The organism is Nocardia sp. NPDC003693, assembly GCF_053981095.1.
In genome coordinates this window covers 1-89,543 of record NZ_JBSFNO010000034.1, presented here as the reverse complement: position 1 = coordinate 89,543, position 89,543 = coordinate 1, and the positions used below count along the sequence as shown (strand labels likewise).

Here is an 89,543-nt window from a genome sequence, read left to right as displayed (position 1 = left end):
CGCGGACTGCCGGTCTCGACCATCATCACCATGAGCATCGAGGACCTGGAGAAGCGTGCCGGGGTTGCCACGACCGCGACCGGCGGCACGATGTCGATCACTCAAGCACTCCAGGTCGCCAGGAATTCGACCCCGTATCTGGTGGTGCTCGACCGCAACGGCCGCCCCTTGCACCTGTCCCGGGGCCAGCGTCTCGCCAACCCCGCGCAACGGTTGGCGCTCACCGCGACCGAACGTGGGTGCACGCGCCCGGGATGCGACGCGCCAGCGAGTCGCTCGGCTGTACACCACATCCGGGAATGGGCTGATGGCGGCGAAACGGACATCGAGAACCTGACTTTCGCGTGCGATGCCTGCCACGCCCAGATCAACACCGGCCCGAACGGGTGGGGAACGGTTGTGATGGGTGAGGATTCGGAGAATCCGGGCAAGACCGGCTGGATTCCTCCGCCACATATCGATCCGAAACGCCGACCTCGCGTGAATTTCCGTCATCATCCCCAGTTTCCGGGTATTCCCGCGCGATGGCGCTGTTAGCCAGCCCGGTCTTGGGGGTATCGAGTCTCACCGCCGCTTTCGACTCTGCCTCTTCGGCTTTCGCCGCCGAAGAGGCTTTCGTGCGGGCGGCACCGCCCATGCCGTCGACCCTGTGTGAGCCACCCCGCCACCCCCAGCACCGGGACCCTGCGCGGCGGCCTGCCAGCGACCGCACCCCGGCCGTGATCTCCGCCCCACTGCTCTACACACTTTCGTTTGCGGCCCCACAGGCCCCAACCGCCGAACGCGCCTCACCCGCCTTGCCGCAGCCCGGCCGTCCCACCCGGGTGGCCGGTGCGACCACACGAATCAGTGTTCACGCCCGTGGCCGACGTAGCCCAACCCGCACCCACCCCTGCGGCTCCAACGGGGTTCGGGAGAGCGGGCAAAACAGATGCGGCAGTGCTGGTTACCTCGCCTGCCGTACCCGACTTATGGCTCCCCAGTTGGGAGCCCGTTCGCCCTTCCAGCCGGGCTGGCCGGCCGTGGGAACCTTCTCGAGACTCACAGACAAAGACTCGTCATCGACACAGTGGGGTTATGTCTCTGGCGGTGATTGCCACGCCCGGTCCGGGTCGCGAACTCGGCCACGCATCCAAGGGCTTCGATCCCGTCGATCGGCCCGGAAGGGCTGGAACCGCAGCCGAGGCACCCAACCCGCCCCGGCTGGTACTCTGTTGTCCGGGCGTCTCTCCCCCGGCAGGTCATCCAACCGCCGCCGAGGCTCCCGAGGTGCCCTCGCTGGTACTCCGTTATCCAGGCATCTTTCCCCCGGCAGGTCATCCAACCGCCGCCGAGGCACCCGACATGCCCCGCTGGTACTCCGTCTTCTAGTCGTCTTTCCTGCGGTAGGGCTCTCTACCGCCATCGAGGCTCCCAAGGTGCCCTCGCCGGTACTCCGTTATCCAGGCATCTTTCCCCCGGCAGGTCATCCAACCGCCGCCGAGGCACCCGACATGCCCCGCTGGTACTCCGCTTTCTAGTCGTCTTTCCTGCGGTGGGGTTCTCAACCGCCATCGAGGCTCCCGAGGTGCTCTCGCTGGTACTCCGTTATCCAGGCATCTATGCCCCCCGGTAGGGCATTCAACCGCCGTCGAGGCACCCGACGTGCCCCCGCCGGTTCTCCGTTTTCTAGGCGTCTCTCCGGCGGTAGGGGACCCAACCGCCGAGCCCCCCGGCGTACCCCTGCCGGTACTCCGTTGTCCGGGCTTCCCTCCTGCGGTAGGGCTCCCATCCACACATCAAGCCAGCCAGGTGAGCGGCGTCGGCTCGTGCACGTGGAGAAGCACATCGAAAGCGGCAGGCAGAGAGCGCACCTGGACATGAGCCTCATCGTCATGAGCCGGGTCGTACACGCCGCTGATCACGCGCAGCTTCGTCGGGCCCGTCAGCGCGGGGTGGGGGCGGAGGTCGATCCAGTGCGCGGGGAGCGCGACGGTGCCGAGGGCCGCGTCGAGGTAATCCGCCGGTGGAGCCGGGACATCGGTGATGCCGAGATTCGCGTGGTGGAAGCCGATCGCGAGGGCCGCGTAGGAGCGGCCGTGGTGTTCGCGCAGGACGCTGCCGATCGTGGGGTGGAATTCAGGTTCGGCCTCGGCGGTCGCGCCGAAAGACGTCGGCGTGGCGGCGATGTGGGCGATGCCGTCCCAGAAGATCAGGCGCAGGCCGGTGGCCGCCTGCTGGGCGAGCAGGTGGCGGGCCAGAGCGCCTTCGTCCGTGGCGAAGGAGCCGCGCCCCGCCACGCTGTTCTCGTGGAAGTCGACGATCAGGCGCATGTGGTCGGCGATGTCGGCCGGCAGATTCGGGATGCCGGCCAGGATCGCCGCGGCGTCGCGGGCATGCTCGGCGAACGGCCTGCCCGGGTGGAATCCCTTGGCTCGCTGTACATGTTCGTCGACGGTGTGAGCGGTCAGGATGGGCGTGAGGTGGGTGTTCAACTCGGCCAGCCGGGCCGGGGCGTGCCGCTGTACCGCGGTGCGGATGGCCTCGTAATCAGCGGGCTGGGCCTGTGGCGGCCGGATGCTCAGGATGCGAATCGGATCCCGCGTGTGGGTGCGGTTGAAATCGCGGATCCACTCCAGTGCGGCCGCCATTTCCACCGCGCGCCACGGGCCCCACGCATTCGCCAGGGCGTCCGAGCCGTTGCCCCTGCCGGTGCGTACGAAGGTATCCAGTTCTTCGGCGACATCTCCGCTGTCCTGAATGACCAGTGCTCGGAATCCGTGATCCTCGAACAGAATTCGGGAGATCAGATCGCGAATGACGAAGGATTCGTGCGCGAAGCGCGTGGCATCGCCGATGCCGACCACGTCGGCCGACGCGAGGGAATCCGCGATCTCGCGCAGCGCTGTCGAGTCCAGTGGCCGCGCGCCGGGGAGCAGGTCGGTGAGGTTCGGTTCGGTGGCCGGCGTTGCCGGGGTGGTGGTCGCGCTCATGACGATCACTGTGCACCCTCAACTATGGTTGAGGTAAACCCCGGTGATCCGGCTCACGCGAATTCCCGGCATCCGCGCGGGCGGTCGCTACTTCACCAGCGTGAATTGCATGACGTCCAGGTGCCCGGCGCGGAAGTAGTGCGCGCACCCGTCGAGATACCTGAGATATCGAGCGTAGACCTCCTCGGAGGTCAGCTCGATGGCTCGATCGCGATTGTTGCGCAGGGCCTGCGCCCAGCGATCCAGCGTTTCGGCATAGTGCGGTTGCAGTGAATGTATGCGCTGCACGTGGAATCCGGCGCTCTCCGCCAGCGCCGGAACGGTATCGGCCTGCGGGAGCTGCCCGCCGGGGAAGATCTCGCGTTTGACGAAGATATGGAAGAGCGCGTCGGCGCGCGTGATGGGAATATCACGGTCCCGCAGTTCGCCGAGCGTGCGGCCGATGATGCTGTGCAACAGAACTCGCCCGTCCGCGGGCATCATCTCCAGGCATCGGCGGAAGAATTCCGGGTAGCGCTCCTTGCGAAAGTGCTCGAAGGCGCCGATGCTCACGATGCGATGGGCTTCGCCCCGGTATTCCTCCCACCCCTGCAGTCGAACTTCGGCGATATCCCCGAGTCCGAGTGCCTCGATGCGCTCGCTGACGTGCCGGTGCTGATTGCGGCTCAGCGTGAGTCCCACCACGCGCACGCCATAGTGCTGGGCGGCCCGGATCATGGTCGAACCCCAACCGCAGCCGATGTCGAGCAGTGTCATGTCCGGTTGTAAACGCAGTTTGCCCAGTGCCAGATCGATTTTGGCCCGCTGAGCCTGCTCCAGCGTCATCGTCTCATCGCTGAAGTAGGCGCAACTGTAGGTCATCGACGGATCGAGGAACAGCGCGTAGAAGTCGTCGGACAGATCGTAGTGCGATTGCACCTGCCGGTAGAACGGCGCGAGCTCGGGCATGAGGGGTGCTCCTGGGTCGGTGGTCACCAGGGGATACGCGGCACGACTCGCTCTCGTTCTAGATCCATGACACACCCGCGACACACCGGGATTTTCAGACCGAGTTTCCGATTCGACCACCCGCTCTCGACACGGCTGCTTTCCTGAAGTGGGTTCAGCTTCGTTGCAGCAAACATCATTTGGCACCATTCGGAGGGTGGGGAACGGCCATGCACCGCACAGGGCTCGAAGAGGTCCGGAACGGGAGGCCGTGGCTGTGGACGGCGCTCGCGGCAATCGTGGTGGTGGGAACGGCAACCTGGGTCATGCGCCCGCAGCCGGTCAGCTGCCGCACCGCGCCGCCGACCACCACCGTGGTCACGCTGCCCGCGACTACTACATCCGAAGTTGTTACCACGCAGCCACTTTCACCGCCCGTGCAACCCGATCCGACGTTCGGCGAGGCGCGCTACTACGCCTTCGATACCGGTGTGGCCTGCTCGCTGCCGGATCTGCCGCTGGACGGCTACTACGTCGGCGTCTCCACGGGTGAGTACGCCGGTTCGGCGCCGTGCGGTTCCTACGTCGATATCGATGGCCCGCTCGGCAGTGTGCGCGCAGGTCGTCGATCGCTGTCCCGGCTGTGCTCCGCATCAATACGATTTGAGCCGTGCGGCTTTCGAGGAGATCGCCGATCCGCACGATGGCGTGGCGCAGATTCGCATCAATCGGGTTCGCGATCCGAATCCCGCGCCCGAACTGTACTACCGGGTTCAGCAGGGCTCCTCGCGCGATTGGCTGGGGCTGCTGTTCTCCGGCGGCGGCAATCCCATCGGGCAGGTCGCCCTGCTCCGCGATACCGGCGGTGACTGGATTCCGCTGCGTCGTGGCTATGACAATTACTGGTCCGTCTCGGGTGCGGGCGCGGGCCCGTTCACCGCGGCCATCACCGATGTCTACGGCAATCAGGTGCTGGTCCCGGATGTGGCGATCGCGTCGGGACAGCTGCGCTACACCGGAATTCGGCTCTATCGGATTCCCGATGCGGAATCCGCCGCGCCCACCACCGCGCATCCGCGGCCGGCCGTGGTGACGACCGTGATCGCGGGCACGGAGCACTGCGAATCGTGACGAGGCACGCTCCGACATTCCCGGTTCGGTGTGGCATCATCGAAGTGAAACGTGTTTCAGTTCCGCCTGATGGTGCCGCACGCCGGGAGGCCTTCGATCATGAATTCCAGCTCCACGCAATCGCCACGTGAAGGACGCCGCCGGGGCCGTCGGCTGTCCGCTCGCATTTCGACGTTGACCGAGGTCCCGGTGGGTTCGATGGTCGAGCTGCCGGGTCGTGGCCGCACCTATGTCGTGGATCTGCCCGGTCCGGCCGCGGATTCGCCGAGCGTGCTGCTGCTGCACGGTATGGCCACCACCGCCATGCTGAACTGGTTCCCGTCGCTGCGCGAGCTGAACGAGCATTTCCGGGTGGTGCTGTTCGACCAGCGCTGGCACGGTCACGGAATTCGTTCCGAGCGTTTCGATCTGGATGATCTGGCCGATGACGCGATCGCGGTCGGGGAGGCGCTCGGCCTGGATCGCCCGATTCTGGCCGGCTATTCCATGGGCGGCATCATCGCTCAGCTCGCCGCGCATCGGCATCCGGACAAGGTCGGCGGTCTGGTGCTGGCCGCCACCACCTATCGCTTCCAGGAAACGCGGCGCGAGCGCGCCTTCCACCGCGGCTGGGGTGTGCTGGCGGCCTCGCTCGCCGAGATGTCCATGCGCAGAGCCGAATCGCATCGGGACAGGCTGCCGGTGCTGCCGGAGTCCTCGTGGCCGGTGGGCCGGATGGATCGCTGGGCCATGTCCGAGATGCGCAGCACGAGTGGCTGGGCGCTGGCGCAGGCCCTGGCGGTGCTGGGGCGCTTCGATGCCTCGGAGTGGCTCGGAAGTCTGAAGGTGCCGACGGCGGTGGTGATCACCACTCGCGATCGGGCGCTGCCGGTCTATCGGCAGCTGGAGATGGCGAAATTGATTCCGGGAGCGGAGATCTTCCTCGCCAAGGCCGGTCACGCGGCCTGCGCACTCGAGGCGGACGTCTTTGTCCCGATTTTCCTCGAGGCCTGTCTTGCGGTAGCGGATAAGCGGTAACCCGCAGGGGGTCAGTGCTTTTCGCGGGCTGCCTTGAGCAGCTCGGTGATCACCTCGGGGACGGCGACGGCGATCTGCTCCACATCGGGCACCAGTTCCTCGCAGGCGATGAAGCCGAAGTCGAGGTTGCCGTTGTTGGAGATCACGGTGGAAGTGAGCCCCGCGCCGTGGAATACCGGCCCGAAGGGGTACATCGAGGCGACGCGCACGCCCAGGAAGTACATGGGGAAGTTGGGCCCGGGCACGTTCGAGATCACCAGGTTGTGCACCACCGGGTGGTGCTCGGCGAGTTTGAACGAGGAGTAGGCGCGCGCCGCGAGCTGAAAGGTGTTGGGCGGGGCGTACTTCGCCCAGTCCTGCAGGAAGTCGGCGCCGATCATGCTGTGCTCCTCCTTGGCGCCGCGGTTGTCCTCGGCGATGGCGAGCAGCCGGGCGACCGGATCGGCGATGTCCGAGTGCAGTCGCGCGAAGATCGTGGACACCTTGTTGGTGCCCTCCTCGTGCCGTGAGGTGTCGTGCGTGGATACCGGAACCGAGGCGATGAGCGAGGTTTCGGGCAGTTCGCCGTGCGCTTCGAGGTAGTCGCGCAGTGCGCCGCCGACCACCGCCAGCACCACGTCGTTGACCTTCACGCCGAAGGCCGTCTTTATCTCCTTGATATCGGCGAGGTCCGACTGCACGAAGGACACCGAGCGATGCGGGGTGATAGCTCGGTTGAACGGCGTGCGCGGCGCGGTGAAGGGCAGCGGCATACCGCGACCGCGCCCCGAGCGCCGGCGCTGCACCAGATCGCCGAGGATGCCGACGGTCTTGGGCACGAGGCCGACCAATCCCAGTTTGCCCGGCAGATGGACCAGGGCGTCCACGGCGAGCTGCACGTCGTTGGGTTCGGCTTCGGGGGCGGGGGTTTCGGCGGGCGGGGTGTGCGAGACGCCCGGCTCGACATCGCACAGGTGCATCATCATGTTGGTCCCGGTGATGCCGTCCACGATGGCGTGGTGGTACTTGGACACGATGGCGGCCTTGCCGTTCGGCAGTCCCTGCACCACCCACATCTCCCACAGCGGTCGCCGCCGGTCCAGCGGCTGCCCGGCGATCTCCGCGGTGATGTCGGCCAGTTCCCGGTGTCCGCCGCCCGCGGGCAGCTCGACCCGGCGGACGTGGTAGCCGAGATCGAAGTCCGGATCCGCCGCCCACACCGGATGATCCAGGTTGAACGGCACCGTGTGCAGCCGCCGCGTCATGGCGGGGATGAGATGCAGCCGGTTGCCCAGTTCGGTCTTGAAGGTCTCGAAGTCGAAGTCCACGCCGTCGGCGGCGGGATCGACTATGAGCAGTGCGCACACGTGCAGGAGTTGGGTGTCTGTTTCGAGATAGAGGAAGCTCGCATCGAGTCCGGTAAGTCGTTCCATACCAACACACTATGAGAACTTGTTACCGCTTGCGTGCCGATTGCGGCACGCCGCCGGACCGGTTCGATGCGCTTTCGTTGCCTCAAAGTAGCTTGTAGATAACAAGTTTCATGATGATACAAATAGGCCCCAATTGGGTATCTCTCCAGTAGAACTCGTTGCCGAGCCTATCGGCGTCCGTACCTTGGGTCACATGGCCGGGTGAAGTGTCACTTGTCACTGACAAGAGTCACTCGGCCTCTCACAACGGCGTGAGAGGGTGAGAACAATGGGCGACCGAAAGGTATTGCCGGCTGTAAATTGGCGTATGGCTTGGGGTTTCGCCGCCATGCTGATGGTGGTGAGCCTCTTCTACTACCCCGCTCCGCGGGCGCACGCGAACTGGTGCGCGGACGTGGACGTGGTGGTGGCGCGGGGCACGGGCGAACCCGGCTGGCTCGGAGACGTCGTGGGCAATCAGCTCTACGGCATGCTGCAGGATCGGCTGCCGGTCTCGACGAGCGCGTACCCCGTCGCGTATCCGGCGGATCACAGCTTCAATCTGGGCGCGGGCAGCGCGAATCTGGTGGGGCACTTGGCCGCTCAGGCGGCGGCGTGCCCGGATCAGCGTTTCGTGCTGGTCGGCTACTCGCAGGGCGCGGCCGTGGTGCACGCGGCGCTGGGCACCGGCGCGGTGAGCTGGTACCCCGGCCGGGTGCAGTTGCCCGGCGCGCTCGGGGATCGCGTCGCGGCCGTGCTGCTGTTCGGTGACGCCCTGCAGGCGGCGGGGCAGAGCGTGCCCGGCTGGTACGCCGGTCGCACCGGAACCTGGTGTACCGGTGGGGATCCCATCTGCGGTGCGGGTATGAACGCCGCCGCGCACGTGACCTACGGCGGCAGTTTCGTCGCCGCGGCGAACTTCGCCGCTGACCGGATATAGGCATCGGGGCGGGCCCGAATCTCGGGAGATTCCAGGTGCTCGCACCTGAAGCCCCGCCTGCCTTTTCCGGTCCGGCTTCCGATGATTCGGCCCGGTGGGATGAGTCCCGCCGGGCCGAATCGCTGTGTACGGGTGTGTTTTCGGGTGTTCCCGAGTTACCAGTGCAGCCCGGGGATGGTGTTGGTGAAGCGTGCCGCGCCGCCGGGCAGGCCCATCAGCGGCTGCACGATGGGCGCCAGCGCCAGCAGCGGACTGCGGCCCGCGGGTGCGGCGTCGGTGTCCGCCACCGTGTCGGGCGTGCCGGCCGTGATCGCGGCCACGGGTGCGGCGGCCTTCGACTCACCGAACATCCGGAAGCCCTGGTGCAGGATGGCCCGCTTCACCGACGGCATGACCGTGTCGACGAGTTGCGCGAAAGTCCCGATGGGAGTGTCGATTCGGCTGGGACGGTGCTCGAGCGCGCGCACCACGAGCGCGGCCGCCTGTTCGGGCGAGTGCACCGGGATGGATCGGTACAGGTCGGTCGGGGCGATCATCGCGGTGCGCACCAGCGGCATGCGCACCGAGGTGAAAGTGATTCCGGCGTCGGCGTTCTCGACCGCGGCGATCTCGCTGAAGTTGTCCAGCGCCGACTTGCTGGCCACGTAGGCCGCGAAGCGCGGCACCTTGGTCTGCACGGCGATGGAGGAGATGTTGACGAAGTGCCCGAAGCGCCGCTCGCGCATGGACGGCAGCAGCGCCAGGATGAGCCGGACCGCGCCGAAGTAGTTGACCGCCATGGTCCGCTCGAAATCGTGCATGCGGTCGGTGGAGTTGAGCACCGAGCGCCGGATGGACCGGCCCGCGTTGTTCACCGCGTAGTCGACGTGACCGTGATCGGCCAGCACCTGCTTGACCAGCAGCTCCACCGACTTCTCATCGGTGATGTCGCAGACGTACGCCTGCGCCGCTCCGCTGCGCTCGCGCACCTGCGCGGCCGCGGCCTCGATGTCCTCGGCGGTGCGGGCCACCATGAGCACGGTGGCGCCGCGCTCGGCGACCGCGTGCGCGGTGGCCAGGCCGATGCCCGAGGAGGCGCCGGTGACCAGGACGATGCGGCCCTGCAGCGGATCGCCGTCGTGCCGGCGGGCGCGGTCGGGGTCGAGATTGGCGCGCCAGTACGAGAAGAGCTTGTCGGCGTAGGTGTCGAAGGCGGGCACCTCGATGCCGGTGCCGCGCAGCTGCGCCCGGGTGAAGTCGGAGGAGAACACCGATTCGAAGGCGGTGTGCGGTGCGACCTCGGCGGGAATTCCCAAGCGCTCCAACACCAGATCCCGCAGCGCGGGCACGCCGGGGATGGTGCCGAGGGCGTGCAGGGCGGTGTGGCTGCCCGGCACGGTGCCGATGCCGGTGGGCGCCCCGGCGGCGCGGGCCAGCGCGGCGTAGATGTCGCCGAACGGCTGTGGCTCGGGGTTGGTCAGGTGGAAGGTGCGGCCGATGAGCCCGGGCCGGGTGATGAGCTCGACCATGGCCGCGCAGACGTAGTCGACCGGAACGATGTTGGTCGCGCCCAGGTCCGGGATCGGCACCGGCAGTTCGGACGGCAGCGCGGCGAGCCCGTTGATGGCGGCGAAGAAGTAGTACGGTCCGTCGATCTTGTCCATCTCGCCGGTACGGGAGTCGCCGACCACGATGGCCGGGCGGTACACGCGCCAGCGCAGGTCACGGCTTTCGCGGACCAGCTTCTCGGCCTCGAACTTGGTGCGGTGGTACGGCGACTCGAGGTTCTGCCCGAGGTCGAAATCGTCCTCGAAGAACTTGCCCTTGTGATCACCGGCCACCGCGACCGAGGAGACGTGGTGCAGGACGGCGCCGAGTTCGGTGGCCAGTTCGACGACCGCGCGGGTGCCCGCGACGTTGGCCGCGTAGGTGCTGTCCTCGTCGGCGGTCATGTCGTAGATCGCGCCCAGGTGCACCACGTGGTCGGCGCGCGGGAGCTCGCGGTGGCCGTCGGCGTCGACCGGCAGGCCCAGGCCCGGCGCGGTGAGATCGCCGACCAGCGGGAAGACGCGGTCCGGCGCGCCCCAGGTATCGGCCATCTCCCGCAGCTTGGCGATCGACGCCTCGCGAACCAGTGCGTGCACCACGGCCTGCGGGTCCTGCTCGAGCAGACCCGCGACCACCCGGCGGCCCAGGAAACCGGTACCGCCCGTGACGATGTAGGAAACCATCGTCCCTCCTTACGAACTTGTTGGTGCGCAACGTTGTTCGTCCGACATGCGTCGGTGGATGTGGACGAGAAGAAAAAGGGTTGGCCCCTTAGCAGAAAGCCGGGCCGAGGTAGGAACACCATCGTGCCTAACTGGTGAGTAACTTTACCGACCCGAAAATGCCCCCTCAACCAAAACGGGCTTTCCGGCCGTGTGGGAATGGTCACCACGGTGTAATTCGAGTTGTTGTGTGTGACAAGGAGTTTGATGTAACCGGCGGATGCACTAGAAATTCGGAACCGCCCGCGCCGGATCGATCTGTGTGCCCCGTCACGGAAATGCCCGCCATTCGCCACCCGTTCGAATCGCCACGCCGAGCGTGCGAAGTCGCTGGTGAGCGTCTCGCGCGGCAATCTGAGGATATGTTGTTCCAGTCTGATGTCGGCGTCGGATTCGCAGGAGGAAGTCGGTGCTCGTTCAGCTCGACCTACCGCCGTCCGGGGTGCGCACCCGCGCCGAATTCGACTCCCTGCCGGGCCTGCCGCGCGGGTGGGCCTGGGAACTGAGATCCGGCAGATTGGAGCTGACCCGTATGCCCGTCACGTTCTGGTACTCCCGGGCCGTGATCGATGTCCTCGAGTTCTGGCGCCGCTTCGGATACGAGAGCGCCGGCGATCAATACGTGGCCGACAGCGGCTTCGCCCGTGGTGATACCGGGCAGCACAACTTTGTGGCCGACGGCGTGGTGTTCCGCCCGGGCCACCGCCCCGACAAGCACAGCACCACCCACGATCCGGCGCAGATCTTCGCCGTGATCGAGGCTGTGTCCCAGGACGCCCAGGTGCGCGACGCCATCGACAAACTGCGCGTGTACGCCGCCCTCGGCATCCCGAACTACTGGATCGTGCGGGGCGACACGACGACCGAGGACATGGACGGATACATCAGCATGTACGAACTCGTCGGCGCAGAATACAGATTGACCGGCAGCCGTCGGGTATCCGAGCTGCCGGCCACCTGAACCCGGCGACGAGGGGCGGAACCATGCGGCAGTCGGCACGCGCGCGCTGGGGCAGTCTGCTGTTCACGGTGATCGTGCCCGGCACCGTCGCGGGACTGGTTCCGTTCCTGATCAGTCGCTGGCGCATCGACCACGATCTGCAGCCCGAGGGTGTCTGGCAGTTGATCGGCGTGCTGCTCATCTTCGCGGGCCTGCCGGTGCTGCTCGCCGCGATCCATCGGTTCGCGACCGAGGGCGTCGGCACCCCCGCGCCGGTGGCCCCGACCGCGCACCTGGTGGTCGGCGGCCCGAATCGGTTCGTGCGCAATCCGATGTACCTGTCGGTCGTGCTGCTGATCATCGGGCAGGCGTTCCTGTTCGGCGACACCGCCCTGCTCTGGTACGGCGCCGTGGTCGCGGCGGCGCAGGCGCTGTTCGTTCGCTTCTACGAGGAGCCCGCGCTGCACCGGCGCTTCGGGGCCGACTACGACCGCTATCGCGCGGGCGTCCCGGCCTGGATCCCGCGCCGCACGCCCTGGCAGCCCTGACGGCCCGCCCGCGCTAACCCAGCCGATAGACCTCGGTGGCGTTGCCCGCGTAGAAGAATGCCGCCTCCTGATCGGTGGCGTCGCCGGCCACCAGGTGATCGACGGTGGCGCGCAACTCCGCGTGGGCGTCCGCGCCGCCGGGCACGGGCAGTTCGGAGGCGAACATCAGCCGCCGCCAGCCCCACAGCTGCACGCCACTCTCGAGCCAGTACTCCAGCGCGGCTCGGGTGGGCCGGGGACACAGTGCACCGAGCCCGGAGAGTTTGCAGAGCCACTGGGTTTCCTTGGCCGCCAGGGTGAGCGCGTGATGCCAGACGGACTTGGCCTCGGAGTCGGCGCCCTGCGGCGAGCCGAGGTGTTCCAGCACGACCCGCAGCGCCGGGTAGCCGGCCAGGAAGTCGATCCAGTCCAGCATCTCCCCGGGCCGCGCCGCCAGATCCAGGACGGCATCGCGGTCCTGGAGCCAGGCGGCGACGATCTCCGCGGCGGTAGTTCCGGGGGCCACGCCGCGCGGTATCCGGATGCCGCGGAAGGCGACGCTGCGCGCCTGCTGTTCGAGATGGTCGAGGAGTTCGGGCGGGGACAGCGCGGGGTCGATCCCGCCGACCAGTACCACCGGGCGCGCTTCGGCGGCGGCCAGCGCCTCGATCCAGCGGGTCTCGTCGAGATAGGCGTGCGGAGCGGTAGCCGCCGAGACGTGCACCAGCCCGGCGATCTCGGTGTCGCCCACGGCGCGGTCGTAATCCGCGAGCAGGAAGCTCTCGATCGCCCCGGGTGCGCCGGCGGCGGATTCGGCCGCGCCGGGATACCACGGGCGGGCGGCGTCCCGCAGGTGCAGGTGGGCGTCTACGACGGGGTGGGTGGGCATCGTGGCTTCTCCTCATCGGTACGCAATCCATGAATAGTCGGTCAGCGCTGGAATTGCGACACATCTGCGCCAATCGCCGGGAATTGGCTCGGATGAGGCGGATTCGGGCCGCGGCGGGTGCTCAGTCCGCGCCGTGCTCGGCCAGGCGGCGGGGTTCGGCTCGGGCCCGCAGCGCGGGGGCCACCGGGCGGCCGTTCAGCAGACCCCGCACGGTGCCCTGTTCGAGGGCCTTGCGGTAGACGATGGCCGCGTCCCGGGCGGCCTCGACGGTGAGATCGATGTCGGCGCCGGTGTGCGCGGCGGAGGTCACGAAGGACTGCCCGAGCACGCCGCGGTCGAGCAGCTCCTGCAGGAACAGCGTCCGATACGACTGTGCGGGAACACCGTTCGGATCTTTGGTGAGAAACACCGCGCAGGAGGGTCTGCCGGTGACGCACAGGTGATCGCCGATGCCGAGCTCGGCGGTGACGGCGTTGACCTCCGCGCCGAGCCGGTGGCCCGCGGCCTCCATCCGGCCGACGGGATCCCCGGTGCGGTAGGCGTGCGCCACCGCCCGGAATGCCGCCAGCGCACCGGTTTCCGGGCCGTGCGTGGTCGAGAGCAGGAACACGCGATCCGCGCCGGTGCGCAGCCCGCCCAGCTCCATGAACTCGCGACGCCCCGCCAGCGCCGCGAGCGGGAAGCCGTTGCCCATGGCCTTGCCCCAGCAGGACAGGTCCGGCCGCACCCCGTAGACGGCCTGGGCGCCACCGGCGGCCCAGCGGAAGCCGGTGATCATCTCGTCGAAGATCAGCAGCGCGCCGTGCCGATCACACAGGGCCCGAACGCCTTCGAGGAATCCGGGCGCGGGTTCGGCGAGCGCGGTGGCCTGTTCCATCACCACGCATGCGACCCGGTGACCCTCCAGCGCGTCGGCCAGCGACACCAGATCGTTGAAGCGGAATCGCACGGTGCGCGGGCGCGGGATGCCGGCGTTCATCGGGGTGGTTCCGATGAACCAGTCGTCCACCGAGAAGAACGGCTGATCGCACACCGCCACCGTCTCGCGGCCGGTGACCGCCCGGGCGAGCCGCACCGCGGCGGTGGTGGCGTCGGAGCCGTTCTTGGCGAACTTCACCATGTCAGCGCCGGGCACCAGCTCCAGGAAGTCCTGTGCGGCAAGCAGTTCGAGTTCGGTCGGGCGGGAGAAGCTCACCCCGTCGGCGATGGTGCGCGCCACCGCCTCGACCACCGGCGCGTACCCGTGCCCGAGGGTGACCGACCGCAGACCCATGCCGTACTCGACGTATTCGTTGCCGTCGCAATCCCAGACCCGCGCCCCGGCGCCGCGCACCAGGATCGGCGCCATGTGCTCGGGATACTGATCCGCACCGCGCGCGTAGGTGTGCGCGCCGCCCGGCACGACATCGTGCAGCGCGGCCTGAATCGCGTTGCTGCGGCTGAAATCACGCATGCCGAACTCCCTCCTGCGGACGAGTCCCGCCGGTGCACGCCCCCTGCCCCGCGGCGCAAGTCTATGACACTTCGCCCGCGTGAGCGCGCTACCGCGGAGCCGGTCGCACGGGTGTTCAGAGGGCGTTGGCGATGAGTGCGTACTGGGCGTTCACCTTCTGCCGGGCGTCGTCCTCGGAGTCCGAATTGACGATGGCCACATAGCGTTTGTAGGCGACGTAGCAGCGGTAGGCGTCATCGGTGGTGCGGTGGAAGCACCTCGCGCCCGGGAGTTCGTCGGGGGCGACAGCGGGGACGAAGGCCGAGCCCAGTGTGCCGCTGAGACCGGTGAGCAGGGTGATCGCCGCGCCGCCGTCGCGGGCGCGCAGCAGCGAGCCGTCGTCCACGATGGCCAGGCTGTCCGCGCCGGCGTCGGAGAACAGCCGCTCGGTGCGGGATTGGTCGTAGGCGTTGTGCACGAAGGCCGCGGGGGAGTAGACCGCGAAGGTGTCCGGATCGGGGGTGCGCGAGCCGCGCTGGGCGGTGACCACCCGGGCCAGCAGGTTGTCCGGATCCACCTTCAGATCCGCGATCCGGTCCGCCGGGGTCGGCGCGAAGGCGTCCAGCTGCCGCACCTGGGCGTCGAGGGTTCTGCGGACCCATTCGGTGAGATCGGCGGCCTCGGCGCGAGGTCGCTGGACCAGCAGGGAGATGACGAATTCCCCGTGCGCCATGAAGGTTCCGACGTTCGCGACGCCGGGCCGCCAGTGGATGAAGGCGTCGGGGAAGGCGGCCAGGTTCAGTCGCTCGTTCTGATCCGCGGCGACCGCGAAGTCGACGTCCTCGAGTCCGCGAGCGGCGAGCTTCGCCGCCGCCGCGCTGGGAAAGCGCAGCAGCAGCGTGGTGACCGAGGTCGTGGTGGCGGCGGGCCGGTCGGTTCCGGACGGATCGGGTGCGTCCGCACTGCCCGCCGCGTACCCGGTGATCAATTCCTGGCGTTCGAGCACCGCGGCCGAATCCGAGGCCAGGAAGCTGGTTTCGGCGTCGGCGGCGTCGAGGACCACGCGGCCGCCACGACCGGAGGTCAGCGCGGCGTCGATCGCGGGCCCGATCGGGACCGCCCCGGACATGCGCATGCCCTCCAGCAGTGTGCCGTTGTCGCGGGCGTCCTGGTCGTAGCGGTAACGATCGACCGGGTACGCGCCTATATCCAGGGTGCGGACGTCGATCTCCGCGGGGACCGGATGGCCGCTGACGCCGCAGCCGGTGAGCCCGGCGAGCAGGACGGCCAGCAGGCACAGGGACAGGGGCGGGGATATGCGGCGTGACGTGCGCGGCATGGTGACCTCTATTCCGCTCGGTCCCGCGCTGCGACCGGGGACCGCTGTCTGTTCCATTGTGCGTTACGGTGATCGGCAGTAGGCGGTAGTCGGAGGTAGTGGGGTGGCCGGAACACTCACACCGGGGCAGTCATTCGCGGGCTATCCGATCGAACGGCTGCTCGGCGTCGGCGGTATGGGGGAGGTCTATCTCGCCAGGGACCGGGACCTGCCGCGACCGGTCGCGCTGAAACTGCTCACCCCGGCCATGGCCGACAATCCCGAAGTGCGCGCGCGATTCCTGCGCGAGGCCGACACCGCCGCGCGGCTGGCGCACCCCAACATCGTCGCGGTCTACGCCCGCGGCCGGGACGAGGACCGGCTGTGGATGGCCATGCAGTACATCGAGGGCACCGATGTGGCGGCCGCGGTGGCCCAGGGCCCGCTGCGGCCCGACCACGCCGTGCGCATCCTCGGTGAGACCGCCGCGGCCCTGGATCACGCGCATCGCGCGGGGGTGCTGCACCGCGATGTGAAGCCCGCGAACATCCTGCTGGCCTGGGGGCCCGAGCAGCGGGTGTACCTGGCGGACTTCGGCATCGCCAAGGCGCTGGATCAGACCAGCCAGCTCACCCGCACCGGGGAGATGTACGCCAGTTTCCAGTACGCCGCGCCCGAGCAGTTCGAACTGCGCGCGGACACCGATCACCGCGCGGACGTCTACGCCCTGGGCTGCACGCTGTTCCACATGCTCACCGGTGCGCTGCCCTATCCGGGCGCGAGTACGGCGCAGCTGGTGAACGGGCACCTCAACGGCGAGATCCCACGCCCGAGCCGGCGAAATCCGGTGCTGTCCATGGCTTTCGACGAGGTCATCGCGCGGGCCATGGCCAAGGACCGGGATCGGCGCTACGGCAGCTGCGGTGAGCTGGCGCACGCGGCCGCCCGGGCCCTGGCCCAGCCCGTGCGGGTCTACGACGGGCCCGGCACCGAGACCGACGGCCGGGCGCATCCGGGGTTCGGGACCACCCGGACCGGTTCGGGCGCACCGGGTCCCACCCAGCCGAGGCCGACGACCGGTCCCGGTCGCGGGTATCACAAGGGGTCTTCGACGACGGGGCCCACGCGCACCGGGTTCGAGCCGACCCGGTTCGCCGCCGCGGCTCCGCCGACCGGTACCGCGGGCCATCCTGCTCCGGGTGCGGACCGCGGGAGCAGGCCGCCGGTCGACCAGGGTGGGGTGCCCACGGTCCACGGCGCGCCCGGTTCGCCGGTGGTGCATACCGATTCAGCATCGCGCCCGCGGCATGGCAATCGCCGCCGCCGGTGGCTGATCGCCGCGGTGCTCGCGGCGCTGGTGCTCGCGGCCGGGGTCGGGGTCGGCATGTCGGGCGGCGCCCTGCGGCTGTGGGTCGACGGCAGCGACAGCTCGACCACCGCGGGCGGCGGCTCGCCTGCGGTCACAGATCCGAGTCAGGCGGCCGCCATCGCGGCGGCGTGCGACTACGGAGTGCTGATGAACACCTACGATTACAGCGACGGTGACGGCTGGCAGCGCAAGGTGCTGGCCGGCGCCACCGGCACCTGGAAGACCCAGGCCGGCCAGATACTGCCCGCGATTCGGTTGCTGCTGGAGGCGGATTCGGAACACACGCGCGGCACCGACGCGAAATGCGCTGTCACCTCGGGCAATTCCACGCACTACGAGCTCACCGTGGACATGACCCTGGTGAACTCGACCCAGGGCAAGCCCGACACCACCGAACAGCAGACCATGACCATGTCCATGGATTACGTGGACGGGCGCTGGCTGTGCAGTAGGTGGGTCAGCCCGCTGTTCCCCGCCTGACGACGCTCGAACCGGCTCCGCGGCTCGCGCGTATGACCTGCCGGCCGGTGCGCTGCCGGTCCCCGCGCCCTGGAGGACACATGCGAGTCGGTACCCGATCATCGATGAGCCGCGTGCTGGTCGCGGCGTGCGGTGCGGTGGTACTCACCGTCGCGGCGGGCGCGGGAATCACCGCCGCCCAGCCGGGTTCGGACCGGCCGGAGCTGCGGGCCCTGCTCGATCGCGCCGTCGCGGCCGCCGACGTACCCGGGGCGCAACTGGTGCTGACCGAGTTCGGCGGGGACGTCCGAATCGAGAGCGGGGTCGGCGATCTGGGTACCGGCGCGGGCTTCCCCGGCAACGCCCAGGTGCGCATCGCCAGCAATACCAAGGTGTTCGTGGCCGCCGTGGTTCTGCAATTGGTCGGTGAGGGCCGGATAGCGCTGGACGAGCCGCTCGAACGCTATATGCCGGGGGAGGTGCGGGGCCCCGGGGGCGACGGCGCCGTCATCACGGTCCGTGATCTGCTGCAGCACACCAGCGGCATTCCGGACTATCTGACCGAGGTCGATCTGGAATCGGTCGAGGCGCTGCGCCGGGCCCGGCCGCCGGGGGAGTTGATCGCGCTCGGTCTCGCGAAAGCCGCGGAGTTCGAGCCGGGTTCGCGCGCGCAGTATTCCAACACCAATTACCTGATCGCGGGCGAGCTGGTGCACCGTGTGACGGGTGTGCCGGTGGGTATCGAGGTGACCCGCCGTATCCTGCTGCCCCACGGTCTGAACGACACCTATTGGCCGCTGGCGCCGGTGGAGCAGGTGCTGCGCGGCCCGCACGCGCGCGCCTATCACCAATTCGGCGCCGCCCGTGTCGATGTCACCGATATCGACCCCGGGTGGGGCCTGCCCGACGGCGCCATGGTCTCGACCGGCGCGGACCTGAATCGCTTCTTCACCGCGTTGCTGTCCGGGCGGATTCTGGGGCCGGCCGAACTCGCCGAGATGCAGCGCACGGTGCCCAGCGGAGATCTGCGCCGGCAGGAGGAATTCGGGCTCGGTCTGTTCGGCTGGGTCACCTCGTGCGGGGTGCAGGCGTGGGGCCACGGCGGCACCATGCACGGCACCTTCGTGTTCGGCGGCGCGACCGCGGATCGCTCGATCACGGTGAGCATGAACCAGATTCCCGATATTCTCGCCGTGCGCACCGCGGGCGTGGATCTGGACGAGGTCGTGGACACCGCCCTCTGTCGTTGATACGAGTCCCGCGCTCGCCCGGTGTAGCGCGAAGCTCCCGGCGTGGGTTAGATTTCGCGGAGAATTACCGGCGCGACGCCGGAACTTCGGAAGGACGAGCGTGGGGACTTCTGGCGCGGGGGACGGTGCCGGGGAAATTCGAGTACTGGTGGACAATGGCGAGTACGCACTGCGCAATCGGGGCGATCTGGCCCTGATGGCGATGACTGTGGAGCGGCTGCGGGAGCGCTGGGGACGCGCTCGCATCGGCGTACTCACCGATGAACCGCATCTCCTGCGGGCGCTGCTGCCGCAGGCCGAGCCGATCGCCGCCGGGGGCGGCGGGCACTGGGGCAGAGGCGGTTTCATCGGTCACCTCGATCAGCTGGCGGGTGCGCGGGTCACCGGACCCGCGGTGCGGCGCTGGCGGCACGTGACCGACGCGCCGCTGGACACCCTGCGCGAGGTACGCGCCCGGGTGCGCACGGAGGTGCGTTCCCGGACCGGCACCGGACCCGAGGTGACGGGGATGCCGCCGCTGCCCCCGGTGCCCGCCGCCGTGGCCGAGTCGTCGCTGGTGATCGCGCAGGGCGGGCAGTACCTGGCCGACGCGGACCGCTTCCAGGCGCATCGCACCCTGAACCTGCTCGAACACGCGCAGCGCCTGGGCATTCCGACCGCCATGCTCGGACAGGGCCTCGGGCCCATGCGCGATCCCGAACTGCTGCGCCGGGCCGCCGAGGTGCTGCCCGGGGTGGACGTCATCGCGGTGCGCGATCGGCTCTTCGGCCCGAAACTGCTGGCCGAGTTGGGCGTACCCGCCGATCGGGTGCTCGTGACCGGCGACGACGCGGTGGAGTTCGGCTATCGGCTGCGCAGTCCCGAGATCGGCGGGGAACTCGGCCTGTGCGCGACCGTCTCGGGCGCCGCGCGCACGGCCCTGGACGCCGCCGTGCGGGTCAGCACGCTCGGTCCGGTGCGGGCGGTCGACAACCGGGCCGGAACGGCGGAGAGCCTGGCGCGCTGTGTCGCCCGGTGCCGGGTGCTGGTCACCGGCGCCTTCCACCCGGCGGTCTTCGCGCTCTCCCAGGGCATTCCGGCGGTGGCTGTAACAGCGTCTCGGCACTACGACGACAAGTTCAGTGGATTGGCCGATATGTTCGGTACCGGGTTGCGCGTGGTGCATCTCGACGCCGACGACCTCGAATCCCGGCTGGCGAACGCGGTCCGGGAATTGTGGGAGGCGGCGCCCGAGCTGCGCGATACCCTGCAGCAGCGTGCCGTCGAGCAGATCGACGATGCCCGAACGGGTTTGGAGCGCGTCTTCCGGCTCGTCGGGGTGCGGTCCGCGAGCCGGTCCAACTGAATCCACTCCAGCGCCCAGGGGGAATGTTGGTCATCCTGTCGGTGTGCGTTCCGGTGCACGAGTCCGGACCCGGCCTGGCGGCGACGCTGCGCTCGATTCTGGACCAGGACACCGAGATCGAAGTGGTGGTCCTGGACAACAGCGGCGGACGAACCGTCGCGGGTGAAGCCGCCGACGGCGAGCCCGCCGACATCGTGGGCGCCTTCGGCGATCCGCGACTGCGCCTGGTGCGCAACGCCGAGCCGCTACCCGCCGGGGAGAACTGGAACAAGGCGGTGTGGTTGTCCGCCGGACGCCTGGTGAAGGTGGTTCGCCCGGGCGAGCTGCTGCTGCCCGGGGCGCTGGACAAACAGCGAGAACTGATGGGCGACAACAGCATCGCGGTCTGTGCCGCGCGGCACCAGGTACTCGACGCGCGCGGCCGGATCGTGCGGGCCGACCTGGGTCTGTCGAATCTGCTGGGGCCGTGCGATTCCCGGACGCTGCTGCGGACACTCGTGTGGCGCGGTGCGGGGGATTTCGGTCCCACCGCCGCCGCGGTCTTCCGGCGCCGGGATTTCGATCGGGTCGGCGGTTTCCGCGGCGATCTGCTCGCCACGCTGGACGTCGATCTGTTCGCCCGCGTGAGCGCGCTCGGCCGCTTCTTCGGCATGGCGGAGAATCTGGCGGCCCGCCGGGCGGCCACCGCCGAGCCGTCCGAGACCGACCTGGCCGAGCTCGGCGAGGCGCTGCGCTTCCACCATCGGATGGGAGCGGAGTACCCCGAATTGCTCGGGCGTGCCGTCGTATTGGGCGGCGATCTGCGGCTGGCCCGCACCGCGGTGGAGCGGTTGCGGCTCCGGGCGGCACGTACGCGCCGGCCGGAGCCGCATCGAAACCTGTGACCCGAGATCGCTAGATGGACCGCATCGGTCCGTAGGTGATCACGGTGTCGCCGTTGCTGCTGACGATCTTGACCCACGGGCGGATGGTGACCTGCCCGAGCACGCCGGTCACCGTGCCGTGGAAGCCCGACATCTGGATGAAGCCCTCGAGGCCGGAGACCTCACCGCTCGCCGCGGCCACGGTCTGGATGCCGGGCCCGAAACCGGCCTCGATCTCCACACCCGCCTGCGGCAGCAGATTGTTCACCGTCACACCGGGATCGGTGCCGATCTCCACCCCGAGATTCGGTGTCCACCACTGGAATCGCAGCTTGCCGTTGAGCGTCGCCGGATAGCCGACCTGGTACCCGAGGGTCAGCTCGCCGGACCAGTCCTCGGCCTTCGGGCCCGACACCCGGAAGGCCGCCTTACCGTTGTGGAACCATTCGCGGGTCAGCGGATTGCCGTCCAGCGGCGGGACGAAGTCGATCCGGGTATCGGAGGCGATGGCCTCCACGGTGCGCTCCTGGCGGTCGACGATCGAGTTGCTGCTGTCGATCCCGGCCACCGAGGTGCTCGTCCCCACCGCCAGTCCGACGCCGATCGCCATGGCGACGGCCATGGTGCGCGCGACCGCGCGCTGCTTCGAGCCTGTCATGCTGTTCCTCTATTCCCTCATCAGGTGTTGCGTCGTAATCAGTACGCGTGCAAAGAATTCCCTACATGCATCGAGACGTCGCGGCGAAGTCGCCCGACGTCCTTGCCACCGGCCCTCCACCGGCGGCGAGACTACGAGTCGGGTACCGTCACCACCCACCTCCCATCGAGTTCGGGCCACCGCGACCGAACCTCGGGCAACAGGTCGGGCAGCGTGAGCAGAATCCGGTCCGGCCGGGCGGCGAGCAGCTCCGCCGGCGAGATGATCCGAACGCCGGTCCCCGGCATCCGGCGGCCCTGTTTGGCGGGCGAGGCGTCCGCGACCGCGCCGAGCAGGGCGCGATCGACGCCGGCCAGGTACAGCAGCGCGACCGCCCGGGACGCGGCGCCGTAGGCGTATACCGTTCGCCCGTCGGCCCGTTCGCGCTCGAGCCACCGGCGCAGCGCCCGCGCCTGGGTGTCGGCGGCGCGCTGCAGCGTGCGGACCGTGCCGGGATCCACCGTGCCGGTCCCGGTAGCCAGCACCTGCGCCTCGGCCGCGAGGGCCGCGGTCACGGTGGGGCCCGGCCGCGCCGCCGGGTCGCGGACGGCGGCGACCAGGACCGTGCCGCCGTACAGCTCGAATTCCCACGTCGTGATCGCCCGCAGGCCCGCGTGCTCGAGCAGGCGCGTCAGCGCCGCGAGCGAGTAGTACGCGAAATGCCCGTGCCGCAGCGCGTTCCACTGGCCGTGCGCCACGATCGCGCGCAGCGAATGGAACTGCAGCAGCAGTACGCCGTCCGGAGCCAGGGCCGCGGCCCGGCGCGCGAAAGCCGCCCGCTGGTCGGGTTCGTGCATGATCCCGAAGCAGTCGATCACCACGTCGGCGCGCCCGTCGGTGGCGGCGAAGCCGCGTTCGGCCAGCAACGGCAGCCAGGATCCGCCGTGCGGGCTGCCGAACTCGCGCACGGTCCGGCCGCGCAGGGCGCCGGTGGCCTCGACCCGGGCCAGCGCGTCGGCGGCCTGGGCGCGCAGGGCGGCGGGTTCGATGCCGCGCGGTTCGTCGGTCGCGGTGTCGTCCTCGGCGAGCTGCGCCAGCCCGCACGCCGGGCACAGATCCATGGCCAGGGCGTGCCGGGCCTCGGGGCCGGTGTCGGCCGGCTCGTCCGGTCCCGGAAAGTGATCCGCCGCAGGCATTTTGCCCAGGTCCAGTACGCGGGTGAGCGGCGTCGCGCCGCAGCCGCGGCATCCCGGCGTCATCGCCGCGCCCATGGCACGATGGCGGGGTGCTCATAGAAGAGGCCAGGCTCGCCGACGTGTTGTTGCTGACCCCGCAGCCCCACCGGGACGGTCGCGGCCTGTTCACCCGCACCTTCGACGCAATGGAGTTCGACGACTTCGTCGGCCGTCCGGGGCTGGCCGCCACGTTCGTCCAGGATTCGCAGTCGCGGTCCCACGGGGGCGTGGTGCGCGGCATGCACGGGCGCGCGGGCCGGGGTGAGGCGAAGCTGGTGCGGTGCGCCCACGGGTCGGTGTTCGACGTCCTGGTGGACATGCGGCCCAATTCGCCGACGTTCGGCGAGCAGCAGTCGTTCCTGCTCGACGACACCGACTTCCGGACGCTGTTCGTGCCGCCGGGCTTCCTGCACGGGTTCCAGGCCCTGAGCCCGGTCGCCGACGTCTGCTATCGCATCGACCGGCCGCACGACCCGGCCGAGGACATCGGCATCGCCTACGACGATCCGGATCTGGGCATCGCCTGGCCGCAGCCGGTGACGGCGGTGTCGGATCGCGATGCGGCGGGGTCGTCGTGGCAGGAGCTGCTCGCCGCGTTCGGTCTCGGGTCCTGATCCGCGCGCGCGGTGTCGCGCCGCCGCCATTCACGCCTCGATTCTGATGCGGCGCAGGTCGTCGTCGAGCACGCCCGAGCGCTTGAGCGCGGTCAGATGCGCCAGGCGGGTGAAGCGATGGAAGAAGTCGTCGGCGGTGAGACCGCGGGCGGTGTACTCGTGTGCCAGCTCGGTCGCTCCCGCCGGGATGTCCCAGGTCGCCTCGAAGCCCAGTTCCCGGCGCGCGGCCGCGAAATCCACCCGGTACGAGCGCGGATCCGCGCCGTTCTCGCCGGTGATGACCAGGCGCGACCCGGGTACGGCCGCGACCACGGCGCGCGCGATCTCCGCGACGGTGAGGTTGTTGGTCTCGGTCCCCACGTTGTAGGCCCGGCAGTGCACCGCCTCGACCGGCGCGGTCAGGCAGAGCGCGAAGGCGCGGGCGATGTCCCGCGCGTGTACCAGCGGCCGCCACGGCGTGCCGTCCGAGAGGACCTTGACCTCGCCGGTGAGCACCGCGTAGCCGACCAGATTGTTGAGCACGATGTCCGCGCGTAGTCGTGGGGAGAAGCCGAAAGCGGTTGCGTTGCGCAGGAATACGGGGGTGAAGCCGGAATCGGCCAGTGCCGCGACGTCGTCCTCGACCCGTACCTTGGACTCGGCGTACGGGGTCAGCGGGCGCAGCGGCGCGTCCTCGGTGACCAGGTCGGCGCCCGCGGCGCCGTAGACCGAACACGTGGAGGCGTACAGGAATCGACGCACGCCGGCGTCCTTGGCCAGTCGCGCGAGCCGTACCGAGGCCGCGTGGTTGATGTCGTAGGTGATGCGCGGCGCGAGCGCGCCGAGCGGATCGTTGGACAGCGCGGCCAGGTGCACGACCGCGTCGAAACCGCGGAGCTGGTCCACCGTCACGTCGCGCAGGTCGACCTGCAGTCCGGGCGGCGGCGCGGGGGCCGCGCCCAGCACGCATTCGGCGAAGAAGCCGCTGTCCAGGCCGGTCACCTCGTGCCCGGCCCGCTCGAGCTCGGGGACCATGACGGTGCCGAGATAGCCCTGGTGCCCGGTGACGAGTACGCGCATGGTCATGCCCCTTCGCGGGTGGTGGTGGTGGTGTCGAGTGCGTTCATGCGCCCGCCCGCTCCCAGACCATCCAGGGCCGGTCGCCGGAGTGGTAACCCGCGTCCAGTTCGGCGCGTTCCTTGAAGGTGTCCGCGGGCTTCCAGAAGCCGCTGTGCTGATAGCCGTACAGCCGCCCCTGCGCCGCGAGCGCACCGCACGCGTCCTCGACCAGATCGCCGTTGGGCGGGAGATGGTCGAACACCTCCTGGGTGAGCACGAAGTACCCGCCGTTCTCCCAGATGGGCAGGCGCGAGACCGGGGTGATGTTCTTGACCTCGCCGGCGGAGTTCACGTCCACGCAGTGGAAGGAGGACTGCGGGGGCACGATCATCATCGACGCGGCGGCGCCGGCCGCGCGGAAGTCGCGGATCATGACGTCCAGCGGGGCGTCGGTGAGCACGTCGGCGTAGTTGGCCAGGAACGGGCTTTCGCCGTCGAGGTGCTCGCGCACCCGGCGCAGGCGCTCGCCGATGGGCGATTCCACACCGGTGTCGACGAAGGTGATGGTCCAGTCGCTGATATCGGATCGCAGCAGTTCGACCGTGCCGCCGCGGATCACGAAGTCGTTGGAGATCGACTCCTGATAGGTCAGGAAGAAGTTCTTGATGTGCGAGGCGCCGTAGCCCAGGCACAGGATGAAGTCCCGGTGCCCGTAGTGCGCGTAGTAGCGCATGACGTGCCAGATGAGCGGGCGGGGCCCGACCAGCTGCATGGGCTTGGGGATCATGTCCTCGGTGCCGTTGCGCATGCGCATGCCGTAGCCGCCGCAGAACAGTACAACCTTCACTTCGCTTGCCTCTCCGCATATCTCGACGCGGCGAGCTGCCCGCGATGCAGGTGCGGGAGCGGATAGATCAGCTCGCCGCCCCATTCGCGCACCCGGTGCAGCTGCGCGGTGATCTCCGCTTCCAGATTCCAGGGCAGCACCAGCACCACGTCCGGGCGGTCGGCGTCGATGCGCTCGGGTGCGTGAATGGGTATGCGGGTGCCGGGGGTGAATCGACCGTGCTTGTAGGGATTTCGGTCCACCGTGTACTCGAGCAGGTCGGGCCGGATGCCGCAGTAGTTGAGCAGGGTGTTGCCCTTGCCCGGGGCGCCGTAGCCGACCACGCGCTGTCCGGCGGCACGGGCGGCCAGCAGGAAACGCAGCAGTTCCTGGCGTACGCGCTCGGTGCGCGGGCCGAGCTCGAGATAGCCCGCGACCTCGTGCAGGCCCGCCTCGGCCTCCTGGCGCAGCACGTCGGCGACCCGGGGCCCGGGCTCGGCGACGGCCTCGGGGCGGGCCCACAAGCGTAGCGAACCACCGTGTGTGGCAAGCAGTTCCACGTCCACCACGGTCAGGCCGGCGGTGGCCAGCGCACGCTGGGCCGAGAGCACGGTGTAGTACTGGAAATGCTCGTGATAGACGGTGTCGAACTGGCCCAGGCTCACCAGGTTCAGCGCGTGGTGCACCTCGATGGAGAGCCAGCCGTCGTCGGCGAGCAGCGCGCGCAGGGACCGGGTGAAGCCCAGCAGGTCCGGGATGTGCGCGTAGACGTTGTTGGCCACCACCAGATTCGCCGGGCCGTGTTCGGCGCGTACCTCGGCGGCGAGGTTCTCGTCGAGGAAGGCGGTGATCGTCGGCACGCCCCGCTCGCGCGCCGCGGCGCCCACGTTCACCGAGGGCTCGATCCCCACGCAGGGAATGCCGGCCTCGACCGCGTGCCGCAGCAGGTAGCCGTCGTTGCTGGCGACCTCGACGACGAGGGAGTCGGCGTCCAGGCCGAGCCGCCGGGTCGCGTCCTGGACGAACCGGTGCGCGTGCTCGACCCAGCTGTCGGAATACGAACTGAAATAGGCGTATTCCGTAAATGTCTCTTCGGGGGTGATCAATGCCGGGATCTGCAACAGCAGGCAGTTCTCGCACAGGCGCAGATGCAGCGGGAAAGTGGGTTCGGCAAGATCGAGTTCGGCGGCGGTGAGGAATTTCTCACAGGGGGGTGTCGCGCCGAGATCGAGCACGCTGATCAATCGGTCAGACTCACAAAGACGACATAGCACGCGAAACCCCACCTTTCACCGTGATCGGGCCGACGGTTGTACCGGCTGAACTGAGGTCGGCGCGATCCGGCCTTACGTTACAACAGGATTGACGGGCCCCGCGGGGTCAGCGGCACAGCGACCCGGTCGCGGGTACTGAATTTCTGCGACTCGCAGAACGGGGCGTTCGGTTGGCTATCCCTCGAGTCGTGCACACCAAGGGTTACGCCCCCGCGAATCGGTATGGCGGGTATTGCATCACCTGGCATTTTCACGAATAGGGGAAATGCGGGGAAACAAGCGGGAAACCGGTTGCGTCGCTATCGGCAACCTCCGGGGGATTTTGTGGTCGAACAGGTTTCGCCAACCGGGCCGACGCGGATGTGTAACATTCGGCTTCTGGTCATCGACAAAGTCGGCGACCCCGGTGTTCGGCATGGGCGCCGAGGGGTGCAGGGGTCCCGGCTCGGCCCGCTACATGGAACTGATCAGTGGGGATCGGAACCCAGTTCTCCCGTGGGGGAGGTGTGTTCGCTCAGTGTCCGAACAAGCGTCATCGTCACCACAGCGCTCGCCCGGAGCGAGACCGCCGGATCGGCGAAAGCTCAAGGCGGTCTTCGACTTCTGCCTCGCGCTGGCCGCGGTGCTGGCACTCGCGCCGATGCTGCTCGCGCTGGCGGTGGCGATCAAGGCCGGCAGCCCCGGGCCGGTGTTCCATCGTTCGCCGCGAACGGACCGGGACGGGCGGCCCTTCCTCATGCTCAAGTTCCGTAGCATGTACCTCGATCCCGACACCCATCTCGACGCCCTCGTCGGTGACGGCGGCGTGCGCCGGGCGACCGCCGGGCGACGCGGAGATCCGCGAATCACGCCGGTCGGCAAGATCATTCGTGAGTTCCGGCTCGACGAACTGCCGCAGTTCTTCCACGTGCTCACCGGCCGCATGAGCATCGTCGGCCCGCGCCCGCAGCCGGCGGGAGGTTCGGACGCGTCGGGACGACCGGTGTACGGCGGTGTGCTGCGACCGGGCATCACCGGGCTCGGCCCGGAGCCGGGGCGACCGGGGCCCGGTGCGATCGCCGAGTTCGACCTCGCCTATCTCCGGACCTGGACGCCGCTGACCGATCTGCGGCTGATAGTCGCGGCGATCACCGCGCCTACAGCGGCGCCAGCGCGTCTTCCGAAAGCGCCGCCGAGAATCCGTCGTGATAGACCGCGCCGAGCGGCGTGATGCCGGGGTCGCGGTAGTACCCCTGCTTGAAATACACGCCGCCGCCGTTCGGCATGAGCGTGCGGATGGCGCAGCGCACCTGACCGGCGCACGGCGAGGCGTCGAACGTCTGGCGCTGCCCGCCCAGCCAGAGTTCGACGTAGCCGTCGGTATCGCGGGCCGACCATTTCACGTGCAGCTTGATGTCGTTCCAGACGTCCGGGACCAGCTGCATGCTCCACGGCGTGTAGGTCGGCCCGGCGTCACCCGGACCGTTCCAGGTGGAAATCACTATGCCCCAGTGATTCTCGCTCACATTGGTGGGACCCGCCGCGACGGCCAGCGGCGGTGATCCGTCCTCCTCGGCATGCCACTGCGACAGCACCGTCCAGCCCCGGTCGGCGGGAAAGCCGCTCTCGAAGCGGGTGCTCCACTGATACCAGCGCTCGTCGCCCTCGTCGGCCCGGGTCGCGTCCTCGCCGCTGACCTCGGCCCGTGCGCCGCAGCAGATTCGGTCGGGGGTGTCGCCCTCGCCGACCTGGAACCGCGCGGCGTACTCGCCCTGGCGCACCACCGAGGTCTCCACCCGCATGCTGTCGGTGGGATCGGTGTAGTCGGCGCACGGGGTGCTGCTGACCGCCACGTTCTGGCAGTTTGCCCACTGGTCGAAATTGCCGGTCTCGAAGTCGCCGACGAAGCGCTCCACCGGCGGCGACGGTGCCGGCGCACAGGCGGTGAGCAGGAACAGCAGCACCGCGCCGGCGGCGAGGCCGGCCTTGCAACGACTTTCGCGCATCGCCCTACTGCCAGGTCGCTCCGGTCAAGGACGAGTACCAGGCTACCGTTCTGGTCAAGCCCAGGTCGAAGTCGACGAGCGGCTGATATCCGATGGCTCGCAACCGGCTGATGTCGACGATCAGCCGCTCCGGATCCCCGGGTCGATTGGTCCCGCTGTAGTCCAGCGCGGGCTCCAATCCGGTGATGCCGCACAGGGATTTGGCGAGCTGGTCGATGGTGTACTCGCGGCCCGCGCCGACGTTGTACGCCTCTCCGCGCAGCGGCGCGTTCGCCGCCACGATCATCGCCGAGCGCGCCGCGTCCTCGACGTAGAGGAAATCGCGGACCTGGGTGCCGTCGCCGTGGATGAAGATGCGCCGGTGATCGCGGTCGAGCTTGGCCAGCAGGTCGAACACGACCTGTTTGCGCTGGCGCGGGCCGAAGGCGGAGAAGAAACGCACCGAGGCCAGGTTCAGGTCGTACAGCTGCGCGAAGACGGCGAGATACCGCTCGGCCGCGAGCTTTCCGACACCGTAGGGGGAGATGGGCACCGTGGGATCGGCCTCGCTGATCGGCACCCGAACCGAATTGCCGTACACCGCCGCGCTCGAGGCGAAGACCAGGCGGCCGGGCCAGCTCAGCACCCGCAGGGCCTCGAGCAGGCGGAACGTGGTGGCGAAGTTGAGCTCGTAGTCGGCGGCGGGCGCCTCGACCGACGGGGGCACGTACGCGTTGGCGGCCAGGTGGAAGATGAACTCGGCCGGATGCGCGGTGAGGTACTCGGCCCAGTCCAGTTCTCGAATGTCGCTCTCGCGCAGCGTGATCGCGTCCGCGACCGCCGCCAGATTGGCGCGACTACCGGTGGTGAGGGTGTCCAGGACCGTCACCTCGGCGCCCGCGGCGACGAGCAGTTCGACCAGGTGCGAGCCGATGAACCCGGCCCCGCCGGTCACCAGTGCGGATCTTCCGGTCCAATCCATCTCGTGCTCCGTTGCTTTCGCGGTGGGAAGTGGTGCGCGGCCTAGCGGCCGGCCACCCGCAGATAGGTTTCGACGGTGCGCCGTGCCACCGCGTCGGGGTCGAACTTGTCCCGGGCGATGCGGTGCCCGCGCGCGCCCAGGTGCAGCGCCAGGTCCTGGTCCTCGAGCACCCGCACCATGCGATCGGCGAGTTCGGCGGTGTCGCCGGGCTCGATCAGGAATCCGCTCTCGCCGTCGGACACCATCTCCGGAATGCCGCCGACCCGGGCGGCGAGCACCGGCTTTCCGGCCGCCATGGCCTGGGCCAGGATGGTGGGCGAGGTCTCCTCGTGGGAGAACAGCACCACCGCGCGGGCCAGGGTGATCTCGGTGCGCAGCCGGTCGTTGTCCACCATGCCCGCGAACTCGACCCGGTCGGCCAGCCCGAGGGCGGCCACGCGCTCGCGAATCGCGTTCGCGTAATCCGGATCCGGCTGCGGGCCGACCACCGCGAGCGTGGCCTCGGGCACCCGCCGCGCCGCCGCGGCGAACGCGGTGAGCAGGCCCTCCGGATTCTTGCGCGGGGACAGCACGCCCGCGAAGAGCAGTCGCGGTTCGGTGGGACTCGAGGGGGACAGCGCGAAGAACTCCCGGGCGGTGGGATTGGCGATGCTGAGGTGTTCACCGCGCACCAGGCCCGCCAGGGCGCGGGCGTCGTAGTCGGAGATGGAGATGACCGCCCGGGCCCGGCGCAGCACCCGCCGCACCATGGCCGCGACCAGGTGGTACCGCACGCGTTCCTTCGCGCTGACGCGGGCCTGGAGTTCGGTCTCCCGGTGAATGAGCCCGTGCACGGTCACGATCGTGCGCGCGCTCACCTGGGTGGCGATGTCGCCGCGCACCCCGATCTCGTGGGCGTGCACCACATCCGGGGCCAGTTCGGCGATGATCGCGCGGGCCCGGCGTACGTCGAGGTGGGAACGGGTGGCCACCGCCAGCCGGCGCTGCCCGCGCGGAAAGCGGATCTCGACCTTCGGGCCCTCGCGGCGGTCGGGCACCGGCTCGGTTCCGGTGTGGAAGCACAGCACGGTCAGGCGTTCTATCTCTGGGCGCGCGGCCAGGGCGGGAACCAGGGTGCTGGTGACCGACTCGATTCCCCCCACTATCCGCCCGGGCTCCACCGGATAGGTAGCGATCATGACAACGTTCAGACCCACCGTGCGCTCCTAGAGTCACCGCACCGCCCGCCCCCGCGGTCGTGCTGTCCGGGACTTTACCTACTCGTATGCGGTTGTGCGCGACGGTTTCTCGCGAGTTGCCGCCCACAGTTCGACATCACGGAAGCTGCCGTCGCGGTCGCGCCGGGCCGCGATCAGGACGCCTTCGCGCCGCAGTCCGCACGCGCCGGCGATGGCCGAGAGATGGGTGGCGGCCGGGTCGATGAGGGTCTCCACGCGCTCTCCGCGCAGTTGATCGATCGCGTGGTCCAGCAGCAGCGTTACGGCCGCCGTCGCGCCGGGGCGCGGTGTGCCGGAGTCGAAGTCGAGGGTGAGACCTATGTTGGGCCCGGTCAGATCCAGGTGCAGGCGGCCGATCTGCTCGCCCGCGGCGCAGACCTCGTAGGCACGCCGGCGGTCGGTGCGGGGAACGGGGCGTGAGCGGGGTTGACGTAACAGAACCGGGTGGTTCGTGGAGTCGAGGCCCGAGAGTGAGTGCGGCAGAGCGGTTTCGGCCGCCCGCTCGCGCGCCCGCCAGGGGGCGCCCAGCAGATAGCGGGCCGCGATCAGCGCCACCGCACCGGGCGCGGCCGCCCGCAGCCGCCGCCAGCCGGACAGCACGCGGGTGCGTGGCGAGACGGTCGCGGCGTCGGGGCGCGCGGTGGCCACGCCGGTGGCCAGCAGCGCCGCGACGTAGCCGCCGGGCGGCGCCTCGTCCGCCCGTACCGCCCACAGCTCGTGGTCCTTGCGCGCGCCGTTCACGTGCACCGCTCGAATCATGGTGGCTTCCAGTGACATTCCGCCGCGAACGACCGCCTGGCGCGCGGGCCGGTTGCCCACGCACACCGGTGCGGTGACGCGGTGCAGGCCGAGCTCACCGAAGGCGTAGTCGGTGGCCAGCGCGCCGGCCACTGTCCCCACCCCGTGCCCGGCCCGGCGGGCGTCCATCCAGAGCCCGAGTTCGGCGCAGCGGTGGACGGGATCGATGGGCGCCAACTGACATTGGCCCGCGAACTCCCCGTCGACCAGCACGCTCAGCGGCAGCGCGCGGCCCGCCGCGCGGTCCCGCCACTGCCGCAGGCGTTCGCGGATCCACCACGCTCGGGTGTGGCGCTCCTCCCAGGTCAGGGCCGAGGTGTACCAGTACGGTTCGATGAATTCGCGGTCCCGCAGCCGGATCTCGCGCCACCGCGGGAAGTCCGCGAGCCGGGTCTCGCGCAGGGTCACCAGCTGACCGGCCACCAGCACCGGTCCCAGGCGCACCCGGCGCCGGGCGGAACCGCGGACCGCGCCGACTGCTGGCATGGAATCGACGCTACCGGAGAAGTTCCCGTCGTACGGTCCGGTGGCCGGGAATTCATCGGGCCGCCCGCGCGCACGAGTTGCAAAGCCATTGCGGGTGTGGCTAATTGAGATACCGTTGGCGTGCAACGAAAGCCGGTCGCAGCCGTGCGGGCCCGTTGCGTGACCGGGGGAGGTCGATGTGGGAACCGGACTGCCGAGCGGGGGCGCCGGACATCGCATTCTCATCGAGAACAGTGAGTACTGGCTGCGGAACTACGGCGATCTCGCCATGCTCGAGGTCACCGTGCGCCGGCTGCGAGCCCGCTGGCCGGGGGCGCGCATCGGCATCATGACCGAGACCCCGGCGCTGGTGTCGGCGTATTTCCCCGGGGCCGTGGGCATCACGGTCGGCGGGTCCGATCCGTGGGGCGCGCCCGGCCGGGCGGTACGCCTGGCCGCACGACTCGGTCCCGCTGTGACCGGCCCGGTCGAGATCGCCCGGCTGCGTGCCTGGGCGTGGTTGCTGCCGCGGGCGATCGGTGTGCGAGATCGACTGCGTGCGTTGCGATCTCACGAAGTCACCGCAGAGCGCGACGATGGGGCCGAGACCGGTGTCACCGCCGGTCCGCGGATCGAGCAGCGGCACCGCGGTGCGGCCCGCGCCGTCCGGGAGGCGGATCTGGTCGTGGCCCTGGGCGGCGGCTACCTCACCGACGCGGATATTCCGCAGGCCACGCGGGTGCTGGAGCTGCTCGACTACGCGAGGGACGCGGGCATTCCCACCGCCATGGTCGGCCAGGGGCTGGGCCCGTTGCGCGACCCGGGCCTGCGCGAGCGCGCGGCGCGGGCGCTGGTGAAGGTTCCGCTCATCGCCCTGCGCGAACGCAGGCGCGGTCCCGGTCTGCTGGCCGCACTGGGTGTGCCGCCCGAGGCCTGCCTCGTCACCGGCGACGACGCCATCGAGCTCGCGGTGGCGGCGCGAAAAGACAAGGTGGGCAGCGACATCGGCGTGTGCCTGCGGGTGGCGCGCTACGCCCCGGTCGGACCGGGGGCGCAGGATCTGGTCGGGGCGGTGGTTCGCGAGTCGGCGGCCCGGCTGCGGGCCCGGCTGGTGCCGCTGATCATCGCCGAGACCCCGGGTTCCCCCGATCGCGCCACCACGCTGCCGCTGGTGCGCCCGAGCGCCGACCCGGTCGCGCCGCCGGGACGTTTCGTACGGCCCGGCGATGTGGCCGAGCGGGTCGCGCGGTGCCGCGTACTCGTTACCGGCGCATACCATCTGGCGGTCTTCGCGCTCAGCCAGGGCATTCCGGTCGTCGCGCTGACCTCGACCGAGTACTACGACGACAAATTCCTGGGCCTGGCCGAGATGTTCGGCGGCGGCGTGCGCCTGATCCATCTCGACGATCCGGATCTCGGCGACCTGCTGGCCGCGGCGGTGCGGGCGGCCTGGGACGAGGCGGAGTCGGTCCGGGAACCGCTGCGAGCCAAGGCCGATGAACAGGTCGCCGCGAGCCTGCGGGGCTTCGAGCGGATGTACGCGCTCCTGGAACGATCGCACACCGGCCATGCCTAGATCGGACGGCGAGGAACCGGATCGGGCGTCGGCCCGGTCCGGCGACCTCGTCGGCCACGGCGTGCGAGCGGGCGGGCGCGGCGAGCAACCACCGTCAACGCCGCGCAGCGCCGATCCGCCACCGCGCGTGACCGATTCGGCCGCCGCCGAATCCGGCGCATCGGCCGCGCCGCCGGGGACGGGCGGCGGTCTCACCGGAAAGATCAGCCGGGTCGCGGCGGCCTCGGCGGGCGCGCTGATCTTCGGCGAGCTCGTCTCGCTGGGGCAGACCGTCGCGCTCGCGCGCCTGCTCAGCCCGGCCGAGGTCGGCGCCTTCGCCGCGGGCACCGTCCTGACGATGCTGCTGACGACCTTCGTCGAGGGCGGCCTGCGCTCGGCCCTGGTGCAGCGCGAGCGGGAGGTCGAGGATGCCGCCGACACCGTCTTTCGCGCGTCGCTGGCGAACGGGCTGGGGATCGGGCTGCTCGCGCTGGCCGCGGCCCCGGTCATCGGCGCCGTGTTCGACAGCGAGACCATCGGCCTCGTCGCCGCGGCCACCTCGGGCTTCCTGGTGCTGTTCGCGCTGACCAACGTGCCCGAGGCGCTCCTGCAGCGCGAGTTCAGCGTCCGGCGCAGAATCATTGTGGGACCGGCGGTTTCGGTCAGTTTCTGCGCGGTGTCGGTGACACTGGCGGCGCTCGGGTTCGGGGTCTGGAGTCTGGTGATCGGCACCTACGCCTCCTACGCGGTGTGGGTCCTGGCGGTGTGGTGGCTCGCGCACTGGCGGCCCGGCCGCGGTCGCGCCTCGCTGCGCGTCTGGCGGGAGCTGGCCCGGTTCGGCTCGCCGGTGGTGGTGAACATGCTCGGGTCGCGGGTCCAGAGCACGGTCGAGGCGGCCGTGGTCGGGCGCGGGCTCGGGGCCGCCGCGCTCGGGCACTACCGGTACGGTCAGCGCATCGCGCAGATTCCGGTGCGCTTCATCGTGGAAGTCGGTGCGTTCTCGCTGTTTCCGGCCTTCTCCCGGATCGCCGCGGAACGAGACCCGCGGCGGCTGACCGAGGCCTACCTGCGGGCGATCCGTTTCACCACCGTGGGCGCGGCCGCGCTGTGCGGGCTCATCGTCGCGGTGGGCGAACCCGCCGTGGTCATCGTCTTCGGCGAGCGGTGGCGCGAGGCCGGGGCCGTGGTGGTCGCGATGGCCGGTCTCGGTCTCGGCAAGGCGTGGATGAGCGTGAGCGAGGAGGCCATCAAGGGCGCGGGCCGCACCGCACTGTTGAACTGGCAGACCGCGATCGAGCTCGTGCTCGGCATCGGGCTGCTGCTGGCGCTGGTGCCCGTGTTCGGCCTCGTCGGCGTCGGACTCGCGACCTCGGCCACCGCGCTGATCGTGGGCGTCGTGGTGATCGGGCTGGCGCGCACCGTGATCGGTGTGCGGATCGGTGAGTTGCTCCGCGTCATCGGGCCGCCGCTGCCCGCCGCCGCGCTCGCGCTGACGGTGGTCTGGGTGCTCGAACACCGTGTGCTGCAGGCAGATACCCGCTCGCTGGCGCCCGGCATCGGCGCGCTGGTGCTGGACGCCCTCGTGTTCGTGATCATTTACCTGCTCGTGCTGTCCGCACTGGCGCCCGATCTGCCCCGCGGCGTCCTGCGCGCGGTGTCGGCGCGCGCCGGTCGGCGTAACGGCGCGTCCCCGGCCGCGATATCCGCCGGTGCCGAGCCCCTAATATCCAGGGAGCCGAATTGAACAGTGCCACGGCAGTTCACCTCCTCCGCGTGCGCCGGCGCGCCTGGCTGGTGGTCGCGATCACCGTGCTGGCGCTGGGCCTGGGGGCGTACTCGGTCCGCGATCTGCAGCCGACCTACACCAATCGCATCGCGCTCACCGTGGGGTCGCCGAACCGCGCGCCCGACCAGGACGCCGTGCTCTCGGTCGGGTACGCGCAGTACTTCGAGGACCCGGCGTATCAGTCCGAACTCAAAGCGGCGAAGGGTGTTCCGGACACGGTGAGCCTGCGGGCCCGCACGGTCGCCTCCAGCCCGATCCTGTTCATCGAGGCGACCGCCGAGACCGCCGAGACCGCGCGCGACGCGGCGCAGCGGGCGGGTGCGGCCTTCCGCGACGAGATCAACGCCAGCCTGCGCGCGGCTCAGGACGCGGCGATCGCGGCGGTGCGCAAACCCTTCGACGACATCCGCGCGGCCAACGGCGTGGTCAACGACGTCTCGCTGACCCAGATGCAGGACCAGATCAATCGCATCAACGCCGACACCTCGAACAAGCTGATCGACCTGCAACTGAGTTCGGAAGTGGTGCGCGCGGAACCGCTGCGGTGGCCGACCCTGCTCGCCCACGGCGTCGGCGGGCTGTTGCTCGGACTCCTGGCGGCCCTGGTGACCGGCGCGCTGTCGCGCCGGGTGCGCACCGCCGACGACATCGAGCAGAAGATCGGGGTGGCCGCTATCGCGGTGGTGCCCAAGGATTCCCGCACCACGGTGGCGCCGCGCGATCGCGCGCTCAGGCAGGTGGTGACGACCGTGGGGCTGGCCGCGCCGGTGACCCGGGCGGCGGTGGCCTGCACCGCGCCCGAGGCGACGGCCGGGGTGGAGATCGTGGCGCGCACCATCGCCGCCGAACGGGCGCGCCAGGGTGTGCGAACGATCCTGGTCCACGCGGATCTGCGGCGCCCGCACGGTATCGGCGTCGCGGAACTGCTCGCGGGCCGCATCGGCATCGACGCCGTGCTCACCGCGACCCCGATGCCGAATCTGCACGAGGTGTTCGCGGGCAGCACGGGCGAGGATCCGTTCACCGCGCTGAGTCGTGAGCGAGTCGACCGCCTGCTCGCCGCGCTGCACGAGCGCGCGGATTTCGTGGTGATCATGGCGCCGCCGGTGCTCGAGGCCGTCGAGACCCAGGTGATCGCGGCGGCCGCCGGGTCGACCGTGCTGATCCTGGATCGGGCCGCCGCCCGGACCGGGCCGGCGCGCGCGGCGATCCGGGTGCTGGCCGCCGCGGACGCGACCGTGCTCGGCGCGGTCCTCATCGACGCGCGGGACTCCGGCGCGGCGGACGGCTCTCCGCCTCCGGCCGAGCGGTCCGCGATCGCCGCCGGGCGCCCCGAGTAGCGGGGGCGTCGTGGAAAAGCAACGGGCCCTGTGGGTTTCCACGAGCATGGCCACGCGCGGCGGGGTGGCGACCTTCGTTCGCGAGGTGCGCACGACCCCGCTGTGGGAACGCTGGCGCATCACCCACGTCGCCACCCATCGCGACGGCGGCTTGCCGGTCAAACTGTCCGCGTACGCGGTGGGGCTGCTGGTGTACGTGTACCGCCTGCTCGTGCGCAGGCCGGGGGTCGTGCACCTGCATCTGTCCTCGTACGGCAGTTTCCCGCGCAAGTACCTGTTCGAACTGCTCGCCCGTGCGGCCCGCGTGCCGGTGGTGCTGCACGTGCACGGCTCGGACTTCCGGGTGTTCTACGACGAGGCCCCGGGGCCGCTGCGATTCGCCATCCGCGACGCGCTGCGCGGCGCGGCGGTGGTGGTCGCGCTGGGTGAGTCCTGGGCGGTCGCGCTGCGCGGAATCACCCCGGGCGCGCGAATCATCGTGGTATCCAACGCGGTACGCGCCCAGCGCGCGGTGGTGCAGCGCACCGCCGCGCCGGTGCGGGTGCTGTTCCTCGGTGAGGTCGGCGAACGGAAGGGCACCTTCACGCTGCTGGAGGCCTGGCGGGCGGCGATGCTCGCGGGACCGCTGCACGCGCGGCTGATCGTCGCCGGTGACGGCGCCGTCGACCGGGCCCGCGAGCGGGTCGCCGAACTGGGCATCGCCGACAGCGTCGAGATCACCGGATGGGTCTCGCCGCAGGCGATTCCGGACCTGCTGGCCCGATCGCAGGTCCTGGTGCTGCCCTCGCATCGCGAGGGCCAGCCCATGGCGATCCTCGAGGCCATGGCCCGGGGGCTCTGCGTCGTCACCAGCCCGGTGGGCGGCATACCGGACCTGCTCGACGAGCGCTGCGCGATCTCGGTGCCGCCCGGCGCGGTCGAACCGCTCGCGGACGCGCTCACCCGGGTGATCGGGGACGACACGCTACGGGCGCGCCTGGGCGCGGCCGCCCGCGCGCGGATGCGGGCCGAGTTCGACATCGATGTGGTGTGGCGGCGATTCGACGGCATCTACCGGGAGCTCACCTCATGACCCACTCTCCGATCCGGGTGCTGTACGTGGTGCCGGATCTGCGCGTCGGCGGCGCCGAACGGCACGTGACCACGCTGCTACCCCGGCTCGATCGCACCCGATTCGAGCCCGCGGCGGTGTGCATCGGCGAACGGGGCGCGCTCTTCGGCGATCTGGTCGCGGCCGGCGTGCCCGCGCGCGCCCTGGGCTATCGCAAGCGGCAGGCCGTACCCGCGCTGCGGGCCCTGGTGCGGATCATGCGCGAGCAGCGCCCGCACGTGGTGATCACGCGCGGCTACAACGCCGAAGCGCTCGGCCGGATCGCCGCGCGCCTGGCGGGTGTGCCGCGATCGATCGTCTGGGTGCACAACCACGGGGACATCGAGCCGCGCGGGCGGATCCGCCCGCTGGTGGACCGGCTGCTCGAGCGCGGCACCGCCGCCTATTTCGGGGTGGCCCGCGCCCAGATCCGCTACCTGGTCGAGGAACTCCGCTATCCCGAAGCCAAGATCCGGATCATTCACAACGGCGTCGATCCGGCCGCCTTCGAACCGGCCGACGATCGCCGGGCGGCGGCCGATCTCGGTATCGCGGAGGGGGATTCGGTCGTCGGCATCGTCGCCGCGCTGCGCCCGGAGAAGGATCACGCCACGTTCCTGGCGGCCGCCCGCCTGGTGGTGCGCGAGCTGCCGACGGCGCGGTTCCTGATCATCGGGGACGGACCCGTGCGCGCGGAGATCGAGCACCGGATAGCCGAATCCGGCCTCACCGGTCACGTGCTGCTGACGGGCTCGCGCCCCGACGTCGCGGAGCTGTTGCGCGCCCTGGACGTCGTGGTGCTGAGCAGTCACAGCGTGGAGTGCTTTCCCATGGCTCTGCTCGAGGCGATGGCCGCGGGCAGGCCCGCGGTGTGCACGGCGGTCGGCGGCGTCCCCGAGCTGGTGGTCGAGGGGGTGACCGGATACCTGGTGCCGCCGCGAGATCCGGAACGGCTCGCCCGGCGGGTGCTCGACGTGCTCGCCGATCCCGAGGCCCGCAAGCGGATGGGCAGCGCCGCCCGCGACCGCGTTCACACGGAATTCAGTCTGCAGGCGAGCACCGCGGCGGCGGAGCGCGCCCTGGAAGAGGTGATGCTGCGATGAGCGGACACATTCTGATCCTGGTCGAGAATCTCTCGGTCCCCTTCGACCGGCGGGTGTGGCAGGAGAGCCGCGCCCTGGTCGCGGCCGGCTACCGGGTGACGGTCATCTGCCCGATGGGCGCCAAGGCCGATCGCGAACCCGAGGTCACCCTGGACGGCGTGCGCATTCTGCGGTACCCGCTGCGCGCGGCCACCGGCGGCCCGGCGGGCTATCTGCGCGAGTACTCCCTGGCGCTGTGGCACACCCTGCGCCTGGCGCTGCGCGTGCGGCGCGAAGGCCCGGTGCACGTGGTGCAGGCCTGCAATCCGCCGGATCTGTTGTTCCTCATCGCGCTGGTACTGCGCTGGGGCGGAACACGATTCGTGTTCGATCATCACGATCTGGTGCCCGAGCTGTTCCTGTCCCGGTTCGGCGGCAAGGGCCCGCTCTATCGGGTCTCGACGCTGCTCGAGCGGCTGACCTTCGCGTGCGCGGACGCGGTCATCTCCACCAACGAGAGTTATCGCCGAGCCGCCATCGAGCGCGGCGGCATGGCGCCCGACCGGGTCACCGTCGTGCGCAGCGCGCCGGATCTGTCGCGGTTCGTGCCGCGCCCGGCCGATCCCGCGCTCAAGCGCGGCAGACGGTACCTGGGCGCGTACCTCGGGGTGATGGGCCCGCAGGACGGCGTCGACTACGCGCTGCGCGCCATCGCGCACCTGCGCGACGAACTGGGCCGGGACGACACGCATTTCGTGTTCATGGGCGGGGGAGACGCTTTCGAGGATCTGGTCGCGCTGTCCAAGGAGCTCGGGGTGGCCGACATCGTGGAGTTCACCGGCCGGGTGCCCGACGAGTTCGTGCAGACCTGTCTCTCGACCGCCGACGTCTGCCTGTCGCCGGACCCGAAGAACCCGCTCAACGACGTTTCGACCATGAACAAGGTCGTCGAATACATGGCCATGTCCCGGCCGCTGGTGTCCTTCGATCTGATCGAGGCGCGCGTCTCGGCGGGTGCGGCCGCGGTGTACGTGCCGGACGACGACGAGGCCGGGTTCGCCGCGGCCATCTCCGCTCTGCTGGACGATCCGGACCGGCGCGCGCGCATGGGCGCGCTCGGGCGCGAGCGCGTGGAACGCGAACTGTCCTGGGACACCTCGCGAAAGCACCTGGTGGACTTCTACGCGGGGGTGTTCCGGGACTCGGTGCCCCCGATCCGGGGCTGATCCGCGGTGGCGACCTCGAGCTTGCGGGCCCGGATCGCCGCCCGGCGTTCGCGACCCGCCGCGAGCGGGTCGGGCGGTGTACGCGCGCCGAGACGATCCGCGGCGCCCACCGCCGCGCCGACGAGTGCGAACACCATGGTGCTCGGGTAGTCGAACAGGCGCAGGTCCACGAACAGACCGGCCAGCGCCAGCGAGAGGAATCCGGTGATTGCGATGAACGCCAGGGGGCGGCCCGTGATCCCGTCCGGCGGCAGCCGCAGGTAGGACGAGAGCAGGCGGTGCGCGAGCAGGATCAGCACCGCGAGCCACAGCGCCAGGCCGATGATGCCCAGCTCGGCGAGGATGCCGAGCTCGGTCTCGTGCGCGGGGATGCCGAGGCCGCGCTCCCACGGCGTATCGGGTGACCACTGCTGATGCCGGTAGGTGTTCACCTGGACGAAGCGGCCCAGACCCCATCCGCTCCACGGCTTTTCGAGGAACGCCCAGACGGCGGTGGCGTTGGCGTTGAGCCGGTCGTAGACCTCGTTCGTGGAGGTCACCCCGCCGGAGGTCCGGTCCGAACTGGTGAAGGCGGTCCAGTTCATGGCGATGATGGAGACCGTGCCCAGCGCGGTGAGCACGAAGCCGGTTCGATAGCCCCGGCCGAGGACGATGCCGAGTAGCACCACGACCGCGAAATCGAGCCAGATGGACCGGGTGTGGGTGAGGAAGATCGCGTACGCGCACGCCGCGGCGATCACCGCGAGCAGCAGGCGCTGTGCGCGCGTGCGCCGCTCGGCGCCGATCAGGACCAGCGCCAGGACGTAACCCGCGATGAGGATGAGGCCGTTGACCTCCGGCTGATTCGGCAGCCCCACCGCGCGTTCGGGCCAGGCCGGCGCGAGCACGATGTAGCGCGGCCACACCAGCGCCTGTGGGCCGTGGAACTGCAGGATGCTCACCAGTGCCGAGTACGCGCTGCACCCCAGCAGGGTGAACAGCAGGAAGCGCAGCGACTCGCGTGTTCCGAAGATGACGCGGGAGATGAGATAGGTGGCGAACGGAATTCCGGTGCCGATGATCAGATAGCGCCACAGGTCCAGTTCCTGACCCGACAGCGGATAGAGAATCGGCCGGTATTCGTGTTCCTGCAGAATCGAATTGATGTTCCACAGCAGGTAGAGCGCCATGGCGCACTCGATCGCGCCGAGCGAGACCCGGCGATCGGGCCTGCCGCGAATCCACGCCACCGTCGCGATGAGCAGACCGCCGAACGCCAGGATGAAGGGGTCGGTGGTGGGCAGGATCTTCGGAATCGCCGGGCGCAGGAAGGTGGCCACGATCAGGAAGACGAAGGCCCAGCGCGGATCTCGCAACCCGACGACCACGAGCGCCGCGGCCACCGCGCCCGCGGCCGCGACGGTGCCGATCCCGCCGGGCGCGTGCGGCGATACCGCGATCATCGCGGCCAGGCCCGCGGCCATGGCGGCCGCCGGTACCACCCACCGGCGCAACGGATTCGGCCCCGCCGGGCGCGAGAGCCACCGCGCGCGGAGTCGGCGCGGCGGGCTCGGTGACCGCACTGTCGCGGTATCGGTCTCGAATCCGGTCGTCACGGGGTGGTCCCGGAGCGCCGGAACAGTGCGCGGCGGGGAGCGGCGGTGTCGACCAGCACCGCCCCGAGCACCTGCGCGCCGACCTGATTCACCGCCCGCACCGCCTCCTGTACATCGCGCACCCGCGTGTGACCGCGCTCGAGCACCAGGATCGTCAGGTCGGCGAGATCGGCCACGATCTGCGCCTCCGGGGCCGCGGTGATGGGCGGCAGCGCCAGCACCACCACATCGGCCGCGGCGGACACCGAATCCAGCAGGGCGCGTACGCGTTCGCGATCGAAGAGCGGGTAGGGGTCGGCGCTCGTGGCGCCCGGGCCGATCTCCGCGAACCCGTCCGGCGCGCGCGTGATCACCAGCTCCCGGGCATCGGGCACCCAGCCGCGCAGATACTCCGCGACGCCGCGCTCGGGGCGCGGCAGGTGCGCGGTCGCCGACGAATCCGCTCCCGGCCGCACCGGGCCGACGAACCGATCCGTCCGGCCGAACCCCGCGGTCTCGTCGGATTCGGCCGCGGCGGTAGGTGATTCGCCGGGCGCGCGGCGCAGGTTCGCGTCGATGAACACGGTCGGGGCGCCCTGGGCGGCCCGCTGTTCGGCGATGGACCGCGCCAGGTCGTCACCGCCCGCACCGGCCGAGACCGGTATCACCGCGATCGAGGTGGAGGCCGTGGTCGCCGCGCGCGCGACGAGATTGGCCACGTGCCGCAGCGCCACCGCCCGCCGGGCGTCGCGGCCTGGGGTGCCGCCCGGCGGAATCACCTCGAACGGCCGCACCCCGGTCTTCTCCACCACGTCGTACTCGCTGTGCAGCCGCCGGGTCGCCGCGCCCGCCAGCAGGGCCGCGACGCAGCCCAACAGCAGCCCGCCCACCAGGCCGGTGGCCAGGCTCCTCGTGCGGCCCGGGCCGGTGGCGGTCGCGCCCGCACCCGATTGCAGGACCGTGAGGTGGTTGGAGGAGTCGGCGTTGAGCCGATCGATCTCCTGCTGGAGTTGGATCTGCGCGCTGAAGGCGTTGGGGTCGTTGGCCGCCAGCCTGTCACCCCACACCGTCATCATGGCGGCGGTCATGGCGGCGGCGGTCTCGGACCGGCTCGCGTCCAGGCGGCCGTTCACGTCGTCGACGAACAGTTGCGCGACCGTGGGCGCGGCCGTCCTGGCGACAGCGGGCGACTCGGCGGTGACCTGGATGTAGAACAGCGGGCCGGCGGTGACGAACTCGGCGGAGAAGCTCGTGATGTCGACCGGGAAGCCGGGCTGCTGCGCCAGATTCGACTGGTACGACGGGTCATTGAGGAAGTAGGTGTACCCCTGGGCCAGGATCGCGTCCTGGGTGGGCGGCCGGGTCGAGGCCGCCGAGACCAGGACCCGGCTGGTGTAGGTGGTGGTCTTGCCGTGCGAGGTCGCGTAGGCCCCGCAGGTCACCAGGATCGTGATCACCAGCACCAGCCAGCGGCGGTGGCGCACGCGGTCCAGGAGCACGTACAGCGTGCTGGGCGTGTGTGTTTCGGTGGTGGGCGGGCGGTGCTCGGGGGTCGCGGTATCGGGGTTAGGCGTCATCGGTGATCGACCTCCACGACGACCCGGGTGGGTTCGGACAGTGCGCGCACCCGGAAGCCGACCTGCGGGGTCGTCAGGCCCAGGAACACCTGGGTCACCCCGCGCACCGTGCCCGCGTACCTGACCTGGCCGATCGCGGTGAGCGCGGGATCGGTCAGCGTCTCGGCCCCAGCGAACGGCGGCACCCCCGAGACGAAGGGGTTGGCGGCTTCGCGGACGAGCACCTCGATGATGGTGCGGCCCGCGACCGGATACACCTGCTGTGTGCTGTTCTGGATGGCCTGGTTCACGTAGTGCACCGCCCAGCCCGGGGTGGCGGGCCCGGTGAACGTGAGAATCACCTGATCGGCGGAATCCGTTCGCGCGACGGCGAGTTCGGTGAGACCGATGCCGACGGCCCCGGGATCGGGCGTGCGATTCTTGGCCGCGAACTCGTCGATCACGGCGGTGGTGACCGGGACGGGGTCCGCGCCGGTCCCGGGTCCGGTGTCGCAGGCCGTGATCAGGCCGCCCGCCAGCACCGGAACCAGCACCGCCACCACCCGCGGGCGGTGGTTCCCACGGCGAACTCGCACCGGCGCATCCCCTCCACTCATGTCGGCCGGCGTTCCGCCGGGAGCGCCGGTCGCGGCTCGGCGGCGTGCTCCACCACCGCGGTCTTCAGCTTGCCGCTGGGCGGCCGGGGCAGCCGCTCGAGCACGCGGACCGACACCTGCTGGCCCGGGCCGAACTGCCGCCCGACATTGCGCCGTGCGTGCGCCGCCGTCCGGGCCGCCGAAAATCCCTCACCGGGTACCACTCTCAGCTCGAACACCCCGGGCCGCAACTGGGCGATCTGTGCCTCGCGTAATCCGCTCAGATCGTCGACCACGCTCGAGGGCAGCGGCAGCGGGCGGCCGTCGGCCGCGGTGAAGGTGTCCTCCACCCGGCCGTCGACGACCCCGAGCAGGGGAAATGCGCGACCGCACGGGCACGGCGCGGGCGCGGCCGGGCGGACCTCGTCGCCGGTGCGATAGCGCAGCAGCGGAAAGCCGCTGTTCTGCAACGCGGTTCCGACCAGTTCCCAGCGCGAGTCCGAACCCGGCACCGGCAGCAGTTCGACGATGCCGTAGTGCGGGAAGACGTGGTAGCCGCCGTGCTCGCAGGTGCCGGCCATCGCGACCCGCTCGGTCTGGCCGTAATGGTCGATGATGGGCGCGGCGAACACCTCGCGCATCAGGGTGCGCTGACCGGGAGCCATCATCTCCGAGGAAGTGATGACGGCGCGGACCGGAACGCGCAGGCCGCGATCGCGCAGCAGCGCGGCCAGCAGCGCGATGCTCGACGGCCAGCCCTCGACGACATCGGGGCGGAACCTGTCAATCTCATCGGCGATGTCCCGCACTCGTTCCGGGGTCAGGTGATAGCTCGACACCAGCAGCTGGCGTGCGCCCCGCCTGCCGAGTGCGGCGCCGTGTCCGGGTCGATGTGCGAACCCGCTGCCGCGCAGCACGATTCGCCGCGCGTTCGCGGGCACGCCGAACCAGCTCCACTGCTGTTCGAGGATGGCCAGTTCGAAGATCGAGGAATCGATGGTGCGGTAGCACTCGATCGGCACCCCGGAGGTGCCGCTGGAGCGGGCCGCCCACATCAGCCGGCGCGGGCGCGTCGCGAAATCGGCTGCGCGCTCGGCCAATTCGTCGCGTGAGATCAGCGGCAGCCGGGGCAGATCGGCGAGGGTGCGAATGGAGGCGGGATCGATGCCGCTGGTGCGGAAGTACTCGCGATAGAAGGGTGAGCGTGCGGCGGCCAACCGCACCAGCTGACGCAGCCTGCGCTCCTGGTACGCCGTGATGCCCGCCGCGTCGTCGCGTTCGAGTCTTCCCAGTGTGCGTCGCAGTGCGCGATGGCGCGGATGCGCGCGCCTGAGCCGGTCCTTCAGACCCCCGCCGGCACTCGGCAAACTCATCGTGTTCAGCAACCCCCCAGCCGTTTTCCCGTGCGGGTATACGGCCTCGACATCCTCACCCCCGACGGCGATGTGCACGGGCCCATCGCGTGCTGCACCGCACGATGATAACTCGAACGAATCGCGGAATACATTGGTATAAAGCTAAATAGCGGTTGCGACGATCCCTGGTGGGGTGCAGTGTGGACGAGCAGTACCGGCGAACAGTGAACGACGACGAACCGCGGGCGGGCGCGAAGAACGTGGTCAGCGTATTCGGTCTGGGCTACGTGGGATGCGTGTCCGCGGCCTGCCTGGCCACGCGCGGCAACGCGGTCATCGGGGTGGACGTCAACCCGCAGAAGACCGAGTTCATCCGGCGGGGGCGCACCCCGGTGGTCGAGGAACGCATCGGCGAGCTCATCGCGAGCGTGGTGGCGGCAGGGCAGCTGTCGGTGACCGAGGACGTGGCCAAAGCGGTTCTGGCGAGCGACATCTCGATCGTGTGCGTGGGCACGCCGTCCGCAGCGGGCGGCGGGCTGTCCACGGCGTATCTGGAGCGGGTGAGCGAGGAGATCGGCGCGGCGCTGGCGGTCAAGGCGGGCTGGCACGTGGTCGCCTATCGCAGCACCATGGTCCCGGGAACGTGTGTGGGCACGTTGATTCCCATTCTGGAGCGGGCCTCGGGCAAACGCGCGGGCGTGGACTTCGGCGTCTGCGTGAATCCGGAGTTCCTGCGCGAGGGCAGCAGCGTCCGCGACTTCGAGAATCCGCCGAAAACGGTTGTCGGGGAATCGGATGCGCGCACCGGCGCCGAGATGATGAGTCTGTACGAGGGCCTGCCGGGGCCCCGCTTCCGGGTGCCGCTCGAGGTGGCGGAGATGACCAAGTACGTGGACAACAGCTTTCACGCACTCAAGGTCACCTTCGGCAACGAGATCGGCGCGCTGTGCGCGCGGCTCGGGCTCGATTCGCACGCCGTCATGGACATCTTCCTGGCCGACACCAAACTCAACATCAGCCCGGCCTACCTGCGGCCGGGGTTCGCCTTCGGCGGCTCGTGCCTGCCCAAGGACGTCCGGGCACTGACCCATACCGCGCGGCAGCACGATCTGGAGTTGCCGGTGCTGGCGAACGTGCTCGCCTCCAACGAGACCCAGCTGCGCCGCGCGGTCGATCTGGTCATCGAACTGGGCAGGCGGCGGGTCGGCATCTTCGGGCTGTCCTTCAAGTCCGGGACCGACGACCTGCGCGAGTCGCCCATGGTGGAGTTCGCCGAACGGCTCATCGGCAAGGGTTACGACGTGCGCATCTACGACGCTAACGTGGCGCTCTCGCGGCTCATGGGCGCGAACCGGGCCTTCATCGAGGAACGGCTGCCGCACATCGGCGAATTGCTCACCGACGACATCGCCACCGTCGTCGCGCACGGCGAGATCTTCATCGCCGGCACCGCCGAACCGGCCGTGGTGGCCGCCATCGACGGCCTCGGCCCGGACCGCACCGTCATCGACCTGGTGCGGCTGCCCGGCGCCGCGCAACGACGCCTGCGGCCGGGATATCTGGGTATCGGATGGTAGGGCCGAAAGGGTTGCCATGGGGGAATCGAACGTTCCCGAGTTCAGCTTTCTGACCACCGCGTATTGCACCGAGGACGTGCTGGCCGAGACCATCGAATCGGTGCTGGCGCAAACGATCCCGGACTGGGAGCTGGTGGTCGTCGACAACGGCATGTCCGAGGCGATCGCGGACATCGTGTCCGGCTACGCGGCGGCCGACGCGCGGATTCGCCTGGTACGTCAGGAGAACCGGGGCTACGACGGCGGGGTGATGGCCGCCGCGGCGGTCGCCACGGGCCGCTTCTTCGTAGTGCTGGACAGCGACGACCAGGTACTGCCCGCCTACTGCGAGGTGGTGCGCGCGGCCTTCGCCGCCGAGCCCGGCATCGCCGCGATCGGCTGCGACGCCTATCGATTCGACGATTCGGGCGCGGATCTGCCGATCGGCTACTACCGCTCCACCGACGTGCGCAAGCGACCGGACCCCGCGCGCCGGCTCACCCTGGCCGATCTGCTCGGCGGCCTGGTGCCGTACTACACCGCGGCCATCCGGCGCGAGGTGTGGGAGGCCGTCGGCGGCTACGACCGCGGCGGCGAGGAGCTGCACGAATCGGTCGTCATCTGGATTCGCATGGTGCGTGACCACGACATTCGGATCCTGCCCCAGCGCCTGGCCCGCTTCCGGCTGCGCAGCGATTCCATGACCCGCGACCCCGCCAAGGTCGAAGCGTTCATGACCGAGCTCGAGCGATCCTTCGCCTGGGCCGCGCCGCAGGGGGAGTCCGAACGCGCCGCGCTGGACCGGACGCTGCGCACCTTCCGCTACTGGGAAGCGCTGCGCAAGGCGCAGCGGGCGTTCCTGGCGAGCGATAACCGCGGGGCGCGAGCTTTCGCGCGCGAGGCGTTCCGGCAGCGCCGGACCGTGCGCGCGGGCGCGATCATCGTGGCCGTGCGCTTGTTCCCAGGTCTGCTGCGGCGGGTGCACCCGCTCAAACAGCGGGTCTCCGAGCGGGTCGCGCACACCGCGGGCCGGGTCGTGACCGCCGTGCAGCGGTGACCGCGGGCGAACCGGAGGAGCCGTCGCCCGCCACCGGACTGGGCGCGGTGCTGCGACGCGGGGCGGCGCTCTCGGCCGCCGGGGTGGGCGCGGTGCAGATCATCGCGCTCGCGCAGACCCTGGTGCTGGCGCGCCTGCTCACCCCGGCCGAGGTCGGCGTCTTCACCGCCGGCACGGTGCTGACCACCGTCGTGGTCGTGTTCTCGCACGGGTCGCTGAGCCACGCGCTGATCCAGCGGCGCACCGAGATCGCGGACGCGGCCGAGACGGTGTTCCGGGTGACCCTGGGGTCGGGTGTGGCGCTGGCCGGGCTGCTGGTGCTGACCGCGCCGGTGCTGTCGGCGATCTTCCGGGACGACCGGGTCGGCGCCGTCGCGGCGGTCGCCGCGGGCACGGTCGTGCTCACCTCGCTGCTGGCGGTGCCGGACGCGTTGCTGCAGCGCGCTTTCCGGTTCGAGCGCCGCGTCATCGTGGATCCGGTCAACGCGATCGCCTTCGCCGCGGTCTCGATCACGCTGGCCGCCTGCGGTTTCGGCGTGTGGGCGCTGGTGGCGGGGTACTACGCGTCGGTGCTGGCGGCGGTGGTCGCCTCGTGGTGGCTGTGCGGGTGGCGGCCGCTGCGGGGCCGGTTCTCGTTCCGATTGTGGCGCGAGCTGGCCGGATTCGCGGCGCCGCTGGCGATCGAGAGTCTGGTGGAGCGGGCCGTCGAGGCCGCCGAGGTGGTGCTGGTCGGGCATCGGCTCGACAGCGCCGCGCTGGGCAACTACCGCAACGGCAGGCGGCTGGCGTTCCTGCCCGTGCAGGCGATCGTCCAAATCTGTTCGTACGTGCTGTATCCGGCGTTCGCGAGCATCGCGGGGCAGCCCGAGCGGTTCGCCCGCGGATTCCTGACCGCGCTGCGCTGGATGTGGCTCGCCGTGGTGCCGGCGTCGGCGCTGCTGGCGGTGCTCGGTGAACCCCTCGTCGTGCTGCTGCTCGGCTCCCCGTGGCGCGGAGCGGGAATTCTGGTGCAGGCCATGGCCGGGGTCGGCGTGGGGTACGCGCTGATGTCGGTCGGCGCCGAGGCGCTCAAGGGCGCGGGGCGACCGCACCTTATCAATGTCATGACCGGTGCGGGGGCGATCACGGCGGTGCCGCTGCTGCTCCTGCTGCTGCCGCACGGGCTGCTCGGCGTCGGCCTGGCGCTGTCGGGGTCCGCGCTGCTCACCGGAATCACCGGACTTCTCCTCGCGCGTAACGTCGTCGGGGTGACATCCAGCGAACTCGGGCGCCTGCTGGGCCCGCCCGTCGCGGCCGGGGTCGTCGCGGCCGCCGCGCTCGCGCTGCTCGAACACGCGGTGCTGCGGGCGGGGGAGCGGGGTACCGCCGCCGGGCTCGTGCTGCTGACGGTCGAGGTGATCGCGTTCGCCGGGGTGTTCGCCGCTGTGCTGCAGGCGATCTCGCCCGGAACGCTGCGATCGCTCCGGTCCGCGGTGCGGCGGTCGTGAGGTCGCTGCCGCGCCGCCGCCGCGTGCGCGCCGGGCTCGCGGTGCTGGTGCTGGTGGGGGTCTTCGTCGCGGCCGGGTTCCCGGTGTACGTGCGACCCCAGGTCGATCCGCTGCGGCACGCGGACGCGATCGTGGTGCTCGGCGGCGAGGGCATCGACCGCTACGCCTACGGCATCGAGCTCGCCCGGCGGGGCTACGCCGCCACGGTGCTGTTCTCCAATCCGTACGGGCCCGATACCGCGCTCGACGAAGTGCGCGAACCCTGCCGTACGCCGCCCGCGGGCGTCGCCCTCGAATGCTTCGCGCCCGATCCGCCGACCACGCTGGGGGAGGGCCGCGCCCTGGCCCGGATCGCCCGCGAGCGCGGCTGGCGCACGGTCATCGTGGTGACCATGCGGCCGCACCTGTCGCGGGCGCGCTACATCCTGGCGCGGTGCTTTCCGGGTGAGCTGATCATGGCGCCGAGTCCGCTGGAGATCTCCCCGGCGTACTGGGCGTGGTCCTACGTGTACCAAACCGTCGGTTACGCACGGGCTTTCCTCACGCGGGGCTGCTGAGTCCGATGCGCGGCGGCGGCGGCGGTGCTCAGGGGGCCGCGTCGCCGATCTCCGCGGCGCCCGCGCGCCGGGGGTCGATGGTCAGGATGCGGCGGGTGTGCCCGTTCGTCCAGGCGGCGATGATCCGGTCGTCCGCGTGGATGACGTCGAGACCGCGCGGGGGTTCGATGTCCGGGCCCAGCGGTGTCAGCACCGTGAGCAGGACCAGTGGCACATCGCCCGAACAGCGCGCGCCCACCGCCCAGGACGCCTCGCGCGATTCCAGGCGTTCGGACCACCAGCCGAGGTCGGTGTCCGCGTCGCCGTGTACCGCCTCGGCTTCCAGGGGCCGATTCGACGCGTACGCCAGCGCCAGCGCCGGCACACCGGCCCGCGACGCGAGGTGGCCCGCGCCGTGGGAACGAACCCGCAGCGCCGGATGCAGGGGCCAGGTCAGCCGGGCCGTGTGCGGGCCCCGGCCCGAGATCAGGTCCACCACAGCGACTTCCACGCTGTCCGGCGCCGCCACCAGCCAGCGCCGGTGCACGACGGGCTCGGCCAGACGGGTGTACCCGTCGTGTTCGGCATCCACCACACCCCGCACCAGGTCCACCGCGCGGACGCGGACCGCGGCGCGGGTGCGCCACAGGAAGGGGCCGCCCATGACCGATTGGTCGAGGTCGTCGACGGTCACCGTCGCGTGGGCGCGGGTGGAGCGGTGCGCGGCGCGCCGGCTCGGATGTCCGTAGTAGCTCGCGGTTCCGGGATCGCCGACGAGCTCGTGCCCGGCGACCGCCAGGGTGAGCGCCAGGGCGTCGGCGTGACCGTGGGCCGCGATCGAGAGATAGCCCAGGGGACCGACATCCATGGTGACGCGGCGGGCGCGGGCGCGCAGGACCACCAGGCCGCCGTCCGGGGCGTAACCGCTGCCCGGGGGATCGGCGGCGAGCGGCGCGGCCGAACCGAGCGCGGCGCGCAACCAGGCCGCGGTCAGGCTCGGGGTGCCCGCGCGGGCGGCGGCCGGTTCCGGAACCAGGGCGTCGGCGATACCGAGATGCGCACGCACCGTGCGGATCTCCTCCGCGCCCAGGCGCAGGGCGAAACCGCCGTCGTCGTCGCCGTAGCGCGGCTGCGGATCGGTGTCGCCGACGGTGAGCGCCAGATATCGCGAGCTACGGACGATGGCGGCGCCGAGTCGAGCGGGCGGGTCGCCGCGCAGGGTCAGCAGGGCGTGGACGACGCCGATCAGCTCCACGGTGAAAAGCTGGTACGCCACGGCCTGTTCCGCGCCCGCGCCGTCGGGCAGGAGCTGGCGATCGGCGTGCTCGGTGAGCAGCTCGAGCGCGTCGGCCGCCCAGCGCGCCGCCGCCGGAATCTCCGGCAGCAGCAGCGCCACCACGGCCAGCCCCGCCAGTTCGCCGATCAGGTGATTGTTCGCGGAACTGAACAGCGAGCGGTCGCTCCAGCAGCGCCGGGCGCTCTCGCCCAGCAGCACGACGTACCGGCGATACCGCTCGGGTGTCAGGCCCGGCGCCGCGCGCAGCCCCTGCAGCGCCACCGCCACCGAGATCGCGCGCACGCCGCATTCGAACGCGCCGCGCCACGCGATTCCGGCTCCGGGCGGCTGCTGCTCCATCCACGAGTCGAGGTGGTCGAACGCGGCGTCGGCGAACCGGGTCTCACCGGTGAACAGCCACGCCTGGGCCAGCCACGGCAGGTGCTGGAGGCGATTGAGCTCCCAGATCCACTTGGGATCCCCGGCGGCGGTGCGATGATCGATGCGCTCGGAATTGGCGGTGGGCCAGCGTGTTCCGGTGAGCGGATCGTGATTCCAGTCGATCCGCGCGCCGAGATCGGCGGCCGGGTAGCCGAAGAACCGCACCCGCCCGGCGAGCACCCGTTCGGCGGCCGCCAGCACCGCCGCGACCGCCTCGGGATCGGCCGCGGCGACCACGGCGGCGCGGTCGTGATCGAGCAGTACCGGGCGACCGTTCCCCGCGCGGAACTCGCGCAGCGCGTCGGGCCAGGACGGTTCGGCCGGGCCGAACAGGTCCGCGCCAGCGACCGCCCAGCTGACCCGGCGCGGGCGCAGGCGCTCGCGGAGCCGGGCCGTGCGCCACAGCATTTCCGGGCCGCTCATGGTGCGCAGCCGGTGCAGGTACCAGAGCAGCTGGGTCAACACATGCCTTTCGCCCCGGGCGATCGCCACGCCCCCGCGGTGTCGATGTGCACGATACCCGCATCCGTGTACGGCCCGCGTGCCCCGAATTCCCCGATGGCCCAGGCGATTACATCCGCTGACACCCGGCGGCACCCCGGTTACCCTTGGCAGGCGGGCACGCGCAGATGGGTGACGGCATGACGGTCGACGGTGAATCGGGGCAGACGTGTGCGGAATAGCCGGGGTGCGCCGGTTCGACGGTGCTCCGGTCAGCGGAGAACTGTTGGCGAAGATGGGGGAATGCCTGCGCCACCGGGGACCCGACGCGTCGGGCGTGTGGACCGCCGGTTCGGTCGGATTCGCGCACTCCCGGCTCGCGATCATCGATCTGGCGGGATCGGCCCAGCCCATGGCGGGCGCCGGGGAGCACACCCACATCGCCTTCAACGGCGAGATCCTGAACTACCGGCAGTTGCGCGCCGAGCTGGATTATCCGTTCACCACCCACGGTGACACCGAGGTGCTGCTGGCCGCGTACGAGCGGGACGGGGTGGGCGGGGTCCGGCGGCTGCGCGGGCAGTTCGCCTACGCCATCCACGACGCGCGGACCGGGGAGACCCATCTGTTCCGCGACCGGCTCGGGATCCTGCCGCTGTACTACTACCTCGACGACGAGTTCTTCGCCTTCGCCTCGGAGATCAAAGCGCTGCTGCCGGTGCTGGATTCGCCGCGCGTGGACACCGCGGGCCTGCACGACTTCCTGGCGCACCGTTCGGTGCCCGCGCCGTACACGTTCTTCGACGGGGTGCGCAAGGTGCCGCAGGGGCATCACCTCACCGTCGGCGCGGACGGCAGCGTGCGGATCGAGCGGTACTGGCGGCTGCCCGCCGAGTCCGAGATCATGGATGTCACGCCGCAGGCTGCCGTCGAGCTGCTGGACGAGGCGCTGCGGGCCTCGGTGCGCGACGCGCTGGTCGCGGATGTTCCGGTGGGAGCGTATCTTTCGGGCGGGGTCGACAGCAGTCTGATCTGCGCGCTGGTGGCCCGCGAGCGCGGCGGCGCGGGGCTGCACACATTCTCGGCAGGCTTCGGTGACGATCGGGTGGACGAGACCGAATGGGCGCGGATGGCGGCCGCGGTCGTCGGCAGCGAGCATCACGAAACCGTCATCACCGCCGACGATTTCCAGGCCGATTGGGCTCGGCTCAGCAGGCACCGGGACTCGCCGCTGTCCGAGCCCGCCGACGTGGCGGTGTTCCGGCTCGCCGAACTCGCGCGCGAGCACGTGAAGGTGGTGCTGTCCGGCGAGGGCAGCGACGAATTGTTCGGCGGCTACCCGAAATACCGCTACGCCCGCGCCACCCGCGCCGCCGGGCTGTTCCCCGGGGCGCCGCTGCGCCTGCTCGAGGGCCGGATGCCCGCCGATCGCGCCCGCCTGACCGTGGCCCTGCGCGCGCTGTCCGAACCGAGCTATCCCGAGCGGATGCGGGGGTGGTTCGCGCCCTTCACCTCTCGTGAACGAGACGGACTGCTGGGCGGTCCGCCCGAGCGCAGCGTCCTGGCGCCGTATCTGGAGGGTCGCGGCGACCCGTTGCGGCGCATGCTCTACGCCGACGTGCACACCTGGCTGGCGGACAACCTGCTCGAACGCGGCGACCGCATGTCCATGGCGGCCTCCCTCGAACTGCGCCCGCCGTTCCTCGATCATCGCGTCGCGGAACTGGCCTTCCGGCTGCCGAGCGCGGTGAAGGTGCGCAACGGCACCACCAAGTGGATCGTGAAAGAGCTTGCCCGCGGGCATCTTCCGGCGGACCTGGTGGATCGGCCCAAGGTCGGGTTCAAGGTGCCCCTGGACGCCTGGTTCCGGGGTCATCTGCACGACCTGGCCCACGACCTGCTCACCGGACCGTCGTCCTTCGTCGCGGGCATCTTCGATCCGGCGGCGATCCGGCGGCTGCTGGCGGCGCATTCCTCCGGCGGGCGCGATGAACAACCGCGCATCTGGACGCTGCTGTCACTGGAGATCTGGCACCGCGAGTTCCAGCGACAGCTCGTCGAGACGCGGTGATCGGCTAGTCCGCGCGCAGGCGCATGCGAAACACGAAGGTGTCGTAGCGATCTCGCGGATAGGAGATGTCGGACACCATGACGACGCGGTCGTCCTCGGTGAGGAAGCGCTGATGGACCGACTTCACCAGATCGCCCCGGGGCGTGCCCAGCCAGGCGGCGTGCTCGGGGGACGGCAGCCGGTCGGCGACGGTCTCCTCGAGATAGGCCGCGCCGGCGACTCCGTTGACGCCCGGGGGCTGAAAGGAATCGGAGATCGACACCGCGCGACCGTCCTCGGACGCCCGGGTGATCACCCGGGTCACCTCCGTGCCTTCCGGGATCTCGAGGGCCTCGGCCAGTGCGGGCGTGGCCGCCAGCCGGGCGGTCTCGCGCTCGATGAGCACGTCCCGATCCGATTCGTTGCCGAACGTCGTTTCCGGACTCTCCAACTGGCGCTCGGGCGCCACCCGGGCGAGATTCGGCCGCGCGGTGACGAACGTGCCGCGTCGTTCCACGGTTCGTACCAGACCCTGACTGATCAGCAGCTTGACCGCGCGGCGCACCACGATGTCCGAAACACCGTGCCGCTCCGCGATTTCGGTGTAGCTGGGCAGTCGCGTGCCGGGTCGCAGCGCACCGGTGCGGACCTGCCGGGCCAGGCTGCCCGCGATGGCGACGTACTGCGGTTCGGTCATGGTGTGGTCCTCCGAATCGGGTGTCGCGCGGGCTGTCGGCTCTCATCAGGGTACCCACGCTGCGTATACGCATAGACCGATTCGGTCGCACACCCGTGCCGGGCGGGTGGCGAAGTTGTGTGGAACATGACTGGACAGCTGCATTTTCAGGTGTGTATACGCGAAGTTGTGTTGCGTATACGCAGATTTCGCTACGCTTGCTGCATCGTCTTCGCAGCGAAGGCGGGCTCCGGAGAGGACGAGCGCGGTGACGGGCTATGTGGATCACGGTGTCCCGGGCTACCCGGTCATGAACGTGGAGACTGCGAGAAGTGCGCTGGCCAAACACCGGGAGTGCGACGAGGACTGTGCGGCGAAGTCGTACTACTCGAAGCTGGTTCCCCGGCTCGAGCGCTCGCACGCGGGCAATTCGGCGGTCGCGTGGAATCGGTGGCGGAGTGACTGAGGGGCCGCCCGGACGGAAAGCGAATCGAACGCATGGCTGAACTGGTGCTGTCCGCCGAGCGCAGGGGCGAACTGGTCGAACTGCTGGACGACGGACCGCGCCTACGGGCCGAATTCCCGGTGGTGGCCGAGTATCTCGCGACGGCCGGACAGCTGCCGGGCAGCGGGGACGAGCGGGCGGACGCGGCGTTCGATCTGCGGCTCGTGCACTACCTGACCGGGGGCCGGGCCGCCAATCCCTACTGGGAGATCGTCGCGCCCTCGGTGTCGGAGCGGTCGGGGCGGGTCGTGGTCGACGGCGGCCGGGCCGCGGGCAGCGCCCGGCTGGCCTACGCGCAGACCGTACTGCAAGCCGCGTACGCCTACGCGGTTCCCGCGCCGGCGACGCTGGCGTGGATCGCGCGGTTCTGCGGGAACCGGCCGGTGCTGGAACTCGGTGCGGGCCGGGGGTATTGGGCGGCGCAGCTGTCCGGGGCGGGGGTGCGGGTGGACGCCTTCGACTCCGAACCGCCGGACGAGATCTCGAATCTTTCGTTCCCGGCCGTCACGGGACAACCCGCCACCTGGCACGAGATCGGCGACCTCGCAGCGTATTCCGCGCGCACCCGGGAGATCGGCGAGCAGGTGCTGCTGCTGTGCTGGCCGCCGGGCTGGGGCAACACCATGGCCTCGCAGGCGCTGGCGCGGTTCGAGGACTCCGGGGGAGATCGCCTGGTGTACATCGGGGAACCGCGCGGCGGTAAGACCGCGGACGACGCCTTCTTCGACGCGCTCGATACGCGGTGGACGCTGGAATCGGCCGATCCGCACTACGTCTCGTGGTGGAATCTCGCCGACACCGCCCAGACCTGGGTTCGCCGGACCTGGGCCTGCACGATGTGAGCGGTCAGTCCAGTTCGGACGGCAGTTCGAGATCGAGGACCGACACCCCCGCGCCCGCGCCGCCGAGGGTGTCGACGACCGATCGCGCCGGGGCGACGAACAGCTCCGGGTAGTCGATCTCGCCGGCAGCCTCGTCGACCGGGAACGCGAGTTGTTCGGCGCCGAGCGAGAATTCGGCGGTGACGCCGTTGCGGTTCCCGCGCGCGTCCTGCCGGTGCCAGCCGTTGTCGAGGTGGACCGCCACCAGACCGTGCAGCACGTGGCCCGGATCGTCCGTCAGGCGCTGGTAGCAGAGTGCGGTCGGAATTCCCTGTCCGCGCAGGATCGCGGCGAGCAGGTGTGATTTGGCGTAGCAGAGCCCGACCCGCTGCTCGAGGACCTCGGACGCGCGCAGGGTCACGCGCGGGTCGCGCACGTCGTAGGAATGCCCGACCTCGTCGCGCACCCATTCGAACGCGCGGCGGGCGAAGTCGATGTCGCCGTCGCTCTCGGATCGGAGTTTTTCCCCGAGCGCGCGCACCTCCGGATGGTCGACCTCGACCACCGCGTCACCGGCGAGGAACGCGGACGGGTCGAGACTGGATACGGGCGTAAACGGCATTCCGTCACGATAGTTCGTCACCCCGGTGCGCATCCGCGCGTGTCCGGTCATCGGCCGGCGTGCTCGCCCAGCAGGTGCGTGGTCACCCGGGTGGCGTGCTCGGCGAACGCGGTGCGGTCGGTGCCCAGGCTGCCCTCGGTCCACTCGATGAACAGCGAGATCAGGGCGCCGAAGAGGGCGGAGAAGCGCATCCGGACGGCCGGATCGTCGGGAGAGCCGGTGACGCGGTCGCCGAGGGCGGCGCGGGTCAGGGCCGGCATGGAGTCGCGGACGTGACCGCGCAGGCGGGCGTCGGCTATCGGCTCGATCAGCAGGACGCGGCAGACGCGGGGATCTGACTCCATGAGTTCGGCGGCCGACTCGAAGATCGCGCGCAGGTCCCCGGCGGCGGGGGCGACCGCGTGCTCCAGGCGGGTCAGGGCCGCGCGGTGGACGGCGTGCAGGAGCGCGTCGGTGTCGGGAAAGCTCTCGTAGAAGAACTTCTGGCTCAGGCCCGCCGCGCGGCAGACGGCCCGCATGCCCAGGGCGGAAACGCCCTGGGCGCCAACCAGTTCGAAGCCGATCTCGATGAGCCGGGTACGCCGGTCGGCGGCGCGGTCGGCGGCGCTCTGCCCGCCGTAACTCCTTGACACGGACCCCACCCTACAAGAACCATCACTATCGGGAAGCAGGTGCTTCCCGATAGGAGATCGCGATGTTCACCGAAGAGCAGTTCCAGCGGGCGCTGGCGCAACCCCGCCTGGCGCAACCGATTCCGGCGGTTCTCACGAACCGGGCCGAACCCGTCCCCGTCCTGGACGAGGCCGCCCTGACCGCGATGACTCGCACGTGGTTCGAGGAGTACGAGCGCAAGATCGAGTTCTACGCCCGCCACGGGCTGGACATCGCCTGGACGCTGGAGTGGGCCAAGAAGTACTGGTGGAGTTGGCAGGCTCGCGACATGAGCCACAACCACGAGCTCTACTCCCCGGGGCTGCGCTACAAGGACGTCACCACCCTCGGCGCCACCATGACCGGCCTCGACGAGTTCGTCACCTACAACTTCGCCTTCTTCGACGCCATCCCCGACTGGCGCTACGACCCCATTCCCGGCCAGAGCTACGTGGACGTCGCGCCCGACGGAACGCTGCGAATGGTGGTGCGCTACTACGGATCCGGGCATCTGGTGGGGCCGCTCAAGCTCCACCCGTACGGACCGGGCGCGCCCGAGCTGCCCGGCAACGGGAATTTCGTCCAGTGCACGGCCGTCGACCGGTATCACTTCGACGCCGATCATCTGATGGTGGAGGGGGAGACGCTGTACGACCTGGTCGACGCGGTGCAGCTCGCGGGGCTGGTGCCCGGGCCCGCGTCGCCCGCGTTCGGGTGGCTGCTGCGCGGGGCGGGGGTGGCGACCCGGGTCGCGACGCGGCTGCGGCGAGTGGCGGGGTGATCTCTCGCGGGCAGTGCCCGTGGCTCTGACATCGGCAGGGGTGCAACGTATCCGGGCGCTCCGCGGCCTTCTCCGTTGATGGTACGCGCATATCAACTATCTGATATGTTCGTACCATCAACGGTGAAAGGGGCGAGGATGCCGAAGATCGGGCGGTTCGCGAGTGACGAGGCCGAGGCCGTCTACCTGCGGGCCTACGACGCGGTGGCGCGGCAGTGGCCGGTCGAGTCGGAGGAGATCGACGTCCGGACTTCCTTCGGGACGACCCGGGTGCGGCGGTCGGGCCGCGGTGCGGGGGTGCCGCTGCTGCTGTTGCCCGGGCTGGCGGGCAACAGCCTGTTCTGGGAGCCGTTCGTCGCGGAGTTGTCGCGCGAGCGCACGGTGTACGCGATGGATGTCCTGGGGTGGGCGGGCCGATGCGAGCAGACGGCGCCGCTCGCCGGTGAAGGTGACATCGCGGCCTGGGTGGGCGAGGTGATCGCCGGGCTCGGCGTGGATCGCGTGCACCTGGCCGGGTATTCGCAGGGCGCGTGGATCGCCGCGGTGGTCGCGGCGTGGCAGGGCGACCGGGTAGCGAGCCTGAGCCTGCTGGAGCCGGCCCCCGCCACCTTCGCCAGGCCACCCTGGAAGGTGCTGTTCAAGTTCCTGGGCGCCGGAATACGCCCGACCCGCGCCCGGATGGAGAAGTTCAACCGCTGGCTCTCCCCCCGGGTCGAACTCACCGACGAGGTCTGGGCAATGCTGCTGGCGTCCTTCGAGTTCCGGGTGTCCCTGCCCTGGCCCCGCCCCCTACCCCCCGACCGCTTCGCGACGGTCACCGCCCCCGTCCTCGTGTTGTTCGGCAGCGAGACGGTGGTCCACGACCCCGAGGTCGCCGCGGCCCGCGCCCGAAAGTTCCTGCCGCACGCCGATATAGAGATCTACCCCAGCGTCGGCCACGACTTGATCTTCGCGATCCCGGGCCGGGTGCTACCCCGGTTCCTCGGGTTCGTCGCCGCACAGGAACGCACCCCGGTCGATTGAGGGCGCCCCGCCGGGCACGGAGCAATTGTCCGTGGGGCCGATATTCGATTCCATCGAATTGAATTGCGCTGCATGATTGTCGGCGTGCATCCCGACGCCCGTAACCCCCTGAAGGTCGCGAAATTCCTGGCGCGCGCGGGCCGCATCGACGAGCTCCGTGCGCGCGCGAACGCCGGTGACCCGCACGCGGCGCGGCAGCTGGCGATCTGGCTCTCCCGCGCCGGACGCCTCGGTGAACTGCACGAACGGATGGCCGGCGGCGACGAGTACGCGCGGCGGGGATACTCGGACTGGCTCGTTCGGCATCGCCTCTTCGCGGAGGGCATCGAGGTACTGCGACCGTCGGCGGCGACCGGGTTCCGGGGCGCACGGCGACGGCTGGCCCGGCTGTTGGCGGGGCAGGGACACCCCGAGCAGGCCATGGCGGTGCTGGCGCAGGGCCCGCCGGAGCTGTTCGAACCAGTGCGGATGAGAGGCTGGCTGGACGCGTGCGGCCTTATCGATCGGGGGAGCGGGTGGGCGGGTGTGCGTCGCGAGTACCTCGACGCACTGCGCCGCCGAATGGCCGCGGGGGACCTCGACGCGAAACGGCAACTGGCCTGGATCGTCCTGCTGTGGTGGAGTCCGCTCGAGAACCGGCTCGGGGACGCGGCCGCGCTGCTGGCCGACATCGGTCCGGACGAGTGGTTGCACGAACGTCTGGTGCTGCATTCGTCGGGATGGCGTGGAGGCGAGTTCCTGGCGGCCGCCATCGACGTCCTCGCACCCGCCGACATGAAGGCGTACCACCGCACCCGGGCGGCACTGCTGCTGATGCAGAACCAGCGCGACGCCGCGCTCACCCTGCTGCGGTCGCTGTCCGCCGAGGGCGACCGGTCCGCACGGCAGGATCTGGCCGCGATCCTCGAGGCCGAGCTTCCCCGTTCGGTCTCGATGCCCGCGAGCACCGACCCGTTGAATATTTGACTCATAGTTACAGATCACCTACCGTCGACCGGGTGGCACGCACCAAGAGTTTCGACCCGGACGAGGCGGTCGCACGGGCGATGGAAGTGTTCTGGCGCAAGGGATACGCCCGGACCACGCCGCAGGACCTGCTCGACGCGATCGGTATCGGGCGCGGGAGCCTCTACAACGCGTTCGCCGGTAAACGCGACCTGTTCCAGCGGGCGCTGCGCCGCTATCAGGCCCAGGAAACGGTTCGTGTGATCGACCTGCTCGACGGGCCCGGGCAACCTCGCGAACGCGTACACGCCGCGCTGACCATGGTGCTGGATGCGGCCTGCGACGACACCGAACGTCGCGGATGCCTGGCCGCCAACACCGCTGTCGAGCTGGGTGGCGAGGACGAGATGGTCGACCTGCTGGTTCGGCGCATCTTCGACCGTCAGCACGCCGCGTTCCGGGGGGCCATCGAGGAGGGCCGGCGCGCCGGGGAGTTCGCCGGGGACCTCGATCCGGACGCCGCGGCGACCTTCCTGCTCGCGACCATCAACGGCATGCGCGTACTCGCCAAGGCCGACCCCCGTTCCGACCGGCTCGCCGGGTTGGTCGAAACGGCCATGCGCGCACTGTAATTCGCCACCACTCGGGCCGGCGGTTCGGCACGAAGCCGTGCACGCTGCCCTGAAATTGTAACTGTAGTTCCAGAAAGGAATGCGCTGTGGATCTGCAACTATCCGCGAAGACCGCCGTTGTCACCGGAGCGAGCAAGGGAATCGGCCTGGAAATCGTGCGGGCGCTCACCGCCGAAGGGGTTCGTGTCGTCGCCGCCGCTCGCACCATCACCCCCGAACTGCGCGAGCTCGACGGACGCGCCACCGCCGTGCCGGTCGACCTCGCCGGCCCGGACGGCGCCGCCGTGCTGGCCGAGCGGGCCGCCGAGATCCTCGGCGAGACCGACATCCTGATCAACAACCTCGGCGGCGTCGTACCCGGCAGCGCCGATGCCGCCGGCTTCCTCGACATCGCCGACGACGCTTGGCAACGCACCTACGAACTCAACCTGTTCGCCACCGTCCGGGTCACCCGCCACCTTCTGCCCAGCCTGCTCCGGCAGCGTGGCGTGGTCATCAACATCTCCTCCATCGGGGCCCGCGCCGCCTACCATCCGGTCGACTACGGCACCGCCAAAGCCGCGCTCAACAACCTCACGAAGGCTCTCGCCGAGGAATTCGGCGGGCAGGGCCTGCGCGCGCTCACCGTTTCCCCCGGACCCACCCGCACCGGCAACTGGTCGGCCGCAGACGGGTACGCCGCCCACGTCGCCAATAAGAACGGGCTCACCCTCGACGAGTTTCTCGCGCAAGCTCCGGCCCGGATGGGGATCACCACCGGCCGGCTCACCGAGCCACACGAAACCGCGGCCCTGGTGACGTTCCTGGCTTCTCCGCTGTCCGGAAACCTCACCGGCGCAGACTATTTGGCCGACGGCGGGGCGATCAAGACGGTTCAGTAGCCGGCGAGGGCGGTGGGCGGCAGCATCGTGAGGTCGACGTGCGCACCGGCGCGGGTGATCTCGGTCCGGGCGACCCGGCCCGCGGTGACGGTGATGTCCACGACCGCGAAACGATGACCGCCCGGGGCTATGACGTGCACCCTGCGGCCGTCGGCGAGCATCGGTGTGCCCGCCCGGATGCGGTCGGCGAACAGTCGAGTCTCCCGCGCGATCGCGTCGGCGCCGACAACCGTCGTCGGCGTGTGCGCCGGGACCAGGGCCGGATCGGCAACGCGCACACAGTCATCGGACATCAGCGCGACTCCGTCGAGGTCCGTCTGCCGCCCGCCGCCGTGCCCTATCTCGCGACGCTGAAACTGGCCGGGGCGGTGGGCCTGGTTTGCCGGCGTGATCGCGGCGCCCCGGCTGGGCGTCGCGGCCGGCGTCGGCCGGACCGCCTTCTTCGTCGGGGCTATCGCCGTCCACGTGCACACCCGGGTGTTCCACAACATCGCGTTTCCCGGGCTGTTCCTGCTGCTCGCGGCGGCATCGACCATCTACATGGTGCAGCTGGCGGCTGCGTAGTACATCTGTCCGGCGCGACCGGGCTGAAACATCAAGAACGACGACGGCTTTCCCGCGCGTCGTGTGATCGGTGTGCGGGGCGGCTCGCCAGGGGGCGGGCGGGGATATATGATCTGGGCGATGAACACTCATTCTGAATCAGGATTGGGGGTCTCGTTCGCTGAAGGTGAGTGCTGATGCACGACCTTGTGAACGAGAACGCTTCCCGGATTTCTCTCTGGCAGCGCGTGCGGGAATACGCCGTGCCGCCTTCCATGATCGACAACGCGACCGCGCGGCGACGCGCCGGTGACTGGGCGGGGGCCTGTGCCGCCGCGGGTTTCGATGTCGACGTCGACCTGCGAGCCGTGGCCCGGGTGTACGGGCGGAGCATGGCGGCCCGGATCAGGGGGGACCTGCGGCTCCTCGCGCCGGATCTGCTGCGCTGGCATATGCCCAGGGTCGCGCCGGACGGACTGCTGCGGGCGGGGCTGACCATCGGGCTGGCTCGATACGGGGCCGACGAACTCGGAAACCCCTGCGGCATGGACGGTTCGGTGGAACTCGTCGTCCGGACCGCGCCGGAGTGGGCCGACGCGGGGCAGCGTGTGAGCCTCGCGCTGTGGGGTGAGAACCTGCCCTCGGCGGGCACGAGCCTGCATCCGCATCCCCGGCCCGACCGGCGCTTCCGGCTCGATCTGCACCGGCACCTGTGGGACGCGAGCCGCAGCGACGAACTGCCGATCCGTTCCGGGGCAACGGAATCGGACGACAGCGTCCCGACCCCTGGCGAGCGCGGCCATCCCGGCACCCTCGACGCGGAACTGCTGGCGTGGGCCGAGCACGGGTGCGCGGTGCGGCGATGGACAGACGAGGCCCGGATTCTGTTGCGCGCGCAGGGATATACCTCGGGCCCGCTGCTGGTACGCCCGGGGGCGCGCCGGCGGATCGTGGTGGAACTGTCCGATCCCGGCGGCGATCCGCCCCACCTGCGGATCACCCGCGGTGTCCCCACCGGCGAGATCTCCGGGCTCCCCGTGCTGCCCGACGCCGCGACCTGGACGCTGCCGGACCTGGAACTGCTACGCGCCGAGGCGATCACACCCGACCGGCTGCACCCGCTGGTCGCCGCGTCGCTCGTACCGGATCACGAACCCCGCGCCCGCGCGGATGCCACCGACCTCGCCGACCGGGCCCGCTCGGTCGACTGCCGGGGCGAACGTCATCGCATCGGACTGCGCGACGGGGTGCTCACCGCGCTCGATCACGATCCCGGCGAGATCCGCCGGGAGGAGCTGCTGGTCGCCCTGACCGGCACCCCGCTGCCCTGTCTCCAGGCGATCGACCGGGCACACCGGCACCCCGACTGCCTCGCCGGCGTCCGGGAACGCCTGAGCCACGGCGACATCGACGGCGTCCTGACCATCGTCGACACCCTGCTCGGCCCCGACGCGGTCCTGCGCCCGGGCGCCCTGCGGGACGAACTGGAAGCCGCCGCCGAACGCCGGATCCGCTACGGCATGTTCCGCGCGGGCCTGTCCACCCCGGACCCGTGCATCAGGCGCGCACCGCGTCCCGCGGGTCGCGATCATCCCCGCCTCGCCACCCAGCGCTGACGACCACCGCGACGGTCCCGACCGCCGCGCCACGCACGCGGATACGCCCGCGTGACCCGCCCGACCACCACCCCCGGGTATCCGCCGCGCGCCGAACCCGATTCGACACGACCCCAAGGTGATTCACACATGCTCACACTCGCTTCCGCCGCCACCCGCCCGCACTCCGCGCAGCTCGACGTCGCCGCGGACCTGCTCACGCTGCTGGGCGACTCGACCACCGAACCCCGCCCGAACATCCAGCTCGAAGCCCTGACCCTGGCGGTCGCCGCCGACCTCCCGGTCCTGCTGTGGGGCGAACCCGGCATCGGCAAGACCGCCGCCCTGACCCAGCTCGCCGAGTCCCTGGACCTGCCCCTCACCACCGTGATCGCGAGTGTCCATGAGCCGTCGGACTTCTCGGGCCTGCCCATCATCGGCGACGACCCGGCGCACAACGGCGTCCCGATGGCCCCGCCGGACTGGGCCGTCGACCTCTGCCGCGCCGGCCGCGGGCTGCTGTTCCTGGACGAACTCTCCACCGCCCCGCCCGCGGTCCAGGCCGCCCTGCTGCGCCTGGTCCTGGAACGCCGCATCGGCACCCTCCAGCTCCCGCCCGGCATCCGCATCGTCGCCGCCGCCAACCCGCGCTCGAGCGCGGCCGACGGCTGGGAACTGAGCCCGCCGCTGGCCAACCGATTCGTGCACCTGTACTGGACCCACGATCACGACGTGGTCGTCCGCGGCCTCGGCGGCACCTGGCCGCGGGCTACGCTGCCGGTCCTGGATCCCGAACTGCTCACCGGCGCTGTGGCTTTCGCCCGCCGCGCGGTGTGCGGCCTGCTCGCGGGCCGCCCCAAGCTCGTGCATCAGCTGCCGACCACCGAGACCCGCCGCGGCGGGGCCTGGCCGTCGCCGCGCAGCTGGGAGATGACCCTGCGCCTGATCGCCTTCGCCACCGCGGCCGGCTCGACCCCCGACGTGCTGTCCCTGCTGATCCGGGGCGCCGTCGGGGACGGTCCCGGCTTCGAACTGCTCACCTGGATCGAGCGCATGGACCTGCCCGACCCGGAAACCCTGCTCGCCGATCCCGCCGCCGCCGACCTGCCCGAACGCGGCGATCTGCGCCAGGCGGTACTGGACGCCGTGGTCGCCGCGGTGCGCAAACGCCCGGAACGGGAACGCTGGGACGCGGCCTGGGCGCTGCTGGTGAAGGCGGTGGAAACCGGTGCGCCGGACCTGGTAGTGGTGCCCGCCACGACGCTGGCCACCCTGCGCCAGGGTGATTGGGATGTCCCCGCCGCGATCGAGGATCTCGCCGCGATGGTGTCGGTCGCGCAAGAGGCGGACCGTGCCGCCGATCGCGTCAAGGCCGCGGTGAGCCGATGACACTGGTACTCGATCTCGAAAAGCTCGCCGCCGCACGGCTCGTCGCGGTCCGGGCACGGCCGTACCTCGCGACGGCGCTGTTCGCCATGCGGATCATCGACTCGCCCCGGACACCGACCATGGCGGTCGACAGGTTCTGGCGCTGCTACGTCTCCGCAGGTTTCGTCGAGCGCACCCCCGTGGAGGATCTGGCGTCGGTACTCGTGCACGAGGTCTCGCATCTGCTGCGCGACCACCACGGCCGCAGCGACCGATTCGCCAAGCGGCACAACCTGACCGGGCCCGCCGAACGCCTGCGCATGAACATCGCCGCCGACGCCGAGATCAACGACGACGCGTTCGGCGACGGCCTGATCCAGCCCGAGGGCGCCGTCCTGCCCGCCACCCTGAACCTGCCCGAGGGCGAACTCATGGAGGACTACCTGCACCAGTTCCGGCTCGGCCCGCGCACGGCCGCCATGGCCTGGCTCGACTGCGGCAGCGGCGCGGACGGCGCCGAGCGGGACTGGGATCTGGGCCCGGACGGGGCCGACGGACTCAGCGAACAGGAAACCGACGCCGTCCGATTCCGGGTGGCGCAGGGCATCATCGGCCGCCCCGGCAGCGCGCCCGCGGGCTGGCGGCGCTGGGCCGAGGACGCGGTGCACCCGCCGCAACCCTGGCGCGACCTGCTCGGCGCGGCCGTGCGTTCCGCGGTCTCGGCGGGCGGCGCCGGCGACGACTACACCTACGGCCGCCCCGCCCGCCGCGCGACCGCGCTGCCCGGCATCGTGCTGCCCAGCCTGCGCCGCTCCCCGCCCCGCATCTGCGTCATCATCGACACCTCCGCGTCGGTGAGCGACGCCGAACTCGGCAGCGCCCTGCTGGAAACGGCCGCCATCACCCGCGCCGCCGGCGGCCGCCGCGACCTGGTCACCGTGCTGTCGTGCGACGCCGCGGCCCGCGTCGCCGACCCCCTGTGCCGCGCCGAGGGCATACCCCTGATGGGCGGCGGCGGCACCGACCTGTGCGCGGGTTTCGCCAAAGCCCTGACCGCCCAGCCACGCCCGGACGTGATCGTGGTGCTGACCGACGGCCAGACACCCTGGCCGACCAGCCGCCCGTCCTGCCGGACCGTGGTCGGCCTGTTCGGCCGCGAGCGCACCCGCTCGTGGCGCGAGGACTCGGAGTACGTGCCGGACAAGCCGCCGGAGTGGGCCCGGGTGGTGCGCATCGGCTGAGCCGGGTGGGCCGCACCCGGCGCGAGAACCGCTGGGCCGCGGCTCAACCGGCGTGCAGGAGCACCTCGCCGGAATCGACCTTCCAGTACTTGCGGTTCAGCTGGGCCGTGCCGGCGCCGTCGGTGTACGGGACGAGCACCGGGAGGTTGTTCGTGGGTTTCAGCGTGGCCGACCAGGTTTCGACGCGGTCGGTGCACTGCAGGGTGATCCCGGGCGGGGAGCTCGCGAGCCCGATGGTGCCGCTGCCGCTGGTGGCTATCGCGGCGGTGACATCGAGATAGCCGATGCCCGCCTCGCAGCGGTAGGTGCCGGTGGCCAGCAGGCCGTCGGGGGTGGGGGTGACGACCGCGTTCAGGGTGATGGACTCGACCTCGGGGCCCGCGGCGGCGGGCGCCGCGCAGAGGGCGGTGGCGGTGGCCGCCGCGACCGCGAGCAGCGCGTGGGTGGATGTGAACACGAGCGTCTCCTGACCGTTGATGCCTGTCGAGCGCGGGAAGTTCGGCCTCGATCGTAGCCAGCGGCCGCCGGCGGGCGCGCCGCTTTCGGCCGGGCCGGGTCAGTACGCGCCGTCACTCGCCGCGACGGCGGTGATGGTCTTCTTGATGATCAGCAGGTCCTGGACCATGCTCCAGTTCTCCACGTACGACAGGTCCAGGCGGACCGACTCCTCCCAGGACAGATCCGAGCGGCCCGAGACCTGCCAGAGGCCGGTGACGCCGGGTTTGACGAGCAGGCGGCGGCGGACCTTGCCGTCGTAGCGCTCCACCTCGGTGCGCAGTGGCGGGCGCGGGCCGACCACGCTCATCTCCCCGCGCAGCACGTTGATGAACTGGGGCAGCTCGTCGAGGCTGTAGCGGCGCAGCAGGCGGCCCACCGGGGTGACGCGGGGATCGTCGCGGATCTTGAAAAGCGGTCCGGCGCCCTCGTTCTCGGCGAGCAGTTCGGCCAGGGCGCTGTCGGCGTCGGCCCGCATGGTGCGCAGCTTGATCATCTGGAAGGGATGCCCGTTGAGGCCGATGCGCTCGGACCGGTAGAACACCGGACCGCGGCTGCTGACCTTGACGGCCACCGCGAGCATCACCATGAAGGGCGCCACCGCCAGCAGGGCGGTGAGGGCGAACAGGACGTCGAAGGCGGTCTTGCCGAACGACTTCGCGCGATCGTACTGCGGCTTCTGGATGTGCAGCAGGGGAAGGTTGGCGATCGGCCGGATGGACAGGCGCTGGTCGGCCACGTCGACCACGCCGGGCGTCACCACCAGATCCACGCCCAGCGGCGCGAGCTTCCACACCAGATCGTTGATCCCGCGCGGCCCCAGCTGCTCGGTGGCGGCGATGGCGACGGTGTCCGCCCCGGTCTCCCGAACCGCCTCCAGCACCGTGGATTCCGCACCGATCACCGGCAGCTCGACGTCCTCGATGATCTCGAAATCGGCCGGATCGAGCAGATAGGGGGAGTAGACGCCGACCACCGAGTACCCGACCGCCGGATCGCGGGCGAAGCACCGCATGATCTCGAGCGCCGAATCCCGTCGGCCCACAACGAGAACCGAGGTGAGATAGCGTCCGGAACGGCGCTGACGCGCGGCGAACTTGCGCCAGCCCAGGCGATTCAGGATGAGGCCCAGCAGGCCCACCGGCAGCGCGATGGCGAGATAGCCACGCGCGAACTCGATTCGAAGCAGCAGGGAGACGATGGCTATCAGGCCGAACAGCCGCATGGTCGCCGCGATGAGCCTGCGGTATTCCTCCGGCCCGGTGCCGATGATGGCGGTGGACCACACGTTTCCCACCGCGAGGAAGCTCACCCAGGCCAGCGCCAGCACGAGCGAGATGGCCGAATAGCCGATGCGGGCGTCGCCCGCCCAGTCCAGTATGGGGTCGCTGCCGGGGTCGCCGAAGCGCAGGAATTGCGCCGCGGCCACGGCGGAGCAAACTACCAGCGCATCGGTAATCCGCAGTCGGCGAACGTATTCCGATTGCCAGCGGTCCTTGCCGGACCGCGGCGCGCCACCCCTGCGTTGCGTTCTTCGTCGAGTCTGTTCCTGGTCGATCCGGAAGGCCATCCTGCAGCTCCATCATGCGACACGTGAGTCTCGTGGTAGTCCCCCCGACCGGACGCCCAGCTGAATACTACTGGTTCTGTTCATCGTCCGGCCAGCATTGATCGCTACCGAATGACGCGAAATGCCAACGGGTTTGGTGTTTCTGCGGGTTTTCTGCGCCCGCCGCGGTACGCCCGGCCGCACCGCTCGTCCTGCGCGATTCGAATCCGCACGTAGGATTCGGGGGTGCCGGCACCCACTTCTGCGTGGGGGCGAACCTGGCCCGGTTGCAGATCGACCTCCTGTTCAACGCGATAGCCGACGTGATGCCGAACCTGCGCCAGCTCTCCGGACCGGTGCGGCTGCGTTCGGGCCGGCTCAACGGCATCAAGAGCTGGCAGGTCGCCTACGAGTGATGTCGCGGGCGGGACGGCGCTGACCAGCGGGCTTCTCCGCATACCGCACGGTTTGTGAACATGTTTTAGTAATACATGTTCACAAACCCGGGTGTGGTGTGGTTCACTGCTCGGGAACGTGTTCCAAAGGAGGTAACCGTGTCCGCGCCGACCAGCCCCGCCGGCTTCGATTTCACCGATCCCGATCTGCTCGCCACTCGACTGCCCGTCGAGGAGTTCGCCGAGCTTCGCCGTACCTCGCCTGTCGCCTGGGTTCCCCAGGCCGGCAGCGGATTCAAGGACGACGGCTACTGGGCCGTCACCAAACTCGAAGACATCCGCGAGATCTCGAAGAACCCCGAGGTGTACTCCTCCGAGGAGAACACCGCGGTCATCCGCTTCTACGACGACATCCTGCGCGAGGAGATCGAGGTTCAGCGCTTCCTGCTGCTGAACCAGGATCCGCCCCGGCACACCAAGCTGCGCCGCATCGTCTCCAAGGGCTTCACCCCGCGCGCGGTCGAATCGCTGCGTGCCGCGCTGCGCGACCGCGCGGAGAAGATCGTGCAGGAGGCCAAGGCGCAGGGCTCGGGCGACTTCGTCACCCAGGTCGCGTGCGAGCTGCCGCTGCAGGCCATCGCCGAACTCATCGGCATCCCGCAGGAAGATCGCGGCAAGATCTTCGACTGGACCAACCAGATGATCTCCTACGACGATCCCGACTTCGAGGGTGACCACAAGGTCGCCACCGCCGAGGTCATGGGCTACTCGTGGAACCTGGCCGAGGGCAAGCGCGCGTGCCCCGTCGACCTGGACGCGCACGCGGACATCATGTCCACGCTGCTCGAGGCCGACGTCGACGGCGAGGGCCTGACCTCGGAAGAGTTCGCCTGGTTCGTGATCCTGCTGGCCGTGGCCGGCAACGAGACCACCCGCAACGCCATCACGCACGGCATGAAGGCGTTCGTCGACAACCCGGATCAGTGGGAGATCTACCGCGAGCAGCGCCCGCGCACCGCTCCCGACGAGATCGTCCGCTGGGCCACCCCGGTCATCGCCTTCCAGCGCACCGTCCTGCAGGACACCGTCCTCGGCGGCCAGGAGCTGAAGAAGGGCCAGCGCGTCGGAATGTTCTACTCCGCCGCCAATTTCGACGAAGAGCACTTCGAGAACCCGCACCAGTTCGACGTGCTGCGCAAGAACAATCCGCATGTTGGCTTCGGCGGCACCGGAACCCACTACTGTGTTGGTGCGAACCTGGCTCGCCTGGAGATCGACCTCATTTTCAACGCCATCGCCGATGTGATGCCGAACCTGAGCGAGGTGTCCGAGCCGGTTCGTCTCCGTTCGGGTTGGCTGAACGGAATCAAGAGCTGGCAGGTCAAGTACGAGTAAGCGATCATGGGGCCCGGCGTGACCACGTTGGGCCCACGCTTGTTCGCCGATGGAGACAGTGTGAGTGAACAACGCCGACGCGGCCGGATGCCTGCGGTCAGTGATGCAGACATCCGCCGCGTCGCGCGGTCACTGCTGGTGGAGCAGGGCCTGGAGGCGATTACGCTGCGGGCCATCGCGCGCGAGCTCGGTATCACCGCGCCCGCGCTCTACCGGTACTACGAATCGCGCGATCAACTCGTCGCCGCGGTGCGCACCGACGTGTGCGCCGACCTGGCGACCGATCTGGCCGCCGCGGTGCAGGGCCTGCCCGATGACGCCGGGGTGCGCTTCTTCGCCGTGTGCCGGGGCTTCCGGAGCTGGTCGCTGGCGCACGCGCGGGAATTCACGCTCGTCTTCGCGTCCCCCTCGGCCGCCGGATTCGGCAGTGCCATGCAGCAATTCGGCGAACCCGTCGGCCGGCTCTTCCTCGAGGCCGCCGGGCGCCTGCTCACCGACTACGACATCGTCACCCCGCCGGTGGAACTCATCCCCGGCGAACTGCGCGACGACCTGATCGCATTCCAAACCGATCTGCTGCGCGTGCTGGCCGAGTCCGGGCAGAAGTTCCCGGCCGAGAAACTGGATCTGGGCGTGAGCTACGTGATGATCCAGTTCTGGGCCCGCCTCTACGGCCACGTCACCCTCGAGGTCTTCGGCAACTATCCGATTCCCATCGGCAATCCGGATGTGCTCTTCGATGCCACCCTCACCGATATCGGCCGTAGCATCGGCGTGACCGCCGGCTGAATCCCGCGTGGCCGGACGGTGTCCGTTGCCCGGCTATTCGATTGGTCCGAAACGGTTTTGCTGTTACCCTCGGGCGGCTTCACACATACGAATATCGGGGGGCGATGATGCCGGGTGCATCCTCGGACAAGCCTGCGCGCCGCAGGTCACTGAAATCACGGCGGGTGACCTATGCCCTGCCGGCTGCGGTCGCGGTCTCACTGCTCATCACCGGGTGCGGCGGCAGCAGCCGCCCGTCGACGCCGAAACCCGTGGTGAGCTCGACCACGGTCAAGGCCACCACGACGGCGCCCAAGACCACCTCACCCGGCCTGAGCAAACCCCAGTCGCCCGCCACGACCACCGAACGCGGCGGTCTCGGCGGCAGCGGGGGCGGTGGCGGCGGCAGCTGAGTCGCGTTCGCGCCGAACCGATCCCGCCCGCGCGCGGGGTCGCCGCACCGAATCACGGTGCGGCGGTGCTCAACTCCCGGACTTGACCAGTTCACCGGCCGGGCGGGCGGGCGGCGCCTCGTCGTCGAGGATCGGCTCGCTCAGCCCGATGCGCTCCTGAATGCGCTTCATCCACGCCGGGGCCCACCACACGCGATCGCCGAGCAGCGACATCACCGCCGGCACCAGGAACATGCGCAGCACGGTGGCGTCGATGATCAGGGCGGCGATCATGCCGTACGCGATGTACTGCATGAGAACCAGGTCGGAGAACGCGAACGCGCCGGTGACGACCAGCAGGATCAGGGCGGCCGCGGTGATGATGCCGCCGGTCTGGATCGTGCCGGTGCGGATGGCCTCGTTCGTGCTCGCGCCGCGGGCGCGGGCCTCGACCATGCGCGAGACCAGGAATATCTCGTAGTCGGTGGACAGGCCGTAGATGATGGCGGCGATCAGCACCAGGATCACGGCCTGACCGGGCTGCGGGGTGAAGTCCAGGACCTCCGCGCCGTGCCCGTCGACGAAGATCCAGGTCACGATGCCCAGGGTGGAGCCGAGCCCGAGACCGCTCATGAGCACGGCCTTGATCGGCAGCACCAGCGACCCGAAGGTCAGGAACATGAGCAGGGTCGTCGCCAGCAGGACCACCGCGATCATCCACGGCATCACGGCCAGCAGCGCGTCGATCGTGTCCTTCTGCAGCGCGGGCACACCGCCCACGAGCAGGCGTGTGCCCTCGGGAACGTCGAGCCCGCGCAGATATTCGATGGTCTCGCCGGCGTCGTTGATGTCCTGCACCGGCGCCTGGGTCCGGTAGATGTGCGGATCGACCGCCGATCGAGCGGGAATGTCGAACCGCCCCAGCAGACCCGGCGCCAGATTCGCGAGGTCCCAGAGCGGGCCGACCGCCGCGGAGGTGTCGGAGACGAAGACGATCTCGAGCGGATCGGTCTTGCGCAGCGGGAAGTGCGCGTCGATCTCCTCGACCGCCTGCCGGGTCGCGTTGCTCGGCGGCAGGTACTTCTCGCTGAACCCGCCGAAGACGAGATTCTGGATCGGCAGGATCAGCAGCACCAGCGCCAGGAAGATGGGGATCGCGATCTTGGCCGGATGGCGCAGCACCCACGAGGTGCTGCGCGCCCAGAACCCGCGCTCGAGCTGCGCCGCGGTGGGGGCGCGCCGGAATCGGGCCAGCCCGAACAGATCCACGCGCGGCCCGAGCACCGCCAGCATCGCGGGCAGCACCGTGAGCGCGGTGATGGCCGCCAGGGTCACCGTCGCGATCGCGCCGTAGGCGATGGACTTGAGGAACTCCTGCGGAAACAGCAGCAGCCCACCCAGACTCGCCACGATGATCGTCGCCGAGAAGACCACCGTGCGGCCCGCGGTCATGACCGTGCGCCGCACCGCGGCCGGGGTGCCGTGCCCCGCGGCCAGCTCCTCGCGGAATCGGCTCACGATGAACAGCCCGTAGTCGATGGCCAGCCCGAGCCCGATCATCGACACCACCGGGGTGACGAAGTAGTTCACCTCGGTGAAGCCGGCCAGGTAGCGCACCACGCCGAACGCGCCGAGCACCGTGAGCAGGCCGATGATCAGCGGCAGCGACGCGGCGACCAGGCCGCCGAAGATGAAGAACAGCAGCAGCCCCACCAGCGGAATGGCGAGCAGTTCCATCCGGTGCAGGTCATCGGCGATGGTGTCGTTGAGCGTCACCGCCACCGGCTGCATACCGCCGACCCGGACATCCACCCCCGGGATCTCGAAGGCGTGCTCGACGGCCCGGTAGTTCGCGCCCAGATCGCCGTCGGTCTCACCGCGCAGGGCGATCGCGGCCAGGGCGCGGGTGCGGTCCTCGGTGGCCAGTGCGCTACTGGTGCTGCCGGTTTCGGTGCGCCAGTACGAGGCGAACACCCCGTCGATCTGGTTCGGGTACGCGCGCGGCAGCTCGTCGAGATGGCTCACGATCGTCGCCGCGAAATCCGGGTCGTCGACGGTCTTGCCCGGGGGCGCGGTGAAGAGCACGACCACGTCGACCGCGTGGCTGCGGCCGAACGCCCCGGCGGCCAGATTGGCGGCCTCGGTCGATTCGGAATTCGGATCGAACAGACCACCACCGGTCACGTGATTGCCCAGGTCGCGGCCGTATGCGCCGAGTCCGAGCAGTACCGCCACCATCACACCGATGATGAGAAACCGGCCGCGGTAGGCCAGCTCACCCCATCGTCCGAACAGATCCATGAGTCACGGTAGCAAGCAAGATCGGCGTCGCCGCGCGTCAGGGTCGCGTCTTCGCTTGTGCGCCAGCGGGTTACGTGATGTATCCCACATTCGGACCGGTCAGGGTCTGACCGATCGGGCCGCATGACCCCCGGTCGAGACCAGCCCCCGCAGTCGTGGACGGCGAATCGAGCCGAATCGCAACAGGATTCGCGGCCGCCGCAGATCGCGTGCCATCCACTCACCGAGGGTCACGCCCGCGGCCAGCGCGCAGCCCACCGCCAGGGCGCTGAACAGCTGATTGATACCCAGCAACTGCTCGTCGTTGAGCAGCGCGTACAGGCCGCGGTAGACCCGCAGGCCCGGCAGCAGGGGAGTGATGCCCGCGACCGCGACCACCAGCGGCGGGGTCAGCGCGCGGCGAGCCAGCAGACCACCGGCCAGGCCGACCACCACGGCCGCGACGCCCGAGGACACGATGGGCCCGAATCCGGCCTCCTGCACCAGCAGATACACCACGATCGCGGCCGCGCCGCTGAAGGCAGCCGCGGCCAGCGCCCGCCGTTCGGCGTAGCAGGCCAGCGCGAACGCGAGCGAGGTGATCGCGCCCGCGAGCAGTTTGAGCGGCAGATTCGTCAGGTCGCGCGACGAGCTCATCTCGACCGTCGGCACCGTCAGGTGCAACAGCTCGGCCACCCGCAGCGTCAGCACGATGCCCGCGATGATGCCGCCGGTCATCATGACCACCTCGAGCATGCGGGCCGCCGCGGTGATGGGCGCGCCGGTGATGGCGTCCTCGACCGCGCCGACCAGCTGTAAACCGGCCAGCAGCACCGAGATTCCGGCCGCGATGATCAACGAGGGATCCAGGTGCAGATCGCGCAGGAAGGTCGAGACCAGCACCGCGGGCAGGGCCGCGATCATGCCGCCCATCAGGTGCTGGAAGAAGAAGGGCAGACCGCGATGGTTCAGCCGGCGATTGACGCGGTCGATCGCCGTGGTGGCGGCGAAGCTGATGAGCGCGATGAGCAATCCGCCGTTGAGCAGCAGCGCGATCGCCGCCGCCATGAGCGCCCAGCCGAAGGTCGCCACCCAGCGGTTGTAGGGGTGCGGCGCGGTGGTGATGTCCTCGAGCGCCGCGAGGGCCTCGTCCGGCGGGGGCAGCTCCCGGCGGATGCGGCGGGTCAGCCGGTCGACCGCCGCGAGCCGGGTGAAATCGAGCGAGCGGTAGTGCACCACGCGCATGGTGCTCGCGGGCGGCAGCGCCGGGCCGCGTTCGGCGGAGATGCGAATCGAGTTGTAGGTGACGTCGATATCGCATTTCAACCCGTAGGTGGAGGCGATGAAATCGACCTGATCGGTGGTGTCGGTGACCGCGGTGCCCGCCGACAGCACGACCTCCCCGACCCGCTCGGCCAGATCCAGGACCTGTGTCACCTTGGCGTCGTCGGACAGATCGATGGGCTGGACCGGGGCGGGCGCCTCCACGACCGCGTCGGCGGTGGCGATCCGTTCGGCGACCGCCCGATCGACCACGCGGGACACCAGCCGCCGCCACCGGCCGGGCCCGCTCACTTGGGCACCAGGATCTGTAAGGACCTCGTTGCTCACAAAGTGAAAACTACACGCGTGCGATAGATCACCAGGTTGAGCGCGACCGGGGCAGTAGGTTTGAAATATGGCAACCGGTGATGATCGGATAGCGGACGAACTACGGGCGGCCTTGGATGGGCCCTGGCGTGCGGTGCGGGAGAAGGCCCGCGCACACCTGGACGACGAACGCCTCTACGGCGACCCCTACCTCGATTACAAAGCGGCGCGGGAGCGCGTGCTCGAGCAGATGCATCTCGTGTCCTCGTTCGGCTGGGCGGAGATGGGTTTCCGGCGGGAGGAGGGCGGCACCCTCGACCCGGGCGGCGCGGTCACCGCGCTCGAGATGCTCGCCTACACCGACCTCTCGCTCTGGGTGAAGTGCGGCGTGCAGTGGGGCCTGTTCGGCGGCGCGGTGGAGAACCTGGGCACCGAACGCCATCGCGACTACGTGCGCAAGCTGCTGCCGCTGGAACTGCTCGGCTGCTTCGCGATGACCGAGACCGGGCACGGCAGCGACGTGGCCAACCTGGAGACCACCGCGACCTACGATCCCGCCACCCAGGAATTCGTGGTGCACAGCCCCACCGCCTCCGCGCGCAAGGACTACATCGGCGGCGCGGCCGAACACGCCCGCATGGCAGCGGTTTTCGCGCAGCTGGTGACCGGCGGCAAGAGCGAGGGCGTGCACTGTTTCCTGGTGCCGATCCGCGACGAGCAGGGCAACGACCTGCCCGGCGTGACCACCTCGGACTGCGGCCTCAAGGGCGGTCTGCCCGGGGTCGACAACGGCCGAATCATGTTCGACCAGGTGCGAATTCCGCGCGAGAACCTGCTCAACCGATACGCCGACGTCGAAGTGGACGGCACCTACAGCTCCGAGATCGAGAACCCGAGCCGGCGCTTCTTCACCACCCTCGGCACCCTGGTGCGCGGGCGGGTGAGCGTGGGCGGCGCGGCCGCCGCCGCGGCCCGGGTCGCGCTGACCATCGCGGTGCGCTACGCCGAACAGCGCCGCCAGTTCGCCGATCCCGACACCGGCGAAGAGACCGTGCTGATGGACTACCGCAGCCATCAGCGCCGCCTGCTGCCGCTGGTCGCGCGGGCGTACGCGCTGCAGTTCGCGCAGAACGACCTGGTGCTGCGCATGCACCTGGTGCAGACCGGACAGCACGTCGACCCCAGCGCGCAGCGCGCCCTCGAGAAGCGCGCGGCCGGATTCAAGGTCGCCCAGACCCGGCACGCCACCCGCGCCATTCAGGAATGCCGCGAAGCCTGCGGCGGCGCCGGGTATCTCACCGAGAACCGCCTCGTCACGCTCAAGGCCGACTCCGATGTCTTCACCACCTTCGAAGGCGACAACCTCGTCCTGACCCAGCTGGTCGCCAAGGATCTGCTCACCGCGTACTCCAACGAGGTGCGCGATCTCGACGCCATGGGCTGGGTGCGCTTCGCCGCCACCATGACCCGCGACGCGGTGCGCGAGACCTCCGGTGTGCGCCAGCTGATCCAGCGCCTGCGCGATCGCTCGGACGAGAGCGTGGACGACAGCGACCTGTCCCGCCGCGATGTGCAGCTGCAGCTGTTCGCCGACCGCGAGGACTACCTGGTGCGCACCGCCGGGCATCGACTTCGCGCGCGGGCCAAGGACACCGGGCCGTTCGAGGCGTTCAACAACGCCCAGGATCACATCCTGGCCGCGGGCACCGCGCACATCGACCGGCTGGTGCTGGAGGCGTTCATCGAGGGCATCGCGAACATCGAGGACCCCGAGGCGCGCGAGCTCGCGGACAGCGTCTGCGATCTGTTCGTGTACTCCACCATCGAGGAGAACCAGAGCTGGTACATCATGCACCGGTTCATGTCGGTGGAGCGCGCCAAGAACGTGCGGCGCGGGGTGAACGAGCTGGTCGATCGGCTGCGCCCGCACGCGAGCACCCTCGTCGGCGGGCTGGGCGTGCCGGACAACCTGCTGCACGCGGCCATGCTCGAACCCGCGGGCGACCCGGCGGTGACGAGCGCCGAATAGTACCTCCACCGGCGCGAATTACTCTACTACACAGCGTAGTTGAGAGGTTTGCCACAAGTCGTTCCGATCACCCCCGCCACCCCGTCAGGATGAGCCCGACAGGCCCCTGACGGGGCGGGGGCGCGGACAACGAGGTGGAGTACATGTCGACGACGATGACGGCGCGCGAGGGACGGGGATGATCACCGGACTCGCGGGCCCCGCCATGCGCCGGCCCAAACTGATCCTGATCATCGTCGGCATCGCCTTCCTGATCTGCGGGGCCATCGGCTCCCTGGCCACCGGGCGGCTCACCAACGGCGGCTTCGTGGCCGCGGATTCGCAATCCGAGCGGGTCACCGAGATCCTCGAACGCGACTACGGCATCTCCGGCATGCAAGTGGTGTTCACCGTCGAATCCGACGGCGGCGCACAGGGTTCGGCCGCGGCCGCGCGCGGCCGCGAGATCACCGACCGGCTCGGCGGCGACGACCGGATCGACAAGATCGTCTCGCCCTGGACCGAGCCGGCCATGGCGTCGATGCTGACCAGCGACGACGGCAGGATCGGACTGATCATCGCCACGGTGCTGGGCAGTGAGAAGGACGGGCCCGCGCATGCCGCGGAGCTGGCCGAGGAGCTGACCGGGGCGCGGGACGGGGTCACCGTGCACGCGGGCGGGCAGGCGATGGTCTGGTCCGAGACCGAGACCGAGACCCAGAAGGATCTCGTGCTCGCCGAGGCCATCGCGCTGCCGCTGACCTTCCTGCTGCTGATGTGGTTCCTCAGAAGCGCTGTGGCGGCGGCGATTCCGTTCATCACCGGGGTGGCCGCCATCGCGGGCACCAGCGCTGTGCTGTACCTGCTGACCTTCGCGGTCGACCTGTCGATCTTCGCCCTCAACATCACCACCGCCATCGGGCTCGCGCTGGCCATCGACTACTCGCTGCTCATCATCGGCCGCTATCGAGAAGAGATAGCCAACGGCCGGGACAAACAGCGGGCGCTCGAGCTGGCCATGCAGCGCGGCGGCCGGGCGGTGGCCTTCTCCGGTCTCACCGTCGGCATCGCCCTGGTGGGAATGTCGTTCTTCCCCATGGCCTTCCTGCGCTCGCTGGCCTACGCCGGACTGGCCGTGGTGCTCATGTCCATCGTGCTCACCCTCACCCTGGTGCCCGCGCTGCTGACCCTGCTGGGCGACCGCATCAACCGCAAACCGCTGCGCGAGGCCACGCCGGTGGAACAGAGCCTGCTGTACCGGATCGCGCGCACCGTGCAGCGCCGGCCCGCGCTGTGCGCGCTGCCGATCCTGGCGCTGCTGGTCCTGCTCGGCTCGCCCATCCTCGGGCTGAAGATGGGACTGCCCGACGAGCGGGTGCTGCCGACCTCGCTGGAATCGCGCCAGGTCGGAGATCTGTTGCGGGACAGGTTCTCCGACAACGCCCTGGGCAAGGTGCAGATCATCGTCGCGGCGCCCGAGCGCGACGGCGCGGTGCCCGATCTGCGCGAATACCAAGCCGCGCTGTCCGAGGTCGCCGACGTGCGATCGGTGACCGGCCCGGCCGGCGTCTACGCCGGCGGCGAACTGCGCGCGCCCGCCGGACCCGGGACCACGGCCCCCGACAGCTCCTACCTGGTGGTGGCGACCGGGCTCGACCCGTATTCCGAAGCGGGACAACGACAACTCGACGCCCTGCACGCCGTGCCCGAACCGGACGCGACCGTGCTGTTCGGCGGCTTCGCCCAGCAGACCGCGGACAGCTCCGCCAACATCGCGCAGGGCTTCCCCTACGCGGTCGTGTGGATCGCGGTGATCACCTTCATCCTGCTGTTCCTGCTCACCGGCAGCGTGGTGCTCCCGCTCAAAGCCCTGCTGCTCAATATCCTGTCGCTGTCCGCGACCTTCGGCGCGCTGGTCTGGATCTTCCAGGACGGGCACCTGGGCGGGCTGGGCACCGCGGCCACCGGATACACCATCGCCACCATCCCGGTGCTGCTGTTCTGCGTGGCCTTCGGACTGTCCATGGACTACGAGGTGTTCCTGCTTGCCCGGTTCACCGAGGAATGGCAGCACTCGGACAAGACGCGACAGGCCAACGACGACGCCGTCGCACTGGGCATCGCCCGCTCCGGGCGCATCGTCACCGCCGCGGCCCTGCTCATGGCCGTGATCTTCCTGGGCATCTCGGCCAGCGGGGTCACCATGAACCGCATGCTCGGTCTCGGCCTGGCCCTGGCGGTGCTCATGGACGCCACCCTGGTCCGCATGATTCTGGTCCCGGCCTTCATGCGGCTCATGGGCACCGCCAACTGGTGGGCGCCCGCGCGCTCGCGCGGTTTCCTGGAGAAGGCGGCGCTGCGCGAGTGAGACCGGAGCGGGCGCTATCGTCCTGACGGTGACCCGTTCGACCGCACCCGTTCCCGCCCCGCGGCGGCGATCGGCCCGCCGCGCGGCGCTGCCGCTGCTCGCGCTGATCGCCGCCGTCGTCACCATCGTTGTGCCGCTGTCGTTTCCGGACGGCGGCGGCGCGAACGGGTGGGATCGCGCGGTGGGGGAACACATTCACGCGTCGCTGGACGGGCACCGCGGCGTCTACGACCTGCTCGTCGCGCCGAGCAACTGGTACGTGGTCACGGCGCTGCTGTTCGCCGGCGTCGGCTGGTTCGCCTGCCGCCGGCGGTGGCTCGCCGCCGGATTCGTGCTGCTCGCACCGGAACTCGCCCTCATCGTGAACACGCTGCTGCTCAAACCGCTCTGGGATCGGTCGCTGCACGACTACCTCGCCTACCCGAGCGGGCACACCGTGCACCTGGTCGCGGTGGCGACCGCGGTGGCGCTGGTCAGCGAATCGGATCGAGTGCGCGTCGCGATCGCGGTGCTACTGGCGGTGACACTGCCGCTGGTCCTGATCGGGATGACCGGACTCGGCTACCACCATCCCACCGACGTGCTCGGCGGGACGGCCGCGGCCATCGCCATGGTGACCGCGGCGTACCTGCCGCTGCGTGCGCGCGTGCTCAGAGCGGCCCGTACTGGACCGCCGCCGCGAGAATGAAGTACACGAACCACAGCACCGCGATGATCATGCCGAGCAGCAGCAGGAATCGCATCACGCCCCGGCCCGCCGACAGCTCACCGGCCTCGCGCGGATACAGCTTCGAGGGACTGAACCACGGTGAGGGCACGGTGAACCGGTGCCCCTCGTCCACCTCGCGCTCGAGCCGCGCCTGCTCCTCGGCGTAGGCCTCGGCCTGCGCCTGCTGCGGGCCACCGTGCCACAGCGTGATGTCCACCGGGCCCAGGAAGCCCTCGTTGATCAGATCCTGCGGCGCGGGCAGATACGGCAGGATGCCCAGACCGCGGAACGCCCACGCCACATCGTTCGCCGACCACTGCGGCCGACCGCGCGAGGACAGCGCGGTGAAGTACTCGTGCAGCGTGGCCGGATCATCGCCCACCAGCACCTGGAAACTGGGATCGCTCCACAGCTGCTGCACCCGCACACCGGACCCCGGCGGCGGCACCACCAGCACCGCGCCGTTCACCACGCGCTGCCCGAGCCCGCGCTCGGCGAACCAGTTCTGCAGGGCGAAGGTGTGATCGCGGGACTTGTCCAGCGGGGTGCGCTTGTCGCCGCCCTCGAAGGTGATCAGCTTCTCCGCGACCCGCCACGGGCCGTTGAGCGGGACCTCGAGCTCACCGTCGAGCTTCTCGACCAGCGCCTCGGCCTCGATGACCACGCAGCTGGTCGGGGTCCAGATCACCGCGTCGAACGGATAGAGCCGATCGCCGTGGAAGAGACTGCAATTGACCGTCGCCACACCGTGCGGGTCGTTGCCGCCCTTCCAGGTGCGCAGCCAGTCGATCAGCGTCTTCTCGGCGTGCGTCTGCGGGGGATTCTGTACTCGAACGAGCATCGGCTCTGCCTTCCTCGTCGAATCGTTAGCGGTAATGGTACGGAGACTCCGCACCGGCAGGACAGATTTGGCGCCCGTCGCTGTGTCGGTGGGCGGTGCGGGGGATCAGCCGGCGTCCACGGGCACCCGGCCGTCCTTGACCGCGGTCACCAGCTCGGCGTGATCGGCCTCGGTCCGGTCGGCGTACCGCACCGCGAACGCGGCCACCGCGTCGTCGAACGGTTCACCGTCGCTCAGATAGCCGGCCACCAGCCGCGGATCCACCGAGCGCGCGTGCGCGCGGGCCAGCAGCGCGCCCGCCAGCCGCCCGTAATCGTCGAGGTGGTCGGCGTCCAGGGCCGCGAGATCGATGCTGCCCTTGAGGTTTCGGAACTGGCGCACGACGAACGGCAGCTGCACGCCGCCGATCCGCAGCGAGGTCCAGCCCAGCAGGATGTCGGTCTCGGCCTGAACGTGCCTGGCGCCCTGCACGATTCGCTCGCCCTCGTGCCGCGGCGGCACCGGCGGCAGGAACGGGGTCAGCGCGGAGGGCCCGGCCTGCTTGACCTGCAGCACCAGCACCTCGTCGCCGTTGCCGTGCAGCAGCACCAGGTAGCTGTGCAAGCCCACGCTGCCGGTGCCGACGATGCGGAAGGCCACGTCGGTCACCGAGAACCGGCCGATCAGATTGCGCCGCGACTCGCGCAGCGTGCTCACGTAGTCGGTGAGCCCGTCGATCACCGCCTCGACCACCGGTTCGCCCACGGCGGTCAGCAGCGGCGGATCGGGCACGAATCTGCGCTTGCGGTGCCCGGTGTGATGGTCCTCGAGGTGCTCGGTCCACTTGCGCACCACTTTGGCGCTGTTGTTCTTGCGGGCCTTCTTCGCCGCCTTGCGGAAGTCGTCCAGCAGCGCGTCCGCACTGGACTTCGCGATCACCGACTCGTCCGGCAGCGCGGTCCACGAGGTCAGGAAGGGCTGTCCCGCGAGTTCGGTGATCGCCTGGCGGTAGGAGTTGGCGGCGTCGGCGGCCGCGGCGCGGCACTCGGCCTCGCTCGCCCCGCCCTCGCGGCCCGCCAGCACCAGGCTCGCGGCCAGCCGCTCCAGATCCCACTCCCACGGGCCGAGCACGGTCTCGTCGAAATCGTTGATGTCCATGACGATCTCGCCCCGCGGGGTGCCGTACAGCCCGAAGTTGGCGGCGTGCGCGTCACCGCACAGCTGCGCGGACAGTCCGCTGGTCGGGCCCGCCGCCAGATCCGCGGCCATCAGTCCCGCCGAACCGCGGAAGAAGGAGTACGGGGACGCGGCCATGCGCGCCACGCGCAGCGGAACCAGATGGTCGAGCCTGCCGCGATTGCTGATCTCGAGGAATTCGAGCACGCCGGGCCGATCCGGCGCGGCCGCGGCCCGGTCCCGGGACGTGACCGGCGTGCGATCGCGCAGCGCCCGGCCGCGTTCCCATACCTCCTCGGCCGAGACGGGGGTACGGAAGTCGATCACATTGGAGCACACGACAATCCAACTTACCGGTGTGTACGGGCCCGCGCCTAGCCGAGCGGACGCCCGCGGACGCCCGTTCGGTGAGACCCCGGACACACCCCGGCCGGCCCGGGTATCGGACCGGCCGCCGGCGCTCAGGCCACCGGGAAGATCGGCAGCCGCAGCGCGCCGGGCGCGAACTCGGGCACGGTCGGCTGCTTGGGCTGGACCGGCGCGATGCGGCGGTAGGCCGCGCCCAGTTCGGGACGCGGATCGGCTTCATCGCGATTGGGCCAGAACGCCATCGCGCGCTCGGCCTGGGCGGTGATCGTCAGCGACGGGTTCACGCCCAGATTCGCGGTCACCGCGGACCCGTCGGCCACGTGCAGGCCCGGGTACCCGAAGACCCGCTGATACGGATCGACCACACCCGACTCCGGGCCCTCGCCGATGACGCAGCCGCCGATGTAGTGCGCGGTCGCCGGGATGTTGAACACGTCCATGATCAGGCTCTGCACGTCGCCGCCGACCTTGGACCCGAAGCGCCGCCCGACATCGTGGGCCACCGGCAGCCAGGTCGGATTCGGCTGACCCGTGCCCTGCCTGGTCTTGAGCTGCCCCCATTTGCGGTACGAGGTGAGCGAGTTGTCCAGGGACTGCATGACCAGCAGGATCACCGACTTGTCCGAGGCGTTGCGGGCGTTGAGACTGCGCGCGAACACCACCGGGTGCAGCAGGATCGCCAGCAGGAAGCGCAGGAAGCGGAACGCGCCGCCGTCGACGATCGGCACCGACAGCGGGAACAACCCGTTCTGGCCCTTGCCGTAGTGGCAGACCTCGATGTGGGTGTTGGGCTCGGGGTGGATCGAGGACGTGATGGCGATGCCCTGGGCGAAATCGTCGCGCTCGCGGCTCACCACATTCAAGATCGCCTCGGAGTTGGAGCGGGTCAGTTCGCCCAGTCGCGGGGACAGATTCGGGAGCACTTTCTCGTCCCGCATCTTGTGCAGCAACTTCTGAGTTCCCAGCGCGGCAGCCGCGAACACGACCTGTTCGGCGGTGAAGGTCTTGCGGTCCTTGCGAACCCAGCGATCCGAGCGCGCGGTCTCGAGCGCGTACCCGCCGCCGGTCATCGGCCGCACCTTGGTGACGGTCCGCAGCGCGAACACCGCCGCGCCCGCCTGCTCGGCCAGGTACAGGTAGTTCTTGGGCGTGGTGTTCTTGGCGTTGTGCGGGCAGCCGGTGAAACAGCGCGCGCAGTGCACGCAGCCGTTGCGCCGGGGGCCGACCCCGCCGAAGTACGGGTCGTCGACCTCGGTGCCCGGATCGCTCTCGTTGAAGAACACGCCCACGTTGGTGGCGTGGAAGGTGTCCGAGACCCCCAGGTCCTCGGCGACCGCGCGGATCACCTCGTCGGCGGGGGTCATCCGCGGGTTCGGGGTGACCCCGAGCATGCGCTGGGCCTGGTCGTAATAGGGCGCGAGCTCGGCTTTCCAGTCGGTGATGTGCGCCCACTGGCGGTCGGTGTAGAAGTCCGGCAGCGGCTCGTAGAGGGTATTGCCGTAGATGAGCGAGCCGCCACCGACACCGGAGGCGGAGAAGACCGCGCACTTGCCGAGCACGCTGATCCGCTGGGTGCCCGTCATACCCAGGCGCGGGGCCCAAATGGCTTTGCGCACATTCCAATTGGTCTTCGGGATATCCTCGGCGTTCCAGCGACGGCCGGATTCGAGTACGGCGACCCGGTAACCCTTCTCGGTCAGGCGCAGCGCGCTCACGCTGCCGCCGAAACCGGAGCCGATCACAACGACGTCGTAGTCGAAGTCGGGCATGGTTTGTCCTCTCGCATGCCGGGATGTAAATGAGGCAGTTCCCAACTCATTCTGTCACCCGTGTTCTATGGCGGAGACCATATCCGTTCGCGGAACGACCGGCATATTCGCGCGCGCGGCGCGGGTGCGGCGGCGTGCCCGGATGGTCAGCGGGCCCCGATCGGTGTAAGAACCTGGTGGTGACAACCGAGCGCAACCACGCCGAACCGGTGTACAGCGACCGCATCCTCACCGTCCCCAATGTGCTCAGCACCATCCGGCTGATCGGCGTTCCGGTGCTGCTGTGGCTGCTGCTGGTGCGCGAGGCCGACGGCTGGGCCTTCGCCCTGCTCATCGCGAGCGGCGTCACCGACTTCCTCGACGGCAAGCTCGCGCGCCTGCTCGATCAATCCTCCAAACTGGGTGCCATTCTCGACCCGCTGGTGGACCGGTTGTACATGGTGGCGACCCTGGGCGCCTTCCTGATTCGCGGCATCCTGCCCTGGTGGCTGGTGCTGATTCTGGTGCTGCGCGAAGCGATCCTGGCCGCCACGCTCGTCATCTACCGGCGCCGCGATCTGCCGCCGCCGGACGTCATCTACCTGGGCAAAGCCGCCACGTTCGGCCTCATGTCCGCGCTGCCCTGGCTGCTCGCCGGCCAGATGGACTGGGCCGCCGCGGGATTCGGCCGCGCCTTCGGCGGCGCGTTCCTGGTCTGGGGCACCGCGGTGTACGTCTGGACCGGCATTCTCTACGTGGGCAAGGCCATCGCCGTGGCCCGAGCCATACCGGCCGCACCGAGTGGTCATCGCTAGCCATTAGGGTGTGTGCACACGGATCGAGGAAGATCCCGAAAGGACGCCCGTTGAAAGGACACCGCCTGTGAGCGACCTACCCGATGACCTGCGCTACACCGAAGAACACGAATGGGTGCGCATCACCGGTCCCGCCCGCGTGCGGGTGGGCATCACCGACTACGCGCAGTCACAGCTCGGCGATGTCGTCTTCGTGCAACTGCCCGAAGCGAATGCCGATGTGGCCAACGGGGACAGCATCGCGGAAGTGGAGTCGACCAAGAGCGTCTCCGACATCTACGCTCCGCTGGCCGGGAAAGTCGTTGCGGTGAACGAGGTTCTGACCGCCGCGCCGGAAACCCTGAACACCGATCCTTACGGCGACGGGTGGATCTTCGAACTCGAACTCGACTCCGAGGAAGTGCTCGAAGCCGCCTACGGTGACCTGCTCGATGCCGCAGGTTATCAAGGAGTTATCGGAGGCTGAACCAGCCTTCACAGTTCTACCTGCACGGGCACGCCCCAGCAGGGTACGGTCAATGCCAACAGATGTGCGGTAGCCGATGCCCCGGGATTTCCGGACTCGCCCAACGCGAGAGCGCCCGGCGATCGACACTCTGAGGGCATCAACTGCTTGCATGGATTAATTCGGTTCGAGGAGGAGAGCAAGGGTGAGCGAGAACAAAGACCCGGGTTACCAGGAGACAGCAGCTGAGACCACATCGGTGTTCCGTGCTGATTTCCTGAACGAGGTCGAACCGTCGCGCACCGAGCAGCAGCCCGGCAGCGAGGCGCCGGTCGGGGTCGAGGGTCTGCCCGCGGGCGCGGCCCTGCTGGTGGTCAAGCGCGGGCCGAACGCGGGTTCGCGGTTCCTGCTCGATCAGCCCACCACCTCCGCGGGACGCCACCCCGACAGCGACATCTTCCTGGACGATGTCACCGTCAGCCGTCGCCACGCGGAGTTCCGCCAGGACGACGACACCTTCCAGGTCGTCGATGTGGGCAGTTTGAACGGCACCTACGTGAACCGGGAGCCGGTGGATTCGTCGGAGCTGCAGAACGGCGACGAGGTGCAGATCGGCAAGTTCCGGCTCGTCTTCCTCACCGGTCCGCGCCCCGCGTCGAGCGATTCGGCGGCGGGCGCGCTATAGGACCGAGCGGAATGACAGGCGCAGCGCAGTGGACGCGCGGAGGTATGTCGATCGGCTCCGTGCTGGATTTGCTGCGTCCGGATTTCCCGGACATCACCATCTCGAAGATCAGGTTCCTCGAATCGGAGGGCCTGATCAGCCCGGAGCGCACCGCTTCGGGCTACCGCAGGTTCCACGTCGCGGACGTGGAACGCCTGCGGTTCGTGCTCACCGCGCAGCGGGATCAGTACCTCCCGCTCAAGGTGATCAAGGAACAGCTGGAAGCGATCGACAGCGGGGCCGCGACGCTCGGGGTACGGGAAGCCCGTGCCCGAGCGCTCGGGGAGGCCTCGCTCGCGGACGGCACCGCGGCGGCAACGCCCGGTCCGGCTCGATTGAGACGGCTGGGCGTCGTGCCCGGTGAGGTTTCGCCGGAGGAACTCCGGTTCGATCACGAAATCCGGGTTCCCCGTGCGGATCTGCTGCAGCAGGCGGGCATCGACGAGAAGTTCCTGACCGAACTCATCCGCGCCAACCTCATCACCCCCGGCGCCGCCGGCTACTTCGACACCGACGCCGTCACGCTGGCGCGCACCGCCAAGGCGTTGAGCGAATTCGGTTTGGAGGCACGGCATTTGCGGGCTTTCAAGCTCGCCGCCGATCGCGAGGCGGCCATGGTCGCCCAGATCGCCGCACCCATCGCCAAGAGCCGCGACGCCGACGCCCGCGCCCGCGCGGAAGAGACCGTGCGCGAGTTGGCGGCATTGTCGCTGACGCTGCACACCTGCCTCGTGAAAGCCTCTGTGCGCGCTTCCCTCGGGGGCTGAAATCTTCGCCTAGACTCGGTGATACGGCTGGCCTTGCAGTTCCTAGCGGGCAGCTTGCGAGTATGGGAGGCAGTGCGATGAGTGAGCGCAGTAGGCGAATCAGTCAACACAGTGCGGCTTCGCGCATGGTCGCTGGCAGCGCTGGGCGGGCACGGCGATGAGCGAGATGCGTGTGATCGGCATTCGTGTCGAACAGCCACAGAACCAGCCCGTGTTGTTGCTTCGCGAAGTGTCCGGCGATCGGTACCTACCGATCTGGATCGGGCAGGCGGAGGCGACCGCCATCGTGCTCGAACAGGAAGGCGTGACGCCGATTCGGCCGTTGACCCACGATCTGATCAAGATCCTGATCAAGGATCTCGGGCACACCTTGAAAGAGGTGCGGATCGTGGATCTGCAGGAGGGCACCTTCTACGCCGACCTGATCTTCGAGAACGATCTGCGCGTCTCGGCGCGGCCCTCGGATTCGGTTGCCATCGCGCTGCGCGTGGGGTGCCCGATCTACGCGGAGGAACCGGTGCTCGAGGAAGCCGGACTGGTCATGCCGGACGAGCGCGAGGACGAAGTCGAGAAGTTCAAGGAGTTTCTCGAATCGGTGTCACCGGATGATTTCAAGGCGACCGATAGTTAGACGGAACGGGGCGACGGGCATTTCGGGCGTTTGTCCGACTGCCCGTCGCAGTCGTATCCGGGGGGCGGCCGAATTGTTATCTCGACCTGTACTTAAGGTCTAGAAACACGCCGCTCATCACGCTTGGTTCAACGCCGATACTCCCTAGACAATCAGGAGAGTAGCCTCGACAGTCAGGCCACGCTCCACGCGTCGATGCAGTGTTGATATTTGGGACACGTTCACCTTCGGGACACGAGCCCTGATAGGCCAGCAGTAAGGGAGTAGTCAGTGGGAGACCAACCGCAACCGCAGGATGTGGTGCAGCCAGGGCTGTTCCCCGATGACACGGTTCCGGACGAACTCGTCGGATACCGCGTGCCCAGCGCCTGCCAGGTGGCCGGCATCACGTATCGGCAGCTCGACTACTGGGCCCGCACCGGACTCGTGGTGCCATCGATCCGCAGCGCCACCGGATCGGGCAGCCAGCGCCTGTACTCCTTCAAGGACATCCTGGTCCTGAAGATCGTCAAGCGACTGCTCGACGCCGGCATCTCGCTGCAGAACATCCGCATCGCCGTGGACCACCTCCGCAGCCGCGGCGTCGAGGACCTGGCCGGGATCACCCTGTTCTCCGACGGCACCACCGTGTACGAGTGCTCCTCGCCCGAGGAGGTCGTCGATTTACTGCAGGGCGGACAGGGTGTGTTCGGCATCGCGGTCAGCGGCGCCATGCGCGAGCTCACCGGCGCGATCGCCAACTTCCCGGCCGAACGGGCCGAACCCAACACCACGGTTTCCGACCGGCCCGAGGACGAGCTGTCCTTCCGGCGCAAGGCCCGGATGAACCGCAAGACCGGTTAGCCGGTCCGCGCTCCACACCCGGCGAACGCGCCACCGCGAAGGTGGCGCGTTCGCCGTTTCCGGGGTCATGCCGAACACGCCGGAACTGTGAAACTGGACCAGGCAACATTCTCGTAACCTGGCGACCCTTAGACTTGCAGTGCGTCGCAGCCGTGCGGGAGAGCCCCGGATGTGGATGTCCTTCCTCGGGGCAGCCGGATTCGGGCGCCGAAGGAGCAGCACCTCCCCGTCAATCTCTCAGGCACAAGGGACCGTGCGGAGTTTCGGCGCCTCTGGAAAGTGATGGTCCGCGAGCCATCCGCCCATGGTGAAAGGGGTTCGGCCACAAGGCCGGAACCCGAATCTCTCAGGCGCCAAGGACAGAGGGGGAGGGCAGTAGCCCGTCGGCACGGCGCCGACCCCGCCCACCCTTGGAGCCCTCGTGACCTGGACTCGATCCTTTGCCGACCGCCACATCGGACCCGACAGCGGCGAACTCGAGCGCATCCTGTCCGTCGTCGGCGTCGCCTCGCTGGACGAACTCGCCGCGCGCGCGGTGCCCGCCAGCATCCTGGACGCCGAGACCGGCAACGGGCTCGCGGTGCTGCCGCCCGCGGTGAACGAGCACGAGGTCCTGGCCGAGCTGGCCGCGCTGGCGAACTCGAACACGGTGGCCACCACCATGATCGGGCTCGGCTACTACGACACCCTCACCCCGCCGGTGCTGGTGCGCAACCTCATCGAGAACCCGGCCTGGTACACCGCCTACACCCCGTACCAGCCCGAGATCAGCCAGGGCAGGCTCGAGGCGCTGCTCAACTTCCACCGAGCCGGGCAACATCTACACCCGCATCATGAACCCCACCCAGGACGCGGTGGAGCAGCGCGTGGCCGCCCTCGAGGGCGGCGTGGCGGCGCTG

Annotated in this window: 78 protein-coding genes, 3 pseudogenes and 1 riboswitch; of the genes and pseudogenes, 49 read left to right on the top strand and 32 right to left on the bottom strand. The window is 69.9% G+C overall.

What is annotated here, in order from left to right; translation table 11 throughout:
- Nucleotides 1-6 precede the first annotated feature (6 nt).
- Nucleotides 7-537: an HNH endonuclease gene (locus ACWDOP_RS29900; protein ID WP_456347715.1), complete on the top strand. Its 531-nt coding sequence runs from the start codon at nucleotides 7-9 to the stop codon at nucleotides 535-537.
- A 1,241-nt stretch (nucleotides 538-1,778) separates the two neighbouring features.
- Here the strand turns inward: ACWDOP_RS29900 and ACWDOP_RS29895 are convergent.
- Nucleotides 1,779-2,972, bottom strand: a complete 1,194-nt coding sequence (locus ACWDOP_RS29895; RefSeq protein WP_456347713.1) for an erythromycin esterase family protein — start codon at nucleotides 2,970-2,972, stop codon at nucleotides 1,779-1,781.
- A gap of 87 nt (nucleotides 2,973-3,059) precedes the next feature.
- Nucleotides 3,060-3,920, bottom strand: coding sequence for a cyclopropane mycolic acid synthase family methyltransferase (locus ACWDOP_RS29890; protein ID WP_456347712.1), 861 nt, complete (start codon nucleotides 3,918-3,920; stop codon nucleotides 3,060-3,062).
- A 468-nt stretch (nucleotides 3,921-4,388) separates the two neighbouring features.
- Between ACWDOP_RS29890 and ACWDOP_RS29885 the strand changes: the two genes are divergently transcribed.
- Together ACWDOP_RS29885 and ACWDOP_RS29880 are read left to right on the top strand one after the other, a co-directional pair.
- Entirely contained in the window at nucleotides 4,389-5,030 is a 642-nt protein-coding gene (locus ACWDOP_RS29885; protein WP_456347711.1) for an RlpA-like double-psi beta-barrel domain-containing protein, read from the top strand.
- A gap of 174 nt (nucleotides 5,031-5,204) precedes the next feature.
- Nucleotides 5,205-6,047, top strand: a complete 843-nt coding sequence (locus tag ACWDOP_RS29880) for an alpha/beta fold hydrolase (protein WP_456347710.1) — start codon at nucleotides 5,205-5,207, stop codon at nucleotides 6,045-6,047.
- Between the two features lie 11 nt (nucleotides 6,048-6,058).
- Here ACWDOP_RS29880 and ACWDOP_RS29875 read toward each other — a convergent pair whose 3' ends face one another.
- Complete coding sequence (locus ACWDOP_RS29875) at nucleotides 6,059-7,459, bottom strand: WS/DGAT/MGAT family O-acyltransferase (RefSeq protein WP_456347709.1); 1,401 nt, start codon at nucleotides 7,457-7,459, stop codon at nucleotides 6,059-6,061.
- Nucleotides 7,460-7,766: 307 nt separating this feature from the next.
- Here ACWDOP_RS29875 and ACWDOP_RS29870 point away from each other — a divergent pair, with 307 nt between their 5' ends.
- Nucleotides 7,767-8,378, top strand: coding sequence for a cutinase family protein (locus ACWDOP_RS29870; protein ID WP_456347708.1), 612 nt, complete (start codon nucleotides 7,767-7,769; stop codon nucleotides 8,376-8,378).
- A gap of 155 nt (nucleotides 8,379-8,533) precedes the next feature.
- On the opposite strand, the gene ACWDOP_RS29865 is transcribed toward ACWDOP_RS29870, so the two are convergent.
- Entirely contained in the window at nucleotides 8,534-10,588 is a 2,055-nt protein-coding gene (locus tag ACWDOP_RS29865; RefSeq protein ID WP_456347707.1) for an SDR family oxidoreductase, read from the bottom strand.
- 448 nt (nucleotides 10,589-11,036) lie between these two features.
- Here ACWDOP_RS29865 and ACWDOP_RS29860 point away from each other — a divergent pair, with 448 nt between their 5' ends.
- Nucleotides 11,037-11,588 carry a Uma2 family endonuclease gene (locus tag ACWDOP_RS29860; protein ID WP_456347706.1) on the top strand — a complete coding sequence of 184 codons (552 nt, stop codon included), beginning with the start codon at nucleotides 11,037-11,039 and terminating at the stop codon, nucleotides 11,586-11,588.
- Between the two features lie 23 nt (nucleotides 11,589-11,611).
- On the top strand, nucleotides 11,612-12,115 hold the full coding sequence (locus ACWDOP_RS29855; RefSeq protein WP_456347705.1) for a methyltransferase family protein: 504 nt from the start codon (nucleotides 11,612-11,614) through the stop codon (nucleotides 12,113-12,115).
- 13 nt (nucleotides 12,116-12,128) lie between these two features.
- Here ACWDOP_RS29855 and ACWDOP_RS29850 read toward each other — a convergent pair whose 3' ends face one another.
- From ACWDOP_RS29850 to ACWDOP_RS29840, 3 genes are all read right to left on the bottom strand, one after another.
- A complete protein-coding gene (locus tag ACWDOP_RS29850; RefSeq protein ID WP_456347704.1) occupies nucleotides 12,129-12,983 on the bottom strand; it encodes an amidohydrolase family protein in 855 nt (284 codons plus the stop codon).
- A 121-nt stretch (nucleotides 12,984-13,104) separates the two neighbouring features.
- The gene (locus ACWDOP_RS29845; RefSeq protein ID WP_456347703.1) at nucleotides 13,105-14,436 is read right to left on the bottom strand and encodes a glutamate-1-semialdehyde 2,1-aminomutase; all 1,332 of its coding nucleotides are present in this window, start codon (nucleotides 14,434-14,436) and stop codon (nucleotides 13,105-13,107) included.
- Nucleotides 14,437-14,551: 115 nt separating this feature from the next.
- Nucleotides 14,552-15,811: a DUF7373 family lipoprotein gene (locus ACWDOP_RS29840; protein WP_456347702.1), complete on the bottom strand. Its 1,260-nt coding sequence runs from the start codon at nucleotides 15,809-15,811 to the stop codon at nucleotides 14,552-14,554.
- A 46-nt stretch (nucleotides 15,812-15,857) separates the two neighbouring features.
- On the opposite strand from ACWDOP_RS29840, the gene ACWDOP_RS29835 reads away from it, so the two are divergent.
- From ACWDOP_RS29835 to ACWDOP_RS29820, 4 genes are all read left to right on the top strand, one after another.
- Nucleotides 15,858-17,582, top strand: a complete 1,725-nt coding sequence (locus ACWDOP_RS29835; protein ID WP_456347701.1) for a serine/threonine-protein kinase — start codon at nucleotides 15,858-15,860, stop codon at nucleotides 17,580-17,582.
- A 104-nt stretch (nucleotides 17,583-17,686) separates the two neighbouring features.
- Nucleotides 17,687-18,811, top strand: coding sequence for a serine hydrolase domain-containing protein (locus tag ACWDOP_RS29830; protein ID WP_456347700.1), 1,125 nt, complete (start codon nucleotides 17,687-17,689; stop codon nucleotides 18,809-18,811).
- A 100-nt stretch (nucleotides 18,812-18,911) separates the two neighbouring features.
- Nucleotides 18,912-20,156, top strand: a complete 1,245-nt coding sequence (locus tag ACWDOP_RS29825; RefSeq protein WP_454200433.1) for a polysaccharide pyruvyl transferase family protein — start codon at nucleotides 18,912-18,914, stop codon at nucleotides 20,154-20,156.
- Nucleotides 20,157-20,179: 23 nt separating this feature from the next.
- On the top strand, nucleotides 20,180-21,040 hold the full coding sequence (locus ACWDOP_RS29820; RefSeq protein ID WP_456347699.1) for a glycosyltransferase: 861 nt from the start codon (nucleotides 20,180-20,182) through the stop codon (nucleotides 21,038-21,040).
- A 10-nt stretch (nucleotides 21,041-21,050) separates the two neighbouring features.
- On the opposite strand, the gene ACWDOP_RS29815 is transcribed toward ACWDOP_RS29820, so the two are convergent.
- Both ACWDOP_RS29815 and ACWDOP_RS29810 read right to left on the bottom strand, forming a co-directional pair.
- A complete protein-coding gene (locus tag ACWDOP_RS29815; protein WP_456347698.1) occupies nucleotides 21,051-21,677 on the bottom strand; it encodes an MspA family porin in 627 nt (208 codons plus the stop codon).
- Between the two features lie 131 nt (nucleotides 21,678-21,808).
- A complete protein-coding gene (locus tag ACWDOP_RS29810; RefSeq protein WP_456347697.1) occupies nucleotides 21,809-22,915 on the bottom strand; it encodes a class I SAM-dependent methyltransferase in 1,107 nt (368 codons plus the stop codon).
- 26 nt (nucleotides 22,916-22,941) lie between these two features.
- On the opposite strand from ACWDOP_RS29810, the gene ACWDOP_RS29805 reads away from it, so the two are divergent.
- Nucleotides 22,942-23,505, top strand: coding sequence for a dTDP-4-dehydrorhamnose 3,5-epimerase family protein (locus ACWDOP_RS29805; protein WP_456347696.1), 564 nt, complete (start codon nucleotides 22,942-22,944; stop codon nucleotides 23,503-23,505).
- A gap of 30 nt (nucleotides 23,506-23,535) precedes the next feature.
- Here ACWDOP_RS29805 and ACWDOP_RS29800 read toward each other — a convergent pair whose 3' ends face one another.
- Genes ACWDOP_RS29800 through ACWDOP_RS29790 form a run of 3 tightly spaced genes read right to left on the bottom strand, consistent with a single transcriptional unit; the run spans nucleotide 23,536 to nucleotide 26,643 of the window.
- Complete coding sequence (locus ACWDOP_RS29800; RefSeq protein ID WP_456347695.1) at nucleotides 23,536-24,564, bottom strand: NAD-dependent epimerase/dehydratase family protein; 1,029 nt, start codon at nucleotides 24,562-24,564, stop codon at nucleotides 23,536-23,538.
- A 43-nt stretch (nucleotides 24,565-24,607) separates the two neighbouring features.
- Nucleotides 24,608-25,390 (bottom strand): sugar phosphate nucleotidyltransferase, encoded by a 783-nt coding sequence (locus tag ACWDOP_RS29795; protein ID WP_454200439.1) that lies wholly within the window; start codon nucleotides 25,388-25,390, stop codon nucleotides 24,608-24,610.
- Entirely contained in the window at nucleotides 25,387-26,643 is a 1,257-nt protein-coding gene (locus tag ACWDOP_RS29790) for a methyltransferase domain-containing protein (RefSeq protein ID WP_456347694.1), read from the bottom strand. The genes ACWDOP_RS29795 and ACWDOP_RS29790 overlap by 4 nt, the downstream gene beginning before the upstream one ends.
- 517 nt (nucleotides 26,644-27,160) lie before the next feature.
- On the opposite strand from ACWDOP_RS29790, the gene ACWDOP_RS29785 reads away from it, so the two are divergent.
- Nucleotides 27,161-27,853 carry a sugar transferase gene (locus tag ACWDOP_RS29785; protein ID WP_456347693.1) on the top strand — a complete coding sequence of 231 codons (693 nt, stop codon included), beginning with the start codon at nucleotides 27,161-27,163 and terminating at the stop codon, nucleotides 27,851-27,853.
- On the opposite strand, the gene ACWDOP_RS29780 is transcribed toward ACWDOP_RS29785, so the two are convergent.
- From ACWDOP_RS29780 to ACWDOP_RS29765, 4 genes are read right to left on the bottom strand one after another with little or no spacing between them, the layout of a single operon-like run.
- Nucleotides 27,780-28,628 carry a polysaccharide lyase gene (locus tag ACWDOP_RS29780; RefSeq protein WP_456347692.1) on the bottom strand — a complete coding sequence of 283 codons (849 nt, stop codon included), beginning with the start codon at nucleotides 28,626-28,628 and terminating at the stop codon, nucleotides 27,780-27,782. The two genes, ACWDOP_RS29785 and ACWDOP_RS29780, sit on opposite strands and share 74 nt — an antisense overlap.
- Before the next feature lie 4 nt (nucleotides 28,629-28,632).
- Entirely contained in the window at nucleotides 28,633-29,589 is a 957-nt protein-coding gene (locus ACWDOP_RS29775; RefSeq protein WP_456347691.1) for an NAD-dependent epimerase/dehydratase family protein, read from the bottom strand.
- 41 nt (nucleotides 29,590-29,630) lie between these two features.
- Nucleotides 29,631-30,785, bottom strand: coding sequence for a glycosyltransferase family 4 protein (locus tag ACWDOP_RS29770; RefSeq protein ID WP_456347690.1), 1,155 nt, complete (start codon nucleotides 30,783-30,785; stop codon nucleotides 29,631-29,633).
- Between the two features lie 60 nt (nucleotides 30,786-30,845).
- Nucleotides 30,846-32,090: a GNAT family N-acetyltransferase gene (locus ACWDOP_RS29765; RefSeq protein ID WP_456347689.1), complete on the bottom strand. Its 1,245-nt coding sequence runs from the start codon at nucleotides 32,088-32,090 to the stop codon at nucleotides 30,846-30,848.
- 178 nt (nucleotides 32,091-32,268) lie between these two features.
- On the opposite strand from ACWDOP_RS29765, the gene ACWDOP_RS29760 reads away from it, so the two are divergent.
- From ACWDOP_RS29760 to ACWDOP_RS29735, 6 genes are all read left to right on the top strand, one after another.
- The gene (locus tag ACWDOP_RS29760) at nucleotides 32,269-33,645 is read left to right on the top strand and encodes a polysaccharide pyruvyl transferase family protein (protein WP_456347688.1); all 1,377 of its coding nucleotides are present in this window, start codon (nucleotides 32,269-32,271) and stop codon (nucleotides 33,643-33,645) included.
- Nucleotides 33,646-33,772: 127 nt separating this feature from the next.
- Entirely contained in the window at nucleotides 33,773-35,368 is a 1,596-nt protein-coding gene (locus tag ACWDOP_RS29755) for an oligosaccharide flippase family protein (protein WP_456347687.1), read from the top strand.
- 29 nt (nucleotides 35,369-35,397) lie between these two features.
- Complete coding sequence (locus ACWDOP_RS29750; RefSeq protein WP_456347686.1) at nucleotides 35,398-36,750, top strand: hypothetical protein; 1,353 nt, start codon at nucleotides 35,398-35,400, stop codon at nucleotides 36,748-36,750.
- Between the two features lie 10 nt (nucleotides 36,751-36,760).
- A complete protein-coding gene (locus ACWDOP_RS29745; protein WP_456347685.1) occupies nucleotides 36,761-37,822 on the top strand; it encodes a glycosyltransferase family 4 protein in 1,062 nt (353 codons plus the stop codon).
- Complete coding sequence (locus tag ACWDOP_RS29740; RefSeq protein WP_456347684.1) at nucleotides 37,819-38,943, top strand: glycosyltransferase; 1,125 nt, start codon at nucleotides 37,819-37,821, stop codon at nucleotides 38,941-38,943. The genes ACWDOP_RS29745 and ACWDOP_RS29740 overlap by 4 nt, the downstream gene beginning before the upstream one ends.
- On the top strand, nucleotides 38,940-40,148 hold the full coding sequence (locus tag ACWDOP_RS29735) for a glycosyltransferase family 4 protein (RefSeq protein WP_456347683.1): 1,209 nt from the start codon (nucleotides 38,940-38,942) through the stop codon (nucleotides 40,146-40,148). The genes ACWDOP_RS29740 and ACWDOP_RS29735 overlap by 4 nt, the downstream gene beginning before the upstream one ends.
- Here ACWDOP_RS29735 and ACWDOP_RS29730 read toward each other — a convergent pair.
- Genes ACWDOP_RS29730 through ACWDOP_RS29715 form a run of 4 tightly spaced genes read right to left on the bottom strand, consistent with a single transcriptional unit; the run spans nucleotide 40,103 to nucleotide 45,247 of the window.
- On the bottom strand, nucleotides 40,103-41,743 hold the full coding sequence (locus ACWDOP_RS29730; protein ID WP_456347682.1) for an O-antigen ligase family protein: 1,641 nt from the start codon (nucleotides 41,741-41,743) through the stop codon (nucleotides 40,103-40,105). The genes ACWDOP_RS29735 and ACWDOP_RS29730 overlap by 46 nt on opposite strands.
- Complete coding sequence (locus ACWDOP_RS29725) at nucleotides 41,740-43,299, bottom strand: hypothetical protein (protein WP_456347681.1); 1,560 nt, start codon at nucleotides 43,297-43,299, stop codon at nucleotides 41,740-41,742. Before ACWDOP_RS29725 ends, ACWDOP_RS29730 begins: the two co-directional genes overlap by 4 nt.
- Entirely contained in the window at nucleotides 43,296-43,874 is a 579-nt protein-coding gene (locus ACWDOP_RS29720) for an AMIN-like domain-containing (lipo)protein (RefSeq protein WP_456347680.1), read from the bottom strand. The genes ACWDOP_RS29725 and ACWDOP_RS29720 overlap by 4 nt, the downstream gene beginning before the upstream one ends.
- Before the next feature lie 17 nt (nucleotides 43,875-43,891).
- Entirely contained in the window at nucleotides 43,892-45,247 is a 1,356-nt protein-coding gene (locus tag ACWDOP_RS29715; protein ID WP_456347679.1) for a phenylacetate--CoA ligase family protein, read from the bottom strand.
- 206 nt (nucleotides 45,248-45,453) lie between these two features.
- Here ACWDOP_RS29715 and ACWDOP_RS29710 point away from each other — a divergent pair, with 206 nt between their 5' ends.
- From ACWDOP_RS29710 to ACWDOP_RS29695, 4 genes are read left to right on the top strand one after another with little or no spacing between them, the layout of a single operon-like run.
- Nucleotides 45,454-46,806: a nucleotide sugar dehydrogenase gene (locus tag ACWDOP_RS29710; protein ID WP_456347678.1), complete on the top strand. Its 1,353-nt coding sequence runs from the start codon at nucleotides 45,454-45,456 to the stop codon at nucleotides 46,804-46,806.
- 16 nt (nucleotides 46,807-46,822) lie between these two features.
- Nucleotides 46,823-47,842 (top strand): glycosyltransferase family 2 protein, encoded by a 1,020-nt coding sequence (locus ACWDOP_RS29705; RefSeq protein ID WP_456347677.1) that lies wholly within the window; start codon nucleotides 46,823-46,825, stop codon nucleotides 47,840-47,842.
- On the top strand, nucleotides 47,839-49,329 hold the full coding sequence (locus ACWDOP_RS29700; protein WP_456347676.1) for an oligosaccharide flippase family protein: 1,491 nt from the start codon (nucleotides 47,839-47,841) through the stop codon (nucleotides 49,327-49,329). The genes ACWDOP_RS29705 and ACWDOP_RS29700 overlap by 4 nt, the downstream gene beginning before the upstream one ends.
- Complete coding sequence (locus tag ACWDOP_RS29695; RefSeq protein ID WP_456347675.1) at nucleotides 49,326-49,886, top strand: YdcF family protein; 561 nt, start codon at nucleotides 49,326-49,328, stop codon at nucleotides 49,884-49,886. The genes ACWDOP_RS29700 and ACWDOP_RS29695 overlap by 4 nt, the downstream gene beginning before the upstream one ends.
- Before the next feature lie 28 nt (nucleotides 49,887-49,914).
- Here ACWDOP_RS29695 and ACWDOP_RS29690 read toward each other — a convergent pair whose 3' ends face one another.
- The gene (locus tag ACWDOP_RS29690) at nucleotides 49,915-52,044 is read right to left on the bottom strand and encodes an alginate lyase family protein (RefSeq protein ID WP_456347674.1); all 2,130 of its coding nucleotides are present in this window, start codon (nucleotides 52,042-52,044) and stop codon (nucleotides 49,915-49,917) included.
- A gap of 208 nt (nucleotides 52,045-52,252) precedes the next feature.
- On the opposite strand from ACWDOP_RS29690, the gene asnB reads away from it, so the two are divergent.
- Nucleotides 52,253-54,094, top strand: coding sequence for an asparagine synthase (glutamine-hydrolyzing) (gene asnB, locus ACWDOP_RS29685; RefSeq protein WP_456347673.1), 1,842 nt, complete (start codon nucleotides 52,253-52,255; stop codon nucleotides 54,092-54,094).
- Nucleotides 54,095-54,098: 4 nt separating this feature from the next.
- Here the strand turns inward: asnB and ACWDOP_RS29680 are convergent, their stop codons facing one another.
- Nucleotides 54,099-54,770 (bottom strand): GntR family transcriptional regulator, encoded by a 672-nt coding sequence (locus ACWDOP_RS29680; protein ID WP_456347672.1) that lies wholly within the window; start codon nucleotides 54,768-54,770, stop codon nucleotides 54,099-54,101.
- A gap of 247 nt (nucleotides 54,771-55,017) precedes the next feature.
- Between ACWDOP_RS29680 and ACWDOP_RS29675 the strand changes: the two genes are divergently transcribed.
- A complete protein-coding gene (locus ACWDOP_RS29675; protein WP_454200463.1) occupies nucleotides 55,018-55,215 on the top strand; it encodes a hypothetical protein in 198 nt (65 codons plus the stop codon).
- Between the two features lie 32 nt (nucleotides 55,216-55,247).
- Complete coding sequence (locus ACWDOP_RS29670) at nucleotides 55,248-56,096, top strand: hypothetical protein (protein WP_456347671.1); 849 nt, start codon at nucleotides 55,248-55,250, stop codon at nucleotides 56,094-56,096.
- Between the two features lie 4 nt (nucleotides 56,097-56,100).
- Here ACWDOP_RS29670 and ACWDOP_RS29665 read toward each other — a convergent pair whose 3' ends face one another.
- Entirely contained in the window at nucleotides 56,101-56,697 is a 597-nt protein-coding gene (locus tag ACWDOP_RS29665; protein ID WP_456347670.1) for a transglutaminase-like domain-containing protein, read from the bottom strand.
- A 47-nt stretch (nucleotides 56,698-56,744) separates the two neighbouring features.
- The gene (locus ACWDOP_RS29660; protein ID WP_456347669.1) at nucleotides 56,745-57,329 is read right to left on the bottom strand and encodes a TetR/AcrR family transcriptional regulator; all 585 of its coding nucleotides are present in this window, start codon (nucleotides 57,327-57,329) and stop codon (nucleotides 56,745-56,747) included.
- A gap of 62 nt (nucleotides 57,330-57,391) precedes the next feature.
- Here ACWDOP_RS29660 and ACWDOP_RS29655 point away from each other — a divergent pair, with 62 nt between their 5' ends.
- The 5 genes from ACWDOP_RS29655 to ACWDOP_RS29635 all read left to right on the top strand — a co-directional run bounded on the left by ACWDOP_RS29655 (nucleotide 57,392) and on the right by ACWDOP_RS29635 (nucleotide 61,610).
- Complete coding sequence (locus ACWDOP_RS29655) at nucleotides 57,392-58,129, top strand: nuclear transport factor 2 family protein (RefSeq protein WP_456347668.1); 738 nt, start codon at nucleotides 57,392-57,394, stop codon at nucleotides 58,127-58,129.
- A 138-nt stretch (nucleotides 58,130-58,267) separates the two neighbouring features.
- On the top strand, nucleotides 58,268-59,152 hold the full coding sequence (locus ACWDOP_RS29650) for an alpha/beta fold hydrolase (RefSeq protein ID WP_456347667.1): 885 nt from the start codon (nucleotides 58,268-58,270) through the stop codon (nucleotides 59,150-59,152).
- Nucleotides 59,153-59,224: 72 nt separating this feature from the next.
- A complete protein-coding gene (locus tag ACWDOP_RS29645) occupies nucleotides 59,225-60,118 on the top strand; it encodes a hypothetical protein (RefSeq protein ID WP_456347666.1) in 894 nt (297 codons plus the stop codon).
- Nucleotides 60,119-60,150: 32 nt separating this feature from the next.
- Entirely contained in the window at nucleotides 60,151-60,729 is a 579-nt protein-coding gene (locus ACWDOP_RS29640; protein ID WP_456347665.1) for a TetR/AcrR family transcriptional regulator, read from the top strand.
- 86 nt (nucleotides 60,730-60,815) lie between these two features.
- A complete protein-coding gene (locus ACWDOP_RS29635) occupies nucleotides 60,816-61,610 on the top strand; it encodes an SDR family oxidoreductase (RefSeq protein ID WP_456347664.1) in 795 nt (264 codons plus the stop codon).
- On the opposite strand, the gene ACWDOP_RS29630 is transcribed toward ACWDOP_RS29635, so the two are convergent.
- Nucleotides 61,604-61,903: a hypothetical protein gene (locus ACWDOP_RS29630; RefSeq protein WP_456347663.1), complete on the bottom strand. Its 300-nt coding sequence runs from the start codon at nucleotides 61,901-61,903 to the stop codon at nucleotides 61,604-61,606. The genes ACWDOP_RS29635 and ACWDOP_RS29630 overlap by 7 nt on opposite strands.
- A gap of 94 nt (nucleotides 61,904-61,997) precedes the next feature.
- On the opposite strand from ACWDOP_RS29630, the gene ACWDOP_RS29625 reads away from it, so the two are divergent.
- The 4 genes from ACWDOP_RS29625 to ACWDOP_RS29610 all read left to right on the top strand — a co-directional run bounded on the left by ACWDOP_RS29625 (nucleotide 61,998) and on the right by ACWDOP_RS29610 (nucleotide 66,357).
- Nucleotides 61,998-62,174 carry a DoxX family protein gene (locus ACWDOP_RS29625; RefSeq protein ID WP_456347662.1) on the top strand — a complete coding sequence of 59 codons (177 nt, stop codon included), beginning with the start codon at nucleotides 61,998-62,000 and terminating at the stop codon, nucleotides 62,172-62,174.
- A 176-nt stretch (nucleotides 62,175-62,350) separates the two neighbouring features.
- Nucleotides 62,351-63,769 (top strand): hypothetical protein, encoded by a 1,419-nt coding sequence (locus ACWDOP_RS29620; RefSeq protein WP_456347661.1) that lies wholly within the window; start codon nucleotides 62,351-62,353, stop codon nucleotides 63,767-63,769.
- Between the two features lie 129 nt (nucleotides 63,770-63,898).
- Complete coding sequence (locus ACWDOP_RS29615) at nucleotides 63,899-65,137, top strand: AAA family ATPase (RefSeq protein ID WP_456347660.1); 1,239 nt, start codon at nucleotides 63,899-63,901, stop codon at nucleotides 65,135-65,137.
- Nucleotides 65,134-66,357 (top strand): vWA domain-containing protein, encoded by a 1,224-nt coding sequence (locus tag ACWDOP_RS29610; protein ID WP_456347659.1) that lies wholly within the window; start codon nucleotides 65,134-65,136, stop codon nucleotides 66,355-66,357. Before ACWDOP_RS29615 ends, ACWDOP_RS29610 begins: the two co-directional genes overlap by 4 nt.
- A 43-nt stretch (nucleotides 66,358-66,400) precedes the next feature.
- Here the strand turns inward: ACWDOP_RS29610 and ACWDOP_RS29605 are convergent, their stop codons facing one another.
- Together ACWDOP_RS29605 and ACWDOP_RS29600 are read right to left on the bottom strand one after the other, a co-directional pair.
- Nucleotides 66,401-66,814 carry a hypothetical protein gene (locus tag ACWDOP_RS29605; protein ID WP_456347658.1) on the bottom strand — a complete coding sequence of 138 codons (414 nt, stop codon included), beginning with the start codon at nucleotides 66,812-66,814 and terminating at the stop codon, nucleotides 66,401-66,403.
- Nucleotides 66,815-66,913: 99 nt separating this feature from the next.
- A complete protein-coding gene (locus tag ACWDOP_RS29600) occupies nucleotides 66,914-68,422 on the bottom strand; it encodes a sugar transferase (protein ID WP_456347657.1) in 1,509 nt (502 codons plus the stop codon).
- Between the two features lie 194 nt (nucleotides 68,423-68,616).
- Between ACWDOP_RS29600 and ACWDOP_RS29595 the strand changes: the two are divergent.
- The 4 genes and pseudogenes from ACWDOP_RS29595 to ACWDOP_RS29580 form a co-directional block, all read left to right on the top strand.
- Nucleotides 68,617-68,817: pseudogene (locus tag ACWDOP_RS29595) on the top strand (steroid C27-monooxygenase); the annotation flags it as partial.
- 138 nt (nucleotides 68,818-68,955) lie between these two features.
- Entirely contained in the window at nucleotides 68,956-70,191 is a 1,236-nt protein-coding gene (locus ACWDOP_RS29590; protein ID WP_454200479.1) for a cytochrome P450, read from the top strand.
- Nucleotides 70,192-70,251: 60 nt separating this feature from the next.
- On the top strand, nucleotides 70,252-70,980 hold the full coding sequence (locus ACWDOP_RS29585) for a TetR/AcrR family transcriptional regulator (RefSeq protein ID WP_456347656.1): 729 nt from the start codon (nucleotides 70,252-70,254) through the stop codon (nucleotides 70,978-70,980).
- 164 nt (nucleotides 70,981-71,144) lie between these two features.
- On the top strand, nucleotides 71,145-71,372 hold the full coding sequence (locus tag ACWDOP_RS29580; protein WP_456347655.1) for a hypothetical protein: 228 nt from the start codon (nucleotides 71,145-71,147) through the stop codon (nucleotides 71,370-71,372).
- Between the two features lie 69 nt (nucleotides 71,373-71,441).
- On the opposite strand, the gene ACWDOP_RS29575 is transcribed toward ACWDOP_RS29580, so the two are convergent.
- Both ACWDOP_RS29575 and ACWDOP_RS29570 read right to left on the bottom strand, forming a co-directional pair.
- Complete coding sequence (locus ACWDOP_RS29575) at nucleotides 71,442-73,646, bottom strand: MMPL family transporter (RefSeq protein ID WP_456347714.1); 2,205 nt, start codon at nucleotides 73,644-73,646, stop codon at nucleotides 71,442-71,444.
- A gap of 105 nt (nucleotides 73,647-73,751) precedes the next feature.
- The gene (locus ACWDOP_RS29570) at nucleotides 73,752-75,206 is read right to left on the bottom strand and encodes a threonine/serine ThrE exporter family protein (RefSeq protein ID WP_456347654.1); all 1,455 of its coding nucleotides are present in this window, start codon (nucleotides 75,204-75,206) and stop codon (nucleotides 73,752-73,754) included.
- A 103-nt stretch (nucleotides 75,207-75,309) separates the two neighbouring features.
- Between ACWDOP_RS29570 and ACWDOP_RS29565 the strand changes: the two genes are divergently transcribed.
- The 3 genes from ACWDOP_RS29565 (at nucleotide 75,310) to ACWDOP_RS29555 (ending at nucleotide 80,285) form a co-directional block, all read left to right on the top strand.
- Entirely contained in the window at nucleotides 75,310-77,250 is a 1,941-nt protein-coding gene (locus tag ACWDOP_RS29565) for an acyl-CoA dehydrogenase family protein (protein ID WP_454200484.1), read from the top strand.
- Between the two features lie 178 nt (nucleotides 77,251-77,428).
- Nucleotides 77,429-79,597: an MMPL family transporter gene (locus ACWDOP_RS29560; protein WP_456347653.1), complete on the top strand. Its 2,169-nt coding sequence runs from the start codon at nucleotides 77,429-77,431 to the stop codon at nucleotides 79,595-79,597.
- A 28-nt stretch (nucleotides 79,598-79,625) separates the two neighbouring features.
- Complete coding sequence (locus ACWDOP_RS29555) at nucleotides 79,626-80,285, top strand: phosphatase PAP2 family protein (protein ID WP_456347652.1); 660 nt, start codon at nucleotides 79,626-79,628, stop codon at nucleotides 80,283-80,285.
- Here ACWDOP_RS29555 and ACWDOP_RS29550 read toward each other — a convergent pair.
- From ACWDOP_RS29550 to ACWDOP_RS29540, 3 genes are all read right to left on the bottom strand, one after another.
- Complete coding sequence (locus ACWDOP_RS29550; protein ID WP_454200487.1) at nucleotides 80,248-81,147, bottom strand: NERD domain-containing protein; 900 nt, start codon at nucleotides 81,145-81,147, stop codon at nucleotides 80,248-80,250. The two genes, ACWDOP_RS29555 and ACWDOP_RS29550, sit on opposite strands and share 38 nt — an antisense overlap.
- Before the next feature lie 105 nt (nucleotides 81,148-81,252).
- On the bottom strand, nucleotides 81,253-82,641 hold the full coding sequence (locus ACWDOP_RS29545) for a DUF2252 domain-containing protein (RefSeq protein ID WP_454200488.1): 1,389 nt from the start codon (nucleotides 82,639-82,641) through the stop codon (nucleotides 81,253-81,255).
- 122 nt (nucleotides 82,642-82,763) lie between these two features.
- Entirely contained in the window at nucleotides 82,764-84,440 is a 1,677-nt protein-coding gene (locus tag ACWDOP_RS29540; protein WP_454200489.1) for a GMC oxidoreductase, read from the bottom strand.
- A gap of 179 nt (nucleotides 84,441-84,619) precedes the next feature.
- Here ACWDOP_RS29540 and ACWDOP_RS29535 point away from each other — a divergent pair, with 179 nt between their 5' ends.
- The 8 genes and pseudogenes from ACWDOP_RS29535 to ACWDOP_RS29500 all read left to right on the top strand — a co-directional run.
- Nucleotides 84,620-85,234: a CDP-alcohol phosphatidyltransferase family protein gene (locus ACWDOP_RS29535; RefSeq protein ID WP_456347651.1), complete on the top strand. Its 615-nt coding sequence runs from the start codon at nucleotides 84,620-84,622 to the stop codon at nucleotides 85,232-85,234.
- Between the two features lie 67 nt (nucleotides 85,235-85,301).
- Nucleotides 85,302-85,700: a glycine cleavage system protein GcvH gene (gene gcvH / locus ACWDOP_RS29530; RefSeq protein WP_354988583.1), complete on the top strand. Its 399-nt coding sequence runs from the start codon at nucleotides 85,302-85,304 to the stop codon at nucleotides 85,698-85,700.
- A 184-nt stretch (nucleotides 85,701-85,884) separates the two neighbouring features.
- Nucleotides 85,885-86,364 carry a glycogen accumulation regulator GarA gene (garA, locus tag ACWDOP_RS29525; protein ID WP_354988584.1) on the top strand — a complete coding sequence of 160 codons (480 nt, stop codon included), beginning with the start codon at nucleotides 85,885-85,887 and terminating at the stop codon, nucleotides 86,362-86,364.
- An 11-nt stretch (nucleotides 86,365-86,375) separates the two neighbouring features.
- Nucleotides 86,376-87,170, top strand: coding sequence for a transcriptional regulator FtsR (gene ftsR / locus ACWDOP_RS29520; protein WP_456347650.1), 795 nt, complete (start codon nucleotides 86,376-86,378; stop codon nucleotides 87,168-87,170).
- A gap of 157 nt (nucleotides 87,171-87,327) precedes the next feature.
- Nucleotides 87,328-87,801 carry a bifunctional nuclease family protein gene (locus tag ACWDOP_RS29515; RefSeq protein ID WP_354988586.1) on the top strand — a complete coding sequence of 158 codons (474 nt, stop codon included), beginning with the start codon at nucleotides 87,328-87,330 and terminating at the stop codon, nucleotides 87,799-87,801.
- 270 nt (nucleotides 87,802-88,071) lie between these two features.
- Complete coding sequence (locus ACWDOP_RS29510; protein WP_354988587.1) at nucleotides 88,072-88,644, top strand: MerR family transcriptional regulator; 573 nt, start codon at nucleotides 88,072-88,074, stop codon at nucleotides 88,642-88,644.
- A 145-nt stretch (nucleotides 88,645-88,789) separates the two neighbouring features.
- A riboswitch (glycine riboswitch) is annotated at nucleotides 88,790-88,908 on the top strand.
- Nucleotides 88,909-89,065: 157 nt separating this feature from the next.
- Nucleotides 89,066-89,446 (top strand): annotated as a pseudogene (locus tag ACWDOP_RS29505) (glycine dehydrogenase (aminomethyl-transferring)); the annotation flags it as partial.
- A 4-nt stretch (nucleotides 89,447-89,450) separates the two neighbouring features.
- Nucleotides 89,451-89,543 (top strand): annotated as a pseudogene (locus ACWDOP_RS29500) (PLP-dependent transferase); the annotation flags it as partial.

Excerpts from the sequence above, each read along its gene's own strand:
- ACWDOP_RS29810 (WP_456347697.1), bottom strand. The coding sequence starts at position 22,915 with ATGACGCCGGGATGCCGCGGCTGCGGCGCGACGCCGCTCACCCGCGTA.
- ACWDOP_RS29870 (WP_456347708.1), top strand. The coding sequence starts at position 7,767 with ATGGCTTGGGGTTTCGCCGCCATGCTGATGGTGGTGAGCCTCTTCTAC.
- ACWDOP_RS29630 (WP_456347663.1), bottom strand. The coding sequence starts at position 61,903 with ATGTCCGATGACTGTGTGCGCGTTGCCGATCCGGCCCTGGTCCCGGCG.
- ACWDOP_RS29645 (WP_456347666.1), top strand. The coding sequence starts at position 59,225 with ATGATTGTCGGCGTGCATCCCGACGCCCGTAACCCCCTGAAGGTCGCG.
- ACWDOP_RS29715 (WP_456347679.1), bottom strand. The coding sequence starts at position 45,247 with ATGAGTTTGCCGAGTGCCGGCGGGGGTCTGAAGGACCGGCTCAGGCGC.
- ACWDOP_RS29765 (WP_456347689.1), bottom strand. The coding sequence starts at position 32,090 with ATGCCAGCAGTCGGCGCGGTCCGCGGTTCCGCCCGGCGCCGGGTGCGC.
- ACWDOP_RS29705 (WP_456347677.1), top strand. The coding sequence starts at position 46,823 with ATGGGGGAATCGAACGTTCCCGAGTTCAGCTTTCTGACCACCGCGTAT.
- ACWDOP_RS29815 (WP_456347698.1), bottom strand. The coding sequence starts at position 21,677 with ATGACAGGCTCGAAGCAGCGCGCGGTCGCGCGCACCATGGCCGTCGCC.
- ACWDOP_RS29650 (WP_456347667.1), top strand. The coding sequence starts at position 58,268 with ATGCCGAAGATCGGGCGGTTCGCGAGTGACGAGGCCGAGGCCGTCTAC.
- ACWDOP_RS29840 (WP_456347702.1), bottom strand. The coding sequence starts at position 15,811 with ATGGAACAGACAGCGGTCCCCGGTCGCAGCGCGGGACCGAGCGGAATA.
- ACWDOP_RS29820 (WP_456347699.1), top strand. The coding sequence starts at position 20,180 with ATGTTGGTCATCCTGTCGGTGTGCGTTCCGGTGCACGAGTCCGGACCC.
- ACWDOP_RS29855 (WP_456347705.1), top strand. The coding sequence starts at position 11,612 with ATGCGGCAGTCGGCACGCGCGCGCTGGGGCAGTCTGCTGTTCACGGTG.
- ACWDOP_RS29740 (WP_456347684.1), top strand. The coding sequence starts at position 37,819 with ATGACCCACTCTCCGATCCGGGTGCTGTACGTGGTGCCGGATCTGCGC.
- ACWDOP_RS29655 (WP_456347668.1), top strand. The coding sequence starts at position 57,392 with ATGTTCACCGAAGAGCAGTTCCAGCGGGCGCTGGCGCAACCCCGCCTG.
- ACWDOP_RS29895 (WP_456347713.1), bottom strand. The coding sequence starts at position 2,972 with ATGAGCGCGACCACCACCCCGGCAACGCCGGCCACCGAACCGAACCTC.
- ACWDOP_RS29620 (WP_456347661.1), top strand. The coding sequence starts at position 62,351 with ATGCACGACCTTGTGAACGAGAACGCTTCCCGGATTTCTCTCTGGCAG.
- ACWDOP_RS29830 (WP_456347700.1), top strand. The coding sequence starts at position 17,687 with ATGAGCCGCGTGCTGGTCGCGGCGTGCGGTGCGGTGGTACTCACCGTC.
- ACWDOP_RS29560 (WP_456347653.1), top strand. The coding sequence starts at position 77,429 with ATGATCACCGGACTCGCGGGCCCCGCCATGCGCCGGCCCAAACTGATC.
- ACWDOP_RS29780 (WP_456347692.1), bottom strand. The coding sequence starts at position 28,628 with ATGCGCGAAAGTCGTTGCAAGGCCGGCCTCGCCGCCGGCGCGGTGCTG.
- ACWDOP_RS29865 (WP_456347707.1), bottom strand. The coding sequence starts at position 10,588 with ATGGTTTCCTACATCGTCACGGGCGGTACCGGTTTCCTGGGCCGCCGG.
- ACWDOP_RS29610 (WP_456347659.1), top strand. The coding sequence starts at position 65,134 with ATGACACTGGTACTCGATCTCGAAAAGCTCGCCGCCGCACGGCTCGTC.
- ACWDOP_RS29670 (WP_456347671.1), top strand. The coding sequence starts at position 55,248 with ATGGCTGAACTGGTGCTGTCCGCCGAGCGCAGGGGCGAACTGGTCGAA.
- ACWDOP_RS29665 (WP_456347670.1), bottom strand. The coding sequence starts at position 56,697 with ATGCCGTTTACGCCCGTATCCAGTCTCGACCCGTCCGCGTTCCTCGCC.
- ACWDOP_RS29875 (WP_456347709.1), bottom strand. The coding sequence starts at position 7,459 with ATGGAACGACTTACCGGACTCGATGCGAGCTTCCTCTATCTCGAAACA.
- ACWDOP_RS29800 (WP_456347695.1), bottom strand. The coding sequence starts at position 24,564 with ATGCGCGTACTCGTCACCGGGCACCAGGGCTATCTCGGCACCGTCATG.
- ACWDOP_RS29725 (WP_456347681.1), bottom strand. The coding sequence starts at position 43,299 with ATGACGCCTAACCCCGATACCGCGACCCCCGAGCACCGCCCGCCCACC.
- ACWDOP_RS29515 (WP_354988586.1), top strand. The coding sequence starts at position 87,328 with ATGAGCGAGATGCGTGTGATCGGCATTCGTGTCGAACAGCCACAGAAC.
- ACWDOP_RS29775 (WP_456347691.1), bottom strand. The coding sequence starts at position 29,589 with ATGGATTGGACCGGAAGATCCGCACTGGTGACCGGCGGGGCCGGGTTC.
- ACWDOP_RS29680 (WP_456347672.1), bottom strand. The coding sequence starts at position 54,770 with ATGACCGAACCGCAGTACGTCGCCATCGCGGGCAGCCTGGCCCGGCAG.
- ACWDOP_RS29600 (WP_456347657.1), bottom strand. The coding sequence starts at position 68,422 with ATGGCCTTCCGGATCGACCAGGAACAGACTCGACGAAGAACGCAACGC.
- ACWDOP_RS29540 (WP_454200489.1), bottom strand. The coding sequence starts at position 84,440 with ATGCCCGACTTCGACTACGACGTCGTTGTGATCGGCTCCGGTTTCGGC.
- ACWDOP_RS29890 (WP_456347712.1), bottom strand. The coding sequence starts at position 3,920 with ATGCCCGAGCTCGCGCCGTTCTACCGGCAGGTGCAATCGCACTACGAT.
- ACWDOP_RS29615 (WP_456347660.1), top strand. The coding sequence starts at position 63,899 with ATGCTCACACTCGCTTCCGCCGCCACCCGCCCGCACTCCGCGCAGCTC.
- ACWDOP_RS29735 (WP_456347683.1), top strand. The coding sequence starts at position 38,940 with ATGAGCGGACACATTCTGATCCTGGTCGAGAATCTCTCGGTCCCCTTC.
- ACWDOP_RS29850 (WP_456347704.1), bottom strand. The coding sequence starts at position 12,983 with ATGCCCACCCACCCCGTCGTAGACGCCCACCTGCACCTGCGGGACGCC.
- ACWDOP_RS29565 (WP_454200484.1), top strand. The coding sequence starts at position 75,310 with ATGGCAACCGGTGATGATCGGATAGCGGACGAACTACGGGCGGCCTTG.
- ftsR (WP_456347650.1), top strand. The coding sequence starts at position 86,376 with ATGACAGGCGCAGCGCAGTGGACGCGCGGAGGTATGTCGATCGGCTCC.
- ACWDOP_RS29845 (WP_456347703.1), bottom strand. The coding sequence starts at position 14,436 with ATGCGTGATTTCAGCCGCAGCAACGCGATTCAGGCCGCGCTGCACGAT.
- ACWDOP_RS29550 (WP_454200487.1), bottom strand. The coding sequence starts at position 81,147 with ATGCTCGTTCGAGTACAGAATCCCCCGCAGACGCACGCCGAGAAGACG.